This is a genomic window from Spirillospora sp. NPDC000708 (genome assembly GCF_040299565.1).
Taxonomy (GTDB): Bacteria; Actinomycetota; Actinomycetes; order Streptosporangiales; family Streptosporangiaceae; genus Spirillospora.
Window position 1 is genome coordinate 1 of record NZ_JBEPCJ010000027.1, and the last position, 113,228, is coordinate 113,228.

Below are 113,228 nucleotides of genomic sequence, written 5' to 3' on the forward strand. Positions count from 1 at the left end.
CGAAAAGCTCGTGCACACCAAGGCCAAGTACGAGACCGCCGAACAGAACAAGACCGCCCGCGTCAACACCCTCAAGGGCCTGGTCAACGGCTGACCCCAACCCCCGGCACCAACTCGCACCATCCCGCACCAACCCACCGCACGGCACCACGGCACCGCACCACGGCACCGCACCACGGCACCGCACCAAGGCACCGCACCACGGCACCGCACCACGGCACGGCCCGGGAGGCCCCACGATGAGCACCGACTACACCTACGTCAACTTCGGCGGCATGCAGAACGCCCAGGCCAACTTCACCAGCGCGCTCAAGAGCTACCAGGCCGTCCTGGACACCCTGGACAGCCAGGTCCGCGCCCACCTGGCCGAGTGGGACGGCGACGCCCGCCACGCCTACGAGCAGAAATCCCGCGAATGGAAACTCGCCGCCCAGCGCATGGCCACCGCCGTCTCCGGCATGAGCAAGGTCATCGGCGAATCCCACGACATCCACCTCGGCGCCGAACGCCAGAACACCACCATGTGGAGCGCCTGACCTTTCCTGCCTCGCCGTCGGCGAGGACCACGGCCGCTCCCGCCCCGCCAGCCGACGACGCCGTCGCCCGCTGGCGCCACCTAATACCTCCCGGCTCCGCCGGGACTGATAAGGACCACCACCGATGACTCCCAAGACCCTCCGCCCGCCCTCAGCCAACTTCTCTTCCCCCACGGCTCTCCTCCCGCGGGCCCTGGAACACCCGCCGCTCCCCCAGCCCCCACGCCTCAGGCGCCGCCCCGATGGCAAGGCTGAGGGAGAGGCCGGGGCGGCCGCTCGCACAGCGACACCTAAGAACGTCACCCCGTGGTAGTCGAAGGCGATGAGAGTCGATCGGAGGGAGGTACCGGGATTGACACTGCATACCTTTGAGCGCGGCATCCGGCCTGGCGCCTTCGGCCGAGGTGATCGTGCTCAGTACGACTACCTGACCATCAAGTCCTTCTTCGCGAGTACCAAACCGGCCGATCTCGAATGGCTTCAGCATGTCTACACCAAGCTGCATGACGCTCTTCAAGACCTGGAGCGACGACTGGGACAGCACACCAAGCGTGTGAACCAGATCCGGGATTACGGTTCCGAATTGGGGATCATCAATTGACGAGAGGTTTACAGGTGAGATTTACACAGGGGCGCAACCTGAAAGATGTACTGAACGCCTCCACTCCATACGCGCAGGCTGGCCGCAACACAAGAGAGGGTGCCACAGCCGACGGATCGCAGCCGAATAAGGATTCCTCAAGCAAAGAGCGCTCAGATGCACCAGAACCCACGATATTTGTTCCCATTAGGCCGATCATTCAGGATGGGAACGTCGTCATGGCATATGAATTTCGCCAGCGAGAGTCGGGGCCGCCATATCTTCCGGTTTTCTCGACCAGCGATAAACTCGTTGACCAACTTGGAGATATTCAGACCAGGCTAGAGATTACTTTCGCTCGACTTCTGGAACTCATCGAGGTTCATTACATCGAGATAGACCCGGAGATCGATAGGAGCGACTGGCGATGGAACGACGAGGATGTTTCAAGATACTCCGAACTGCTCAAGAAGGCGGCGAACAGCGATGAGTGAAATGAGCGTCTTCTTCGAAGACCTGATCAGCGCATCGAAGACTTTTCACCAGGAGGCGGGCCGGTTCGGTGAAATAACCGCCAAAGGAGTGGGCCGAGTGCCCTTCGTATCCACACCCGAACTCACAGACGCGCTTACCTCGATACTCTCGGCCATCGGCCAAGGCCATCATGCGATGACCGAGGCTATCCAAGCGCACTCAGTCAAACTAAAACGTGCCCACGACGCGTATGTACATCACGAATTCAAAAGCACCCAACTGGCCCGGGCGGCAATGGCGAACGCACTCAAAGACCCCAACAGCATCAAATAGAGAGGAGAGGGCGCATGGCTTCACCCAAGAAACCAGCACCTTTGCCAACGAGCGCGACAGGGGGCCTGGGCATCGATTTCACCGGCCTATCAGAGCTCGCCGGCACTCTTTACAGCTACAGGCCACGCGGCGATGAGGTGGTGAACCATATCGATCGTACCGTCAAAAGAATAGCTCGAGATGCTCGATGGGAAGGAACAACCGCGAAGGCGTTCACCACAGCCTGGGAACGAACCGCAACGGAAGCAGGAAATCTGGCGAAGTTCGAAACCGCCGTTGGCCAAGTCCTTGATGACCTGGCTGTAAAAATAGCCTGGATCTCGGACTCGTACGATCGCAAATGCACGGCATACGAACACGGCGATCCTGTTGACATAGACAAGGAGTTCAGCGCACATATCCACCAGGCCGAGCAAGCAGAGAAAGCGGCGGCCAAGCAACTGGTCGCTCTTTATTCAGGCAAGGACGGCGGCTGGTCATTGGAGAGCGCGCTCAAGGCGCTCACCAACGACCCCGATCTCTCCCCGCAAACTCGGGGTGACCTCAAGAAGGGCTTGGCCAAGATACGAGAGGATCTCAGCGACCAACTGCCTCACAAGAAGGGAAACTCTCTGGTACAGGACATGATGGACGATGGCGGTAAGGGAGCTACAGTCGGCGGCGTCGTTGGTGGAGTCATTGGCGCTGGAGTTGGTGCCCTAGGCCTTATCGGGGGACCCACCGCAGCGGCGAGCATACCCGCTGGTGCGATCGGAGGAGCGAGCGCCGGGGGAGCGCTCGGTGGCCTCGCCGGCGGGATCTACGGCGCTTTCGATCATTTTTTCTGAAGTCCGGAGGGGTAGAAGAATCGTGCATGATATTCTGGTGTTCGCCGGCGGCCTGATCCTTCTTGTTCTCGGGATCGGTTCGTTCGTTTTCAGCACACAGAAGCCCAATGGAGCGCAATCGGAGTGGCGCCCCATCAGCGTAATGGGAGTTTCGACGGGCACATGGATGGTCGTCGCCGGGACATCCACCAACTACACCCTCAAAGCACTGGTCTTCATACCGTTGCTTGCGGTATCACTGATCGCTCTGGCAAGGCTCCTTGTCATTTTCACAAAGAGCAACGGACGATAATTTCAGTGCTCACGACGAGTATGAGAACCGACTGTGGGCGACGAAGAAAACGAAGAAGGACGCGACACCGGGTGAGGCGAAGCGCTCAACGAACTCGCCTAAGCCCATCAAGGTGGCATCAGGTGAAGCCGACTTCACAACCTACCCAGTAGGTCTTTCCGCACCTGACGTTACAAGCTCCCACCGGTGATATGCCGCAAGGTCTGACGTGACCACGACAGCAGCGAGCAACCGGATCCCCGTCTGTGATCGTCCACCCGCTGGTGAGGGTGTGGGGAGGGGCGGGCTCGGTGGTGGGGCGGGGTGGTGGTCGCGGTGGGGGTGGATCGGTGGGGGCTGGCTGCGGGGTGGCTGGGTGGGTTTGTGGCGGTTCGTGGGCAGTGGGGTAATCGCGGTAGGTGGAGGGGCTGGGTGGGGCCCCGCCCCGGGCTTCGGGTTGGTGGAGTGGGCTTCGGTTGGGGGGCGGCTGGCCGGGAAATCGGGTGGGCATGGAGATACCGCGGACTCTGGTCCTCAGCGGGCACTTTCCGCCGGAGTCGGGTGGGGTTCAGACGTTCACCTGGGAGCTGGTGCGGCGGCTGCCCGCCGATCGGGTGGTGGTGGTCGCGCCGGCGCGGGCGGGGGCGGCGGGCTTCGACGCGGGGGTGGGCTTTCCGGTCGTGCGGCGGCGGGGGTACCTGCTGGTCCGGGGGCTGCGGCGGCTCGTCGAGACGTATGGGGTCGACGCGGTGTGGATCACGGCGGTGGCGCCGTTCGGGCTCTACGCGCCGCTCGTGCGGGCCGCGGGGGTGGGGCGGTTGATCGGGTCGACGCACGGGCAGGAGCTGGGGTGGTTCCGGGCGCCGCCGACGCGGGCGGCGCTGCGGGCGGCGGCGCGGTCGTTCGACGCGGTCACGTATCTCAGCCCGGGGACGCTGCCCGCGCTCGCGAAGGTGGTCGGTGACCGGACGCGGCTGGTGCAGATGGCGGGCGCGGTGGACACGGGACGGTTCCGGCCGGGGCTGGACGGGGAGCGGGTCCGGCGGCGGCACGGGCTGGGGAAAGGGCCGGTGGTGTTGAGCGTGGCGCGGCTGGTGCGGAGGAAGGGGCATGACGTGCTGCTGCGCGCGTGGCGGGACGTGGTTCGCAGAAGGCCGGACGCGCGGCTGGTGATCGTCGGCGACGGGCCGATGCGGGCGCGGCTCGCCGAGGCGGCGCGGCGGGCGGCCGGGACGGTCACGCTGGCCGGCACGGTGTCGCCGGCGGACCTGCCGTCCTACTACGCGGCCGCCGACGTGTTCGCGCTGCCGTGCCGGGACGCCAGGTGTGGGCTGCAGACGGAGGGGCTCGGGCTGTCGGTCCTGGAGGCGTCCGCGGCGGGCGTGCCGGTCGTGGTGGGACGATCGGGCGGCAGTCCGGAGGCCCTGGTGGACGGGTGGACGGGTGTGCTGGTCGACGCGGAGGGCCCGGACGAGCTGGCGCTCGTGCTGCATCGGCTGCTGGCGGAGCCTGGACGCGCCGCCGCGATGGGCGCGGCCGGGCGGGAGTGGGTGTGCGGAAGATGGAGCTGGGACGCCGCCGCGGCCCGGCTCGCGGCGCTGCTGGACGACGGCCCGATCCGTGATCGTCCCGTCGGCGACGACCCCCGGAGCCGGACCCCGTGGACGGGAACCGTATGGCGTTCAAGGAGCAGCTGACCCGGCGGGACTTCCGGCGGCTGATCGTCGGCCAGACGGTGTCGGCGCTCGGCGACTGGATGGGCACGCTCGCGCTCATGTACTTCGTGCTGGAGCTGAGCGGGTCGACGACGGCGGTCGGCGGGGTGCTGGTGCTGCGGCTGCTGCCGTCGGCGCTGGGCGCCCCGGTGGCGGCGCGGGTGGTGACGCGCTGGCGCCGGCGCAGCGTGATGCTGACGTCCGACCTGGTCAGGGTGGGGATGGCTGCGGCGCTGCCGGTGGTGCCGGGACTGTGGTGGGTGTACTTCTGGGCCTTCATGATCGAGGTCGTGGGGCTGATGTTCCTGCCGGCGCGGGACGCGGCGATCCCGTTCCTGATCGGGGAGGGCCGGGAGGAGGGGAAGGACGACCACGACACCGGGACGCTGGAGCTGGCGAACGGGATCACGATGGCCACGTCGTACGGGATGATCCCGTTCGGCGCGGGGATGTTCGGGCTGATCCTGTGGATATCGGAGCAGGCCGGGTGGGGCGGCCACTGGCGGTACGTGCTGGTGTTCTGGCTGGACGCGCTGACATATCTGGCGTCGTGGCTGGCGGTGCGCGGGATCCCGGACCTCGGGCCGGGGCCGGGCGAGAAGGCGGCGATGGAGCGGGACGAGCGGGAGGCGGGCGAGAAGCACGGCTTCGTCAACGCGCTGAGGCTGCGGGTGGTGCGGGCCGTGCTGCCGGGGATCGCGGTGGTGGCGCTGGGGCTGGGGGCGCTGTTCTCGCTGGGCGTGGTGTTCGTGAAGGGCGTGATCAACGCGGGGCAGATCGGGTTCGGGGCGCTGGTGGTGTGCTTCGGGGTGGGGGCGGTGGTGGGGCTGCTGCTCCTGCACCGCAAGGCGGGGAGCCTGCTGACGCAGGTCCGGGTGGCGACGGCGGTGCAGGGGGTGGTGATCGCGTCGATGGGCGGGCTGGCGTCCAAGCCGTGGTCGTTCGCCGGGGCGGTGCTGTTCGGCGCGGCGGCGACGAGCGCGCTGGTCGGCGGGATCACGTACCTGCAGGAGAGCCTGGGCGGGGTGGACCGGAACCTGGCGCTGACCGCGTTCCACGCGGTGCTGCGGTTCGGGCTGGCGCTGGCGGCGCTGCTGGCGGGCGGCGCCGCCGACCTCCTGAAGGAGGCCGGCGGGCGCCCGCTGGGCATGGTCCCGGCCCAGTTCGTGCTGATGCTGTCCGGCCTGGTGGTGCTGGCCGGCACCTTCCTGATCCGCGCCCCGAAGGCGCGGGAGCCGGCCGCTACCTGACCGGGACGGGGTCGGACGGCGCGTCCTCCAGCGGCTGCTCCGCCTCGCCGCGGGTGTTGGCGGCCCGCAGCGCGACGACCGCGGCGGCGGCGAGGAAGATGCTGCAGGCGAGCAGGGCGCGGGAGAACCCGCCGGTGAGCGCGTCCGGCATCGGCCTGCGGTCGGCGACCAGGTCGTCGGTGCGGGCGGTGGCCAGCGCGGAGAAGATCGCGAGGCCGAGCGCGCCGCCGAGCTGCTGCGAGGCGTTGAGCAGCGCGGCGGCGATGCCCGCCCGGTCCGGGGCGACGTTGGCGTTGGCGGCCGTGGTGATGGACACGAACGCCAGGCCGAGTCCGAGGGAGGCGACCATGAGGCCGGGCAGCAGGTCGGTGAGGTACGCGCCGTCCACCGGGATGCGGGACAGCCAGTAGACGCCGCCGCCCGCGAGCAGCAGCCCGGCGACCATCACGGGACGGGTGCCGATCCGGGCCAGCAGCTGCGAGGAGATCCCGGCGGCGATGCCGACGCCGAAGCACAGCGGCAGGTAGGCGGAGCCGGTCTTCATCGGCGAGTAGCCGAGGACGTTCTCCATGTAGAGGCTGAGGAAGAAGAACATCGAGCCGATCCCGGCGACGGCCACCAGCATCGCGACGTCGGCGGCGCCGAGCCCGCGGATCCGGAAGATCGACAGGGGCAGCAGCGGGTTGCGGCCGCGCTGCTCGTTGAAGAGGAACGCCAGCAGGATCACGGCGGCGCTGGCGAGGCCGCCGACGGTGCGGGCCGCGCCCCAGCCGACGTCCGGCGCCTTGACGATCGTGTAGACGAGCAGCAGCATCCCGGCGGTGACGAGGACGGCGCCGAGGAAGTCGAAGTCGGCGAGCCGCGCGCTGCGCCGGTCGCCCTCGACCAGCAGGAACAGCCCCGCGATGACGATCACGCAGACGGGCACGTTCACCAGCATCACCCAGCGCCAGCCGGGGCCGTCGGTGAGCAGCCCGCCGAGCAGCACGCCCGCGGCGGACGCGCCGCCGGCGACGCCGCCCCACACGCCGAGCGCCTTGCCGCGGTCGCCGCCCTCCTTGAACGTCGTGGTGAGGATCGACAGGGTGCCGGGCAGCATCAGCGCCGCGCCGATGCCCTGCGCGAACCGGGCGCCGACCAGCATCCCGGACGTCTGCGCGAGGCCGCCGGTCACCGACGACAGCGAGAACAGGACGGTCCCCGCGACGACGATGCGGCGGCGGCCGAGCAGGTCGGCGAGGCGCCCGCCGAGCAGCATGAACCCGCCGTAGGTGAGCAGGTATCCGGACGGCACCCACTGCAGGTCCTGGACGGAGAAGTCCAGGTCCTTGCGCATCGCGGGCAGCGCCACGTTGACGATCGAGGCGTCGATGAAGTCCAGGAACGCGATCGCGCACAGCAGCGTCAGGGTGATCTTGCCGCGTCCGGTCGCGAGAAAGGACGGGCGGGCGTCCGTTGTCGCCATGGTCATGTCTCCAGGTCTCAGGCGCTCGCCGGCGTCTGCCAGCGGGGCGCGCGTTCGTAGCGGGGCCGCCAGACGGCCCGGTAGAGCAGCCGGACGGGCGGCGGGACGATGCCGAGGACCTTGCGGCGCGTCTCGTCCTCGGCGCCGTCGAGCAGCCAGGGGAAGAAGCTCGCGGCGCCGCTCATGCCGAGCTTGCTGCGCTGCTCGGCGCCGAACGCGTCCCATTCCTTCTTGGTCATCAGCTTCTGGACGAGCGGGAGCGCGAGCTCCTCCTCGTGGTCGCAGTGCGCGGTGAGGCCCTGCGCGAGTTCCGCCGCGCGCGCGGCGAGCAGCTCGGCGGGCGAGGACGTCTTGATCGCCGTGTCGACGCCTTCCAGCAGCCCGTCGAGGGCGTTGTGCTCGGCCTCCATCTGTTCGAGGACGGCGGTGTCGGCGACCCGGTCCTTCAGGACGGGCCACAGGTGCGTGTCCTCGGCGGTGTGGTGGACGTGCAGGAAGGTGCTGAAGCGGTCCCAGCCGGCGCGGAGCGCGGGGTCGGGGACGTCCCCGGCCTCGGCCATGGCGATGAGCCGGTCGAGGTCGCGCTGGAAGGCGTCGTGGACGGCGTACATGAACGAGACGTCGATCCGGTCGCTCGGGCCGGATCGCGTCCGCGTGCTCGGTCGCGTGGTGCGGCTCATGGGTTGGCCCCCTAGTGTCTTGCCGGGATTGGCCCGGTCTCGCCAGCAAAGAGGGGCGGCGGGGCGGCGAATGTGACACCGGACGGCGGGGATGAGGTCCACGTCACAATCCGGGCGTTGATGTCACACTTTCGGGGGTGCGGCCCCTCTAGGGGGTGAGCGCACAGGAGGTCGACCCATGCCCGATGGCACCGCCGAGGACACCGCGACGCGGGTGTTCGCCGATCACCGGGAGCTGCTGTTCTCGGTCGTCTACAACATGCTCGGGAGCGTCGCGGACACCGAGGACGTGCTGCAGGACGCGTGGCTGGCGTGGGCGGCCAGGCACGGCGACGGCGCCGCGGAGGAGATCGGGAACCCGCGGGCGTACCTGGTGCGGATCGCGGTGAACACCGCCCTGGCCCGGCAGGCGCTGATCAGCCGCCGCCGCGAGACGTACGTGGGGCCGTGGCTGCCCGAGCCGCTGGTCAGCGACGCGGGCACGGAGGACTCGGCGGAGCGGACCGAGGCGGTGTCGATGGCGCTGCTGGTCGTGCTGGAGACGCTGACGCCGCTGGAGCGGGCCGTCTTCGTGCTGCACGAGGTGTTCGGGTACCCGCACACGGAGATCGCGGGGATCCTGGACCGCAGCCCGTCGGCCGTCCGGCAGCTGGCGCACCGGGCCCGCGAGCACGTGCACGCGCGCCGTCCCCGCTACCAGGCCGACCCGAAGGTGCAGCGGCAGGTGACCGAGCGGTTCCTGCGGGCGGCGCTGGGCGGCGACATCGAGGACCTGATGCGGCTGCTGGCGCCGGACGTGACGCTGTGGACCGACGGGGGCGGCAAGGCGCGGCCGGCGGCGCTGCGCCCGATCCAGGGCGCCGACCGTGTCGCCCGGACGATCACGGGCGGGACCGGGCGGGAGCGGTGGCCGCTGGAGATCCGGTACCGCACCGTCAACGGCGACCCGTCCGCGGTGCTGTTCGACGACGACGACGCGCCGTTCGGGGTGATGGTCCTCGACCTCGACCCGGACGGCGACCGGATCCGCGGCATCTACGCGGTCACCAATCCGGACAAGCTCGCCCATATCGACGAGCACCGCTGAGAGACGCGGTCCGCCGCCGGGGGCCGCGGCGGCGGACCGTCCCCCTTTTCCGGCCCCGCCCCCTCGCCCGGACGGCCCCCGAGCAGCCCCACGCGCAGCCCCCGAACAGCCCCGCGCGCAGCCCGCAGGCAGCCCCCGAGCTGCTCCGGGACCGGCTCCGGGAGCGGCTCCGGGGGCCGATTCGGGCAGGCCAGCGTGGGTAGGGGGTCATCGCGATCTTTCGCGGCCCGGAGGCGCCGGGCGCGGATCGCCCGACCGTTATGAGCCTTCTCGGGATGATCTTCGCCGTGGTGGCGGCCGCGTTCACCGGACTCGGCTTCGTCGCCCAGCAGCATGCCGCCTACCGGGAGCCGCTGGAGGAGATGCTGCACCCGCGGCTGCTGCTGCACCTGCTGCGCAGCCGGCTCTGGCTGGCCGGCATCGGCACGATGATCGTCGGGCAGGTGCTGTTCGCGGTGGCGCTGAACCTGGCCGACATCGCCGAGGTCGAGCCGCTACTGGCGAGCAACCTGATCTTCGCGCTGGTCGCCGCGCACCTGATCTACCGGGAGCGGCTCGGCCGCGCCGAGTGGCAGGGCGCGATCCTGTTCACCGCCGGCGTCGCGCTGTTCCTGACGATCGGGGAGCCGCACGGCGGCGCCGAGCCGAGCACCCTGTCCCCGCGCTGGCTCGCCGGCGCGGTGGTGCTCGGCCTGGTCGGCCTGCTGACGATCGCCGGCCAGCACCGCGACCTGCGGGTCCGCGCGATCACCCTGGCCTGCGCGGCCGGGCTGCTGTACGGCCTGCAGGACGCGCTGACCCGCAGCGTCCTGCTGCTGTTCGACCACGGGATCTGGCAGGCGGCCCGCGACTGGCAGCCCTACAGCCTGGTGCTGATCGGGGCGACCGCGCTGCTGTTCTCGCAGAGCGCCTTCGACGCGGCGCCGCTGCGGATCTCGCTGCCCGCGACGACGGCGGCCGAGCCGCTGACCGGCATCGCGCTCAGCATCGTGATCTTCGACGAGCGGCTCCGGGTGTCGGTGGGCAGCCTGGCGCTGGAGGCGGTCGGGCTCGCCGCCATGGTCGCCGGGATCGTCGTCCTCGGCCGGTCGCCCTACCTCGGCAAGCCGGGCGACCGGGCGGACGCGCGGAGGAACGGGGTGGGGTGCTGATGCTCTCGGTGCTGTTCGCGGTCCTCGCCGCCGGCGCCAACGCCCTGGCCTCCGTGCTCCAGCGGCAGGTCGCCAAGGGCGCGCCGGACGAGCACACGTTCCGGCCGTCGCTGATCCTCGACCTGCTGCGCCGGCCGGAGTGGCTCGGCGGGATCGCCGCGCTCATCGCCGCGTTCCTGCTCCAGGCCGCCGCGCTGGACCGGGCCGGGCTGGCGCTGGTCCAGCCGCTGCTGGCGGCGGAGCTGCCGTTCACGATGCTGCTGCTCGGCTGGCTGGTGCCCGGAGCCTTCCGCAACGTGCCGTGGGCGGCGGTCGGCGCGCTGACCGCCGGGCTCGCGGCGCTGCTCACCGCCGCCTCGCCGTCGGAGGGGCCGGGCCGTCCCGGCCCCCTCGGCTGGGCGATCGCCACCGGCGTGACGGCGGGCCTCGCCGCCGGGCTGATCATGGCCGCCTGGATCGTCAGCGGCCCGCTGCGCGCCGTCCTGCTGGGCGTGACGACGTCGCTGGGGTTCGCGCTCACCGCCGCCTACATGAAGACGGCCACGCAGACGATCACCGACTCGGGGCTCGGCGCCGCCTTCACGTCCTGGGAGCTGTACGCGATGGTGGCGACGGGCGTCGCCAGCCTGGTCCTGCTGCAGATGGCGCTGGCCAGCGGCACCCTGGTGGTGGTGCAGCCCGCGCTCACGGTGACCGACCCGGTCGCGAGCATCTGCCTGGGCGTGTTCCTGTTCGACGAGCACATCCGCACCGGCGGCTGGGTCGCGCTGGAGCTCGCCGGGATCGCGCTGATCCTGGTCGGCAGCATCGGGATCGCCCGCTCCCCGGTGCTGCACGAGCAGCACACCGTCAGCCGAGCGCCGCACACACGGTGCGCTCCGCGGACTCGGCGCTGAACAGCGCGTCGACCCGCGCGGCGCGGGTGCGGCGCAGCGCGCCGTCCTCCAGCCGGTCCAGCGCCTCGACCAGCTCGGCGGGCGAGTGCGCGTAGACGCTGAGGCCGCCGCGCGCCATGGCCAGCGCCCCGTCCCGCCCGTGGCCCGGGATGGGCCGGTAGGAGATCACCGGCAGCCCGCAGGCGAACGCCTCCCGGCACGTCATCCCGGCGGCGTTGTCGACCAGCGCGTACGCGCCCGCCATCAGCTCCGCGACGTCGTCGCGCCAGCCGAGGGCGGGGGCCAGCCCGGTGCCGAGGATGCGGCGGCGCAGGTGCCCGTTGCGGCCGCACAGCACGACCGGCCGGTACCGTCCGGACGCCGACAGCACGCCGGCCGCCTCCACCACCCGCCCGACGCCCCACGCGCCCGCCGAGATCAGCACGACCGGCTCGTCCGGGCCCGCCCCGGACAGCTTGCGCAGCCGCTCGCGGCCCTCGGGGACGTCGCGGACGTCGCGGCCGTTGCGGACACCGGGGCGGCGGAACTCGGGCGGCACGAGCGGCGCGCACATGGTCGCGGGACGTCCTGTCGCGGCCGTCACCGCCCGCGCCGCCGCCTTGTCCGGGCACAGGTACCGGTCGTTGCCGGGATGCAGCCACATCCGGTGGACGGCGAAGTCGGTGACCAGCACCAGGGACGGCGCGTCCAGTCCCCCGGCCCGGCGCAGCCGCCCGGCGGCCTGCGCGGCGACGTGGAAGGTCGACACGACCGCGTCCGGCGGCAGTTCCCGGACGCGCCGCTGGAGCCGCGCGGCGATGAGCGCCGTCAGCGGCGAGGGCGGCGGCGGGCGCAGCGGCCCGGGCCGCCGGGAGACGAAGAACGCCCGGTAGATCGCGGCGTAGAGCCACGGCGCGGACCGGATCGCCCCCGCGTAGGCGCGGCGCAGGGCGTGTCCGAGCCGTAGCGGCACGAGGTCCAGCACGTCCACCACGGACACCTCGACCCCGTGCGGGGCGAGCCGCCGTTCGAGCTCGCCGGCGACCGCGTCGTGACCCGCCCCCATGCCCGCTGTGAGAATTAAGAGTCGCTTGCCCATTAGATGGGACCCCCCTGTGCAAGATGGTCATGTGCACACAGATTTCCGGGCACGCCACGTCCCCGCCGCGGTCGCCGGGCCCGTCGCCGGGCTCGCCGCGGTGCTGACGGCGCACGCCCTGCCCGCGGCGACCTGGCTGGCGCCGGTCCGCCGCTGGACGCCCCGGATCGCCGGCCGCGGCTTCCCGGACCATGTCGCGCTGACGCTGGACGACGGCCCGGACGGCGCGTCCACCCCGCTGTTCCTCGACGAGCTGGCCCGGCTCGGCTGCCGCGCGACGTTCTTCGTGCTCGGCTCGATGCTGCGCCGCCACCCGGACGTCGGGCGGCGCATCGCGGCCGAGGGGCACGAGCTCGGCGTGCACGGCTGGAACCACGACAACGCCCTGGTCACGCGGCCGGGGCGGGTGTCGGCGGAGATCGCCGGGACGGTCCGGACCATCGAGGCGGTGTGCGGCGTGCGGCCCCGCTGGTACCGGCCGCCGTACGGGGCGCTGAGCGCCGAGGCGCTGCTGGCGGCGCGCCGCAACGGGCTGCGGCCGATCCTGTGGTCGGCGTGGGGGCGGGACTGGACGGCGTCCGCGACGCCCGAGTCGGTGCTGGCGACGCTCTCGCCCGGCATCGCGGGCGGGGCGACGCTGCTGCTGCACGACAGCGACGTCACGTCCGCGCCGGGGGCGTGGAAGTCGTCGCTGGGGGCGCTGCCGAACGTGGTGGCGGTGTGCCGGGACGCGGGGCTCACCGTGGGCCCTCTGCGCGATCACGGGATCCCGGTCTGATGTCCGCGTCCCCTGGCACCCCTGTCACACGGAATCTTCTGCCCCTGGGCGCCGCAGGTATGTGAACGGAACCGCCCGCCGTCACCTTTGCCCGTTTTGTGCGTTTCGCCCCCTGAATGCCGGTTACAAGTCGTTGAGGGAGATTCTCCTATGGGGGAGGAGATGTCATGAGGGATCGCAGAAGGTCCACTGGAAGGGACTCGCCGGCTCCCGGCGAGGGCACGCCGATGACGGGCCCCGGGCGCGACATGCCCGGCCACGAGCACGACATGCCCGCGCACGACATGCCCGCGGGCCGGGGCGTGCCGGCCGCTTCCGCCGCACCGAGGGAAGGTGCGATGGAACGCGAGCAGTTCGCTCTCTGGGAGGACCGCACGCGGGTCTCCCTGACGCCGATCGCGGCGCCGTCGATCCTGGGCCTCTTCGGGCTCGCCGGCGCGTTCATGGTGGTCGGCGCATGGCAGGCGAACTGGTACGGCACGGCGCTCACGCCGCTCGTGCTCTTCCCGTTCGTGCTCACCTTCGGGGGGCTGGCACAGTTCCTCGCGGGCATGTGGTCCTACCGGGCCCGGGACGGCCTCGCCACCGCCGTACACGGCATGTGGGGCGCGTTCTGGATCGGCTGGGGCCTGCTGTTCCTGCTCGTCGCCGTGGGCGCCTATCCACTGGCACTGGCACCACGGATCGGAGCGGTCAACCAGGGCTTCGCCTTCTGGTTCATCGCGCTCTGCGTGATCACCGGATGCTGCGCGCTGGCCGCGATGGGCAAGAACCTCGCCATGTCCGCGGTCCTGTGGCCCCTCGCCGCAGGGGCGGGCTTCACCGCCGCCGGATTCTGGGCCGGCTCCACCTGGCCCCTCCGCGTCGGAGGCTGGCTGTTCGTCATCGCCGCGGCGATAGCCGTCTACACGGCGGCCGCGCTGATGCTCGAGAACAGCTTCGGACGGACGATCCTGCCGCTCTTCGCGTTCCGGGGAGGCCAGAACATTCCGGGACGCCGCGCCAGCCGTCCGCTGGAGTACCGCTACGGCGAGCCGGGCGTCAAGATCGGTCAGTGATCCCGGCACTCCGTGCCGCGCCCCGTCCCCGACCCAAGGGGTCGGGGCACGGGCATGCTCAGAGACTTTACCCAGCTCACGGAAGTTTTACGTTTACGCTCGCCTATTCTGGGCGTCGTTCCATCGGCGCTTGGAGGGAGCGGGATGCGATCGGCGTTTCGGAGGACGTGGCGACGGGTCGTCCATGCCTACCAGCTGGCGTGCGCGCGCGACGACGCGGCAAAGCGGAAGATCACCGTGCCGAGCGGGGTCTGGGTCTGCGACCACTGCCATGAGGCCCTGCTGGAGCTGCACGCCCTCCGCGAGCACGTCCGCACCCAGCACGCCTACATCTGAACCCGGCCCCCTCCGGGCATCGCCGGCCTGGCCCCGCGGTGGGCACGGTGATTCACTGGAGGCGTGGAAGCCGATGATCGCGTGCCGCTCGGCGCGCGCGTCGTCGGCCGGGCGGGGATCGCCGGACGGACGGTGGTCCTCGCTTTCTGCGCGGCCTTCGCCCTTCTCCTCACCGCCGTCGGCGCCGGGATGGCCGCCAGCGGCATCGGAAGGCTCGGCGACACGTCCGGCGCCTCCGGCCGGGGCACGACGATCGGCGGGACCGTCCTCGCGGCGAAGCAGGAGACGTCCGGGCCGCAGGGCGGCAGCCGGATCAGGCGGATCGAGGTCCGCTTCACCGCGCCCGACGGCACGGTCCGCTCGTTCTGGGAGACCGGCGACGCCGACGTCGGCGACACCATCGCCGTCCACTACGACCCGGAGCATCCGGAGAGCTTCACCACCCACTCCGCCGGCGAGCTCCGGACCCTCGGCGTCCTCCTGATCGCCATGGGCGCCGCCCTGGTGGTCCTCATGCCGCTGCTCCTCGTCAGGCTCGGTCTCGAAGTCCACCGCGCACGCCGTCGCGGGCACGCCTGACACCTCGTGACCTGGCAGCCCGCGGAGCTCCGCCCGCAAAAGCTATTGACAGTAGCCAGATGGCCAATTAGATTAACCGGTATCGCTCCGCATCCCAGAACCCGGAAGATCCCATGCGCCTCGCACCGAACCTGTACCGCCTCGGCAACGACATCGTCGCCTCCTACCTGGTCGACACCCCCGAGGGCATCACGCTCATCGACGCGGGCCTGCCCGGCCACTGGCGCGACCTCCAGCGCGAACTCCGCACCCTGGGCAAGTCCGCCGACGACATCCGGGGCCTCATCCTGACGCACGGCGACTCCGACCACATCGGCTTCGCCGAGCGGCTGCGCAGCGAGCACGGCGTCCCCGTGTACGTGCACGCCGCCGACGCCGCCCGCGCCCGGACCGGCGAGAAGCCCAAGACCCCCTTCGGCAAGATGCGCGTCGGCCCGACGCTCGGGTTCCTCGGGTACTCGATCAGCAAGAACGGCCTGCGCACCCGCTACGTCTCCGAGGTCACCGAGATCGGCGACGGCGACGCCCTGGACCTGCCCGGCGCCCCGGCGATCATCGGGATGCCGGGCCACTCCCCCGGCAGCGTGGGCGTGCACGTCCCGGCCGCCGACGCCGTCTTCGTCGGCGACGCCCTGACCACCCGGCACGTCCTCACCGGCCACACCGGCCCGCAGCCCGCGCCGTTCACCGACGACCCGGACGAGGCGCTCGCCTCCCTCGACCGGCTCGCGGGGCTGGAGGCGTCCTGGGTGCTGCCCGGCCACGGCACCCCCTGGCAGACCTCGCCGGCCGAGGTCGCCGAAGCCGTCCGAAACGGCTGACCGCCCGCCGGGCACGCAGACCGGGCTGCCGCCTACCCGCGCCGACGGACGCCCGGACGGCGTGCGGAACAAGTGGAACGCCTCCTCCGTCGGCGCGGGCACGGGCGACTGGTGCGCGCGCCGAACATGACGTCGCCACACCGCCTACCGGCAACAATGCCCGACCGACCGCGCCAGCGGAAACGCCGTCGCCCGCGTAGGCGGCCGGAGGAGCGGCAGGCACGGAGCCAAGTCGGCGACTCCCCCCGAACCCGCGGGCGCTGCGGATGGACAGCGAGACCCTCGCCGAGTCGCTGATCGAGGCGATCGGCGCGGCGCAGGACGGCGCGCGGGACCGCGTGCAGTAGATGGTGACCGAGCTAATGGCCGCGACCGGGCTGCCGGCGAAGGTGGACACCGAGGCGGTCCTGGAGAAGGTCGGCGCGATCGGCGACGCGGCGCGGCGCCGGTTCGACGAGCACCACGACGACCTCAACGAGGTCCGCCGCGCCTTCTGACCCCCGGCCCCGGCCGGCGACCAGAAGGGTCAACCGGTCGTGCGGAGCAGGTTCAGGACGTCGGCGAGGGGCTGCTGCATGTCGACGGAGCGGTCCGCGAGCCATTGCAGCTGGATGCCGTCGGCCACGGCGAGGAGCAGGACGGCGAGGCGCTCGGCGGGGACGTCGGTGCGGATCGTCCCCTCGTCCATGGCCTTCTGGAGGTGCTCGACGGCGGCCTTGCGGAGGACCTCGTAGCGGCGGGGGAAGAACTCGTGCGCGGGGTGGTCGGGGTCGCCGGCGGACGCGGCCATGGAGACGAACAGCTCGACGAGGCCGGGGGTGCGCATGCCCTGCCGCATGACGTCGAGGGTGTCCTCGACGAGGTCGAACTCGGGGTGCCGGGCCCGCTCGGTCTCGTCGCGGACGCGCAGGACCTGGGTGAGCAGGTCCTCCTTGGACTCGAAGTAGTGCATGATCCCGGGGAGGCTGAGGTCGCAGCGGGCGGCGACCTTGCGCAGTGACGTGCCCCGGTAGCCCTCGTCGGCGAAGATCTCCAGCGCGGCCTTGAGGATCTCGGCCCGCTTCGCCTCGCCCTTGCGGTAGGGGCCGCGTTTCGCCATGGTCCTCACCTTACCGAGGTCAGTGCCAGTCGATCTCGGTCGAGCGGAGGGCGGTCAGGCCGCGCTCCCGCCACAGCACGGACTGGCGCGCGAGGCGTTCCCGGTACTCGTCCCACGACGGCGGCGACGGCGACCAGGCCGCCTCGGCGACGCCGGGCAGGCGCGGCAGGAGAACGGCCGTGTGGTCGTCGAAGCCCTGGAAGTCCTCGGCGAAGAGGGTCGCCTCGACGCCCGCGACCCGGTCCGGCGCGAGGCCGTAGGCGGACGGGTCCCAGGACGCGGCGTACCGGACGTCGCGGGGCCGGTAGGCGAAGCCGAGCCGCGCGCCCGTCTCGGCCTGGCCGGGCGGGACGATCGCCGGGTCGTAGGGGCGGTCGAGGTAGAGGTGCGACTGCGGGGACAGCAGGACCCGGCCGCCGCCGCGGACGATGCGGTCGAGATCCCCGTCGGTCGGCGCGAAGAACCTGGTCAGGGCCTTGGTGCGGGCGAGGGTGCAGCCGGCGGCGAGCAGTTCGGGGCGCGCGTCCAGCTCCTCCTGGGTCTGCGGGAGGTCCATCATCGCGACGTCCACCCAGAACTGGGCGATGTCGCCGGGCGCGACGCCGGCGCGGGACGACTCCTGCCAGCCGAGGGGCCGCTTGCCCGCGACGCGCAGGGCCTCGCGGGCGAGGCGGACGGCCTCGGCGAACGACGCCTCGTCCGCGCCGAGCGCCTCGTCGCCGCCGAAGTGGACGAACGCGCCGTCGGTGAGCCGCGCGGTCTCCGCGAGCACGTCGACGATGAACGCGCGGGTGTGCGGATCGGCGGGGTCGAGGGGCGCGGGGAACGGCGCGTCCGCCGGGTACCAGGAGGGGCGCGGCAGCGTGCCGAGGTCGGGGTAGGCGCGCAGGGCGGCGGCGCTGTGGCCGGGCAGGTCGATCTCGGGGACGACGGTGACGTGCCGTGCGGCGGCGTACCGCTGCAGGTCGGCGTACTCGCGCGCGGTGTAGTGCGGGGTCCCGGCGGTGAGGGCGGGACGGGTCGCGATGTGCAGCCGCCAGCCCTCGTTGTCGGTCAGGTGCAGGTGCAGGACGTTCAGCTTGTAGAGCGCGGCGAGGTCGATGAGGCGGCGCAGTTCGTCCGGGGTGAGGAAGTGGCGGGCCGGGTCGACCATGAGGCCGCGCCAGGCGTACCTGGGCGCGTCGTCGATGACGCGGCAGGCCGTCTCCGGTGTCTCCGCCAGCAGGTGCAGCGCGGTGGCGCCGGCCCGGAAGGCGCCCTGCGGGGTGCGGGCCGCGCACGTGACGCGGCCGGGTTCGACGGTGAGGCGGTAGCACTCGTCGGCGTCGGCGGACGGCTGGACGCCGATGGCGCCGGGCTTCAGCGGCACGTCGTCCAGGGTGAGGACGACCGTTCCGGCCTCGGCCTCGGGGCCGGTGCGCAGGTGCGGGGCCAGGGCGCCCGCCGCCTCGTCGAGGGACGGGTCGTCCGCCCGGACGCGCCAGGGGCGGTCCGTCCGGCACACGCCTTCCGTCGTCCGCTGGCGGACGGGCGCTGGGATCACGCTGCCTCCTCGGCCGGGGTTCGTCGGGCGGGTCGGACGCTACCATGAAATCCGATCGATGTATGGTTTTCGCGTTCCACGCCCCCCGAACCGAAAGGCCGAGCATGCCGGCAGACGCATTCGCCCTCCCCCGCGGCTTCCTGATGGGCGCCTCGACGGCGGCGCACCAGGTCGAGGGCGGCAACACCGCGAGCGACTGGTGGGCGTTCGAGCACGCGTCCGGCACGCTGGTCCGCGAACCCAGCGGCGACGCCGCCGACAGCTACCACCGCTGGCGCGAGGACATGGACCTGCTCGCCGGCCTCGGGTTCAACGCCTACCGCTTCAGCCTCGAATGGGCCCGGATCGAACCGGCGCGCGGCGAGATCTCGTACGGGGCGCTCGCCCACTACCGGCGGATGACCGAGGGCGCGCGCGAACGCGGCCTCGAACCGGTCGTGACCCTGCACCACTTCACGTCCCCGCTCTGGTTCGCGAAGGCGGGCGGGTTCGCCGCCCCGGACGCCACCGGCCTCTTCGCCCGCTACGTGGAGACGGTCGCGCCGATCCTGGACGGCCTCGTCCGCCACGTCGTCACCATCAACGAACCCAACATGGCCGCGCTCATGCAGGCCGTCCGCCGCAACCCCGACGCCGACTACACCCGCCTCCTCCCGGACGAGGCCGTCGCCGAAGGCCTGATCGCGGCCCACCACGCGGCCCGCGACGTCCTGCACCGCGTGCTCCCCGGCGCCCGGATCGGCTGGACGATCGCGAACCAGGTGTACCAGCCGGCGGAGCCCGGCGCCGAGGACGCCTGCCGCGCCCACGCCTGGCCGCGCGAGGACCGCTTCATCGAGGCCGCGCGCGGCGACGACTGGATCGGCGTGCAGTCCTACAGCCGTACGAAGGTCGCCGCGGACGGCCCCCTGCCCGTGCCGGACGGCGCGGAGAAGACCATCATGGGCTGGGAGTACTACCCGGAGGCGCTCGGCGAGGCCGTCCGGCACACCGCCGGGATCGTCGGCCCGTCCGTCCCGATCATCGTCACCGAGAACGGCATCGCCACCGCCGACGACGCCCGCCGCATCGACTACACGACCGGGGCGCTCGCCGGCCTCGCCGCCGCCATGCGCGACGGCGCCGACGTGCGCGGCTACCTGCACTGGAGCGCCCTCGACAACTACGAGTGGGGCTCCTACGAGCCGACCTTCGGCCTCATCGCCGTCGACCGCCGCACCTTCGCCCGCGCCCCGAGGCCGTCCGCCCGCTGGCTCGGCGGCCTGGCCCGCGCCGGCGAGATCCCCGGCGGCGCCTGACGCGCGGCCGCACCGGTGCCCGGCGCGGCGACGCCCCGGGCCGCAAGGCCCGGGGCGATACCGCCCCCGAACCGTTCTCAGGCCCCGCGCATCCCGCCCGACCGCGCCGGCAGGTCACGGTGTGACGACGACCTTGTTCGAAGCGTGGCCCCCTTCCTGACAGACGAGCAAACTTCGTTGACAGAACGGCTGGGCCGACCACACGATCCTTGCCCATCCATTCAAGAACCGTGGACCCGTTCACCTCGAACCCGGCGGTGACCTCGCCGAACTCATCAACTCGCCAATTGGACAGCGCGAACCGGGTCGCCGTTCGCCACTCGACGGCCTTGCTCGGTCATGCTAGACATGTCGACAATAAAACCGGGAAAATTCAGATTCTTTTTAGTAGCCGCGGGCCGGCAGCGACGAGGGATGTCATGTACTTCTTCATTCTTGGAAGCCTTGAGGTCAGGCTCTCGGAGCAGCGCATTCCCGTCACCGCACCCAAGCAGCGCGCCGTGCTCGCCACGCTGCTGCTCGACGCCAACAACGACGTGTCGATCGACCGGCTCACGCGGCTCGTGTGGGACGGCCGCCCCCCGGTCACCGCCCAGGCGACGATCCAGTCCTACGTCTACCGGCTCCGCCAGCTGCTCCGGCCCCTCCCCGGCGTCGAACTCAAGACCAGCGCGGACAGCTACCTGCTCCAGGTCGACCCGGCCGACATCGACCTGTGGCGCTTCCGGGAGCTGGTCGTCGCCGCGCGGGGGCGGGCCGGCCTCGTCGACCTGGCCGCCGGTCTGCGCCAGGCGCTGGCCGTCTGGCGCGGGGACGCCCTCGCCGGCCTGCCGGGCGAGACCCTCAAGCACGAGGCGAGGTCTCTCGAGGACGAGCGGATCGCCGCCTACGAGCAGCTGTTCAGCGCGGAGATCTCACTCGGGAACCACCGGCAGATCATCGCCGAGCTGCAGAGAGTGGTCTCCGGCTATCCACTCCATGAGGCGCTGCGCGCCCAGTTGATGCTCGCGCTCTACGCATCGGGCCGCCAGGCCGAGGCGCTCCAGCACTACGCGCTCATCCGCCGGCAGCTCCGCGACGGCCTGGGCATCGACCCGGGGCAGGAGCTGCAAGAGCTGCACAGGGCCATATTGGAGCAGGTCCCGACGAGCATGCTCACGACGCTGACGCCGACCTCCTCCTGGTGGAACGCCAGGTGAGCGAACCGCCCGGTGCCCCACCGCGGCTCGCAGGACCGGCAGGACCGTCCACGGCCGCGGCCGCCCCGCAGGCGCCGCGACCGTGGAGATCCGCCGTCTCTGGGCGTCCCCATGGACGCCCCCCATGTTCTCAGGCCGCCCGCGCGGCTAGATGTTCACGTCGACGATCCGCGCTCTGCGATCGAGCTCCTGGGCGAGTTCCTGCCACATCTGCGCGTACTGCCGGGCGAGCAGGACGACCGTCGTCACGCAATGCGACGGCACCGCCGTGACAACGCTGGCCAGGTTCTCCGATCCGGCCGCGTTGGAGTGCAGCATCCGCAATACGACCTTCCCCTGCTCGTTGTTGCGCAGGGACGGATCGCGCATCAGCTTCTCGACGACACCGCGCGAATCGTCGAGGACGGCGCGCAGGCGCTGGAGCGGCACGGCCGGCCGGACCGCGGCGGCGTCCACCGACACGAGCTGCGGCGCCGGAGGCACCTCACCGCCGTCGCCGACACGGCCGACGGTGACCCCGCCGGCGGCGTTGTCGTTCCTGGCCGCCACGCTCCCGCTCCGCCTCTTGCGCGCGGCCGGCCTTTCCGGGACCGGCGAGTCGCCGCGAGCGAGGCGCTTGCGCACGTCGAGGACCGTCGCCGGTGAGATGCCGGCCGCGCGCGCCACCTCGCGGAGCGACGCCTCGGGCTGCTGGGTCAGCAGTTCCGCGGCGCGCCGCCGCGCGTCCCCGCTGTCCAGCGGCCGGACCCTCCCGTCCCTTCCGACGCGCGCGTTCGACTGTGGTAAGTGCTCACTCGAACGTTTCCGGATGCTGGCGACGGCCCTCGCCGCCAGGCCGGAGGCCTGCCCGATGGCCCGGTCGGACATGTGCGGGTGGGAGGCGATGATGCGCTCCGCCGCGGCCCGCCGGTCGGCCTGGGACAGCGGGAGCCCGTGGGCGACGTTCTCCTGCACTGCCCGCAGGAACACGTCGGCCTCGGTGCCGTCGAAGAAGATGACGTCGATCATGTCCTTGCCGCGGAGCGACGCGGCCATGAGGCGGTGCATGCCGTCGATGACCCGCATGGTGCGCCGGTCCACCAGGATCGGCGGCAGCGGTGTCTCGGTATCGGCGAGTTGCGCGATGTGCGCCTTGTCCTCCCCGTTGAGCCGCGGCGAGTCGCCCGCGCGCAGGGACAGGACGGGAACCGAGACGACCTCGTTTCCAATTCTCGGGAGCTGGCCGTCCTGACTCGGCTTGACGGCTTCGGATCTGATGGATAGCTGAACCCGCTGACCCTCTGGCTGATTCATGCTTCTCCTTGCTCGCTACGCGGCTCGGACCTGGACCCGGCCGTCATCCTCCACGAGCAAGCTGTCGCGCTGCTTACGGACGGGTTGCCGTACCCGCCGCCTCGGCTCGTGCGGCCCGGACGGGCCGCCGTGCGTCCTCGCGGACACCGGTTCCCTCGTCCGCGGGCCGCGTGCGAGCCGGCTCCGCGACGGGCTCCGCACGGGCTCTGCCTGGGGATCGGCCTTCAACGGCCCGCGATTCGGCGGTCCGCGCGGCGGGGCCGCCATTGCCTGTTTGTCAGATCGTGCCCCGAGTGTAAATATCCGCCCCGCATGCAGTGAGGTAGTACTTGACCGCGTTGCGTGACGACCGGGAAGTGTCTTTTCGTAGATTTTCGAGAGTGGACTCCGGCATCCGGACTCTGGCCCTGCGGTTGAACACCGGCCCGAGCCGTTCATGTGGACCAAAGGTCGTTCGAAGGGATCCCGAGCCCCTCGTTCGATATGCGCGACGGATTCCAGGTACGGGAACTCACAGTGATCATCGAGCACCGCTCGCGTTCGCACACTGTACCGGCCGCGGAGGGCGTTCCACCGCCCGTCGCAACGGTAAGTACTTACTTTGACAGACGGTCATGCAGCGCGAAACCGCTGATCAACCAGCATGTCCCCACCGAGCCCCGCCCTGGGCGACTCCCCCGTCCAGCGAATTCAGGTCGACATGAATCCCACATCAAAACCGGCCGCGTCACCGGATCGGCCGCCGCGGCGCCAGCGAACCACCAGCCGCTGACCACTCGGACACCGCGCATTTTGTACCGCCAGGCCGGCGCGAGCCTCCACCCGGTCTCCTGCATCCCTACATTCCTGCAGGTCACCGATCCAACCTTGCCGAATGGCCGTAACGATCGGATCATGTGGGGCGGGTGCGCGGTGCGTTCGCGTTGCGACGGGAACTTCGACCCATGCGAAATGACATCGATTTGAGGTAGGGCCGAAATAGCCTCGACGGCGTAGCGTAAGGGACACCATGGGGGAAGAGGGTTTCAGGCCAGGTCCCGGCCTCCGGGACGTGCTCCGCGCCTTGCGGGCGGAGGCCGGTCTGACGCAGCAGGAACTGGCATCCCTGGCAGGCCTCAGCCTCGCCGCCGTCAGAGATCTGGAGCAGGGCCGTCGCACCCGCCCGCGCCGCCGCTCGCTGGCCGCGCTGGCCGGCGCCCTGGGTCTGGACTCCGACCGGACGTCGGACCTGGCGGAGGCGGCTTCCAGCCGGGTCGCCACGGTCGAGGCACGGGCTCCCGGCGCCGACTGGAATTCGCCTGAGCGGCGGGACAGGCGGGGACTGTGGCTGGCGGCGCTCGGGCCGCTGGAGGTCTGGCGTGACGGCGCCCCGCTGCGTCTGGGACCGCCGGCACGGCGGGCGGTGCTCGGCATGCTGGCGGCGAACGCGGACACCCCGGTGCACCGGGACGTGATCATCGACACGGTCTGGGGATACGAGCGGCCGCCCACCGCGGTGAACCTGGTGCAGGTCCACGTCAGCAGGCTTCGCCGGCTCCTTGTTCCCGGTGCCGGGAAGGACACGACCGGAGCTCCGTCGATCATCTTCGCCAACGGCTCCTACCGGCTCAGCCTGGAACCGGGGCAGATAGACGTGCAGGTTTTCAAGGACCTTGTGCGGCAAGCCGATATGGCGCGGAACCTGGGAATGCTCAGGACGGCGTATTCAATTTATGAGCGGGCGGCGGAACTGTGCCGAGGGAATCCGTTCGCCGATCTCGTCATGCTCCACGAAGAGCCCGCGGTCGCGCAACTCAGACGGTGGCTGGTCGATGTCCATCTGCAATACGCCGAGGTCGCGTGCGGTCTCGGTCTGCATAATCAGGTGCTTCCCAGGCTGCACGCCCTTGCCGCGGCCGATCCGTTGAACGAACGCGTTCACGCCCATCTGCTCATCGCATTGGCCGGCTCGGGGCAGCAGGCTACCGCACTTTCCGTCTATGCCGCGCTGCGTTCCCGTTTGGCCCGGGAACTGGGGATATCTCCGAGCGAAGTGCTCGAACAGGCGCACATGCGGGTGCTGCGCCAGCAGGTCCCGGTGGTGCACCTCGGCGAGGACGAGGCCGCCGCGCCGCCCCAAGCCCCGGTCGCTCCCGCGCAGATACCCGCCTATCCCAGCTATTTCACCGGGCGGCGCGCCGAACTGGACGCTCTGACCGACCTGCTGGACCGGCCGGACCACGGCGAGGACGGCAGGCCGCTCGTCACCCTGACCGGCCGGGCCGGTGTCGGCAAGACCGCGCTCGCCGTCCACTGGGCGCACCGCTTCGCGGGGCGCTTTCCGGCCGGGCAGCTGTTCGCCGACCTTCAGGGCGACACCTCCGAGCCGAGGACCGGCGAGATCCTGCACCGCTTCCTGCGGGCTCTCGGCGTGCCGGCCTCGATGATCCCACCGGACACCGGGGATCGGATCGTCCTCTACCGGCGGCTTCTGGCAGGCCGCGACATGCTGATCCTGCTGGACAACGCCGGGACGGCGGAGCAGGTCCGCCCGCTGCTACCGGACGGACCCGGCAGCATGGTGCTGGTGACCAGCAGGAAGAGCCTCGACGAGCTGGCGGTGTCGGAGGGGGCGCGCCGGATCCGGCTCGATGTCCTGCCGCGGGCGGAAGCGCACCAGCTGCTGGCCGAGATCGTGGGCGGCGAACGGATGCGGGCCGATCGGTCCGCGGCCCACGACCTGATCACGCTGTGCGGGTGCCTGCCGTCCGCCCTGTGCGGCGCCGCGGCGCGGATCGCAGGGAAGCCCGAGTTGACGATCCCCGCGCTGGTGGCCGCGATGCGCGCGGAGTCGGGCCGGTCGGGGAACACGCCGACCGGCAACCGGCTCTCCTTCGATCCCGTCGGAGTTCTCGATACGGAACCGCCCCGGATCCTGCGGGGAATCTGAGAAAGGCTCCGATTTCCGCGAGTCAAAACGGGACGCCGTTTCCTGAACGGCGCGCACCTCGCGCTGTATCGGTACTTACGGGCGCCATGCGCTGCCCGCGCACGCCCTTGCCCGCCCGCGATTCATACGGGAATCGAGTTGCCGGAGAATTGGCGCCGCCGGCCGAAGCCATGCTGGCGGCGAACACACCGGGGAGTTACACTCGGCGCGTCATTGGCGGGCTGCGGACGGAGGCGGAAATGACGGTGGCGGCGGAACGGTCCGGGCAAGAGGTGTTCAGCTTCCAGGCGGAGGCCGTGCAGATCCTGGATCTGATGACCCATTCGCTGTACAGCAACAAGGAGATCTTCCTGCGCGAACTGATCTCGAACGCCTCGGACGCGATCGACCGGCTCCGCCTGGAACTGCTGGCGGCGGGCGAATCACCCGATGCCCAGGGGCCGGCGCGGATCCGGGTCGGCCATGACAAGGACGCGGGCACGATCACGATCGCGGACAACGGCATCGGGATGAGCCGGGACGAGGTGATCGAGAACATCGGGACGATCGCCAGGTCCGGCTCCCAGGAGTTCCTGCGGTCGCTGACCGGCGACCAGCGCAAGGACGCCGCGCTGATCGGCCGGTTCGGGGTGGGCTTCTACTCGGCGTTCATCGTGGCGGAGAAGGTGGTGCTGACCACGCGGCGGTCCGGGCTGGAAGCCGGCGAGGCGGTGCGGTGGACGTCGGACGGGAAGGGCGAGTACTCGCTGGAGACGATCGAGCGCGCCGACCGGGGCACCACGATCGTGCTGCACCTCAAGGACGGCGAGGAGGACCTGCTGAACAGCTGGCGGCTCCGGTCGATCATAGAGAAGTACTCCGACCACATCAGCGTGCCGATCCTCATGCCCGGCGAGCCCGGTGAAAAGGAGGACGGAGACGAGGCCGGCCCCCGGCCGGATGTGACGATCAACAAGGCATCGGCGCTATGGGCCCGGCCCAAGGACGAATTGGCCGACCATGACTACACCGAGTTCTATCGGCACATCTCCGGCGACGCCTCCGACCCGCTCGCCTGGGTACACGCCAAGATCGAGGGAATCTACGAGTACACGCTGCTGCTTTTCATCCCGGGCACGGCGCCGTACGACCTGTGGGTGCAGAATTCCCGGAACGGGGTCCGGCTGCATGTGCAGCGGGTGTTCATCATGGAGGACACCGGGCAGATCCTGCCCAAGTACCTGCGCTTCGTCCGGGGCGTGATCGACTCCGCCGACCTCCCGCTGAACGTGTCCCGGGAGATCCTGCAGGGCAGCCGGGCGGTCGACAACATCCGGATCAACGCCGTGAAGAAGGTCCTGCGGCGGCTGGCGGACATGGCCGACCGCGAGCCCGAGAAGTACGCGGTGTTCTGGAAGGAGTTCGGCGGCACGCTCAAGGAGGGCGTCGCCGACGACTACTCCAACCGGGACGACATCGCGAAGCTGCTGCGGTTCACCTCGACCAGGTCCGCGGCCGACGGCGCGGACGTCTCGCTGGCCGACTACGTGGCGCGGATGAAGGACGGGCAGGAGCACATCTACTACCTGCTCGCGCCGTCGCCGGCCGCTGCCAAGGCGAGCCCCCATCTCGAGGCGTTCCGGTCCAAGGGGGTGGAAGTGCTGCTGCTCGGCGAGGGCGTCGACAACTGGGTGGTCTCCAGCCTGCACGACTTCGACGGCAGGAGGTTCCAGTCCGTGGCGCAGGGCGCCGGGGACCTGGGCGCGCTGGCGGACGAGGAGGAGAAGCAGGAGAAGGAGCAGGCGGACGCGGAGTACGCGGCGCTGCTGGGCAGGTTCAAGGCCTACCTGTCCGGGCTGGCGTTCGACGTGCGGCTGTCCACCAGGCTCACCACCTCGCCCGCGTGCATCGTGAGCAACGAGCCGGAGATCGACGTCAACCTGATGCACCGGCTCCGCGGTGCCGGGCTGCCCCGCCAGGCGGTGCTGGAGCTCAACCCGAAGCATCCGCTGATCCAGAGGCTCAACGAGAGGCTGGACGACGACCGGATGGCCGACTGGGCACACGTCCTGTTCAACCAGGGGGTGCTCACCTTCGGTGCCCGGATCGAGGATCCCGCCGCGTTCGTCGGCCGGCTGACCGATCTGCTCACCGCGCTCACCGACGGCTCCGGTGGAGCGGACGGCTGATGGGCGCCGTGTAAGGAACGCCGCGGGCACGAACGGCCACCGCCCGCATGGCCGCGGATGCGGGCCATGCGGGCGGTGGCCGTCCGCACCGTGGTGCGGGCCTTCGTGCCGGCGGCTACGGCGCCGGCTTGCTTTCCGGGACGACCCAGAACATCCCGTCGCCGGACGGTACGAGCCCGCCCTCGAAGACCGGCGGTTCGCCCTCGACGTCCTCGCCGAGGATGGCGTGCGACTGGACCTGCCCGCCCTCGCGCATCGCCTGGCGGACGACCGACGACCGGAAGAGCGGGAGCATGCTCTGGCCCTTGTTGGCGATGATCTCGTCCACGGCGCCCGCGAACTCGCGTGACTCGCCCTTGAACCGCTTCGCGAGGACGTCGGCGTTGGAGAGCGCGGCCTCACCGGAGGACACGCCCCCCACCAGGTCGACGAACGACTCCAGTTCGGACGACGTCGTCTTGGTTATCTTCTTGGCGGCCCAGAAGTACGAGTCCTCGCTCTCGTGCAGGTCGTAGAACGACATCAGGAACTCGTAGAAGACGCTGAACTCCCGCCGGTACCGCAGCTCGAACTCCCGGAACGCGGTCGCCTCGTCCAGGGTCCCGGCCAGCACGCTGTTGATCGATCGCGCGGCCAGCAGGGCGCTGTAGGTGGCCAGGTGCACTCCCGAGGAGAACACCGGGTCGATGAAGCAGGCGGCGTCGCCCACGAGCACCATGCCGGGGCGCCAGACCTTCGTGTTGTGGTACGAGTAGTCCTTGCGGATCCGGATCTCGCCGTACCGGCCCTCGGTGACCCGCGTGGCGTCGCTCAGGTACTCGCTGATCAGCGGGCACTGGGCGATCAGGGCGGACAGCGACTCCTCCGGGTCCCCCTGGACCTGGTCCGCCAGCTCCCGGCGCACCACGGCGCCGACGCTGGTCAGCGAGTCGCTCAGCGGGATGTACCAGAACCAGCCCCCGTCGAACGCGACGCTCAGGATGTTCCCCGAGCTCGGCGCCGGCAGGCGCTTGCCGCCCTCGAAGTACCCGAAGATCGCGAGATTGCGGAAGAACTCCGAGTACTCCCGGGTGCCGACGTCCCGGTACAGCCGGCTCTTGTTCCCCGACGCGTCCACCACGTACTTGGCCCGGACGCTTCTCTCCGCGCCGTCCGGATCCGTGTACGTGACCCCGGACACCCGGTCGCCGGTCGTGAGCACCCCGGTGACGGCGCAGTTCTCCCGCACGACGGCGCCCAGCTCGCGCGCGTGGTCGAGCAGGATCTTGTCGAACGTGCTTCGCTCCACCTGGTAGGCGTGCGAGGTCTCACCGGTCATCTTCGGCGAGACCCCGAAGGCGAACGTCCACGGCTCGGGGTTGGACCCCCACTTGAACGTTCCGCCCAGCTTGTGGGTGAAGCCGGCCTTGGCGAGCTTCTCGTTGACCCCCGTCAGCCGGCACACGCCGTGGATCGTCGACGGAAGCAGGGACTCCCCTATCTGGTAACGGGGGAAGGTCTCCTTTTCCAGAACCAGTACGCGGGTACCTTGCATCGCAATCAGCGACGCCAATGTCGAACCGCCGGGCCCGCCGCCGACGACCACGACATCGACCTCTTCGGCGTTTGCAGGGATCATGTCTCACCTTTCGGCTACGGATTGCCGAACTCGGCCATCCCGGGGCCAGATGATAACATCGCGACTTGTTACCTAAAAATGGCGCCGACCGCGCCGTTCAACTGCTGCGGCGCGCTGGTTGAACGGCGCGGCACCATCCGGGCGGTCTTACTATTGCGGCGGGAAATAAACCGCATTTCCACGCGGGGCCGAGCAGAAAGCAGGGAGGTCAGGTGCGGACAGTCAGCTTCGACTTCGATTCGCCGGAGGCCCGGTTCAAGGTCCTGATCAACCACGAGGAGCAGTACTCGCTGTGGCCGGCGGACCTCGATGTCCCGGGCGGCTGGGACGAGACGGGCGTGTGCGCCTCGAAAGAGGAGTGCGACAGCTACATCGAGGAGAATTGGACCGACATGCGGCCCAAGAGCCTCCGTTTCGCCATGGACGGCGAGCAAGCGAACGCCGAGTGACCGGAGGTGCCGTAGGAGATGAAGAAGTATTGCAAGCTTTATCAGCTGGGTGAGCTGCGCCAGTTCCCCGGCTGGGCGGAAGCGGCGGCCCCGGAGGAGCGGGACATGCCCGACGACGCGTCGGTGTTCCTCTGCGACGAGCTGACGGTGCTGCTCAGCCCGGTCGGCAAGGACAAGGACAAGCGGCTCTTCACGCTGGTCACCCCGGAATGGGAGGACTTCTGCACGGACACGCTGAAGTTCGCCATTCCCGAGGACTTGGCGTTCGCCTATGCCGAGCCGGAGCCGTCCGCGCCGGCCCTGGAGGCGGGAACGCAGGCGGAGTCCGCGTAACCGGTCTCGCCGGCCGGCCCGGACCGCGCGGCGGCCCGGGCCGGCCTCGTGCGCGGCCCGACCGGCTTCGTGCGCGGCCCGACCGGCTTCGTGCGCGGCCCGGGCCGGCTTCGTGCGGGGCCCGTCGATCGGGCGGGCGCCACGGTATCGTTGCCTCAGGTGATCCGCTGCGACGGTACGTGAGGGTGGCGCCAGGGCATGGATGAGCCGCGTTCCGCCGTGCGGATCTTCATCGCCGACGACCAGGCCGTGGTGCGCGCGGGGTTCTCCGCGCTGATGGGCACCCAGCCGGACTTCGAGGTCATCGGCACGGCCGGCGACGGCGCCGAGACGGTGCGGCTCTGCCGGCAACTGCGGCCGGACGTCATCGTGATGGACATCCGGATGCCCGGCATGGACGGGATCGAGGCCACCCAGCAGCTCGCCTCCGCCGCCAACGCCCCGCGCATCCTCATCATCACGACGTTCGACCTCGACGAGTACGTGTACGAGGCACTGCGGGCCGGAGCCAGCGGCTTCCTGCTCAAGGACGTGACGGCCGAGCGGCTCTTCGACGCGGTGCGGGTGATCGCGGACGGCGAGGCGCTGCTCGCGCCGGCCATCACCCGCCGCCTGATCGACGAGTTCAGCCGGCTGCGCCCCCAGGCGCCCGCCGGTTCCGGGGCGTTCGCGGCGCTGACACCGCGCGAGACCGAGGTGCTGCGGCTGGTCGCCGAGGGCCTGTCCAACCCGGAGATCGCCGCCCAGCTGGTCGTCACCGAGGAGACGGTGAAGACGCACGTCAGCCGGATACTGAGCAAGCTCGGGCTGCGCGACCGCACCCAGGCGGTCATCGCCGCGTACGAGAACGGGCTGATCGTCCCGGGCTCGTCCGGAACGGCGTAGCCGCCGCGGCGGTGGCGATAATGGCCGCATGAGCACGGAGGGTTCCCGGCGCGTCCCGGCGGTCCGGGCCGCCGCGGCGAGGGCCGCCGCCTGGCCGCATGCCGTCCCGGCCGCCGGCCTGCTGCTCGGGCTGGCCGCCGTGACCGAGGCGGGCGTGCGCTTCGCGCTCACCCATCCGGACTACCACGCGCGGTTGTTCGTCCTCGTCGCGGCGGTCGGGCTCGCGCTCGGCACCACGCTGCCGGTCGCGTTCCTCCCGCCCGCCGCGGCCGCCGCGGCCTGCTACGCCGCGGCCGTGCTGTCGCTCACCGCGTTCCGCACGCTGACCGGCGCCGGCGCATGCGCGACCCTGATCGCCCTGTACCGGCTGGGCAGGCGCCTGCCGCCGCGCCCCTGGACGCGGCTCGCCGCGTCGGCCGTGGCCGTTCCGTTCGCCGTGACCGCGATCGCCGCGGACGGGGCGGGGGTCACCGAGGTCCGGGTCCTGGCGGTGCTGCTCGCCTCGCTGGGACCGGCCGCCGCGTGGGCCGGCATCGCGGACCGGGCGCAGGGCGAGGCGCGGCGGTACGACGCCGCCCGGAAGGTCATCGCCGAGACCATGGTCGCGCACACGGCCAGGGGCGAGCGCGCGCGGATCGCCCGCGAGCTGCACGACGTCGTCGCGCACCACATCTCGATGGTCGTCGTGCGCGCCGAGACGGCCCGCCTCACCACCCCGGGCATGCCCCCCGCCGGGGCGGAGCGGCTGATGGAGATCAGCGAGACCGCCCGGACCGGACTCACCGAGATGCGGCGCCTGCTCGGGGTCCTGCGCGAGGACTCCGCCGACGCCCCCGAGCGCCATCCCCAGCCGGGCCTGCAGGACCTCAACACGCTCGTGGACGATGCCAGGAGCGCCTCCGGGGCGGGCACCCGCCTGATCGTCTCCGGGCCGCCCGCCGCGCTCGAACCCGGCACCGAGCTGGCCGCCTACCGCATCGTCCAGGAGGCGCTGACCAACGCGCGGCGGCACGCGCCCGGAGCGGCCGTCGATGTGGAGCTGCGCTACACCGGCGACATGCTGCGGCTCCGCGTCCGCGACGACGGCCCCGGGCTCGTCGGGGGCGGCCGGGCGGGCGGCCACGGGCTGCACGGCATGCGCGAGCGGGCCGCGTCCGTCGGCGGCGAGCTGCGCCTCGGCAGTGCCGGCAGCGGCGGCCTGCTGATCGAGGCCGATCTGCCCGTCAAGCCCGGCGCCGATCCGCCCGTCGAGCCCGGTGGGGTCCCCCTTGTGGGGGACGAGAACGCCGCGGCCGTCCCTCCCGCCAGCCACGGCGAAGGCCGCTCGCCCGCGTGACGATCTGAGCGCCCCGCGTCCGTAGCGTTGCCGTCATGGAAGCAACCATCGAGATCGCCGGGCTGCACAAGCGGTTCGGGTCGACCGTGGCGCTGGACGGGGTCACGTTCACGGTGCGGCCGGGCGAGGTCACCGGCTTCATCGGGCCGAACGGAGCCGGCAAGTCGACCACGATGCGGTCCGTCCTGGGCCTCGACACCCCCGACTCCGGCACCGCCCTGATCGGGGGCAAGCCCTACGCGAGCCTGGAGCGGCCGCTCACCAAGGTCGGGTCGCTGCTGGACGCGGGGGCGCTGCAGCCCAGCCGCTCGGCACGCAACCATCTGCTCTGGCTGGCCCACTCGCAGGGCCTGAACGCGAGCCAGGTCGACGCCGCGCTCGAGCGGACCGGGCTGGGCTCGGCCGCCAAGCGGAAGGCCGGCACGTTCTCGCTCGGCATGCGCCAGCGTCTCGGCATCGCGGCGGCGCTGCTCGGCGACCCGCCGATCCTGATCCTCGACGAGCCGTTCAACGGCATGGACCCCGAGGGCATCGTGTGGATGCGCGGGTTCCTCCGCTCGCTGGCCGCGCAGGGCCGGGCGGTGCTGGTCTCCAGCCACCTGATGAGCGAGCTGGAGGACACGGCGCACCATCTCGTGGTGATCGGCCGCGGCAAGGTCATCGCCGACACGAGCGTGGCCGCCCTGATCGCGTCCGCGTCCGCGGGCCGGGTGACGCTGCGGACCAGCGCGCGCGGCGAGGCGATGAACGTGCTCACCGACGCCGGGGGCACGGTGGCGGTCACCGACCGGGACGTCCTGACCGTGTCCGGGCTGCCCGCCGAGCGCATCGCGGCGCTGCTCAGCGGCAACGCGGTGCCCTTCTCCGAGATCTCCTCGCACCGGGCCTCGCTGGAGGAGGCCTACATGGAGCTGACCCGCGAGGCGGTCGACTACCGTGCCGAGCCGGCCACGGAGGCACGCCGATGACCGCCCCCGTGATCCCCCACCGCTCGGCCGCTCCGGCCGGGCACGCCGGCTTCGCGCAGCTGTTGCGGGCCGAGCTGACCAAGTACCGGACCGTCCGCGGCTGGGTCGTCACCATGGCGGTCGCGATCCTGGTGACCGTGCTGATCGGGATCATGACCGGGCTCAACAGCCAGAACGGCTGCGGCGAGGGCGTGTGCCACCCGACGGTCCCGACCGGGCCCGGCGGCCAGGGCGTGACGGACAGCTACTACTTCCTGCGCCAGCAGCTGAGCGGCGACGGCAGCATCACCGTCCGGGTGTCCTCGCTGACCGGCGTCCGGCAGTCGGGCCTGAGCGTCCAGGGGACGCCGCGGACGGTCCCGTCGCTGCAGACATGGTCCAAGGCCGGGCTGCTCGTCGCCGCGAGCACCAAGCCGGGCGCGCCGTACGCCGCGGTCATGGCCACCGGCGGCAAGGGCGTGCGGATGCAGTACGACTACACCCACGACATCGCCGGCAGGCCGGGCAAGGTCTCCGCGTCGTCGCCGGGGTGGCTGCGGCTGACGCGCTCCGGCAACACCCTGACCGGCTACGACTCCGCCGACGGCACCACCTGGTCCAAGATCGGCACGACCCGGCTCGCCGGGCTCGGGTCGACGGTGGAGGCCGGGCTGTTCGTCACCTCCCCCGAGTTCACGCCACCGGGGAACCAGCAGCTGCTGTCCGGATCCGGCTCGACCGACCCCACGGCGGCCACCGCCGAGTTCGACCGGGTGGGGCTGGCCGGCGGCTGGTCCGGCGGCAACTGGAGCGGGACGTTCGTCGGCGAGAAGACCCAGGCGTACCCGATCGCGCACCTGGGCGGGCACAGGCCGACCGCCGGCGGCGGCTACACCGTGACCGGCTCCGGGGACATCGCCCCGGCCGTCAGCGGGTCCGGCAACGTGGGCGTCCAGTCCATCAACAGCATCCTGCAGGGCGTGTTCGCCGGGATGATCGCGATGGTCGTGATCGGCGCGCTGTTCATCACGACCGAGTACCGGCGCGGTCTGATCAGGCTGACCGTCGCCGCGAGCCCCCGGCGCGGCCGGATCCTGGCCGCCAAGGCGATCGTGATCGGCGCCGTCGCGTTCGTCGCGGGGCTGGTCGCCGTGGGCATCACGGTGCCGATCGGCGAGAGCCTGCTGCACGGCAACGGCTATTCGGTCATCCCGATGACGGCCGGCACCGAGGCCCGCGTGCTGGTGGGGACGGCCGCGCTGCTGGCGGTCGCCACCGTCTTCGCCGTTGGCGTCGGCGCCGTCATCCGGCACAGCGCCGGAACGGTCACCGTGGTCATCGCGACGGTGATCCTGCCCTACGTCCTCGCGATGACGTCGGTCCTGCCGGTCGGCGCGGCCCGGTGGCTCCTGCGGGTCACCCCGGCCGCGGGCTTCGCCATCCAGCAGGCGATCCCGCAGTACGACCAGGTGCGTACCGCCTACACACCACAGTGGGGCTACTACCCGCTGGCGCCATGGGCCGGTTTCGCCGTCCTCTGCGCCTGGGCCGCGCTCGCGCTGGTCGTCGGGACCGTCCTGATGCGCAGGAGAGACGCGTGAAGAACGCGCTGCACGCCGAGTGGACGAAGCTGCGGACCGTCCCCAGCAATGCCTGGCTGCTGCTCGCCGCCGCCGCGCTCACCGTGGTGATAGGCGCGACGGCCGGGGCGGCCGTCAAGTGCCCTGCCGGGAACTGCACCGAGGACCCCGCCAAGATCAGCCTCACCGGGATCTACCTGAGCCAGGCGGTCGTCGCGGTCGTGGCGGTGATGGCGGTCAGCGGGGAGTACGGCACCGGAATGATCCGCCTCACGCTGGCGGCGATGCCGCACCGGCTCACCGTGCTGGCCGCCAAGGCCGCCATCGTCACGGGACCGGTCCTGGCCACCGGCGCGGTCGCCGTCCTGGGGTCGCTGCTCGCCGGGCGGCTGATCCTGCCCGGGAACGGCATCGGCCCCGCCCACGGCTACCCGTCCCTGTCCCTGAGCGACGGCCCGGTCCTGCGCGCGGCCTGCGGGTCGGTGCTCTACCTCGCGCTGATCGCGCTGCTCAGCATCGGTGTCGCCGCCGCCGTGCGCGAGGCCGCCGCGGCGATCGGCGTCGTCCTCGGGCTGCTCTACCTCTTCCCCATCCTCAGCGCGGCCCTCGGAAACACCTCGGCGTCGCGCCACATCCAGGAGATCGGGCCGATGACCGCCGGAATGAACATCGAGGCCACCGTCGGGCTGAGCGGTCTTCCGATGAGTCCCTGGGCGGGCCTCGGCGTGCTCACCGCCTGGGCCTGCGGGGCGCTCATCACCGGCGGGCTGGTGCTCCGCCTGCGGGACGCATGAAAGCGAGGAGGACGAGATGACACGGCCACCGCACCCGTCACGCCATGCCAGGTGGGCGGTTCCCGCCGCGGTCGTCGCGATGCTCGGCGGGACGCTGGCGCCGGCCGCCCTCTCCGCGGCCGCGCCACCGCCGCCGCGGCTGCCGGCGCGCACGGCGGGGCAGCTCCTCGCCGCGGTCGCCGACCGGGCGTCCGTGCCGCCGCTGTACGGGACGATCAGCGAGACGGCGTCGCTGGGCCTTCCATCGCCGCCACCGGCGGCCGGCGCGTCCCCGCTCCAGTCGCTGCTCGCCGGATCGAACACGATCCGCGTCTGGTACGCGGATCCGGCGCACTACCGGCTCGAACTGCCGCAGCGCATGAAGGAGTTCGACCTGATCAGGAACGGCGGCAGCCTGTGGCTGTGGGACAGCGCCGCCAACCAGGCCGTCCACGCGGCACTGCCGGCCGACGCGCAGGCGCCGCCCGCCACGCCCCTGCCGGTCACGCCGCAGCAGGCCGCCGAGCAGGCGCTCGCCAAGGCCGGCCCGACCACGACGGTGACCACCGCCGCGCCGGTGACGGTCGCGGGCCGGCCCGCCTACCAGCTCGTGCTGGCGCCGAAGAGCGGCGGCTCGCTGATCGGCACGGTGCGCATCGCCATCGACAGCGCCCGCAACGTGCCGCTGCGGGTGCAGGTGTACGGGAAGGACGCGACCGCCCCGGCCTTCAGCGTCGGCTACAGCTCGGTCTCGTTCGCCCGGCCGTCCACGCGCTTCGCCTTCCGCCCGCCCGCCGGGGCGACCGTCCTGCAGGGGCAGGACCGGCGCAGCGGGAAGGCCGGTTCCGGCAAGGGCACCGCCGACGCCGCCCAGGGCGTCCCCCTCCTGGGCGGGACGGGCCTGATCGGCAGCGGCTGGCTGGCCGTCGCCGACCTGCCCGAGTCGTCCGTGCCCGCGGCGGCCCGCGGCGCGTCCAAGGGCGGGCGCGCACCGTTCAGCGGTTCCGACAAGGCGTCGGTCAAGGCGCCCGCGAACGGGCCCGCGGCGTCGCCCGACCTGGACCCGGGAACGGCGCTGAGCTCGCTGGAGCGGTTCGCCGAGCCGGTGCGCGGAGCGTGGGGCAGCGGTCGTCTGCTGCGGACCGGCGTGCTCTCCGTGCTGTTCACCGGCAACGGGCACGTCCTGGCCGGCGCGGTCGCACCCGACGTCCTCTACCAGGCGGTCGGGCGGATCGGCAAGGCCGAGTCGCAGCCATGGCGGCACGTGGCGACCCCGGCCCCCGGCAAGTGACCGGAGCATCCGGCATGGACACGTGGGCGATCGCATCGGACGGGCTCACCAAGCGGTTCGGCAACGGCCAGGTCGCCGTCGACCACCTCGACCTGGCCGTACCGAGCGGCTCGGTGTACGGGTTCCTCGGCCCGAACGGATCGGGGAAGACGACCACGATCCGGATGATGCTCGGGCTGGTCTTCCCCACCGGCGGCACGGTCACGCTGCTCGGCTCCCCCATGCCCGCCGCGGCGCCCGCGGTGCTGCCGCGGGTCGGTTCGCTGATCGACGGCCCCGCGTTCTACCCGTTCCTGACCGGCCGCGACAACCTCCTGCGGTACGACGCGGCCGGCCGGACGGCCGATCCCCGGACCGCGTCCGAGCGGGTCGGCGAGGCGCTCGACAGGGTCGGCCTGACGGCCGCGGCGAGGAAGAGGTACCGGCACTACTCGCTCGGGATGAGACAGCGGCTGGCGATCGCCGCCGCGCTGCTGCGGCCCCGGGACCTGCTCGTCCTGGACGAGCCGACGAACGGCCTGGACCCGCAGGGCACCCGTGAAGTCCGCGCCCTGATCAGGGACATCGCGGCCGGCGGGGTCACCGTCTTCCTCTCCTCGCACCTGCTCGCCGAGGTCGAGCAGGTCTGCACCCACGTCGGCGTCATGCGCGCGGGCGGGCTGGCCTTCCAGGGCTCGCTGGCGGACCTGCGCGCCACGAGCGCGGTACGGGTCCGGGTGGAGACCGCCCGTCCCGCGGCGGCGGAGGCGGTGCTCACCCGGCTCGGCCTGCCCGGCGTGCGGACCGCCGGCGACGAGGTGTCGGCGGACCTCGCGGACGACAAGCCCGAGCGGATCTGCGCCGAGCTGGTCGCCGCCGGGGTCGGCGTCCGCGGCTTCGGCGTCACCGCGCCCGCGCTCGAGGACCTGTTCGTCGGGCTCACCGGGGAGGGGTTCGAGGTCGATGACTGAGGTCACGACGCCCGCGGCGGGGGCGCCGGCGCCGGTTCGCGCCTGGCTCCGCCTGTTCCGCTCCGAGCTGCGGCTGGTCTTCGGGCGGCGCCGCAATCAGCTGCTCCTCGCGGTGGTCGCCGCCTTCCCGGTCGCCATCGGCATCGGGATGCGCGCGCAGGCACCGCCGCCGGGCGCCACCGGGGGGCCGAACGTGGCGTTCTTCGGCCAGCTCACCGGAAACGGGATCTTCCTCGGCTTCATGGCGCTGGCCCTGCTGGTCACCCTGATCATGCCCTTCGCGGTCGCCGTGGTCGCCGGGGACTCGATCGCCGGGGAGAGCGGCTCCGGCACGCTGCGGTACCTGCTCGCGGTGCCGGCCGGGCGCACCCGGCTGCTCACCGTCAAGTACGCCGTGATCGTCGTGTTCGGCACCGCCGTCACGTTCGCCGTGACGGCGGTGGCGCTGGCCACCGGCGCGCTGCTGTTCCCGCTGGGGCCGGTGACGCTGCTGTCGGGGACCTCCGTGCCGCTGGTCGAGGGGATCCTCCGGCTGCTGCTCGTCACGCTGTACGTGGCGGCGGGGATGGCGTCGCTCGGCGCGATCGGCCTGGCCGTCTCCACCTTCACCGAGCACGCGATCGGCGCCGTCGCCGCCGTCACCGTCCTGGTCGTCGCCAGCGAGGTCGCCGACAACGTGCTGCAGTTCGCCGCGATCCGCCCGTACCTGCCGACCCACTGGTGGACCTCGTTCGACGCGCTGCTGCGGGAGCCGGCCGACACGGCGGGCGTCCTGCACGGGCTGCTCTCGTTCGGGGCGTACCTGGTGCTGTTCTGCTCGATCGCATGGGCCAGGTTCAGCACCGCCGACGCGACGGGCTGACCACTACAGCTCGAACTCCTCGTAGTCGGCGCCGTCGCCGTCGACGACCAGGGCGAGCTGGGCGATGGTGGGCTTGTCGAACACCTCCGCGATCGGGACGTCGACCCCGAACGCCTCACGGATCCGGGAGATCAGCTGGATGGCGAGGAGCGAATGGCCCCCCAGGTCGAAGAAGTTGTCGTGCACGCCCACCCGGTCCTGGTTCAGGATCGCGGCCCAGATCCCGGCGAGTTCGGTCTCGGTCGGGCCGGACGGCTCGGCGCCGCCGGTGGCGGGACGCAGCCGGCCGTCCTGCGGGCCGGGCAGCGCCGCCTGGTCGAGCTTGCCGGTGGGGGTCAGCGGCACCGCCGGGATCTCGGTGAACAGCGCCGGGACCATGAACTCCGGAAGCCGTCCGCGCAGATGCTCGCGCAGCTCCTCCACGGTCGGCGGGCCGCCGGCGTCCGCGGCCACCAGGTAGGCGGCGAGGAGCCGCTCGCCGCCCTCGCCGCGGGCGACCACGACGGCCGAGCGCACCCGCGGGTGCGCGGTCAGGGCGGCTTCGACCTCCCCCGGCTCGATCCGGTGGCCGCGCACCTTCACCTGGCGGTCGGCCCGTCCCAGGAACTCCAGCACGCCGCCGGGCCGCCACCGCGCCCGGTCGCCGGTCCGGTAGACGCGTCCGCCGTCGGCGGCGACGGGATCGGCGACGAACCGCTCGGCGGTCAGGGCGGGCTGCCGGGCGTACCCGCGGGCGACCTGCGCGCCGCCGATGAACAGCTCGCCCACCACACCGGCGGGCACCGGGTTCAGGTCGGCGTCGAGCACGTACACCCGGGTGTTGGCGACCGGGGAGCCAATCGGGACGGTTCCGCCGTCCAGATGCCCGGCCGACAGCCGCAGCGTGACCACGCCGATGGTGGTCTCGGTCGGCCCGTAGTGGTTCACGACGTCCCGGGCGCCCGCCGCCGCCAGCACGTCGGCGACCCAGGCGGCCGGGGCGCCCTCGCCGCCCAGCACCAGCGACCGCGCCGGGAGCAGCCGGGCGGGGCCGCCGTCCGAGGCCAGCGCGGCCAGGTGCGAGGGCACCGCCTTGAGCCCGTCGATGCCGTGCGCCCGGACGAACCAGGCCACCGCGGCGGGGTCGGTGGCCGCGCCGGCGTCCATGACGTGCAGCGCCGCGCCGGCCACCAGGCTGGTGAAGATCACGGTGTTGCCGAGGTCGGTGACGGCCGGCTGCAGCAGCGCGTACCGGTGTCCCGGTTCGCCGAGCCCGGTCCGGCGGGGCGCCCAGCTCACATAGTTGACCAGCCCGCGATGGGTGACCTCCACGCCCTTGGGGGCGCCGGTGGAGCCGGAGGTGTACATCACGTAGGCGAGCTGGTCCGGGTGGACCTCCACCCGCGGAGCGGGCGGGTCGCCGGCCAGTGCCGCCCGCACCGCCGGCCCGTCGATCTCGATCATGCGCGACCGGACCGCGGGCAGGTTCTCCAGCGTCTCGGCCGTGCCCACCACCATGCTGGCCTTGCTGGCGGCCAGCATGTGGCCCAGCCGGTCCGGCGGAAACTCGGGGTCGAGCGGCAGGTAGGCACCGCCGGCCTGCCACACCGCCAGCATCGCCACGATCATGTCGATGCCGCGGTCCAGGCACAGGCCGACCACGGTCTCGCGGCCGGCTCCGGCGTCGCGCAGGTAGCCGGCCAGCCCGGCCGCCCGGCCGGTCAGCCGCCGGTAGGTCAGCTGCCGGTCGCCGAACGCGACCGCCACCGCGTCCGGGCGCTCCCCGGCCCGCTCGGCGATCAGCTGGTGCAGCCCGCTCGCCGCGGGGACCGGAGCGGAGGTGTCGTTCCGCCCGCGCAGCAGCTGGTCGCGTTCGGCGCGGGACAGCAGCGGCAGCCGCGACAGCGGGGTGCCCGGGCGGGCCGCGACATCGGCCAGCAGGACGCCCAGGTTGCCCGCCATCCGGCGGATCGTGTCGGCGCCGAACAGCGCCGTGCTGTAGTGCAGCGCGCCGGTCAGGGAACCGCCGGGCTCCTCCCCCAGCATCAGCCGCAGGTCGAACTTGGCGACCATGCCGGCGGCGATGCCGTCGTCCGGCCGCGCCGCCCCTGCGCCGGGGCCGCCGTCACGGCCGCCGTCACGGCGACCGGGTTCGGCGGTGAGCGCGACATAGTTGAGCAGCACCTGGAAGAGGGGGGTGCGGGAGCGGTCCCGTTCGGTGACCAGCTCGTCGACGAGCTGCTCGAACGGCAGGTCCTGGTGGGCATAGGCGTCCAGCGCGGTGCCCCTGACCTGCTCCAGCAACTCAGTGAAGGTCGGGTCGCCGGACAGGTCCGCGCGCATCACCAGCGTGTTCACAAAGAACCCGATCAGGCCCTCGGTCTCGGCCCGGTCCCGGTTCGCCACCGGAGTCCCCACGACCACGTCGTCCTGGCCGGTGTACCTGCGCAGCAGGACCATGAAGGCCGTCAGGAGCGTCATGAACATCGTCGCGCCACCCGTACGGGCGACCGCGCGCAGGCCGCCGGTCACCTCGGCCGGCACGGTGAACCGGATGAACTCGCCCTCCGGGGACCGGACCGGCGGGCGGGGCCTGTCGGTCGGCAGGTCCAGCACCGGAACGCCGGCCAGCCGCTCCCGCCAGTAGGCCAGCTGGGAGTCCACCACCTCACCGGTCAGCCACCCCCGCTGCCACACCGCGTAGTCCGCGTACTGCACCGGCAGCGGCGGCAGCGGATCCGGCTCGCCGCGCCGGAACGCCTCGTACAGCGCACCCAGCTCGCGCCGCAGCACCGGACCCGACCACTCGTCGAACGCCACATGGTGCACCGACACGGCCAGCAGATGCCGGTCCGCGGCGAGCCGCACCAGGCACGCCCGGAAGACCAGGCCGGCCGCCAGGTCGAACGGGTCGGACATTCCCTCGGCCAGCAGGTCCCGCGCCGCCGCGTCCGGCTCGGCGGCGCCCGAGACGTCCAGCACGGGCAGCGGCACCGGCACCGGCGGACCGGCCTCCTGGTACGGCACCCCGTCCGGCCCGGCGGCCAGCCGCGTCCGCAGGACGTCGTGCCTGCGGGCCACCGCGGACAGGGCCGCGCCGAGCGCCGCCACGTCCGGCTCGCCGCCCAGCAAGACCGGCATCGTGATGTTGTACTCGATCGAGCCGGGCTCCATCCGGTCCAGGAACCACAGCCGCTGCTGACCGAACGACAGCGGCGAGCGCCCTCCGTTCCGGGCGGGCACGAGCGGCGGCGCCACCGTGCGCCCGGCCATCGTCTCGACCGCCGCCGCCAGGCCCGCCACGGTCGGGTGGTCGAAGAGGACGGCCACCGGCACCTCGGCCCGGCACACCTCGCGCACCCGCGCGATCACCTGCATCGCCAGGAGCGAATGCCCGCCCAGTTCGAAGAAGTCGTCCTGCGCGCCGACCCGGTCCAGGCCGAGCACCTGCGCCCACACGCCGGCCAGCAACTCCTCGGCCGGCGTGGCGGGCGGCACGTACGAGCCGGCCAGATCGGGACGCGACGCGTCCACGGGCGGCAGGGCGGCCCGGTCCAGCTTCTGGTTGGGGGTGAGGGGCAGCGACGACAGCTCCGTGAACACCGACGGGACCATGAAGTCGGGCAGCCGCCCGGCCAGGAACCGCCGCAGCTCGCCGGCGGCCGGCAGTCCCGCGGCCGGATCCGCGGGCACCAGCCAGGCGGCCAGCCGCGCCCCGGTCTGGGTCCCGAACGCGTCGACGACCGCCGAGGCCACCGCGGGATGCGCCGCGAGCGCCACCTCGACCTCGCCCGGTTCGATCCGGAATCCGCGCACCTTGAGCTGGTTGTCGGTCCGGCCGAGGATCTCCAGGACGCCGTCGGCCCGCCGCCGTACCCGGTCCCCGGTCCGGTACAGCCGCTCGCCGCGGCCGGTGAACGGGTCGGCGACGAACCGCTCCGCGGTGAGAGGCGCGCGCCCGTGATAGCCGCGCGCGACCCCGGCACCGCCGATGAACAGCTCGCCCGCCACCCCGACCGGCACCGGGTTCAGCTGCCCGTCGAGCACGTACACCCGGGTGTTCCAGATCGGCCGCCCGATCGGGACCACACCCGTCGTCGGCGGTTCGCCCGCACCGATCGGGTGGTCGGTGCTGCCGACCGTGGTCTCGGTCGGGCCGTAGTGCGCCACCACCTCCACGCCGGGGTGGCGATCCCGCCACAGCTGGACGTCCTTGCCGCGCACCAGGTCCCCGCCGACCATCAGCTGCACCGAGGGAGAGCACTCGGCGGGCAGCTGCGTCAGCACGGTCAGCAGGGCGGGCGTCACCTTCACGAAGGTGTAGTCGCCCGCGCCCACCCGTTCCCTGAGCGCCGGCAGATCCTCGTCCAGCGCCGCCACGTGGACGCAGCCGCCCGCGGCCAGGGCCCCGTGCAGCGGCGTCACCACCGCGTCGAACGCGAGCGGCGCGTGCACCAGCGACAGCCCCCGCACTCCCGGGTACGCCTCCCGGCACCGCGCCACGTAGTTGAGCACCGAGCCGTGGCTGACCTGCACTCCCTTGGGCACGCCGGTCGACCCGGACGTATAGATCACGTACGCGAGCTGGTCCGGGTGGACCCGCGGCGCGTCCCCCGGCCGCGTCGCGGCGAGCCGGTCCGAGGTCGCCGGGTCGTCGAGCCACACGGTCACCGGCGGCAGCGCGTCCGCCGGCAGCACGGCCGCCGCGGACCGGTGCCCCACCAGCACCCGGGCACCGCTGTCGGTGACGAAGAACGACAGCCGCGCGGCGGGGTACGCGGGGTCCAGCGGGAGGTACGCCCCGCCCGCCTTCCAGACCGCCAGCACCGCCACGACCATGTCCGCGCCGGGTGTGAGGCACAGCGCGACGACGGTCTCCGTGCTCACGCCCGCCTCGCGCAGGTACCGTGCCAGCCGGTCCGACCGGTCTTCCAGCTCCGCGTACGTCAGCGACCCATCGGCGGCCAACACCGCCGGCGCGTCCGGGGACTCGGCCGCGCGCGCACTGACCAGTTCGTGGACGCCGCCGACCCGCGGGAGCGGAACCGCCGTGTCGTTGGAGGTCACCACGAGTTCCCGGCGCTCGGCCTCCGTCAGCAGCGGGAGATCGCTCACCCGCGCGTCAGGGTCGGCCGCCACCGCGCCCAGCAGGACCACCAGGTGGCCCGCCAGCCGGTCGACCGTGGCCGCGTCGTACAGCGCGGTGCTGTACTGGATCTCCCCGGTGAGCTCCGCTCCCCGATCCACCGCCGTCAGCGTGAGGTCGAACTTCACCGCCCGCGCTTCGTGCCGCCCTGGGGCGCCGGAGCCGGCGCGGCGGGCCGCAGTACCGGAGGCCGGGACGCCCTGCCCGCCGCCGGCCGGGCCTGCGGCCACGTAGTTGAACAGCACCTCGAACAACGGGGTGCGGGACCGGTCCCGCACGGTCACCAGCTCGTCCACGAGCTGCTCGAACGGCAGGTCCTGGTGCGCGTACGCACCGAGCGCGGCCTGCCGCACCCGGTCCAGCAGCTCGCCGAACGTGGGGTCCGCCGCGGTGCTGGCGCGCATCACCAGGGTGTTGACGAAGAACCCGATGAGGTCCTCGGTCTCGGGCCGGCCGCGGCCCGCGACCGGGGTCCCCACCACGATGTCGTCCCGGCCCGCATGCCGGCCGAGGACGGCCATGAACGCCGCCAGCATCGTCATGAACATCGTCGCGCCGCTCTCGCGGGCCACCGCCCGCAGCCCCTCCGCGGTGGCCGCGGGGATGGCGAACCGGGTCACGGCGCCGGCGTTCGACCGCACCGGCGGACGCGGCCGGTCGGCCGGCAGTTCGAGCAGCGGGAGGTCCGCCAGCCGCTCCCGCCAGTAGGCGAGCTGGCCCTCCAGCACCTGCCCGGTCAGCCACCGGCGCTGCCACACCGCGAAGTCCGCGTACTGCACCCGCAGCGGCGGCAGCGGGTCCGGCTCACCCGCGCGCAGCGCCGCGTACAGCGCCTCCAGCTCGCGCCGGAAGATCGGCACCGACCACTCGTCGAAGACGACGTGGTGCATGCACAGCGCCAGCAGGTGCCGGTCCGCGCCCAGCCGGACCAGGCAGCCGCGCACCAGCGGCCCGGCCAGGTCGAACGGCGCCATGGCGCCGGCCTCCAGCAGGTCCGCCGCCGCACGCCGCGGATCGGCGGCGCCGGAGACGTCGACGACCGGGAGCGCGAACGGCGCCGGCGGGTCGACCACCTGGTACGGCACCCCGTCGTCGCCGGTCACCAGCCGGGTGCGGAGGACCTCGTGCCGCGCCGTCACGGCGGCCATCGCGGCCCCGAGCACCGCCACGTCGACGCCGCCGAACTCGACCGGGACCGCCAGCACGTACTCCGGGGACCCGGGCTCCAGCTGGCCGACGAACCACAGCCGCTGCTGCCCGAACGACAGCGGCAGCCGGCCGTCCCGGCCGACCGGCACGACCGGCGGCGCGGGCGCCTCCGCCCCGCCGCCGGTGATCACCTGGGCCAGCCCGGCCACCGTCGGGTGCTCGAACACCGCGGTCACCGGCACGTCGACCCCGAGCGCCGCGCCGATCCGGAAGGCGACGCGCGTCGCCAGCAGCGAATGGCCGCCGAGAGCGAAGAAGCCGTCCTGCGCGCCGACCCGGTCGACGCCGAGCACCTCGGCCCAGATCCCCGCGAGCAGCCGTTCCAGATCGCCGCGCGGCGCCACGTACGTACCGCCCGGCTCCGGGCGGGTCAGGTCCGGTGCGGGCAGCGCGGCCCGGTCCGCCTTCCCGCTGGGCGTCAGCGGCAGGGCGGACATCTCGGTGTAGACGGCCGGGATCATGAACTCCGGCAGCCGCGCGGCCGCGTGCGCGCGCAGCTCGCCGGCCGGGGGGATTCCGGCGGCGGCATCGGCCGGCACCAGCCACGCCCCCAGCCGCGCCTCCGCTCCCTGCCCGACCGGGGCCGCCACCGCCGCGGCCACGCCCGGATGGGCGGCCAGCACCGCCTCCACCTCACCCGGCTCGATCCGGAATCCCCGCACCTTCAGCTGCTCGTCCACCCGCCCGGCGAACTCCAGCACCCCGTCCGGCCGCCAGGCCGCCCGGTCCCCGGTCCGGTACAGCCGCGACCCGTCCGCCGCGAACGGGTCGGCGACGAACCGCCGCGCGGTGAGGGCCGGCTGCCCGCCGTAGCCGCGCGCCACGCCCGCGCCGCCGAGGAACAGCTCCCCGGTGACCCCGGCCGGCACCGGGCGCAGCCGCTCGTCGAGCACGTACGCCCGCACGTTGGCCACCGGGCGCCCGATCGGCACCGTCGCCCCGTCATCCGGGCCCGGCACCCCGGTGACGCACATGACGGTCGCCTCCGTCGGCCCGTAGCCGTTGACCAGCCGCAGGCCCTCGCGTCCCCACCGCCGCGCGACCTCGGTGTCGAACCGCTCGCCCGCGCCCACCAGCGTGCGCAGCCCGGGGAGGTCGTCCGGACCCAGCACCGACAGCAGCGACACCGGCAGCGTCGCCACGTCGACGCCGTCCGCCCGGATCAACCCGGCCAGCGCGCGCGGGTCGGACCGCTCCGCCGGCCCCGCGACCACCAGCGTCCCGCCGGCCGCGGGCGTCACCACCAGCTCCAGCACCGACCCGTCGAAACTGAACGACGCGAAGTGCAGCACCCGCGTGCCCGGGCCCGCGCCCAGCACGGGCCGCAGCGCCACGGCCAGGTTGACCAGGTTGCCGTGCGTCACCTGGACGCCCTTCGGGACGCCCGCCGACCCCGACGTGTAGATCATGTACGCGGCCGAGCCGGGCGCCACCGGCACCGGGGCCGGCTCCGCCGCGGCGCCGATCTCCCGCCGGACCGCCGGGTCGTCGAGCCAGACCGTCCGCACGCCGTCCAGCGCGGGCAGCCGGTCCCCGGCGACCGCGCGTTCGGCGAGCACCACCCGCGCCCCGCCGCCGGTCAGCATCAGTTCGAGCCGGTCGGCCGGATAGGCGGGGTCCATCGGCAGGTAGGCGAGCCCCGCCCGCCACACTCCCAGCACCGCCACGAAGGCGTCCGTGCCCCGCCCGGTGCACAGGCCCACGAGCGGTCCGGGACGCATGGCCAGCAGGTGGCCGGCGAGCCGCCCCGCCCGCTGCCACAGCGCCCGGTACGTCAGCGCCTCGCCGCCGGCCACGACCGCCACCGCGTCCGGGCACCGCGCCACCTGCGCCGCGACCAGCTCGTGCACCCCGCCCGCCTCGGGCAGCGCCGTGGCCGTGTCGTTCCAGCCGTGCAGCAGCCGATCCCGCTCGGCCGAGGTCAGCACCGGCAGGTCGCCGACCAGCCGCCCGCCGTCCGCGGCCACCGCGTCCAGCAGCACCTGGAACTGCCCCGCGAGCGCGTCGACGGCCGCATCGGCGAACCGGCCGCGGTCGTAGGAGAGCGTGATCGTGAGCTCCCGCCCGGAGTTGACGATCACGGCGAGCGGGTAGCTGATGTCCTGGCGGCCGGCGCTGCCGCCGACCCGCAGACCGCCGCCGCTCGCGGCGGCTCGCCGTCGCTGCAGCTCGCGGACCGGGTAGTTCTCGAACACGAACAGCGTGCGCACCAGCGGCCGCCCCGCCGGAACGTCGCTGCACTCCTGGATCCGCGTCAGCGGGAGATGCTCGAACCGCCGGGCCTGTACCTGGGCCTCCTGCAGCGTTTCGAGCCACTCCCCCACCGGAGCGGAGTGCTCTATCCGGACCCGGGCGGGCGTCGTGGTGATCAGCAGCCCGACCATCGACGACATCCCCGGTATCTGGTCCCCGCGCCCGGACGAGGTCACCCCGTACAGCACGTCGTCGGAGCCGGAGTACATCCCCAGCAGCAGTGCCCAGGCCCCCTGCACCACCGTGTTCATCGTCAGCCGCGAGCGCCGCGCGAACGCTTCCAGCCCGGACATGGCCTCGCCCGGCAAGCGCACCTGCACGTCCCGCCGCCCCTGCCGCCCGGTCGCCCGCTCGATGCCGAGCACCGGCGCCGCCGGCACCCCCGCCAGCCGGCCCCGCCAGAACCGCTCCGCGGCCTCGGTGTCCAGCTCCGACAGCCAGGCGACGTAGTCGCGGAACGGCCGGTGCTCCCGGATCGGCGGCGCCGTCCCCGCGCGCAGCGCGTCGTAGGCCTCCAGTACCTCTTCCAGCACGATCGGCAGGCTCCAGCCGTCCAGGACCAGGTGGTGCAGGCTGAGCACCAGCTGGGCCCGCCCCCGGCCCATGCGCAGCAGCGCCACCCGCACCAGCGACGGCGCGTCGAAGTCGGCGCCCCGCTCCCGGTCCGCCAGCAGGAACTCGTCGACCGCCCGCTCCTGCTCCGGACCGGTCAGGCCGGACAGGTCCACCTCGCGCCACGGCGGCTCCACCGCACGCGACACCACCAGCACCGGGTCGGCCAGCCCCCGCCACACGACGCCGGCGCGCAGCACCGCATGCCGTTCGAACGCGGTCCGCCACGCCTGCCGCAGCAGCTCCGCGTCCAGCTCGCCCTCCAGCAGCAGTCCCGTCTGCGACCAGTACATCCCCGCGTCGCCCGACAGCCGCGAGTCCAGCAGCAGCCCCTGCTGCAGCGGGGTCAGCGGGAAGATGTCCTCGATGTCCGTCGACACCGCGGCGGTGACCCGTTCCAGCGCCTCGGCGTCGAGGCCGGCCAGCGGGAAATCGGACGGGGTCCAGCCGCCGGCGCCCGGAGCGCAGCAGTGCTCGATCAGCTCGGTCAGCACCTCGATGTAGCGGTCGGCCAGGCGGCCGACGGTCGCGTGCCGATGGACCCGCGAGGAGTAGATCCACACCAGTTCCAGCACGCCATCGGTGATGCCGCCGGTGATGTCGATCAGGTAAGCGCGCGGTGCCCGCGGGGGCTGCTCCTGCCCGCGCGGCCCGCCGGCCGGACGGAACCGGCCGCCCGCCAGGCCCGCCCCGCTGCGGGCCGATCCGGACTGGCCCTGGTAGTTGAAGCTGACCTGGGCGCCGCTCGCCGGCACCGCACCGGCCACATGGTGCAGCAGCCCGTACCCGAGCCCGTGCCGGGGAACCGCCCGCAGGTGCTCCTTGGTCCGGCACAGCGCCGCGCCCAGGCCGTCCTGCGCCCCGGTCAGCGCGACGGGGTAGATGCTGGTGAACCAGCCCACCGTCCTGGACACGTCGAAGCCGGCCCCGACGTCCTCGCGGCCGTGGCCCTCCGCGTCCACCACCGAGGCCGGCGCGCCCGTCCACTCGTTGAGGACGATGCCCAGCGCGGTGAGCAGCACGTCGTTGATCTGCGTGCGGTAGGCGGCGGGGACCCGGTGCAGCAGCCGGGCGGTCCGGTCGGGGTCGAGCGCCACCCTGATCTGCCCGGCGGAGCCGACCGTGTTCGCGCCGTCGTGGTCGCGCGGCAACGGCCGGGCCGCGCCCGCGACGGCCGTCCAGTGCTCCGCCTCGGCCGCGACCTCCGCCGACGCCGCCAGCTCCGCCAGCCGCCGCGACCATGCCGGGAACGAGGTGGTCTTGGCCGGCAGCCGGACCGGCTCGCCCCGTTCGGCCTGCTCGTACGCGGCCGACAGGTCCGCCAGCACGATCGGCCACGACACGGCGTCGATCACCAGGTGGTGCGCCACCACCAGCAGCTGCTGCGGCCGGTCGCCGCGCTCGAACAGCACCAGCCGCAGCAGCGGGCCGTCCTCCAGCGCCAGGCCGGCCTGCGCCCGGGTGGCCGCCTCCGTCCGAGCGGCCTCCGTGCCGTCGTCGCCCAGGTCGGCCACCCAGACGAGGTCGGCGCTCTCGACGGCGGCCACCCGCGCCTGCCACCGCCCGTCGCGCCGGGTGAACCGCGACCGCAGCGCGTCGTGGTGGTCGGCCAGCGCCTCGGCCGCCACCTCGAGCAGCCTGCGGTCGATCCGCCCGCCGGTCGCCTCGAGCAGCCTGGACTGGTTCAGATGGGACGGCTCGGGCAGCTCCCAGCCGAAGAACGCCCGCTGGACAGGGGACAGCGGGTACTCCCCGCCGATCCGGTCCTGCCCGGTGTCGGCCGCCTGCGCGCCCGCGGCGACCGCGGCCAGCTCCGCCACCGTCTGGTGGTCGAACATCTGCGCCGCGGTGACGTGCACCCCCATCTCCCGGGCCCGGGCCACCACCTGGATGCTGGTGATCGAGTCGCCGCCGAGGTCGAAGAAGTTGTCGGTCACGCCGACCCGCTCGGTCCGCAGCAGCTCGGCCCACACCTGCGCCAGCACCCGCTCGGTCTCCGTCCGCGGCGCGACGAACCGCCCCACCTCGGGCCGGTCCGTACCGGGGGCCGGCAGCGCGGCGCGGTCCACCTTCCTGCTCGGCGTCAGCGGCAGCGACGCCAGCTCGGTGAACACCGCGGGGACCATGAACTCCGGCAGCCGCCGCCGGATGAACTCGCGCAGCTCGGCGGTGCCGGGGACGCCGGTGGCCGGGTCCGTCGCCACCAGGTAGGCCGCCAGCCGCTGGTCGGCCTCCGGCCCGAAGGCGGTCACCGCCGCCGCCGACACGTCCGGGTGGGCCGCCAGGACCGCCTCGACCTCGCCGGGCTCGACCCGGAATCCGCGCACCTTGACCTGCTCGTCCGCGCGGCCGATGAACTCCAGGAGCCCGTCGGCCCGCCACCGGGCCCGGTCCCCGGTCCGGTACATCCGCGAGCCGTCCCCCGCGACGGGGCAGGCGACGAACCGCTCCGCCGTCAGCGCGGGACGTCCGCCGTATCCGCGCGCCAGCCCGGTACCGGCGACGTATAGCTCGCCGGGGACCCCGGCCGGGACTGGGTTCAGCGTCGCGTCAAGCACGTACAGCCTGGTGTTGGCGATCGGCGACCCGATCGGCGGGGCGGGCGGGGGCTGCTGCGGTTCCGGGCCTTCCGGGGTGCCGGTGTCGCACCGGGCGATCGTGGCGCAGACGCTCGTCTCGGTGGGGCCGTAGGCGTTGAACAGGCGCCTGCCGCGCCCCCAGGTCCGGGCGAGCTCCGCGTCGAGCCGCTCGCCTGCGGTGATCAGCGTGCCGACCCCGGCGAGGCCGTCCGGCGGCAGCGCCTCCAGCAGCGAGGGCGGCATCGTCGCGACGCCCACTCCGGCGCCGGCGATCAGGGCGGCCAGCCGGTCGGGTTCGGCGCGCTCCCCCGAGGTCGCGACCACCAGCCTCGCTCCGGTGGCCAGCGCCATCAACAGTTCCCAGACGGAGGCGTCGAAGCTGGCGGAGGCGAACTGCAGCACCACGTCGCCGCGATCCACGCCGAGCGCGCGCTGCTGTGCCATGGCGAGGTTGACCACGCCCTCGTGCGGCACCTGCACGGCCTTGGGCGTTCCGGTCGAGCCCGAGGTGTAGATGACGTACGCGAGCTGGCCCGGACGGACCGCGGCCGGCAGATCCGGCAGGTCCGGCAGGTCCGCGTCCGGGTCGTCGAGCCACAGCGCCGCCCGCACCGCGGACGGCGCCTCTCCGGTATCCGCGACCAGGTCCGCCGCCGCCCGGCGTTCCCCGATCAGCACCCGTGCCCCGCTGTCGGTGAGCATGAACCGCAGGCGTTCGGGCGGGTACTCCGGGTCGAGCGGAAGGTAGGCGCCGCCCGCCTGCCACACCGCGAGGATCGCCACGATCAGGGAGACGTCGCGGCCGAGAGCGAGGCCGACCACCGTGCCCGGTCCCGTTCCGGCGTCCCGCAGCAGCGCTGCCAGCCGCCCCGCGCGCGCCATCAGCCCGCCGTAGGTCAGGCAGCTCTCACCGGCCACCACCGCCACCGCGTCCGGGTGCTGCCGCGCGCGCGCCGCGATCAGCTCGTGGATGCTCGTCTCGGCGGGCGCCGCGACCGTGGAGTCGTTCCACTGCCGGACCAGCACGTCCCGCTCGCTCGCCGTCAGCAACGGCAGGGCGCTGATGTGCCGGTCCGCGTCGGCGGCGACGGCCTCCAGCAGGGTGGTCATGTGCCGGGCCATCCGCTGCATCCTGGACGCGTCGAAAAGCGCGGTGCTGTAGTGCATCGACCCCATCAGGCCGGACGGGGAGTCGGCCACCGTGACCACCAGGTCGGCGCGCACCGGCAGCGCCTCCTCCGCGGTCCCGCCCGGGTGCGCGGTGTCCAGTCGCAGCCGCGCCCCTGTACCGGTGACGTCGTCGTCGGGGCGTGCGTCGGCGTAGCTGAACGCGACCTGGAACAGCGGCGTCCTCGACCGGTCCCGCGCGGTCACGAGGGCGTCCACCAGCTGCTCGAACGGGAGGTCCTGGTGCGCGTACGCGTCGAGGGCCGCGGACCGCACCCGGGCGAGCAGCTCGGTGAACGCCGGGTCCCCCGACAGGTCGGTCCGCAGGACCAGATCGTTCACGAAGAACCCGATGAGGTCCTCGGTCTCGGCGCGGTTCCGGTTGGCCACCGGCGTGCCCACGAGCACGTCGTCCTGCCCCGAGTACCGGCCGAGCAGCACCGCGAACGCCGACAGCAGCGTCATGAACATCGTCGCGCCGCCCTCGCGCGCGACCTCCTGCAGCCGCCGCGTCGCCGCGGCCGGGACGGCGAAGCTCGCGAAGGCGGCGGCCGTCGAGCGGACCGGCGGGCGGGGCCGGTCCGCCGGAAGGTCCAGTTCCGGCGCCCCGGCGAGCCGGTCGCGCCAGTACGACAGCTGCCCGTCGAGCACCTCGCCGGTCAGCCACCCCCGCTGCCAGACCGCGAAGTCGGCGTACTGCACGGCGAGCGGCGGCAGCGGATCCGGCCGGTCGTCGCGCAGCGCCCGGTACAGCACGCCGAGCTCGCGCCGCAGGATCTCCGCCGACCACTCGTCGGAGACGATGTGATGCACCGCCAGAGCCAGCAGGTGGTGCTCCCGGTTCACCCGGATCAGGCAGCCGCGGACCAGCGGGCCCGCCGCCAGGTCGAACGGCGCCATCGCGGCGGCGACCATCAGGCGGTGCGCCGCCGCCGCGGGGTCGGCGGCCCCCGTCACGTCGGCGACCGGCAGCGGGAACGGCGCGGGCGGGTCGACCACCTGGCCGGGGACGCCGTCCGAGCCGGCGACCAGCCGGGACCGCAGCACCTCGTGCCGCCGGACCAGCGCGGACAGCGCGGCCTCCAGCGCCCGGACGTCCAGCTCGCCGCCGAGCGGGATCGGCATCCGCACGTTGTACTCCACCGACCCCGGCTCGACCTGGTCCATGAACCAGAGCCGCTGCTGGGCGAACGAGAGGGGCAGCGGCCCGGTCCGGGGCACCGGGACCACCGGCGGGGCCGCCGCGCCGGCGGCGGTCTGCTCGATCACCGCGGCCAGGTCCCGCAGCCTCGGCTGGTCGAACAGCGCCGCGAGCGGGATCTCCACCCCGAACACCTCGCGCACCCGCGAGGCCACCCGGGTGGCCAGGAGGGAATGGCCGCCCAGCTCGAAGAAGTGGTCGTCCGCGCCGACGCGCTCGGTGCCCAGCACCTGCGCCCAGATCCCCGCCAGCAGTTCCTGGGCGGGTGTCGACGGGGCCACGAACACCCCGAGGTCCACCCGGTCCGACTCGGGAACGGGCAGCGCCGACCGGTCCAGCTTCCCGTTCGGCGTCAGCGGGAGCGAGGCCAGCTCGACGAAGACCGACGGGACCATGAACTCCGGCAGCCGCCGCCCGGCGAACTCCCTCGCCTGCGCCAGGACGGCCGCCCGGCTGCCCAGCGGCCGGCTGGCATGGGTCGAGAGCGCCGGGGAGCCGTCTGCCGCCGGAAGGTAGCAGGGTGCCGCCCGGCCCGCGTCCGGACCGGTGAACACCACGTCGAAGCGGCCGTCGTCGGCGCCGGACGACCAGGTGACCGCCACCTGGTAGCCGGCCTCGGCTCCCAGCGCGTAGAAGTCCTCGGGGTCGGCGCCCGGCACCGCCTCCTCGGCCTCCCCTCCGTCCAGGGCGCGGACGGCGGCGAGGTCGGCGGCGAGCCGGTCGTTCGGTACCCCGCTGATCCGCAGGAACCGCGGGTGCCGCCGGGCCAGGTAGTCCCCGACCGCGGCCGGGGCCGCCAGCAGGTTCCACGGCAGGCACGGCACCTCGGGCTCCGCCTCGTCCGGCGCCGGTCCGCCGGTCTCGAGCGCGGGCGCCTGCTTGGTGAGGACCACGTCGTACCGGTAGCGGCTCAGCTCGTTGCGGAACCGCCCGCGTTTCAGCAGGACGTCGATCCGGTCGATGCCGGGCAGCCCGCGCGCGGCCGCGGCGAAGAACTCCGGGTCGACGAGCAGTTCCTTCTCCCGGGCGATGCTCCGCTCGGCCGCGGCGCGGACCACCACGGGGTCGTCGCCGCGGCCGCGCTCGATGGCCGTGTGGAACAGCCGCAGCAGGCGGAGGTTGCGGACGTCGCCGAGGAAGACCGTCCCGCCCGGCCGCAGCAGCCCTAGGGCCTTGCCGAGCACCTCGGTCAGGTACTCGGCGCTCGGGAAGTACTGCACGACCGAGTTGACGACGATCGTGTCGAAGTAGCCGGCCGGCAGGCCGCCGACGTCGTGCGCGGCCTGGGCGCGCAGCTCCACCCGCCCCGCGAGCCGCGGGTCGGCCTCCACGTTCGCGCGCAGCAGGTCGATGGCCTCGGCGGAGAAGTCCGTCCCCCAGTACGTCTCGCACCGCGGCGCCAGCCGGGCCAGGATGAGCCCGCTGCCCGCACCGATCTCCAGCACCCGCCGCGGGCCGAGCGACAGGATCCGCTCCACCGCCGCCTCGCGCCACTCCGCCATCTCCTCGACCGGGATGGCCGCGCCGTCATAGGAGCTGTTCCAGCCGGTGAAGTCCTCGCCGAACTCCTGGTCCTTGGTGCCGGCGTACAGGTCGTCGTAGATCTGCCGCCACTCACCGACCTGCCGGCCCTCCGCGGACCTGTCCCGGTCCTCGTCCGCCTCCGCGGCGCCCGGCACCAGGTACGCCACCAGCCGCCGGTCGCCCGGCCGGTCCTCCCGGGCGACGACGACCGCCCGCGCCACTCCCGGGCACTCCGCGAGGACCGCTTCGACCTCGGCCGGCTCGATCCGGAACCCGCGCACCTTGAGCTGCTCGTCGGCGCGGCCGACGAACTCCAGCGCCCCGTCGGCGCGCCAGCGCACCAGGTCACCGGTCCGGTACATGCGCGACCCGCCGCCGGTGAACGGGTCGGCGACGAACCGCCCGGCGGTCAGCGCCGGGCGGCCGCCGTACCCGCGGGCCAGGCCGTCGCCGGCGATGTACAGCTCGCCCGCCACCCCGGCCGGGACCGGGTTCAGGGAGCCGTCCAGCACGAACAGCCGGGCGTTCCACACCGGCCGCCCGATCGGCGGCGCGCCGCCGTCGGGTTCGAGCGGATCGCTGATCGTGCCGCAGACCGTGACCTCGGTCGGCCCGTACGCGTTGACCATCCGGCGGCCGGGCGCCCACCGCGCCACGGCCTCCGCCGGGCACGCCTCGCCGCCCACGATCAGGGTGCGGAAGATGGTCGGGGACACCACCGGCACCCCCGCCAGCGCGGCCGGCGGGATCAGCGCGAGGCTCACCCCCCGCTCCTCCAGCGTCCTGGCCAGCACCTCGCCGATCAGGCGCACGCCCGGGGCGAGCACCAGCGTGCCGCCGGACAGCAGCGCCATGCAGAGCTCCCAGAACGCGGCGTCGAAGCTCAGCGAGGCCAGCTGGAGGACCCGGTCGCGCCCGTCGAGGCGGAGCCGTTCCTCGCTCACCCCCGCCAGGCCGGCGATCCCGGTGTGCGTCACCACCACGGCCTTCGGCAGCCCGGTGGACCCGGACGTGTAGATCAGGTAGGCGGGGGACGCGGGCAGCAGCGGTCCCCGGCGGTCGCCGCGCCCCAGGTCCGTCCCGGCCAGCCCGGCCACCTGCCGGACGACCTCGGGGTCGTCCACCACGATGTGCGCGGTGCCCGCGCCCCCGCCGGCGGCCGTGTCGGCGGCCGTGTCGGGGGCCGTCGCGGCGCCGGTGACGACGAACTTCGGCTTGGCGTCGGCCAGCATGAACGCCACCCGCTCGGCCGGATATCCCGGGTCGACGGGCAGGAAGGCCGCGCCGGCCTTCACGATGGCGAGCACGGCGGTGACCATGCTCACGTCCCGGTCCAGGGCGACCGCGACGACGTCCTCCGGCCCCGCGCCGGCTCGCACGAGGTGGCGCGCGAGCCGGTTCGCGTCCGCGTTCAGCCGGGCGTAGGTGAGCTGGACGTCGCCGCAGGAGACGGCCGTCGCGTCCGGGGTCCTCGCCACCTGCGCCTCGAACAGGTCCGGCAGCGTGGCCGCGGCCACGGGTGCGACGGCCTGGTTCCAGCCGGACACGAGTTGCGCGCGCTCGCCGGCGGCCAGGACCTGGATCTGGTGGACCCGCGTGTCCGGACGGGCCGCCACCGCTTCGAGGACCCGCATCAGGCGCCCCGCGACGGCCTGGACCGTCGGCTCGTCGAACAGGTCGCACGCGTACTGCAGATGGCCCGCGAGTCCCGCGGGCCTGCCCGCGTCGTCGAACTCCTCCGCGAGGAACAGCGTCAGGTCGAACTTCGCGGCACCGACCCCGGCCGGGTACGGCTCGGTGTCCAGCCCGGCGAACCCCCGCTCCGCGCCGGTCGGCGGGACGTTGCGGAACGCCAGCATCACCTGGATCAGCGGGATCCGCGACAGGTACCTGGCCGGGTTCAGCACCTCGACCAGGTACTCGAACGGGATGTCCTGGTGGGCGAACGCGCCCAGGTTCACCTCGCGGACGCGGGCCAGCAGCTCGCCGAACTCCGGGTCCCCGGACGTGTCGGCGCGCAGCACCAGCGTGTTGACGAAGAACCCGACCAGGTCGTCCAGCGACTCGTCGGTGCGGCCCGCGATCGGCGAGCCCACCGGCACGTCCGTGCCCGCGCCGAGCCGGGTGAGCAGCGCCGCCAGGCCGGCCTGCACCACCATGAACATCGTGACCCCGTGGGTCCGCGCCAGCTCCGCGAGCGTGGCGTGCAGGCGCGCGCCGCCGCGTACCGGCACCGCCGCGCCCCGGTGCGACCCGATCTGCGGATGCGGCCGGTCGGCCGGCAGTTCGATCTGTTCCGGCAGCCCCGCCAGCGAGGTCATCCAGTACGACAGCTGGGCGGCCGCCGCCGACTCCTGGTCCTCGACGCTCCCCAGCATCTCCCGCTGCCACAGCGTGTAGTCGGCGTACTGCACCGGCAACGGCGCCCACTCCGGCTCCCGCCCGTCGCGCCGCGCGGCGTAGGCCATCGACAGGTCGCGCCCCAGCGGACCCATCGACCAGCCGTCGGACGCGATGTGATGGACGACGAGCACCAGCACGTGCTCCCGGGGGCTCACCGCGAGCAGCACCGCCCGCACGGGCGGTTCGACCGAGAGGTCGAACCGGTACCGGCTGACCTCGGCGACGGCGGCGGGCAGCTCCTCCGGGCCCACCCGCCGCACGGACAGCAGGTCCGCCGCGGCTGCGGGAGGAAGCACCCGCTGCCAGGCGACTCCGTCGTCCACCGGGAAGGTGGTCCGCAGGCTCTCGTGCCGGGCCACCAGGTCCGCGAGCGCCGCGGCGAGCGCCGCCCGGTCCAGTTCGCCGGACAGCCGCATCGCCACCGGCACATTGTAGGTCTCGCTCGGCCCCTCGAGCTGCGCCAGGAACCAGAGCCGCTGCTGGGCGAACGACAGCGGCACCCGGTCGGGGCGGCGCCGCGGCCGGAGCGCCGCCCGCGCCGTGCCCGCGCCGTCCAGCTGGAGCGCCAGCCCGGCGGGGGTGGGGCTGTTGAACAGCGTCCGGACGCCGAGCTCCGCGCCGAGGGCCGACCGGATCCTGCTCATCAGCCTCGTCGCGAGCAGCGAGTGGCCGCCGAGCGCGAAGAAGTCGTCCTCGGGCCCGGCCGCCGGAACGCCGAGGACATCGGCGAAGAGGCCGCACAGGATCTCCTCCTGCACGGTCCGCGGCTCCCGCCCGCCGGCCGCCGGGGCCTCGGGCGCCGGGAGCGCCGCACGGTCCACCTTTCCGGCCGGCGACAGCGGGAAGGCCGCGAGCCCGGTGTAGACCGAGGGGATCATGTAGTCCGGTAACCGCTCGGCGGCGAAGGCGCGCAGCTCCGCGTCCGGCGGAAGGCCGGCGCCGTCCCCGGCCGGGACCAGCCAGGCCGCGAGCCGCGCCCGAGCATCCTCGCCGGTGACCGCCACCACCGCGGCCGCCACCGCCGGATGGGCGGCCAGCACCGCCTCCACCTCGCCGGGCTCGACCCGGAACCCGCGGAGTTTCACCTGCTGGTCGATCCGGCCCCAGAATTCCAGCCGCCCGTCGGCGCGCCACCGCACCAGGTCCCCGGTCCGGTAGAGCCGGGACCCGTCGGCGGCGAACGGGTCCGCGACGAACCGCCCCGCCGTCAGCGACGGCCGGTCATGGTAGCCGCGGGCGACCCCGTGCCCGGCGATCAGCAGCTCGCCCTGGACCCCCACCGGTACGGGGTTCAGCCGCGGGTCCACGACGTACACCCGCGTGTTGTCCACCGGGCCGCCCAGCGTCACGTCCGCCGGGTCGTCGATCCGCCTGCACGTCGACCAGATGGTGGTCTCCGTCGGCCCGTACATGTTCCACAGCTCCGCCGTGCGGTCCAGGATCTGCCCGGCGAGCTCCGCCGGGAGCGCCTCGCCGCCGCACAGCGCACGCAGGCCGGGTGCGCCGGGCCAGCCGTCGTCGACCAGCATCCGCCAGGTGGCGGGGGTGGCCTGGAGCACCGTGACCGCCCGCCGCCCGATCTCCGCCGCCAGCTCCCCGGGCGCCGCGGCGGCCCGGCTGCTCGCGATCGCCAGCCGCGCTCCGGTCAGCAGCGGGAGCCAGATCTCCAGGCCGGCGATGTCGAACCCGGCGGTGGTCACCGCGAGCAGCACGTCGGAGCCGTCCACCCCCGGGCGCCGGCTCATCGAGGCCAGGAGGTTGTGCAGGCTCCGGTGCTCGACCACGACGCCCTTGGGCCGCCCGGTCGAGCCCGACGTGTAGATCATGTAGGCGGGCCGCCCGGGCCGCCCGGGCCGCGACGGGGGCGCGGGCGCGACCGGCGCCGCGGCCGCCGCCGCCCGCACCTCGGGATCGTCAAGCCAGAGCGGCCGGGTCCCGTCCGGCAGGTCGCCGTCGGCCGGCAGCGCCGCCGCGGCCGCGCGGTCCGCGACCAGCACCGCCGCACGGCTGTCGGCCAGCATGAACGCCAGGCGTTCCGCCGGGTGGTCGGGATCCAGCGGCAGATAGGCGGCGCCGGCACGCCAGACGGCCAGCATCGCCACGACGAGGTCGATGCCCCGGGGGAGGCACAGCGCCACCACAGTGCCCGGCCCGGCGCCCGCCTCGCGCAGGCGCGAGGCGAGCCGGCCGGCCCGTTCGGCCAGCGCCGCGCGGGTCAGCGAGGAGTCCCCGGAGACCACCGCGACCGCGTCCGGGTCCTGCGCCGCGCGCTCAGCGATCGCTTCAGGCGTCCCGACCGGCTCGGGCGCGGCCACCGCGGTGTCGTTCCACGCCCGGACGACCTGCTCCCACTCACCGGGCGACAGCATCGGCAGCCCGCTCGCGCGGGCGCCGGGCGCGCGGCCGACGGCGTCCAGGAGCGCGGTCAGGTGCCGGGTCATCCGCTGCATCCGGGCGGAGTCGAACAGCGCCGTACTGTAATGGAACGACCCGGCGAGGCCATCGCCGCGCGGGGCCAGCATCACCGACAGGTCGTACTTCACCGGCTGCAGTCCGGCCGGCTCAGCGGATTCAGCGGGTCCGGCCGGCTCGGCCGCCCTGAGCCCCTCGGCTCCCTCGCCCGATTCCGGGCCGCCCGGTCCCGCGTCGGCCGCCTCGGCCAGGTAGCTGAAGAAGACCTGGAACAGCGGGGTGCGGGACGGGTCGCGCTCGGTGACCAGCTCGTCGACGAGCTTCTCGAACGGCAGGTCCTGATGGTCGTAGGCGTCCCGGGCCAGCTCCCGCACCCGGCCCAGCAGTTCCCGGAACGACGGGTCCCCGGTCAGGTCGAGGCGCATCACCAGGTTGTTGACGAAGAACCCGATCATCTCTTCGGTGCCGGCGCGGTTGCGGTTGATCAGCGGCGTGCCGACGACGACGTCGTCCTGACCGGTGTAGCGCGCCAGCAGCATCCCGAAGGCGGCCAGCAGCGCCATGAACATGGTGGCGCCGGTCTCGTCCGCGACCTCGCGCAGGGCGGCCGCGGTCTCCGCCCCGACGGTGAACTCCGCGACGGCGCCGTCGGCCGAGCGCACCGGTGGACGCGGCCGGTCCGCGGGCAGCGCGAGCTCCGGCGCTCCGTCCAGCTTCCGCCGCCAGTAGTCGAGCTGCCCGTCCAGCACCTCGCCGGAGACCCACTGCCGCTGCCAGAGCGCGAAGTCGGCGTACTGCGCCGGAAGCGGGGGCAGCGGGTCGGGCCGGCCCGTGCGGAAAGCCTGGTAGAGCGCCAGCAGCTCGCGGCGGAAGATCCGTCCCGACCACTCGTCGAACACCACGTGGTGCGCGGTCACGATCAGCACGCACTCGGCGTCCCCGATCCAGACCAGGCAGGCGCGCAGCAGCGGTCCCGCCGCCAGGTCGAACGGCGTCAGCCGGGCGGCCGCCATCAGGTGCCGCGCGGTACCGGCCGGGTCCTGCGCCCCGGAGACGTCGACGACCGGGAGCGCCAGTGCCTCCGGCGCGCCGACCACCTGGTGCGCCGTCCCGTCGGACCCGGCCACCAGCCGCGTCCGCAGCACCTCGTGCCGCCGGATGATCGCGCTCAGCGCCCCGCCCAGGGCCCGGACGTCGACCGCGTCGCGCAGCGGCACCGCCATCGGCACGACGTACTCCACCGAGCCCGGCTCCAGCCGGTCCAGAAACCACAGCCGCTGCTGCCCGAACGACAGCGGGAGCGGCCCGTCCGGGCGCGGCTCCCATTCCTGAGGCGAGACCTGCTTCCCTCGCAGCCGTAGCTTCAGCAATTGACGCCGTGCCTCGGAATGCATCAACTGTCCTTCCTTGCCGCGGCTGCGCACTGGGCCGCTGCGGACCATATCGACGGGCAGCGACGCTCGCTCGCTTGCAGTAGCGAAACCGATTCCGGTCTGTGCGGTATCCGTTCCGGCAGGTCATAGTGCCATGGCGACCATAGTCCAAATGACGTTATATCGAAACGCGCCGGCCGTTTGTCTGCGGCATGGCACACGTTGAACACCTCGGGGCCGGCGCACCCGGTATACGCTCGGCCCACCGCACCGCGCCAATCGCCGCCAAAGATGCGGACGCCGCCAATATCGGCGGCTTATCCGACAGGCGCCGCCAACAGAAACGAGAAGCGTATGCCTGACGAATTAATGCACATCTCCGAAGGTTACGGCAAGATCGACGGCCGCTGCGCGGACCGGCGCGAGGACATCAAGAAGCGGATCTCGGGGCACCGGCCCGGCGCCCGCCTGCCGAAGGTGACCTACGACGCGGAGGAGAACGCCCTCTGGGAGACGGTGATCAGCCGGCTCCACAAGATCCATCCCACGACCGCCTGCCACCGCTACATCCAGGCGGCGGACCGCCTGGTGCTCCCGCTGGACCGCGTCCCCGACCTGCAGGCCGTCTCCGACGAGCTCCGCGACCACACGGGCTTCCAGCTGCTCCCGGCCGGAGACCTCGTCCCGCCCAAGGACTTCTACTGCGGCTTCACCGACAGCTACTTCTACAGCACCATGTACATGCGCTGCCCCGCGGTGCCGTTCTACAGTCCCGACCCCGACGTCCTGCACGAACTCGTCGGCCATGCCGTCATGCTCACCGACCCCCTCTTCGCCGACCTCTACCGGCTCTTCGGCGAGGCGGTCTCGCGGGCCCGGACCGGCGAGCAGATCGATCAGATCAGCAAGGTCTTCTGGTTCACGATGGAGACCGGCCTCGTCCGGGAATCGGGAAACCTGCGCGCCTACGGTGCGGCGCTCCTCTCCTCGGCCGGCGAACTGGAAGGCATGGACGAGGTCAGCCTGACGCAGTTCTCCATCGACAAGATGCTGCGCCAGCCGTACGACATCTACCAGTACCAGCATGTGCTGTTCGTCGTGGACTCCATCGACGTTCTCGCCCGCGAGATCCGCGCTTTCCTCGGCGACCTGCTGAGCGCCGGCGCCTGACCGCGCCCGACCGCGCCGTTTCACTCGTCCGGATCGGCCAATGCGGCGGCGTCGCCACCGAGCTCTATCTGCAGGCTGCTCATGCCCTGCAGGAAATTGGAATAGAGATAACGCTCCGGCGCCGTCTGCCGCATGCCGACGGCCGCGACGCGCAACGCGTCCAGCACCGCCGTTATCTCCGCCCGTCCCAGGTAGCCGCCGAGGCAGAAATGGCGGGCGTACCCGAGCGCCACGTGCTTGTTCGGCGCCCTGCCGAGGTCGAACCGGCCCGGATCGGGGAACACGGCCTCGTCCCGGTTGGCGGACGCGAACCACAGGGTGACCAGGTCGCCGGCCGCGATGCGCTTGCCGCCCAGCGTCGTGTCCGCGAGCGCGGTCCGGCCGAAGTGCATCGTGGGAGTCGTCCAGCGGAGCACCTCCTCGCACGCCGCCTCCGGGGTCACGGCACCGCTCTTCAGGGCCTCCCACTGGTCCGGGTTGTCCATCAGCGCCTTGACCGCGCCGATGATCGCGAGGCGGTTGGTCCCGTCTCCGCCCATGACGAGGCTGTAGCAGTTAAGGATGATCGTGATGTCGTCGAGCCGCTTGCCGCCCACCTCACCGGTCGCCATCAGGCTGATGGGATCCGACCCCAGGGACTTGCGGCGCTCCGCCACCAGGCCGGAGAAGTAGATCAGGATCTCCCGCCGCGCCGCGGGGTCCTCCCCGCTCTGCGATTCGTAGTCCAGGGACAGCGCCGACTTGGTCAGCTTGAAGACGTACTGCCGGTCGCCGGCCGGAACGTCCAGCAGGTCGCAGATCGTCTCCAGCGGCAGAACCGAGGCGATGTCCCGGGCGACATCGCAGCCGCCCCGCTCGATCGCCTCCGCGAGCAGGCGGCGCGCGGTCCGGCGGACCCGGTGCACGACGGGTTCCAGGACACGCGGGGCGAACGCCTTGAGCAGCAGCTTGCGCAGCTCGGTGTGGTACTCGCCGTCGGACACGGCCAGCATCCGGCCGCCGCCCGAATCGCCCCCGTTCAGCATGGTGGCGAGGACGTTGCCCTTCTCCGACGTGTACACGGTGTCGTCGCGGAGCACGTCGAGCACGTCCGCGTAACGGCTCACCACCCAGAAGCCCGGGCCGTAGTCGCTTTCCGGATGCCAGTGCACCGGATCCCGCTCCCGCAGCCCGCGCCAGATCTCGTCCATGTCGTGCGCGGCGAACGTCCGCGGATCCGCGAGATTCGGCACGGCAACGCCTGCAATATCGGCCATAGTGTTTCCCGCTCAGTTCTTGTTGAGAAATTCGATGATGGCGTCGTTGACCTCGGCGGGACGCTCCAGGTAACCCGAGTGCCCGCCGCCGGCGATCTCCACGAAATCGCAGTCCGGAATGGCGTCGGCCACCTCCGCGCCCAGATGCGGCGGTGTGATCAGATCGTCCGCGAACGCGATCACCCGGCACGGAGCCGTTATCGCCCGCAGGGCGGCCCGCCGGTCCGCGCCGGTCTCGATCCACGCCTGGCCCGGCGCGGTGCCGTTCGGAGCGGCCAGCCGGTACGCCCCGAGCCACGGCGAGACCGCGGCGTCGTCGTTCAAGGTCGCCGGGGAGAGCATCTGCAGGGCCGTCATGGCCGCCTGGTGGTCGGCCGGCGGCGCGGTCCCGCTCGCGAGGACCGCCCGTTCCGCCCTCTCCAGCGCCGCCCGGACCGTGTCGGAGCGCGACTTCGTCGATATCAGGACCGCGCAGCGGACGAGGTGCGGCCAGCGGATCGCGAGCTCCTGCGCGATCATGGCCCCGAGCGAGGCCCCGACGATCCGGCACGGTGCCGCCTGCAACGCCTCGATGACGCCTTTCGTGTCGGCCACCAGATCGTCGATGGAGTACGCGCCCGGGGGGACGTCGGACGGCGGGATCCCGCGGTTGTCGAGGGTGATGGCCTGGTAGCCGGCGCCGACCAGCGCGGGTGTCTGGTGCATCGTCCACACCCGCCCGGCCGCCGCCTGGCCCATGATCAGCAGCACCCGCTCGCCGCGGCCGTGCCGCTCGTAGCAGAGCCGGATTCCGTTGGTGTACACGTACGGCATGGCGGGCCCGACACTCCCTACCAGCGGATCTCGTGCTGCCCGTACAGGTGGTCGGCCTTGACTCCGTTGTCGGCGCACCAGTTCATGAACTCCGCCACCTGCTTGAGCTGGAAGGAGTCCTCGTTGTAGCTGGTCGCCATCACGTGCCCGACCAGCCAGTCCTCCTCCCCCATGGCGTACACGTAGGCCTCGTCGGCCCCGAGCTCGGTGACGATGGCGCCGGCCTGCTCGGCGTTGGAGCCGGACATCGTCCGCGAGTCGCTCATCTTCTTGGTCATCGGGCGGGTCAGCAGGGCCTGGTAGACCCACGTCAGCGGGGCGCCCGCGCACTCCATCCCGAGGAAGGCGACGTCGACCGGGCCCACGTGGGCGCGGATGTTCCGGTAGAGCGCGGGGTCGATGCCGGACGAGTCCGCGCCGACGAAGACCGTCCGCCCGCCCAGCCGCACGCAGTAGGTGCTCTTCGCGCGGATGTCCAGGTCGGCGTGCTCGCCCAGGAAGGGCGTCGCGATGACGCTCCCCCCGGGGAAGTCCACCTGCGCGTAGTCGTCCACCTCGACCACCGGCAGGCCGAGGCGGGTCAGGTAGAGCGCGAGGGACGGGTCGCTCAGGTTGCCGCGCGAGGACCGCGGCACCACCACGGTGCCGACCCGGCCGCGCAGCTGCATCAGCGTCTCGGGGACGACATGGTCCTGGTGCCCGTGGGTGAGCAGCACGAGATCGATGTGGTCCGGCAGGTCGCGGTAGGTGTAGCGGCCGGCCGCCGTACTGTCGGCGCTGACCCAGGGGTCGGTGACGATCGCGGCCTCGGGCGTCTGCATCACCAGGCTGGCATGCCCGAAGTAGCGGATCCGCGCTCCGTCGTCGACATGCCTGCTCGGCGCCAGGTCCGGCGCGTCGCACAGCAGCCCGGCCAGGAAGGCGCTCTGCTCGTCGTCGAGCTCCAGCGCGTCGCGGAGCCGGCCGAGCGTCGTGGGGGCGAGCCGGGCGCCGAACAGCTCCTCCAGGCCGGGGTGCCGGAACGGGAGATGGAGGTCGAGCACGTCCGGCCCCGGGAGCCGCGGCGTGCTCATGATGAACGGCCGCTCGATCCCCGTCTCGATGGACAGCTGCACCGACTGGCGGTCCTCGTCGTACAGCTCGCTGGAGTACACGACGGGTTCGAGGTAGCGGAGCTGCGCCTGGTTGTTGGTGTCGTACGCCACCTCCACCAGGCCGGAGAGGTCCGCCGGCAGCTTCGGGTACAGCGGTGTCAGGTCGAATCCCGTCGCCTGCTGGCGCACCATCTCCTCGGCGTCGGACACGGCCTCGGCGAAGCGGAGCATCGCGGCCCGATCGCGTTTGATCGACGCCAGCAGGTCGCGGACCTCGCCGCTGCGCTCCTCGTCGATGTTGACGAAGAATCCGCCCCTCATTTCCGGGTCCCTGCTGCTGTTGATATGGACCTTCGGCGCCTGCAGATACGCTTCCAGCATCGGCACCTGAAGATAGGCGAGGTTCATCGACGCCTGCACCGGCGCCAGCGTGTTCAGGGAAACGTAAAACCTGTCCACCAGCGGTTCGATGATGACGTTCGGCCGGAGAAACCTCGGCTCATTCTCCATCTGCGCTCCAGTCGTTTACCAACGGCTTTCGGGTCGCCGATCGACGCGGCAATATCATCACACGCGCCCGGGCCGGCCACTAAGCGTTTAACTGCGGCACCGCACCAGTTGCGAAGCGGTTTCCGGCTACCCGGCGCCGTGCGCCCGGGTGATCTCGGCGCTCAGCAGCGCGCCGATGGCCGCCGCGCCCTCGCCGCGGACCAGCGAGCCGTGCCTGCCGGGGACCTCCACGGTCTCCGGCTCGGCGCCCAGCATCGTCCCCCACTGCTCGATCAGGAGCCGCTTCTCCTCCGGCGGGTCCTCGCGCGGGATCAGCAGCACCACCCGTCCGTCGTAGCGGTACTCGGGCCGGTGGTGGAGCAGGGCGCAGTAGTGCTCGAAGGCCACGCGGTAGGTCTGCATGGACCGCGCGCCCCTCAGTCCGTCCTTGTCACCGGCCCGGATCGCCACCGCGACCGGATCGTCCTTGGGACGGACCCGGAGGATCCGCTCCTCGACCGCCGCCGGGAGCCGGGTCCCGGGAGGGGCTTCGATGGTCTCGTCGATGGCGCGCAGGAGCCTGCGCTCCGCGCGGGTGAACGGGCGCTTCCTGACCCCGTCCGGCGGCGGCATGATCGGCGGCCCGATCAGGATCGCGCCCGCCACCCGCTCGCCCCTGGCGGCCGCCTGGCGCGCCATCTCGACGGCGACGTAGCAGCCGCCCGACCAGGACGTGAACAGGTACGGGCCGTCGGGCTGCAGCTGGAGCACGTCGCTCAGGTAGGCCGACGCCATCCGCTCCACCGAGCCGATCGGCCGTTCGCGGCCGGCCAGCCCGCGGCCGAGCAGCCCGTGGAACTGGTGGCCCTCCTCCAGGTGCCCGGCGACCTCGGCGTACGCCGCGACCTCCCCGGTCATGCCGTGGACGGCGAACACGGCCGGCTCGACCGTGCCGCTCCTGATCGGCACGGCGGAGCGCAGGTGCCGCTCCCTGGCCTTCAGCCGGGTGGCGGCCCCGGCGATCGTCGGATGGTCGAAGAACTCGCCGATGGCCAGTTCGTACCCGCCGGCGCGGATCCTGGAGACCACCTGGGGCACCAGCAGCGAGTGCCCGCCGAGTTCGAAGAAGTCGTCGTGCACGCCGACGCCTTCGGTGCCCAGGACCTCCGCCCAGATCCGGGCCAGCAGCTGCTCGGCGAAGCCGGTCGGCGCGACGTACTCCGCCACGTCCGGCCGATCGGCCTCGGGGGCGGGCAGCGCCGCCCGGTCGAGCTTCCCGTTCGCGGTCAGCGGTAGCGCGGCGACCTCGACGAACGCCGACGGGATCATGAACTCGGGCAGCTGGCCGCGGACCTGCTCCCGCAGCCGGCCGGCCGAGAGCGGGTGGTCCCCGTCCGCCGGGACGAGGTAGGCGACGAGCCGGCGGTTCGAGCCTTCGCCGAAGGGCAGCACGACCGCGGAGCGCACGCCGGGCTGCGCGGCGAGCACGGCCTCGATCTCGCCCGGCTCGATCCGGAACCCGCGCACCTTGACCTGGTCGTCGGCCCGGCCGAGGAACTCCAGGGTGCCGTCGGCGAGCCAGCGCACCCGGTCCCCGGTCCGGTACACGCGGGCGCCGTCGCCGCGGAACGGGTCGGCGACGAACCGCCCGGCCGTCAGCGCCGGCCGGCCGTGGTAGCCGCGGGCCAGCCCGGTGCCGCCGATGAGCAGCTCGCCGGGGACGCCCACGGGCACCGGGTTCATGCACCGGTCGACGACGTAACCGCGCATGTTGGCCATCGGGCGGCCGATCGGGACGACGCCGTCGGCGATGCCGGTGACCGGTCCCCAGGTGGCGAACGTGGTCCCCTCGGCCGGGCCGTAGAAGTGCAGCAGCCGGCCGGGGCGGCCCTCCGTCAGCATGCGCCGCACGTTCTCCGGATCCGCCGCCTCGCCGCCGAACAGCAGGTTCCTGACCTTGTTCAGGCCCTCGGGCGCCTGCGCCGCGAGCTGGTGCAGCAGTGCGGTGATGAGGAAGACGACGGTCATCCCCTGCTGCCGGATCTGGGTGTTGAGCCGCCGCGGCAGCAGCAGCACGTCGCGGTCCACCCCGGCGAGCGTGGCGCCGCGGGCGAGCGCTCCCCAGATCTCGTAGACGGCCGCGTCGTAGGACGTGCTGGTGGTCTGCGCCACCACGTCGCCGGGCTCGATGCCGGGATAGTCCCCCGTCGCCAGGGCGATGATGTCCCGATGGGTCACGGCGATGCCCTTCGGGCGGCCGGTCGAGCCCGACGTGTACACGATGTACGCGAGCTGCCCGGCATGTCCCGCCGCCACCCGGCCGCCGGCCGGGCACCGCCGGATCGCCTCCGCCGTCGCCGGATCGTCCAGCCGCAGGACGAGGGGCCCCGTGCCGTCGCCGGCGCCCGGCTCGAACCGGCCGCCGGACGTCACCAGCACCCGCGCGCCGCTGTCGGCGACCATGTACTCGAGCCGTCCCTGCGGGTAGTCCAGGTCCAGTGGCAGGTAGGCGCCGCCGGCCTCCCAGACCGCGAGCATCGCCGTCACCATGTCCAGGCCCCGCTCCAGGCACAGCCCGACCGTGGTCTCCGCCCCGACCCCCAGGCCGCGCAGGTAGGCCGCCAGCCGCGCCGACCGCTCCAGCAGCGCGCCGTACGTCAGCGCGGCCCCGCCGTACACGGCCGCGACCGTGTCCGGATGCCGCGCGGCGTGCCCGGCCACCAGCTCGTGCACCCCGCTCGCCGCGGGGACCGGCCGCTCCGCGCCGGTACTCCACTCCGCGAGCCGGCGGCGCTCGTCCGGGGTCAGCGTCCGCAGCCGGGACAACGGCAGGTCCGCACCGTCGGCCAGCTCCCCCAGAAGCATCACCAGATGGTCCACCACGCGGCTGATCAAGGCCGCGCTGAACAGCGTGGTGCTGTACTGGATCTCGCCGGTCAGGCCGCCGCCGGCGTCGCCGACCACGAGCGTCAGGTCGAACTTCACCGGAACGGCGCCGGCCCTGACGTCGGTCTCCCGGCCGGCCGTGTCGTGCGGATCGCCCGCGACATGGTTGAACATGACCTGGAACAGCGGGGTGCGGGAGCGGTCCCGCACGGTGACCAGCTCGTCCACCAGGCGCTCGAACGGCAGGTCCTGGTGGGCGTAGGCGTCCAGCGCCACCCGCCGCACCCGCCGCAGCACCTCGGTGAAGGCCGGGTCGCCGGCCAGGCTCGCCCGCATCACCAGCGTGTTCACGAAGAACCCGATGAGGCCCTCGCTCTCCGCCCGGTCCCGGTTCGCGACCGGCGTGCCCACCACGATGTCGTCCTGGCCGGTGTAGCGGCCCAGCAGCACCATGAACGCCGCCAGCAGCGTCATGAACATCGTCGCCCCGCCCTGGCCGGCCACCTCGCGCAGCCCGGCGGCCGTCTCCGGCGGCACGTCGAACCGGAGGAACGCCCCCGCCGAGGACCGCACCGGCAGCCGCGGCCGGTCGGCGGGCAGCTCCAGCACCGGCGCGCCCGACATCTGCGCACGCCAGTACGCCAGCTGGGACTCGAGCACCTCGCCGGACAGCCGGTCGCGCTGCCACACCGCGAAATCGGCGTACTGCACCGGCAGCGGCGGCAGCGGATCCGGCCGGCCCCGCCGCTGCGCCTCGTACAGCGCCGACAGCTCCCGCCGCAGGATCCGGCCGGACCAGTCGTCGAACAGCACATGGTGCACCGACAGCGCGAGCATGTGGCGCCCGCCGGCCGCACGCACCAGGCACGCCCGCACCAGCGGGCCGACCGCGAGGTCGAACGGCGCCCGGGAGTCCGCGGCCAGCAGCGCCTCGGCCTCCCGCCGCGGGTCCCGCGCGCCGGACACGTCGGCGACCGGCAGCGGGAACGGCGACGGCGGGTCGATGACCTGGAACGGGACCCCGTCCTGGCCCGCCACCAGCCGGGTCCGCAGCACCTCGTGCCGCGCCACCAGCGCGGTCAGCGCCGCGCCCAGTGCCGCGACGTCGAGGTCCTCGCCGAGCCGCACCGGCAGGGCGACCACGTACTCCGCTGAGCCCGGCTCCATCTGGTCGAGGAACCACAGCCGCTGCTGCGCGAACGACAGCGGCAGCCGCCGGTCCCGGGCGACGGGCAGCACGGGCGGCGCGGACGGGCCCGCCGTCATCGCCCCGATCGCCGCGGCGAGCCCCGCGACCGTCGGGTGGTCGAACAGCTCCGCGAGCGGCACGCCGACGCCGAGCGCCTCCCGCGCCCGCGAGATCACCTGGATCGCCAGCAGCGAGTGCCCGCCCAGTTCGAAGAAGTCGTCCGCCGCCCCGACCCGGTCGAGCCCGAGCACCTGGGCCCAGATCCCGGCCAGCAGTTCCTCGGTCCGGGTCGCCGGCGCGACGAACTCGCTCGCCGTGTCGCGGGAGAGGTCGGGAGCCGGCAGCGCCCTGCGGTCCAGCTTCCCGTTCGGGGTCAGCGGCAGCGACGCCAGCTCGGTGAAGACCGTCGGCACCATGAACTCCGGCAGCCGGCCCGCCAGGAACTCGCGCAGCTCTCCCGCGGTCGGCACGGTGGAGGTCCCGGCGTCCGTCACCGAGGGCACCAGGTAGGCGGCCAACCGCTGCCCGCCGGAAGCGTCCTCGGCCACGGCCACCACCGCGTCGCCGAGCGACGGGTGGTCCTTCAACGCGGCCTCGATCTCCTCCGGCTCGATCCGGAACCCGCGGACCTTGACCTGGTCATCGGCCCGGCCGAGGAACTCCAGCACCCCATCGGAGCGCCACCGCGCCCGGTCGCCGGTCCGGTAGAGCCGTCCGCCGTCGGCGGTGAACGGGTCGGCGACGAACCGTTCCGCGGTCAGCGCGGGCCGGCCCAGGTAGCCCCGCGCGACCCCGACACCGCCGATGTACAGCTCCCCGGTGACGCCCGCCGGCACCGGCCCGCCGTCCGGGGCGAGCACGTACAGCCGGATGTTGTCCAAGGGCCGCCCGATCGGCACGCGGGCGTCCGGCTGGGCGTCCGGACCCACGGTGAACGACGAGACGTCGATCGTCGCCTCGGTCGGCCCGTACACGTTGTGCACGGGCACGCCGAGCCGTTCCGCCACCAGGGCCGTCACTTCCCGGGTCAGCTGCTCACCGCCGCACACGACCGCCCGCACCGAACGGGCCCGGGCGAGCGGCGGCTGCTCCGCGATCAGTTTCAGCACCGTCGGCACCACGGCCAGCACGGTCGCACCGCCCCTGGCCGCGACGCCGGCCAGCAGCTCCGCGTCGGCCCGGCCGCCGGACGGCGGCACCACGACCAGGCACCCGCCGGCCGCCAGCCCCGGGTGCAGCTCGATGCCGAACGCGTCGAAGCTCGGCGACGACGAGACGAGCATCCGGTCGCCCGGCCCCATCTCGAACCGCCGGCCGAACCAGCTCACGTAGTTGACCAGGGACCGGTGCTCGACCATCACACCCTTCGGCCGGCCGGTCGACCCCGAGGTGTAGATCAGGTAGGCGAGCTGCCCGGGGATCGGCCGGTCGCGCAGCGGCCTGGTGGGACCGGCCGAGAGTTCCGCGCTGGTGCCCGGATCGTCCAGCCACACCGCGGCGACGCCCTCAGGGAGCCCCTCCGCCGCCAGCCCGGCCGCCGCGCCCCGGTCGCTCACCAGGACGCGCGCACCGCTGTCGGACAGCATGAAGGCCAGCCGCTCCGCCGGGTACGCCGGATCCAGCGGCAGGTACGCGCCGCCCGCCGCCCACACGGCCAGCACGGCCACCACGAGCTCCGGCCCGCGGTCCAGGCACAGCCCCACGACGGATTCCGGCCCGGCGCCGAGGCCGCGCAGGTGACCCGCCAACCGCTCCGCCCGCGCGGCCAGCGCGGCATACGTGAGCGTCGCGTCCCCGGACACCACCGCCACGGCGTCCGGCCGCGCGGCGCATTGCCGGGCGACCATCTCGTGCACGCCCGACTCCGCCGGCGCCGGCGTCGCCGTGTCGTTCCACGCGGTGAGCAGCTCGTCCCGTTCGCCCGCGGACAGCAGCGGCAGCTCCGACACCCGCCGCCCGTCGTCCGCCGCGATGCTCTCCAGCAGGACCGTGAGGTAGCCCGTCATCCGCTTGATCGTGGCCGCGTCGAACAGGACGGTGCTGTAGAGGATCTCGCCGAACAGCACCCCGTCGCCCTCGCTCATCGTGAGCGTCAGGTCGAACTTCACCGCGCGTTCGGCGGGCGCGCCGTCCTTGCCGCCGCCGCCCCGGCCGCGGCTGGGCCTCGCCCGGCCGCTGTCCGTCGTACGGGTGACATAGGTGACCATCACCTGGAACAGCGCCGTCCGCGCCCGGTCCCGGTCGCCGGCCAGTTCGTCCACCAGCTGCTCGAACGGCAGGTCCTGGTGGGCGTAGGCGTCGAGCGCCATGGCCCGCACCCGGCCGAGGACCTCGCCGAACGACGGGTCCCCGCCCAGGTCGGCGCGCATCACGAGCGTGTTGACGAAGAACCCGATCAGGCCCTCGGTCTCGCCCCGCTCCCGGTTCGCCACCGGCGTCCCCGTCACCACGTCGTCCTGCCCGCAGTACCGGCCGAGCAGCACCATGACCGCCGACAGCCAGACCATGAACGTCGTCGCGGTCGCCTGACGGGCGACCTCCGCGAGCCGCGCGGACACCTCGGCGGGGACGGTGAACTGCTCGGCGGCGCCCGCCGAGGAGCGGACCGCCGGCCGGGGCCGGTCGACCGGCAGTTCCATCGTCGGCGCGCCCGCCAGCTGGTCGCGCCAGTAGCCGAGCTGGGCCTCGAGGACGTCACCGGTCAGCCACTTGCGCTGCCACACCGCGAAGTCGGCGTACTGCACCGGCAGCGGCGGCAGCGGGTCCGGCTCCCCGGCACGGAACGCCCGGTACAGCACCTCGAGCTCCCGGCGGAGCACCCGCTCCGACCACTCGTCGAACGCCACGTGGTGCACCGAGACGAGCAGGACGTGATCGTCCTTGGCCACCCGGACGAGGCACCCGCGGATCACCGGGCCCGCCGCCAGGTCGAAGGGCGCCTTCGCGTCCGCCATGACCAGAGCGAACGTCGCACCCGCCGTGTCGGCGGCGCCGGAGATGTCCGCCACCGGCAGCGAGAACGGCGACGGCGGGTCGATCTCCTGGTACGGCACTCCGTCCGGCCCTGCCAGCAGCCGGGTGCGCAGCGCTTCGTGGCGGCGCGTGATGGCGCCCAGCGCCGCGTCCAGCGCGCGCAGGTCGAGCGGCCCGCGCAGCCGGATCGCCGTCGGGACGTTGTACTCCACGGACTCCGGGTCGAGCTGTCCGAGGAACCACAGCCGCTGCTGCGCGAACGACAGCGGCAGCCGGCCGTCCCGCGGCACCGGCACCACCGGCGGCGCCGCCACGCCGGTGGCGGTGTCCTCGATCAGCGCGACGAGGCCGGCGACCGTCGGGTGGTCGAACAGCGACGCGACCGGAACCTCGGCGTCGAACACCTCCCGGATCCGGGAGATCAGCCGCGTCGCCAGGAGCGAGTGCCCGCCGAGCTCGAAGAAGTCGTCGTGGCCGCCGACGCGGTCGACGCCGAGGACCTGCGCCCAGACGCCCGCCATCAGCTCCTGCGCCGTGGTGGCCGGTGCCACGTAGGTGGCGCTCGGCTCCGGCCGAGCGGCCACGGTGACCGTCAGCGCGGCGCGGTCGATCTTGCCGTTGGGCGTCAGCGGGAGCGCGGCGAGCTCGGTGAACAGGGCGGGGATCATGTAGTCGGGCAGGTGCCGGGCGAGGTGCTCGCGCAGCTGGGCGGTGTCCGGGATGCCGGCCTCCGGGTCGGCGGGGACGAGCCAGGCGGCGAGGCGGCGCTCGGTGTGGTCGCCGTAGGTGGTGACGGCCGCGGTGGTGATGGCGGGATGTGCGGTCAGGACGGCTTCGATCTCGCCGGGTTCGATGCGGAACCCGCGGACCTTGACCTGCTCATCGGCCCGGCCGGTGAACTCCAACAACCCGTCAGCCCGCCACCGGGCCCGGTCTCCGGTCCGATACAGCCGTGATCCGTCATCGGCGTAGGGGTCGGCGATGAACCGTTCGGCGGTCAGTGCCGGACGCCCGCGATACCCCAACGCCAACCCGGCACCACCGATGAACACCTCACCGCTCACCCCGGCCGGAACCAGACCAAGACGATCGTCCAGAACCCGCACCCGCGCGTTAGGCACCGGCGCCCCGATCGGCGGCACACCAGACCCGCCCGGATCCAACGCCACGGTGGTGGTCATCACCGTCGCCTCGGTCGGACCATAGGTGTTCACCAACCGCACATGCCGCAACCACGCCTGTGACAACGGCTCGGTGAGCAGTTCCGCCCCTGTCAACACCGTCGCCAGGGCCGGCATCGTTCCTGGATCCACCACCGCCAGCAACGACGGAGTCACACTCATCGCCTGCACGCCCGCCGCCCGCATGAGTGCTGTCAGGCGGGCGGGTTCGGCACGTTGCGCCGCCTGCGCCACCACCAGCGTCCCGCCACCGGCCAGGACGGCGGCGACGTCCAGTACCGCCGCGTCGAAACTGAACGAGGCGAACTGCAACACCCGCACCCCAGGACCAGCACCCAACACCGGCCCCACACCCGCCACCAGATTCGCCACCCCACCATGCCCGACCAGCACACCCTTGGGTCGGCCTGTCGACCCCGACGTATAGATCACATACGCCAGACCTCCACCAGCCGCGGCAACCGCCCCATCACGCACCGCCGGGGACGCCGCAATGGCCGCCGCCGTCGCCGGGTCATCCAGGACCACGCGTTTCACCGCAGGGGGCACCGTCCCCAGCACGGCCGCCGATTCGGTCATCCCCACCACGACGTCGGCGCCGCTGTCGGCGAGCATGAACTCCAAACGGTCCGCCGGATATCCCGGGTCCAACGGCACGTACGCCGCTCCGGCCAGCCACGCCGCCAGCACGCCGACCACCATCTCCGCCCGGCGCGGCACACAAAGCCCCACGACCGACCCGGGAGCGACACCCAACCCCCGCAGATAGCCCGCCAGCCGCTCGGCCGTGCTCACCAACCGGCCATAGGTGACGCAGACGTCTCCGACGACCACCGCCACCGCGTCCGCCCGCACCCGGGCATGACCCAGAACCGAACCCACCACACCCGACTCAACCGCAGCCTCACCACCGGCACCCCAACCCAGCAACTCCGCCCGCTCCCCCTCCGACACCACCCGCAACTCCGACAACCGCCGCTCCCCACCACCCCCGCCAATCCCCTCCAGCAACACCCCCAAATGACCCACCAACCGCGCCACACTGCCCGCATCGAACAAAGCAGTGCTGTACTCCACCGCACCCGCCAGGCCACCGTCCGGACGGTCTTCCAGGGTCACCGACAGGTCGAATTTCACCGGCAGCGCACCATCGAGCCCGATGCTCGCCGGCTCGTTTCGGCCTTGGGCCCCACCTCGCGACACCGCGCGCGGGGCCGTGTCGGAGGCGTCGTACCCGAAGAACACTTGGAACAGGGGCGTCCGCGACCGATCCCGTTCGGTGACCAGCTCGTCGACGAGCTGCTCGAACGGCAGGTCCTGGTGGGCGTAGGCGTCCAGCGCGGTGGCCCTGACCTGCTCCAGCAGCTCAGGGAACGTCGGGTCGCCGGACAGATCGGCCCGCATCACCAGCGTGTTGACGAAGAACCCGATCAGGCCCTCGGTCTCGGCCCGATCCCGGTTCGCCACCGGCGTCCCCACCACGACGTCGTCCTGACCGGTGTACCGCCCGAGCAGCACCATGAACGCCGACAGCACCGTCATGAACATCGTCGCGCCGCCCTCGCGCGCCACCGCGCGCAGCCCCTCGGCCATCTCCGCGGGGAAGGCGAATGCCTCAGCCGCCCCTACAGTGGACCGCACCGGCGGGCGGGGCCGGTCGGTCGGCAGGTCCAGCACCGGGATCCCGGCCAGCCGCTCCCGCCAGTACGCGAGCTGGCCTTCCAGCACCTCGCCGGTCAGCCAGCGCCGCTGCCACACCGCGAAGTCCGCGTACTGCACCGGCAACGGCGGCAGCGGGTCCGGCTCGCCGCGCCGGAACGCCTCGTACAGCGCGGCCAGCTCACGCCGGAAGATCCCCGCTGACCATTCATCGCTCACCACGTGATGCAGCGACAGCACCAGCACGTGCTCGTCGCCCGCCACTCGCACCAGGCTCGCGCGGATCAGCGGCCCGGCCGCCAGGTCGAACGGCTCCACCGCATCCGCGCCCACCAGCAGGCCCGCCGCCTCGCGTGGGTCGGACGCGGCGGACACGTCGACCACCGGCAGCCAGAACGGCGACGGCGGATCGATCGCCTGGAACGGCACCCCGTCCTCGCCCGCCACCAGCCGCGTCCGCAGCACCTCATGCCGCTCGACCAGCGCCGACAACGCCGCCGTCAAAGCCCCCACGTCCACCGCCGCCAGCAACCGCAACGGCATCGGGACGTTGTACTCCACCGACCCCGGCTCCAGCCGATCCAGGAACCACAGGCGCTGTTGCGCGAAGGACAGCGGCAGCGGCTCCTCTCGCGGAACGGGCGCTATCGGCGGCACGACCGTACCGGCCGCCGCGTCCACCACCTCGGCCAACTGCCCCAGCGTCGGGGCGTCGAACAGGGCCGACACCGCGATCTCGACCCCGAACATCGACCGGACCCGCGACACCACCCGAGTCGCCAACAGCGAATGCGCACCCAACTCAAAGAAATTGTCCTCCACCCCCACCCGCTCCACCTTCAACAACTCCGCCCAAATCCCCGCCAGCGCACGCTCGGTCTCCGACCGCGGCTCCACAAAAACGCGCCCCACCAACCGCCCCGCATCCGGCGCCGGCAACGCAGCCCGATCCAACTTCCCATTACGACTCAACGGGAACTCGGAGATCTCGGAGAAGTAGGCCGGAATCATGTACTCCGGCAGCCGCCTACCAGCGAACTCACGCAATTCAGCGACAGAAGGCACACCGGAATCCGGATCGGCAGGCACCAACCACGCGACCAACTGCGGATCCTGCTCACCGGCCTCCGCCATGTCTGTGGTTACAGCGACTGCGGCGGCGGTGATCTGGGGGTGACCGGCCAGCACAGCCTCGACCTCACCGGGCTCGATCCGGAACCCCCGCAACTTGACCTGCTCATCGACCCGGCCCGCGAACTCCAGCACCTCACCCGGACGCCACCGCGCCCGGTCGCCCGAGCGATACAACCGCGAACCGTCACCCGCCAGCGGATCGGCGACGAACCGCTCGGCGGTCAGCGCCGCACGCCCCGCATAACCCCAGGCCAGCCCTGCACCACCGATGAACAGTTCGCCGGTCATCCCGGCGAGCACAGGCTTGAGGCGCTTGTCCAGGACGTGCACCTGGACCCCGGGCAGCGGCGCTCCGATGGACACCACCCCGCCCGCAGCCGCGATCGCGGCCGGGTCCACCGGTCCTGCGGTCGCGCATACCGATGCCTCGGTCGGCCCGTAGGCGTTCACCACCACGCACCGGTCCGCCCACCGGGCCACCACCTGCTCATCGACCCGCTCGCCCGCCAACACCAACGTCGCCAAACCCGCGAACTCCGCCGGGTCGACCACACGCGCCACCGACGGCGGCAACGTCACCACACCCACACCCGCCGCAGCCAACAGCCGCCCCAACCGGCCCACATCGATCCGGGCTTCCTCACCCACGATCACCAGACGCCCACCGTGCCCGAGCGTCACCCACACCTCCGACACCGCCGCGTCGAAGCTGAACGAGGCGAACCCGGCCACCACCGCACCCGGGGTGATCCCGAACACCGGGCCTTGGCCCGCCACCAGATTCGCGACACCGCCGTGGTCGACCAGCACACCCTTCGGCCGACCCGTCGAGCCCGAGGTGTACATCACATACGCCAGGCCCTCGCCGGCCGAAGCGTCACGCACCGCCGGTGCGGACGCCAGAGCCGCCGCCGTCATCGGGTCATCGAGCTCGACTACCCGGACGCCCCGTCCCACCGGGACATCCCCCACCACCGACCCAACGCCCACCACAACACCGGCACCACTGTCGGCGAGCATGTAACCGAGCCGGTCCGCCGGATACCCCGGGTCCAACGGCACATACGCCGCACCCGCCAACCACACACCCAGTACGCCAACCACCATCTCCACATCACGCGGCACACACAAACCCACCACCGACCCCGGACCAACCCCAAGGCCCTGCAGATAACCCGCCAACCGCCCCGCACGCCCCACCAACCACCCATAAGTCACGCTTACGTCCCCCACCACCACCGCCACCGCATCCGCCCGCACCGCCGCCTGGCCCAGAACCATCGCGACCACGCCACTGCCGGCCTCTTCGTCCGCCTCGGACGGTTCGTCCTGCTCGCTCGGGGCGTCCATCGCCAGATCCGAGACCCACTGGCCCGCGTCGGTCGCGATGCTTTCCAGCAGCGCACCCAGGTGAGCCGCCATGCGCGCCGCCGTGGCGGCGTCGAACAGGTCGGTGCTGTACTCGACCGCCCCGGTGAGACCCGCGTCCCGTTCGGCCAGGATCAGCCGCAGGTCCGCTCGCGCGATCACGGCGGCGGGCATGGGGTCCGCGTTGGTCAGCGCGCTGACCCGGCGCTGCTCGTTCCGCTGGTCGCCCGGGGCGTCAACGGCGGTGTCATAGTTGAACAGCACCTGGAACAGCGGGGTGCGGGAGCGGTCGCGTTCGGTGACCAGCTCGTCGACGAGCTGCTCGAACGGCAGATCCTGATGGGCGTACGCCTCGAGGGCCATCTGCCGGACCCGCCCCAGCAGCTCGGCGAACGTCGGGTCGCCCGACAGGTCGCCCCGCATCACCAGGTTGTTCACGAAGTAGCCGATCAGCTCCTGGGTCTCGCCGCGCTCCCGGTTCGCCACCGGGGTGCCGATGACGATGTCGTCCTGGCCGGTGTAGCGGGCCAGCAGCACCATGAACGCCGCCAGCAGCGTCATGAACATCGTCGCGTCGCCGTCGTGCGCCACCGCACGCAGGCCCTCGGTCACCTCCGCGGGGACCGTGAACTCGACGACCGCCCCCGAGGTGGAGCGGACCGGCGGGCGCGCCCGGTCGGCCGGCACGTCCAGCACCGGCAGCCCGGCCAGCTGCTCCCGCCAGTAGGCCAGCTGGGATTCCAGCACCTCGCCGGTCAGCCACTGCCGCTGCCAGACGGCGAAGTCGGCGTACTGCACGGGCAGCGGCGGCAGCGGATCCGGCTCTCCCGCGCTGAACGCGGTCTGCAGCGCCGTGAGCTCGGACTGCAGAACGCGCCCGGACCATTCGTCGAAGGCGGCGTGGTGCACGCACAGCACCAGCAGTCGCCGGCCGGCGCCCAGCAGTGCCAGGAACGCGCGGATCACCGGTCCGGTGGCCAGGTCGAACGGCGTGGCCGCGTCGGCGGCGATCAGCTTCTCCAGCGCCCGCCTCGGGTGTGCCGCGCCGGACACGTCGACGACGGGCAGCGGGAAGGGGGCCGGCGGGTCGATGACCTGGTAGGGGACGCCGTCCTGGCCGGCGAGCAGCCTGGTGCGCAGCACTTCGTGCCGCCGCGTCACCGCCGACAGCGCCGCTTGCAGCGCAGCGGCGTCCACCGCCGCCGGCAGCCGCAGCGGCATGGGCACGTTGTACTCGGCCGATCCGGGTTCGAGCTGGTCGGCGAACCAGAGCCGCTGCTGGCCGAAGGACAGGGGGAGCTGCTGATCGTGTGAGACGGGGACCACGGGCGGGACCGCCATTCCGGTGGTGGTTTCTTCGATCACGGCGCCCAGGCGACGGATCGTGGGCTGATCGAAGAGGGTGGCGACTTTGATGTCGGTGCCGAACACCTCCCGGACCCGGGAGATGATCTGGACGAGCAGGAGCGAGTTCCCGCCCAGTTCGAAGAGGCTGTCGGTGGCGCTGATCGGGCTGATGCCGAGCACCTGCTCCCAGATCCCCGCCAGCAGTTCTTCCAGCTCGCCGCGCGGCGGGTTGTAGCCGGTCGCTCCCTCGGGGCGCCCGGTGTCGGGTGCGGGCAGCGCTGCGCGGTCCAGCTTCCCGTTGCGGGTCAGGGGAAGATGGGTGATCTCGGTGAAGTAGGCGGGGATCATGAACTCCGGCAACCGCCCGCCGGCGAACTCGCGCAACTCGGCGGTGGCGGGGATGCCGGTGTCGGGGTCGGCGGGGACCAGCCACGCCGCCAACTGCGGGCCGTGCTCTGCGTTGTCCGTGGTCTCTGTGGTGACGGCTACTGCGGCGGCGCTGATGTGGGGGTGGGCGGTCAGTACGGCCTCGACCTCGCCGGGCTCGATCCGGAATCCCCGCAGCTTGACCTGCTCGTCGATCCGGCCGAGGAACTCCAGCACGCCGCCTGGACGCCACCGTGCCCGGTCGCCTGAGCGGTACAACCGCGAACCGTCACCCGCCAGTGGATCGGCGACGAACCGCTCGGCGGTCAACGCCGCCCGCCCCGCATAACCCCACGCCAACCCCAGACCACCGATGAACAGCTCACCCGCCACACCCAGCGGCGCTGGGTTCAGTCGCTCGTCCAGTACGTGCACCCGCACGCCCGGTAGCGGTGTGCCGATCGGCACCACACTCGCGGATGGATCCACCGGCCCGGCGGTCGCGCACACCGATGCCTCGGTCGGTCCATAGGCGTTCACCACCACGCAGCGGTCGGCCCACCGGGCCACCACCTGCTCATCGGCCCGCTCGCCCGCCAACACCAACGTCGCCAACCCCGCGAACTCGGCCGGGTCGACCAGCCGGGCCACCGACGGCGGCAACGTCACCACTCCGACCCCCGCCGCAGCCAGCACCTGCGCCAGCCGCACGGTGTCCACCCGCTCGTCCTCACCCACAAGCACCAGACGCCCGCCGCGGCCGAGCGTCACCCACACCTCCGACACCGCCGCGTCGAAACTGAATGACGCGAACCCGGCCACAGCCATCCCCGGGGTGATCCCGAACACCGGACCCTGACCCGCCACCAAGTTCGCGACACCACCGTGCCCGACCAACACACCCTTCGGCCGACCCGTCGACCCCGACGTGTACATCACATACGCCAGGCCCTCACCAGCCGCACCGTCCCCGACCAGCGAGGATCCGGCGATCGCCGCCGCCGTCGCCGGGTCGTCCAAGACCACCCGCTCCAGCCCGGACGACACCGTCCCGAGCACAGCCGCCGACTCCGCCGTCCCCACCACGACGCTGGCGCCGCTGTCGGCGAGCATGAAACCGAGCCGGTCCGCCGGGTATCCCGGGTCCAACGGCACATACGCCGCACCCGCCAACCACACACCCAGTACTCCGACCACCATCTCCACACCGCGCGGCACGCACAGACCCACCACCGACCCCGCACCGACACCCAGCCCCTGCAGATAGCCCGCCAAGCGGCCCGCCCGCTCCATGAGCGACCCGTAAGTGACACAGGCGTCACCCACCACCACGGCCACCGAGTCCGCCCGCACCTCGACCTGAGCCGCGACCAAGGCCGCCACATCGGCGACGCCGCCGTTGCCATCGGCTTCGACGCCGATTCCCCAGCTCAGCAGCTCCTCCCGCTCCGCGGCCGACACCACCGGCAGCTCCGACAACCGCCGCTCGCCGCCGCCGGCGGCGACCCCCTCCAGCAACACCGCCAGATGACCCGCCAGCCGGGCCACGGTGGGGGCGTCGAACAGGGTGGTGCTGTACTGAATCCCCGCTACCAGGCCGCCGTCATGGCCTTCGCCCACCGTCACCACCAGGTCGGTCCGCACCGGCAACCCACCGGTGACCGCACCGGAGTCACCGGTGTTGCCCGCCCAGTGCGATACGCCGCCGCCGTCCGCGGGGTCCTGGGCGATGTAGCTGAACGCCACCTGGAAGAGGGGGGTGCGGGACTGGTCCCGGTCGGTGACCAGCTCGTCGACGAGTTGCTCGAACGGCAGATCCTGGTTCGCGTACGCCGCCAACGCCACCTGCCGCACCTGCCGCAGCAATCCACCGAACGACGGATCGCCCGAGAGATCCGCCCGCATCACCAGCGTGTTCACGAAGAACCCGATCAGACCCTCGGTCTCGGCCCGATCCCGGTTCGCCACCGGCGTCCCCACCACGACATCGTCCTGACCGGCGTAGCGCCCCAGCAGCACCATGAACGCCGACAGCACCGTCATGAACATCGTCGCGCCGCCCTCGCGCGCCACCGCACGCAGGCCCTCGGCCACTTCGGGCGGGATCTCGTGCCGCATCGCCGCTCCGGCGGATGACCGCACCGGCGGCCGCGGCCGATCAGTGGGCAGGTCCAGCACCGGGACGTCCGCCAACTGCTCGCGCCAGTACGCCAACTGCCCTTCCAGCACCTGACCGGTCAGCCATTGACGCTGCCACACCGCGAAATCCGCATACTGCACCGGCAACGCCGGCAACGGGTCCGCCTCACCACGCCGGAACGCCTCATACAGCGCCCCCAGCTCACGCCGGAAAATCCCCGCCGACCATTCATCGAAGACGATGTGATGCACCGACAGCACCAGCACGTTGCGGCCCTTGCCCACCCGGACCAGGCAGGCCCGGATCAGCGGCCCCGCGGCCAGGTCGAACGGCTCCGCCTCGTCCGCCACCACCAGCGCTTCCGCCGCCTGCCGCGGATCCGCCGCCCCCGACACGTCCACCACCGGCAGCCGGATCCGCGACGGCGGGTCGATCACCTGGAACGGCACCCCGTCCTCGCCCGCCACCAGCCGCGTCCGCAGCACCTCATGCCGCTCGACCAGCGCCGACAGCGCCGCCCCCAGCGCGTGGACGGCCACCTCGCCCATCGCCAGTGGCATCGGCATGTTGTACTCGACCGACCCGGGGTCCATCTGATCGACGAGCCAGAGGCGCTGCTGCGCGAACGAGAGCGGCAGCCGCTCCGTCCGGTCCGCCGGTTCGACGTGCGGTGCCGGGATCCCGGTGCCGGGTCCCGCGATGACGTTCGCGAGGCCCGCCACCGTCGGGTGATCGAACAGCGCGGCCACCGGCACTTCCGCGCCGAACACGTCGCGGATCCGCGATATCACCTGGACGGCCAGCAGCGAGTGCCCGCCGAGATCGAAGAAGTCGTCGTCCGCTCCGACCTGGCCGACGCCCAGGATCTCGGCCCAGACTCCGGCCAGCAGCTCTTCACCGGGAGTGGCCGGGGCGCGGAACTCACCGGCCTGGGCCGACCGTCCGGTGCCCGGAGCCGGCAGGGCGGCCCGGTCGGTCTTTCCCGCGGGGGTCAGCGGCACGGCCGCGATCTCGGTGTAGAACGCGGGGGTCATGTACTCCGGCAGGTGTTCCCGCAGGCGCTCCCGCAGTTCGCCGGCCGCCGGGATGCCGGCGCTCGCGTCGGCGGGGACGAGCCAGGCGGCCAGTCGCGCCCGCGCGCCCTCGCCGGTCACCGCCACCACCGCAGACCGGACCCCCGGATGGCCGGAGAGCAGGGCCTCCACCTCGCCCAGTTCGACGCGGAAACCGCGCAGCTTCACCTGCTGGTCGATCCGGCCGAGGTACTCGAGCCGCCCGTCCACCCGCCGGCGTGCGAGGTCACCGGTCCGGTACAGCCGCGAACCGTCGGCCGCGAACGGGTCGGCGACGAACCGTTCCGCGGTCAGCCCCGGTCGCGCGTGGTACCCGCGGGCCACGCCGGCGCCCGCGATCAGCAGCTCGCCCGCCGCTCCCACCGGAACCGGGTTCAGGAACGGGTCGACCACGTACATGCGCGTGTTGCCGACGGGACCTCCCAGCGTGACCGCCGCCTGGTCGGTGATCTGCCGGCAGGCCGACCAGATGGTGGTCTCGGTCGGCCCGTACATGTTCCACAGCTCCGCGACCCGGGGCAGCAGCCATCCCGCCAGCCCCGCCGGCAGCGCCTCCCCGCCGCACAGCGCCCGCAGGCCCGCCGAACCGGCCCAGCCGTTCTCGGCGAGCAGCCGCCACGTGGCCGGGGTCGCCTGCATCACCGTCACGCCCCGCCGGTCGATCTCCGCCGCGAGCGCCTCCGCCGACACGGCCGCCCCCGGCTCCGCGACCACGACGCGTGCCCCCGTCACCAGCGGCAGCCACAGCTCGAGCCCGGCGATGTCGAAGCCGAAGGTCGTGACCGCCAGCAGGACGTCGTCCGCCACGAGGCCCGGCCGCCGCACCATGGTCAGCAGCAGGTTCATCAGGTTCTGCTGCGATACGGACACGCCCTTCGGCACCCCGGTCGACCCGGACGTGTAGATCATGTAGGCGAGCTGCCCCGGCGACCGCGGCGCCGCGTCCGCCGGCTGCTCCAGGTCCGGGCTCGTCCGCGTGTCATCCAGCCACAGCGCCGGTACGCCCGCGGGCAGATGCCCGTCCGCCGGTCGCCGATCCGTCGCGCCCCGGTGCCCGACGAACACCCGCGCTCCGCTGTCGGCGAGCATGAACGCCAGCCGGGCGGGCGGATAGCCGGGATCGAGCGGCAGATACGCCGCCCCCGCCAGCCACGTCGCGAGACCGGCCACCACCATGTCGGTGCCGCGTTCGAGGCACAGCGCCACCACTGACTCCGGCCCGGCGCCCAGCTCGCGCAGCGTTGCGGCGAGCCGGCCGGCGCGCAGCACCAATCCGGCATAGGTCAGGTACGTGTCACCGACGGTCACGGCGACCGCGTCCGGGGATTCGGCGGCCTGTTCGAGAATCAGGTCCGCGACACTCGGCACCGAGGGCGTGCGCATCTCGGTGTCGTTCCAGCTCTCGAGAAGTCGCTGCCGCTCGTCCGCTGGAAGCAGCTGCATGCTGCTCGTCCGTGCGTGCGGGTTCGCCGCGACGGCGTCCAGCACCGCGGTCAGGTATCCGGCGAGCCGCTGTATCCGGTCGGCATCGAAGAGTGCGGTGCTGTAGAGAAGTGAACCGGACAGACCGCCACCGTGTTCTTCCGCGAGGTTCAGTTCCAGATCGCACCTGAGCGGCAGCGATACCGCCGGCCCGTCCGCCGCCGGCTGCCGGCCGCCTTCCGTCCCGGCATTTCCTTCCGCCCCACGGGTGGTGTCGTAGTAGAAGAGGGTTTGGAAGAGGGGGGTGCGGGAGCGGTCTCGTTGGGTGACCAGTTCGTCGACGAGTTGTTCGAAGGGCAGGTCTTGGTGGGCGTAGGCGGCCAGCGCGGTGGTTCTGAGCTGCTCCAGCAGTTCTGCGAAGGTGGGGTCGTCGGTCAGGTCGGTGCGGATGACCAGGGTGTTGACGAAGTAGCCGATGAGGTTCTCGGTTTCGGCGCGGTTGCGGTTGGCGATCGGTGTGCCGATCGGGATGTCGTGCTGGCTGGTGTAGCGGCCGAGCAGGACGGCGAACGCCGCCATCGTCGTCATGAACATCGTCGCGCCGTGATCACGGGCGAGCTGCCGCAACTGCTCAACAGTGCCAGCAGGAACGGTGAAGCGAACGGCTGCTCCGGTGGTGGTGCGGATGGCGGGGCGGGGCCGGTCGGTGGGCAGATCCAGGGTGGGCAGTGCGGCGAGTTGGTCCCGCCAGTACGCCAGTTGGGTTTCCAGAACGCGCCCCGACAGCCAGGTGCGTTGCCAGAGGGCGTAGTCGGCGTACTGCACCGGCAACGGCGGCAACGGATCGGGCTCACCGGCACCGATCGCGGTATGCAGGGCGCGTAGCTCGCGGCGCAGGATGAGGGCCGACCATTCGTCGAAGGCGGCGTGGTGCACCGACAGCACCAGCAGATGCCGGTCGGTGCCGACCCGGGCCAGGCAGCCGCGGATCACCGGACCGGTAGCCAGGTCGAAGGGTTCGGCGGCGTCCGCGACCACCAGGGCTTCCACTGCGCGTCGGGGATCGGCGGCACCCGACACATCGACCACCGGCAGCGGGAACGGTGATGGCGGATCGATCACCTGGTACGGGACCCCGTCGTGGCCGGCGACCAGCCGGGTCCGCAGCACCTCATGACGGCGGGTCAGCGCACCCAGCGCCGCACCCAGCGCGGCCACATCCACTCCACCGCCCAGCCCGACCGGGACCGGCACGTTGTACTCCACCGACCCCGGCTCCATCTGATCCAGGAACCACAACCGCTGCTGCGCAAACGACAACGCCAACCGTTCGTCCCGCGGCACCGGAACAACCGCAGGAACGTTCACTCGGTCAGCACCATCGACGACGTCCGCCAGTTCCGCCACCGTCGGGTGGTCGAACAGCGCCGCCACCGGCACCTCGACCCCCAGCACTTCGCGGACGCGCGAGATGACCTGGGTCGCCAGGAGTGAATGGCCGCCCAGCTCGAAGAAGTTGTCATCGGCGCCGACCCGCTCGACCTCCAGAACCAGCGCCCAGATCCCCGCCAGCAACTCCTGGGTCGCGGTGGCCGGAGCCGTGAAGACACCCACATCAGGACGCGAGACATCCGGCGCCGGCAGCGCCGAGCGGTCCACCTTCCCGTTCGGTGACAACGGCAATGCCGCCACCTCGGTGAACACCGACGGCACCATGAACTCCGGCAGCCGCCCGGATACGTACTCCCGCAGCTCTCCCGACGCCGGAATTCCCACGCCGGGGTCGGCAGGGACGAGCCAGGCCGCCAGCCGCGCTCCCGCCTCATCGCCCGCGACGGCCACTGCCGCCGCAGCCACGGCGGGATGCGAATGCAGTACCGCTTCGACTTCGCCGGGCTCGATCCGGAATCCGCGCACCTTGACCTGCTCGTCGGCACGACCAAGGAACTCCAACTGCCCACCCGGGCGCCACCGCCCCCGATCCCCGGTCCGATAAAGCCGGGAACCATCACCGGCAAACGGATCAGCGACAAACCGCTCCGCCGTCAACGCCGGACGACCGCCATACCCCCGCGCCACCCCTACGCCACCAATGAACACCTCACCTGTCACCCCTACGGCAACCGGTCCCATATACCGATCGAGCACATACACCCGCGCCCCCGGCAACGGCCCACCCACCGGCACCGGCCCGTCCATCTCTGCCAGCCCCTCCAGCGGGCTGTAGGTCGAGTCGATCGTTGCTTCGGTGACGCCGTAGGCCGTTAGCACCCGCACGCCGTCTCCCAGCGCAGCGCGCGCCCGCGCTACCCCGGAAACCCGCCACACGTCCGTCGTCACCACCAGCAAGCGCAACCCCGGCAACCGCGCCCCCGCCCCACCGACGAGAGCCGCCAACTGATCGGCATAACGCGGCGCACACTCCAACGCCCCCACCCGCTCCGCCGCCAACAACCCCGCCCAATCCCAAACCGACAACACCACACCCGGATCACCCAAAACCAACACCCCACCCGAACCCAACGCCCGCACCACATCACCGGTGAACACATCGAAACTCATGCTCGCCACCGACAACCACCGCAACCCCTCACCACCGAAATGCGCCACCTCCCAACCCCCGAACACCCCCGCCAACGACCCATGCGTCACCAACGCACCCTTCGGCCGCCCCGTCGACCCCGACGTATAAATCACCGCCGCCAAACCATCGCCATTAACCCCGCCTGCTGGAATTCCGGCCCCGCCCCGGCCGATCTCCGCCGCCACCTCCGGGTCATCCAGCCACACCGCCCGTGCGGCACCTCCCGCCACCACGCCGGACACCGCGTCCGCCACCGCTCGATGCCCGAGCACCACTTCCGCCCCAGCGTCAGCGACCATGAACTTGAGCCGCTCCGCCGGATATCCGGGGTCCAGCGGCAGATACGCCGCGTCCGCCAGCCAGGCGCCCAGAACGGCCACTACCATTTCCGCGCCTCGCTCGACGCAGATCCCCACCACCGACTCCGCACCGACACCAAGCCCCCGCAGATAACCGGCCAGTTTCGCCGCGCGTGCCACCAGGCCCCCGTAGGTCACGCAGGCGCCGTCAGCCACCACCGCGACCGCGTCCGGGCACTCCATCGACCACCGCAGAACCCGACCCACAATCCCCTCCGCCGGCACCGGCGCCACAGCCTGATTCCACCCCGACACCACCCGCTCCCGCTCCCGCGACGTCAACACCGGCAACCGCGACAACCGCACACCCGGATCCGCAGCAACCGCCTCCAACAACACCCCCAAATGCGTCGTCATCCGCCGAACCGTCGACCCATCGAACAACGCCGAGCTGTACTCCAAACCCCCCGCCAAACCACCCGAACCACCATCAGCCACCGTCAACGTCAAATCACACAACGCCACCCGCGGCGCCGCACCAGCCAACACACCACGACCATCCTCCTGGTCGTTCTCTTCACCGCTCTCCTCGCCACCCAGGAGCCCTTCGCCGCCGCCGGTCACGTAATTGAAGAACACCTCGAACAACGGCGTCCGCGACCGATCCCGCTCCGTCACCAGCTCATCAACCAACCGCTCAAAAGGCACATCCTGATGCGCATACGCCTCCAACGCCACCCGACGCACCCGCCCCAACAACTCCACAAACGACGGATCCCCCGACAAATCCACCCGCAACACCAACGTATTAACGAAGAACCCGATCAACCCCTCGGTCTCCGCCCGACCACGCCCCGCCACCGGCGTCCCCACCACCACATCGTCCTGACCCCCATACCGCCCCAACAGCACCATGAACGCCGCCAACACCGTCATGAACATCGTCGCGCCACTCTCACGCGCCACCACGCGCAAACCCTCGGCCACCTCACCCGACACCGGGAAACCCGCCACCGCACCCACCGACGACCGCACCACCGGACGCGGACGATCCACCGGCAACTCCAACACCGGCACACCAGCCAACCGCTCCCGCCAAAACGCCAACTGACCCTCTAGAACAGCGCTGGTAAGCCACTGTCGCTGCCACACCGCGAAGTCCGCGTACTGCACCGGCAGCGGGGATAGCGGATCCGGCTCACCGCGCCGGAACCCCTCGTACAGCGCGGCCAATTCGCGATGGAAAATCCCGGCCGACCATTCGTCAAAGACGACGTGGTGCACCGTCAGGATCAGCACATGCTCGTCGCCGGACAGCCGCACCAGGCACACGCGGATCAGCGGCCCGGCCGCCAGGTCGAAGGGCTCCACCGCATCCGCGCCCACCAGCAGGCCCGCCGCCTCGCGTGGGTCGGCAGCAGCGGACACGTCCACCACCGGCAGCCGGAACGGCGACGGCGGGTCGATCACCTGGAACGGCACCCCGTCCTCGCCCGCCACCAGCCGCGTCCGCAGCACCTCGTGCCGCCGCACCACCGCCGACAAGGCCGCACCCAGCGCCGCTACATCCACCGCCGGCAACCGCAGCGGCATCGGCGCGTTGTACTCCACCGACCCCGGCTCCAGGACGTCCAGGAACCAGAGCCGCTGCTGCGCGAACGACAACGGCAGCCGCCCATCCCGCCCCACCGGAACCACCCCGGGGACCGGCACACCGGACGCGGTGCCCTCGACCACCTCGGCGAGGCCCGCCACGGTCGGGTGATCGAACAGCGCCGACACCGGCACTTCCGTGCCGAACACTTCCCGGACCCGCGAGATCACCTGCGTCGCCAGCAGCGAGTGACCGCCCAGCTCGAAGAAGTTGTCGGTGGCCCCGACCCGCTCCACTCCCAGGACCTGCTCCCAGATCCCCGCCAGCAGCTCCTGCGCCGGAGTGGCCGGCGCGGTGAATCCGCCGAGGTCGGGCCGGGCCGTGTCGGGTGCGGGCAGGGCCGCGCGGTCGAGTTTCCCGTTGCGGGTCAGCGGCAGTTGGGTGATCTCGGTGAAGTGGGCGGGGATCATGAATTCGGGGAGCCGCCTTCCGGCGAACTCGCGCAGCTCGGCAGCGGTGGGGATACCGGTGTCGGGGTCGCCGGGGACCAGCCACGCCGCCAGCTGCGGGTCCTGGCCTTCGGTGACGGCCACCGCGGCGGCGCTAATGTGGGGGTGGGCGGTCAGTACGGCCTCGACCTCGCCGGGCTCGATCCGGAACCCTCGTACCTTGACCTGCTCGTCGATCCGGCCGAGGAACTCCAGCACGCCGCCTGGACGCCACCGCGCCCGGTCGCCTGAGCGATACAACCGCGAGCCGTCACCGGCCAGCGGATCGGCGACGAACCGCTCGGCGGTCAGCGCCGCCCGCCCCGCATAACCCCACGCCAACCCCAGACCACCGATGAACAACTCACCGGCCACGCCTAGCGGCATTGGGCTCAACTGCTCGTCCAGCACATGCACCCGCAGGCCCGGCAGCGGGGTCCCGACCGGCACCACGCCACCCGCGGCCGCAATCGCAGCCGGATCCACCGGCCCGGCGGTCGCGCACACCGATACCTCGGTCGGTCCGTAGGCGTTGACCACCACGCAGCGGTCCGCCCATCGGGCCACCAAATGCCCGTCAGCGCGCTCGCCCGCCAACACCAACGTCGCCAAACCCGCGAACTGAGCCGGGTCGACCACACGCGCCACCGACGGCGGCAACGTCACCACTCCGACACCCGCCGCAGCCAACACCTGCGCCAGCCGCGCGGTGTCCACCCGCTCGACCTCGCCCACGATCACCAGCCGCCCGCCACGGCCGAGCGTCACCCACACCTCTGAGACCGCGGCATCGAAGCTGAACGAGGCGAACCCCGCCACCACCACACCCGGAGTGATTCCGAACACCGGGCCCTGCCCCGCCACCAGATTCGCGACACCACCATGGCCGACCAGCACACCCTTCGGCCGACCCGTCGACCCCGACGTGTACATCACATACGCCAGGCCCTCACCAGCCGCACCGTCACGGGTCACCGGGGATGCCGCTATCGCCGCCGCCGTCACCGGGTCGTCCAGCTCTACTACCCGGACGCCTCGTCCCACCGGCATCTCCGCCACCAGCGACTCGGCGCCCACAACGACGGCGGCACCGCTGTCGGCGAGCATGTAACCGAGCCGGTCCGCCGGGTATCCCGGGTCCAACGGCACGTACGCCGCCCCGGCCAGCCACACGCCCAGTACGCCGACCACCATCTCCACTTCGCGGGACACGCAAAGCCCCACCACCGAACCCCGGCCGACGCCTAGTCCCCGCAGGTAACCCGCCAGCCGACAGGCGCTCTCCACCAGCCGGCCGTAGGTCATGGACACGTCGCCGACCACGACCGCCACCGCGTCCGCCCGCACCTCGGCGTGGCCCAGGACCAAGCCGACCACGCCGTCCATGCCGTCGACCGCGACCTCGGCACCTGTGCCACTGCCGACCCCGGCCTCGACGCCCACGGCCCAGCGCAGCAACTCCTCTCGCTCCGCCGCCGACACCACCGGCAGCTCCGACAGCCGCCGAAGGCCGCCACCGTCAGCGATCCCCTCCAGCAGCGCGCCGAAGTGACCCACCAGCCGCGCTATCGAGTCCCGATCGAACAGCCCCGTGCTGTACTCGACCGCACCCGCCAACCCGCCGCCCCGCTCCACCAGCACCAATCGCACATCCGTCTGCGCCACCACGTCCCCATCCACGTCATCCGTGTACTGGCGTGCGACAGCGCCCTCACCCACCTGGGGACGGCTCCCGTTCGCGGCTGTATCGGCTCCGCCGCCGGTGCCAGTGGTGGTGTCGTAGTTGAAGAGGGTTTGGAAGAGGGGGGTGCGGGAGCGGTCTCGTTGGGTGACGAGTTCGTCGACGAGTTGTTCGAAGGGCAGGTCTTGGTGGGCGTAGGCGGCCAGGGCGGTGGTTCTGAGCTGCTGTAGCAGTTCTGCGAAGGTGGGGTCGTCGGTGAGGTCGGTGCGGATGACCAGGGTGTTGACGAAGTAGCCGATGAGGTTCTCGGTTTCGGCGCGGTTGCGGTTGGCGATCGGTGTGCCGATCGGGATGTCGTGCTGGCTGGTGTAGCGGCCGAGCAGGACGGCGAACGCCGCCATCGTCGTCATGAACATCGTCGCGCCGTGGTCACGGGCGAGCTGCCGCAACTGCTCGACAGTGCCAGCAGGAACGGTGAAGCGAACGGCTGCTCCGGTGGTGGTGCGGATGGCGGGGCGTGGCCGGTCGGTGGGCAGATCAAGCGTCGGCAGTGCGGCGAGTTGGTCCCGCCAGTACGCCAGTTGGGTTTCCAGGACGGTTCCGCTGAGCCAGGTGCGTTGCCAGAGGGCGTAGTCGGCGTACTGCACCGGCAGCGGCGGCAACGGATCGGGCTCACCAGCACCCAACGCGGTATGCAGGGCACGCAGTTCGCGGCGCAGGATCAGCGCCGACCATTCGTCGAAGGCGGCGTGGTGCACCGACAGCACCAGCAGATGCCTGTCGGTGCCGACCCGGGCCAGGCAGCCGCGGATGACCGGGCCGGTAGCCAGGTCGAAGGGTTCGGCGGCGTCCGCGACCACCAGCGCTTCCGCCGCGCGTCGGGGATCGGCGGCACTCGACACATCGACCACGGGCAGCGGGAACGGTGATGGCGGATCGATCACCTGGTACGGGACCCCGTCGTGGCCGGCGACCAGCCGCGTCCGCAGCACCTCATGCCGCTCGACCAGCGCCGACAGCGCCGCCCCCAACGCAGCCACATCGACCTCACCGCCCAGCCCGACCGGGGCCGGCACGTTGTACTCCACCGACCCCGGCTCCATCTGATCCAGGAACCACAACCGCTGCTGCGCAAACGACAACGGCAGGCGCTGGTCCCGCCCGGCGGGCTCTACCGGTGGCACCGGCACTTCCGCGCTGGGACCCTCGACGACGTCCGCCAATCCGGCCACCGTCGGGTGGTCGAACAGCGCGGCTACCGGCACCTCCGTGCCGAACACTTCGCGGACACGTGAGATGACCTGGGTGGCCAGGAGTGAATGGCCGCCCAGCTCGAAGAAGTTGTCGTCGGCGCCGACCCGCTCGACCTCCAGCACCAGCGCCCAGATCCCCGCCAACAGCTCCTCGGTCGCGGTGGCCGGAGCCGTGAAGACACCCACGTCGGGACGCGACACATCCGGCGCCGGCAGCGCCGACCGGTCCACCTTCCCGTTCGGCGACAACGGCAACGCCGCCACCTCGGTGAACACCGACGGCACCATGAACTCCGGCAAGCGCTCAGCCAGATGCCCGCGCAACTCACTCACCGTCGGGATACCGGCGGCAGGGTCGGTCGGCACCAGCCACGCCGTCAGCCTTGTGTGCTCCTGCACCCCCCAGACTCCAACCACTGCGGCGGACACTGCCGGATGCGATTCCAGTAGCGCTTCGACTTCGCCGGGCTCGATCCGGAATCCGCGCACCTTGACCTGCTCGTCCGCACGACCAAGGAACTCCAACTGCCCACCCGGGCGCCACCGCCCCCGGTCGCCGGTCCGATAAAGCCGCGAACCATCACCGGCAAACGGATCAGCGACAAACCGCTCCGCCGTCAATGCGGGACGACCGCCATACCCCCGCGCCACCCCCACGCCACCGATGAACACCTCACCTGTCACCCCTACGGCAACCGGTCCCATATACCGATCGAGCACGTACACCCGCGCCCCTGGCAACGGCCCGCCCACCGGCACCGGTCCATCAAGCGCCTGGCCGTCCGGCGCCTGGCCGACCCCATCCAGCGGGCTATACGTGGAATCGATCGTTGCTTCGGTGACGCCATAAGCCGTCAAAATTCGCACGCCGTCTCCCAGCGCAGCGCGCGCCCGCGCCACCCCGGAAACCCGCCACACATCCGTCGTCACCACCAGCAAACGCAACCCCGGCAACCGCACCCCCGCCCCCTGGACGAGATCCGCCAGCTGATCGGCATAACGCGGCGCACACTCCAACGCCCCCACCCGCTCCGCCGCCAACAACCCCGCCCAATCCCGCACCGACAACACCACACCCGGATCACCCAAAACCAACACCCCACCCGAACCCAACGCCCGCACCACATCACCGGTGAACACATCGAAACTCATGCTCGCCACCGACAACCACCGCAACCGCTCACCACCGAAATGCGCCACCTCCCAACCCGCGAACACCCCCGCCAACGACCCATGCGTCACCAACGCACCCTTCGGCCGCCCCGTCGACCCCGACGTATAAATCACCGCCGCCAAACCAGCCGCACTTACCGCGCCATCACGCACCGCGGGCGATTCCGCCACGGCCGCGATCGTCGCCGGGTCATCCAGCACCACCCGCTTCATCGCGGACGGCACCGCCGCCAATGCGGCCGCCGGTTCCGCCATCGTCACCACGACGTCGGCGCCGCTGTCGGCCAGCATGAATTCCAGCCGGTCCGCCGGATACTCCGGGTCCAGCGGTACGTAGGCACCTCCGGCAAGCCAGGCGCCCAGAACGGCCACCACCATTTCCGCGCCTCGCTCGACGCAGATCCCCACCACCGACTCCGCACCGACACCAAGCCCCCGCAGATAACCCGCCAACTTCGCCGCGCGCGCCACCAGACCCCCATACGTCACGCAGACGCCATCAGCCACCACCGCGACCGCGTCCGGGCACTCCACCGACCACCGCAGAACCCGACCCACAACCCCCTCCGCCGGCACCGGCGCCACCACCCGATTCCACCCCGACACCACCCGCTCCCGCTCCCGCGACGTCAACACCGGCAACCGCGACAACCGCACACCCGGATCCACCGCAACCGCCTCCAACAACACCCCCAAATGCGTCGTCATCCGCCGAACCGTCGACCCATCGAACAACGCCGAGCTGTACTCCAAACCCCCCGCCAACCCACCCGAACCACCATCAGCCACCGTCAACGTCAAATCACACAACGCCACCCGCGGCGCCGCACCAGCCAACACACCACGACCATTCCCCCCGCCATCAGCATGACCATTGGCCCGGCCGTTTGTGCGACCGTCCACCTCACCGCCAAGAAGCCCCTCGCCGCCGCCGGTCACGTAATTGAAGAACACCTCGAACAACGGCGTCCGCGACCGATCCCGCTCCGACACCAGCTCATCAACCAACCGTTCAAAAGGCACATCCTGATGCGCATACGCCTCCAACGCCACCCGACGCACCCGCCCCAACAACTCCACAAACGACGGATCCCCCGACAAATCCACCCGCAACACCAACGTATTAACGAAAAACCCGATCAACCCCTCGGTCTCCGCCCGACCACGCCCCGCCACCGGCGTCCCCACCACCACATCGTCCTGACCCCCATACCGCCCCAACAGCACCATGAACGCCGCCAACACCGTCATGAACATCGTCGCGCCACTCTCACGCGCCACCACGCGCAAACCCTCGGCCACCTCACCCGACACCGGGAAACCCGCCACCGCACCCACCGACGACCGCACCACCGGACGCGAACGATCCACCGGCAACTCCAACACCGGCACCCCAGCCAACCGCTCCCGCCAAAACGCCAACTGCTCTTCCAGGACCTCACCCGACAGCCACCGGCGCTGCCAGACCGCGAAATCCGCATACTGCACCGGCAATTCCGGCAACGGATCCGGCTCGCCCCGCCGGAACGCCTCGTACAACGCGGACAGCTCGCGCCGCAGAATGCGGCCCGACCATTCGTCGCTCACCACGTGATGCAGCGACAGCACCAGCACGTGCTCTTCACCCGACATCCGCACCAGGAAGCCGCGGATCAGCGGCCCCATGGCCAGGTCGAACGGCTCCGCCGCGTCCGACCCCACCAGTGCACCCGCCGTCCCGCGCGGATCCACCGAAGAGGCCACGTCCACCACCGGCAGCCAGAACCGCGACGGCGGGTCGATCACCTGGAACGGCACCCCGTCCTCACCCGCCACCAGCCGCGTCCGCAGCACCTCATGCCGTCCCACCACCGCCGACAGCGCCGCCGACAACGCGCCCACGTCCACCGCGCCCAGCCACACCGGCAGCGAGACGTTGTACTCCACCGACTCCGGCTCCAGTTGCCCCAGGAACCACAGCCGCTGCTGCGCGAACGACAACGGCAGCCGCTCGTCCCGCGCCACCGGGACCACCCCGGGGACGCGGCCGGCGCCACCGTCGGCCTGCCGCTGCTCCAGGAGCCCGACGATCTCCTCCCGGTAGTCCTCCAGTCGTGCCCGGAGGTCCTCGGTCAGCACGTCCCGGGGCGCCTTGACGCGCAGGCGCCCGCCCGCGATCTGCAGGCGCACCCCGCGCTCTTGCAGGTTCTCGAGGAATTCCTCGGCTGACATCCTCATCAGAAGGCACCGCCCTCGTCGGGGTCCGCGTTTCGCGAGTGGCTGTCGAGTGCGTGCAGCACTTCGCTCTCCGACATCTGCTCTACTTCCGCCACGATCCGCTCCTCGATCACCAGGGCGAGGTCGCGCACCGTGGGATGGTCGAACAGGGCCGAGATGGGGATCTCCACGCCGAAGAGCCCGCGTATCTTGAACATCACCTGCGTGCCGAGCAGCGAGTGGCCGCCGAGTTCGAAGAAGTTGTCCTCGATCCCCACCCGGTCCAGCTTGAGGACGTCGGCCCAGATCGCCGCGAGCGCCTGCTCGGTCTCGGTGACGGGCGCCACGAACCCGCCCACGTCCGGGCGGTCGGTGGCCTCGTCCGGCAGCGCAGCGAAGTCGATCTTCCCGTTGACGGTCAGCGGCAGTTCGGTGATCTCGGTGAAGGTCGCCGGGACCATGAACTCCGGCAGCCGCCCGGACGCGTACTCCCGCAGTTCCCCGGCGGCGGGGATGCCCGCGCCGGGATCGGCGGGCACCAGCCAGGCGGCCAGCCGGGCCTCCGCCTGCTCCCCGGTCGCCGCCACCACCGCGGCGCCCACGTCCGGATGCGCGGCGAGGACCGCTTCGACCTCGCCCGGTTCCACCCGGAACCCGCGCACCTTCACCTGCTCGTCCACGCGGCCCACGAATTCGAGCCGGCCGTCGCCGCGCCACCGGACCACGTCCCCGGTCCGGTAGAGCCGCGATCCGTCACCGGCGAACGGGTCCGCGACGAACCGCTCCGCGGTGAGCGCCGCGCGGCGCTGGTACCCGCGCGCCACTCCGGCGCCTCCGATGAACAGCTCACCGGCCACGCCCTCCGGTACCATGCCCAGGCTCGCGTCCAGCACGTGCAGCCGGACGCCCGGCGCCGGCACGCCGATCGGCACCCCGCGCGGGCCGTCCTGCGGCCCGGACGCCGGGCCGGTGCAGCACATGACCGTCGCCTCCGTCGGCCCGTACCCGTTGAGCACCCGCAACCCGGGGACCTGCCATCTCGCCGCGACGGCGGCGTCGAACCGGTCGCCCGCTCCGACCAGCGTCCGCAGGCCCGGCACCTGCTCCGGCGCCAGCAGCGAGAGCAGCGACACCGGCAGCACCGCCACCGCCACTCCCTCGGCCCGCAGCAGGGCCGCCAGCGCGTCCGGGGCCGTCCGCTCCCGCGCATCGGCCACCACGAGCGTCCCTCCGGCCGCGGGCACCGTCGCCAGTTCGAGGACCGAGCCGTCGAAGCCGAACGAGGCGAAGTGCAGCACCCGGACGCCGGGGGCGGCGCCGAGTTCCGGGCCGAGCCCGGCCGCCAGGTTCGCCGCGCCCTCGTGCCGGACGAGGACGCCCTTGGGCCGTCCCGTGGAACCCGACGTGTACACCAGGTACGCCAGGTCGTCGCCGCTCACCGGGACGGCGGGCGGCTCGGCCGGCATCTCCGCGATCGCCGCCCGCTCCACCGGGTCGTCGAGCGTGATCACCCGCAGCCGGCCGGCGGGCATGTCCCCGGCGGTCGCGGCCGTCGCGACCAGCACGCCGGCCTGGCTGTCCTTCAGCATGAAGGCCAGCCGGTCCGGGGGATAGTCCGGGTCGAGCGACACCCAGGCGGCGCCCGCCATCCACACCCCGGTGACCGCCGCGAACGCGTCCGCGTCCCGGCCGAGGCTCAGCGCGACCACCGATCCCCGTCCGACGCCCGCCCGGCGCAGGTAGTGCGCCAGCCGGGCCGCGCGCGCGATCAGCGCACCGTACGACAGGCACGTGCCGCCCGCGGTCACGGCCACCGCGTCCGGGGTCGCCGCGGCGCGCGCGGCGGTCAGTTCGGCGACGCTGCCGGTGGCCGGTGCCGCCGGCGCGGCGCCGGTTCCGTTGGAGAGGAGCCGCTCTCGTTCCGCCGCGGTCATCAGTGGCAGCTCGGACACCCGGGTGTCCGGGCCCGCGGCCACCGCGGCCAGAAGCACTTCGAGGTGCGCCGCCATCCGCTGGATCGTGGCGCGGTCGAACAGCGCCGTGCCGTACTCCATCAGCCCGGTCAGGCCGTCGTCCCGCTCGACCAGGACCAGCCTCAGGTCGGCCCTGGCGATGACGCCGACCCCGAGCGCGTCGGTGCTCTCGCGCGGGCCGCGGATGAGGCCGCCGTCCGGGTGCGGCGCCTCGCGGCCGGTCTCGTCCTCGTAGTTGAACAGCACCTGGAACAGCGGGGTCCTGGACCGGTCGCGCTCGGGGGCGAGTTCGTCGACCAGCCGCTCGAACGGCAGGTCCTGGTGCGCGTACGCCTGCAGCGCCGCCGTCCGGACCCGGCCGAGCACGTCGGCGAAGGACGGATCCCCGGCCAGGTCCGCCCGCATCACCAGCGTGTTCACGAAGAAGCCGATGAGCGCCTCGGTCTCCGCCCGGTTCCGGTTCGCCACCGGCGTTCCGACCACGACGTCGTCCTGGCCGGCGTACCGTCCCAGCAGTACCGCGAACGCGGCCAGCGCGGTCATGAACATCGTCGCTCCGCCCTGCCGGGCCACCGCCCGCAGTCCGGCGGCGACCTGCGCCGGAACGGTGAAGCGGACCACGTCCCCGGCCGAGGAGCGCACCGGCGGACGGGGCCGGTCGGCCGGCAGTTCCAGGACGGGCAGCCCGGCCAGCCGCTCCCGCCAGTAGGCGAGCTGGGATTCCAGCGCCTGCCCGGACAGCCGGGTCCGCTGCCAGACCGCGAAGTCCGCGTACTGCACCGGCAGCGGTGGCAGCGGGTCCGGCTCACCGCGCCGGAGAGCCGCGTACAGCGCCTCCAGTTCGCTGCGAAGGATCAGCGCGGACCACTCGTCGCTGACCACGTGGTGCAGGGCCAGGACCAGTACGTGGTCCTGGGCGGTGACCCGGACCAGGCAGGCCCGGATCACCGGCCCGGCGGCCAGGTCGAACGGCGCGACCGCGTCGGCGGCCACCAGCGCGCGGAGGGCCTGCCGCGGGTCCGCCGCACCGGAGACGTCGGCGACGGGCAGCCGGAACGGCGACGGCGGGTCGATCACCTGGAACGGCACCCCGTCCGCGTCCGCCACCAGGCGCGTCCGCAGCACCTCATGCCGCCGGGTGATCGCCGACAGTGCCGCCCCGAGCGCCGCCACGTCCAGCTCACCGGCCAGGCCCATCGGCATCGGCGCGTTGTACTCGGCCAGCCCCGGCTCCAGCTGCCCCAGGAACCACAGCCGCTGCTGCGCGAACGACAGCGGCAGCCGCCCGTCCCGTGGCACCGGGACCACGGCGGGGACGGCGACGCGGTCGGCGCCCTCAAGGGCATCCGCGAGCCCGGCCACCGTCGGGCGGTCGAACAGGGCCGCCACCGGCACCTCCGCCCCGAACACCTCCCGCACCCGCGAGACGACCTGCGTCGCCAGCAGCGAATGGCCGCCCAGCTCGAAGAAGTTGTCATCGGCGCCGACCCGCTCCACCCCGAGCACCGCCGCCCACATCTCCGCGAGCAGCTGCTGCACCGGCGACGACGCCGCGACGAACTCGCGTCCGGCCGGCCGCGACGCCTCCGGCTCCGGCAGCGCCGACCGGTCCAGCTTCCCGTTCGGCGACAGCGGCAGCGCCGCCAGCTCGGTGAACACCGACGGCACCATGAACTCCGGCAACCGCTCGGCCAGGTACGCGCGAAGCTCGCCCACCGCCGGGACGCCGGCGGCGGCGTCGGCCGGCACCAGCCAGGCGGCCACGCGCCGGTCCGCGTCCTCCCCGGTGACCGTCACCGCCACGGCCGCGACCGCCGGATGGGCGGCCAGCGCCGCCTGCACCTCGCCCAGCTCGATCCGGAAACCGCGCACCTTGACCTGGTCGTCGGTCCGGCCGAGAAACTCCAGCAGGTGATCGGCCCGCCGCCGGACCAGGTCCCCGGTCCGGTACAGCCGCTCGCCGTCCGCGCCGAACGGGTCGGCGACGAAGCGCTCCGCGGTCAGCGCGGGGCGCCCGCCGTAACCGCGGGCGACCTGCGCTCCGCCGATGTACAGCTCGCCGCTCACCCCGGCGGGAACGGGGTTGAGGTGCTTGTCCAGGACGTAGGCCCGGGTCCCGCCGAGGGGGGAGCCCAGCGGGATCCCGCCGCGTTCGAGCTGCTCCGGCCGCAGCCGGGCGGCGACGACGCCGATGGTGGTCTCGGTCGGACCGTAGTGGTTCACCACCGCGCACCCGTCGGCGGCGGCCAGAATCCGCCGCGCCAGCGGTGCGGGCGTCGCCTCGCCGCCGAGCATGAGCACGCCGCGGGGCAGCAGCCGGCCGGGCTCGTCCGCGCCGGCCAGCGCGGCCAGGTGCGAGGGCACGATCTTGAGATGGTCGATGCCGCGCTCGGCCGACCAGCGGGCGAACCCGCCGGCGTCGGTGGCGTCCGCCTGCGGCAGCATCTGCACCGTTCCCCCGGTCGCCAGGCCGGTGAACAGCATGGTGTTGCCGAAGTCGGTGGCGACGGGCTGCACCAGCCCGTACCGCAGGCCGGCGCCGCCCAGCCCGGCGCGGTCCGCGACCGCGGCGACGTAGGCCACCAGGCCGCTCTGGGTGACCTGGACGCCCTTCGGCGTTCCCGTCGACCCCGAGGTGTACATGACGTAGGCGAGCCGGCTCGGCGGTGCCGGACGGACCGGCTCCAGCGTCCATGGCCCGTTGACGGCGGGGTCGTCCATCAGGACGACCCGCAGCCGCCCGGCGGGCAGGTCCGCAGCCGTGTCGGTGGTCCCCAGCAGCATGCTGGCCCGGCTGTCGGCCAGCATGAACGCGAGCCGCTGGACGGGATGGCCGCCGTCGAGCGGCAGGTACGCGCCGCCGGTCAGCCACACCGCGAGGATGGCCACCGCCAGGTCCGGCCCGGGGTCCAGGCAGACTCCGACGAGGACCTCCGTGCCCGCTCCTTGCAGCCGGAGGTACGCGGCGAGCCGCCTCGCCCGGGCCAGCAGGGCCCCGTAGGTCAGGCACTCCGTGGCGCCGGCCACCGCGACCGCGTCGGGACGTTCCGCCGCGCGGGCCGCGATCAGCTCGGCCAGCCCGCCCGCCGCGGACGCGGCAGACGCGTCGGCCGGGGCGGCCGGGGCGGCGTCCTGCCCGGCGACCAGCTCGGCGTGCTCCGTCCGGGTCAGCAGCGGCAGCCGCGACACCGGCCGTCCCGCGTCGGCCGAGATCGCCGCGAGCAGCGTTCCCAGGTGCCCGGTCATCCGCTCCGCCGTCGCCGCGTCGAACAGGGCGGTGCTGTAGTGGAGCTCGCCGGTAAGGCCTCCGCCGACTCGTTCGGCGAGGATCAGCCGCAGGTCGAATTTGGCCGTCACGTCCGGGGCGGCGCCGTCGTTCCGCTGGCCCGGGGCTGGTTCCGCCGCTGTCGCGGTGTAGTTGAGCAGCACCTGGAACAGCGGGGTGCGGGAGCGGTCCCGTTCGGTGACCAGCTCGTCGACGAGTTGCTCGAACGGCAGGTCCTGGTGGGCGTAGGCGTCCAGAGCGGTACCCCTGACCTGCTCCAGCAACTCGGCGAAGGTCGGGTCGCCGGACAAGTCCGCGCGCATCACCAGCGTGTTCACGAAGAACCCGATCAGACCCTCGGTCTCGGCCCGGTCCCGGTTCGCCACCGGCGTCCCCACCACGATGTCGTCCTGACCGGTGTACCGCCCCAGCAGGACCATGTACGCCGCCAACACCGTCATGAACATCGTCGCGCCGGCGTCCCGCGCCACCGCGCGCAGACCGTCGGCGACCTCGGGCGGAACGGTGACCTCCACCGTGTCCCCGGCGGTCGACCGCACCGGTGGACGGGGGCGGTCGGTCGGCAGGTCCAGCACCGGAGCGTCGGCCAACTGCTCCCGCCAGTAGGCCAGTTGCTCTTCCAGCACCTCGCCGGTCAGCCAGCGCCGCTGCCACACCGCGAAATCCGCGTACTGCACCGGCAACGCCGGCAGCGGATCCGGCTCGCCCCGCCGGAACGCCTCGTACAGCGCACCCAGCTCGCGTCGCAGCACCGGCCCCGACCACTCGTCGAAGACCGCATGGTGCGCCGACACGGCCAGGACGTGCTCGCCGGGAGCCTGCCGGATGAGGCAGGTCCGCAGCAGCGGCCCGGCCGCCAGGTCGAACGGCTCCATCGCCACCGCGGCCAGCAGCGTTCTCGCCGCGCGGAACGGGTCCGCCGCGCCGGACACGTCGGCCACCGGCAGCGGGAGCCGGGACGGCGGGTCGATCACCTGGCACGGCACGCCGTCGTCACCGGCCACCAGCCGCGTCCGCAGCACCTCGTGCCGCGCGGCGAGCGCCGACAGCGCCGCGCCGAGCGCCGCCACGTCCAGGTCCCCGCCCAGCCGGACGGGCATCGCGACCACGTACTCGACGGACCCCGGCTCCATCTGGTCGAGGAACCACAGCCGCTGCTGACCGAACGAGAGCGGTATCCGCCGCTCCCGGCCCACCGGCACGACCGGCGGCGCCGCAGCGCCGGCGGCGGTCCGCTCGAGCGCCTCGGCCAGCTCCGCCACGGTCGGGTGATCGAACAGCGCGGCGACCGGCAGGTCCGCGCCGAACACCTCCCGCACCCGCGAGATCACCTGGATCGCCAGCAGCGAGTGCCCGCCCAGTTCGAAGAAGTCGTCCGCGATCCCGACCGTGCCGGTGCCGAGCACCCGGGCCCAGACCTCCGCCAGCAGCCGCTCGGTCTCCGTGCGCGGCTCCTGCGGAGCGCCGAGACCGGACCGGTCCGCCGCGGGCGCGGGCAGCGCCGCCCGGTCCACCTTGCCGTTCGGGGTGAGCGGCACGGCGGGCAGCGGCACGAAGACGGCGGGGATCATGAACTCCGGCAGCCGCTGGCGGAGGTATCCTCGCAGGTCACCGGCCGACGGCAGGTCCTCGTCCGGGTCATCGGGCACCACGTAGGCGGTGAGCCGCCGGTCTCCCGGCACGTCCTCGCGGACCATGAGGACGGCATCGCGGATCGAGTAGTGGTCCTTGAGCGCGGCTTCGATCTCCTCCAGCTCGATCCGCACTCCGCGGAGCTTGACCTGGTCGTCGGCCCGGCCGAGGAACTCGATGACGCCGCCCGCCAGCCACCGCACCTTGTCGCCGCTGCGGTACACCCGCGAGCCGTCCGCGCGGAACGGATCCGCCACGAACCGCTCCGCGGTCAGCGCCGGCCTGCCGTAGTAGCCCCGCGCCAGCCCGGCGCCGCCGATGTGCAGCTCCCCGGGGACGCCGATCGGCGCGAGCGCGCCGTCCGCCGCCAGCACGTACAGGCGGGTGTTGTCGACCGGCCGCCCGATCGGGAGCCGGCCCTGCGCGCGGTCCTCCCACGGCTGGGTGTACGAGGTGACGTCGATGGTGGCCTCGGTCGGCCCGTACACGTTGTGCACCGGGACGGGAAGCCGGTCCGCGAACTCGGCCACGACCTCGCCGAGCAGCTGCTCGCCGCCGCAGACCACCTGCCGCACCGCCGTGCACCGGGCCAGCTCCGGATGCCCGGCGATCATCTTCAGCACGGTCGGGACGAGGGCGAGCAGCGTCGCCGCTCCCCGGGCGGCCACGCCGAGCAGCCGGCCGGTGTCGGCGGACGTGACGGACGGCGGCATGACGACCAGCGACCCGCCGGCGGCCAGCGCCGGGTACAGCTCGATGCCGAACGCGTCGAAGCTCGGCGACGACGAGACGAGCACGCGGTCGGCGGACGTGATCGAGAACCGCCGGTTGAACCACGCGACGTAGTTGGCCAGCGAGCGGTGCTCGACCATCGTGCCCTTCGGCCAGCCCGTCGACCCGGACGTGTAGATCACGTACGCCAGGTCCTCCGGCCGGCCGCCGGCCTCCGGAACGGGCGACGCCGGCATCGCCGCCAGCGCGGTCCGCACCGCCGGGTCGTCGAGCGCGACGGTCCGGACCCGTCCCACCGGGAGGTCGTCCACGATCCCGGCCGTGCCGAGCAGGATGGCCGAGCGGCTGTCGGCGAGCATGAACGCCAGCCGCTCCGGCGGGTAGGCGGGATCCAGCGGCAGATAGGTGGCGCCCGCCTTCAGGACCGCCAGGATCGCCACCACCAGGTCCGGTGTGCGGTCCAGGCACAGCCCGACGACGGTCTCCGCCGCCGCCCCCAGGCCGCGCAGGTAGTGCGCCAGCCGGTTCGCCCGCTCCTCCAGATGCCCGTAGCTGAGCGTGAGGTCTTCGCAGACGACCGCCGTGGCATCGGGATTCCTCGCCGCCTGCGCCGAGACGAGCTCGTGGACGGCCGGTTCCGGAACTGCCGCCCCGGTGTCGTTCCATTCGTCCAGCAGTTGCTCCCGCTCGGGCGCGGGAAGCATCGGCAGGCGGGAGAGGTGGACGTCCTCATCGGCGGCCAAGGCGCGCAGCAGCGTCTCCAGGTGCCCGGCCATCCGCTGGATCGTGGCGGGCTCGAACAGAGCCGTGCTGTATTCCAGACCGGCGATCAGGCCGTCATCGTCGTCGGCGAACATGAGCCGCAGGTCGTACCGGGCGACGGTGCCGGCCTGGACGTCGTCGGGCGAGAAGGCGGTGCGCCCGCCCGGGCCGCCGCCGTTCTCGTCCTGGTCGCGGCCCGCGGCGAAGTAGTTGAACAGCGCCTGGAAGAGCGGGGTGCGGGACCTGTCCCGATCGGTCACCAGCGCCGTCACCAGCTGGTCGAAGGGCAGCTCCTGATGCGCGTACGCCTCCAGGGCCACCCGCCGGACCCGTCCCAGGAGCTCGGGGAAGGCCGGGTCGCCCGACACGTCCACGCGCAGCACGATGTCGTTGACGAAGAAGCCGATGAGGTCCTCGGTCTCGGCCCGGCTCCGGTTCGCCACGGGCGTCCCCGCCGCCACGTCGTCCTGGCCGGTGTAGCGGCTCAGCAGCACGGTGACGACCGCGAACAACGTCATGAACATGGTGGCGTCGTTCGCCGCGGCCAGCTCGCGCAACCGTCCGGCGGTGCTCGCCGGGACGCGGAACTCGACCACCGCGCCCGCCGCCGCGGCGCGGACCGGAGGGCGCGGGCGGTCGGTGGGCAGTTCGAGCACCGGGACGCCGGCGAGCTGCCGTCCCCAGTACTCGTGCAGCCCGTCGAGCACCTCCCCAGCCAGCCACCGCCGCTGCCAGGCGGCGAAGTCGGCGTACTGCACCGGGAGCGGCGGCAGCGGGTCCGGCGCGCCGGCCGCGGCCGCGTCGTACAGCGCCGACAGCTCGCGGCGCAGGATCCGCCAGGACCACTCGTCGTTGACGACATGGTGCGCCGTCAGCACGAGCACGTGGTCGTCGGGTGCCAGCCGGATCAGGCAGGCACGGATCGGCCGTCCGGCCGCCAGGTCGAAGGGGGCCGCCACGTCCGCGGCCACCAGCGCCTCGACCGCCCGCCTCGGGTGTGCCGCGCCGGACACGTCGACGACGGGCAGCGGGAAGGGGGCCGGCGGGTCGATGACCTGGTAGGGGACGCCGTCCTGGCCAGCGAGCAGCCTGGTGCGCAGCACTTCGTGCCGCCGCGTCACCGCCGACAGCGCCGCTTGCAGCGCGGCGGCGTCCACCGCCGCCGGCAACCGCAGCGGCATCGGCACGTTGTACTCGACCGACCCGGGTTCGAGCTGGTCGGCGAACCAGAGCCGCTGCTGGCCGAACGACAGCGGAAGCCGCTGATCGCGCGGCACCGGGACCACCGGCGGGACCGCCGTCCCGGTGGTGGTCTCCTCGATGACGGCGGCGAACCGGCGGATGGTGGGCTGCTCGAAAATGGCGGCGACCTTGATGTCGACGCCGAACACCTCGCGCACGCGGGTGATGATCTGGACGAGCAGGAGCGAGTTCCCGCCGAGTTCGAAGAGGCTGTCGGTGGCGCTGATCGGGCTGATGCCGAGCACCTGCTCCCAGATCCCCGCCAGAAGTTCTTCCAGCTCGCCGCGCGGCGAGCTGTGGCCATCGGATTCGGACGGGGTTGCGTCCGGCGCGGGCAGCGCCGCGCGGTCCAGCTTTCCGCTGCGGGTCAGCGGGAATCGTGCGATCTCGGTGAAGTGGGCGGGGACCATGAATTCGGGCAGCCGTGTCCCGGCGAATTCACGGAGCGCGGAGGACGTGGGGATGCCGGCGTCCGGGTCGGCGGGGACCAGCCACGCCGCCAAGCGCGGATCTCCTTGGCCTTCGGTGACGGCTACTGCGGCGGCGCTGATGTCGGGGTGGGCGGTCAGTACGGCCTCGACCTCGCCGGGCTCGATCCGGAACCCGCGCAGCTTGACCTGCTCGTCGATCCGGCCGAGGAACTCAAGCACGCCGCCTGGACGCCACCGCGCCCGGTCGCCCGAGCGATACAACCGGGACCCGTCGCCAGTCAGCGGATCGGCGACGAACCGCTCGGCGGTCAACGCCGCCCGCCCCGCATAACCCCACGCCAAGCCCAGACCACCGATGAACAACTCACCCGCCACACCCATCGGCACCGGACTCAAGCGCTCATCCAGCACGTGCACCCGCACGCCCGGTAGCGGTGCGCCGATCGGCACCACACTCGCGGCCGGATCCACCGGCCCGGCGGTCGCGCACACCGATGCCTCGGTCGGTCCATAGGCGTTCACCACCACGCAGCGGTCGGCCCACCGGGCCACCACCTGCTCATCGGCCCGCTCGCCCGCCAACACCAACGTCGCCAAACCCGCGAACTCGGCCGGGTCGACCACACGGGCCACCGACGGCGGCAACGTCACCACACCCACACCCGCCGCAGCCAACAGCCGCCCCAACCGCGCGGTGTCCACCCGCTCGGATTCATCCACGATCACCAGCCGTCCGCCGCGACCGAGGGTCACCCACACCTCCGACACCGCCGCGTCGAAACTGAACGACGCGAACCCGGCCACAGCCATCCCCGGGGTGATCCCGAACACCGGACCCTGACCCGCCACCAGATTCGCGACACCGCCATGGCCGACCAGCACACCCTTCGGCCGACCCGTCGACCCCGACGTGTACATCACATACGCCAGGCCCTCACCAGCCGCAGGGTCACGCACCGCCGGTGCGGACGAAAGAGCCGCCGCCGTCGCCGGGTCGTCCAAGACCACCCGCTCCAGCCCGGACGACACCGTCCCGAAGACAGCCGCCGACTCCGCCGTCCCCACCACGACGCTGGCGCCGCTGTCGGCGAGCATGAAACCGAGCCGGTCCGCCGGATACCCCGGGTCCAACGGCACATACGCCGCACCCGCCAACCACACGCCCAGTACGCCAACCACCATCTCCACACCGCGCGGCACACACAGACCCACCACCGACCCCGCACCGACACCCAGCCCCTGCAGATAGCCCGCTAACCGCTCCGCACGCCTCACCAGCCGCTCGTAAGTCACGCTTACGTCCCCGACCACCACCGCCACCGCATCGGCCTGCGCTCCGGCATGGCCTAGGACCAGATCCGCCACGCCGTCGATGTCACCGGCCGCACCGCTCTCCGCGCCGACGCCCCAGCCCAGTAACTCCTCGCGCTCTTCCAGCGACACCATCGGCAATTCCGACAAGCGGCGTCCGCCGCCATCTTCGGCAATGCCCTCCAGCAGCACCCCTAAATGGCCCATCAATCGCGCCACGGTTTCGGCGTCGAAAAGGGCAGTGCTGTACTGGACCCCCGCCACCAAGTCGCCGCCGGGCCCTTCGCCGACCGTTACCACCACGTCGGTCCGCACCGGCAATCCGCCCGTCTCGCCGGCCCAGCGCATCATGCTCTCGTCGGCGACGGTCTCGCCGGCCGTGTAGCCGACGACCACCTGGAAGAGGGGGGTACGGGACTGGTCCCGTTCGGTGACCAGCTCGTCCACCAGCTGCTCGAACGGCAGATCCTGGTTCGCGTACGCCGCCAACGCCACCTGCCGCACCTGCCGCAGCAACCCACCGAACGACGGATCACCCGACAGGTCCGCCCGCATCACCAGCGTGTTCACAAAGAACCCGATCAGACCCTCGGTCTCGGCCCGATCCCGGTTCGCCACCGGCGTCCCCACCACCACATCGTCCTGACCCGCATACCGCCCCAGCAGCACCATGAACGCCGACAGCACCGTCATGAACATGCTCGCGCCGCCCTCGCGCGCCACCGCACGCAGGCCCTCGGCCACCGTCGCGGGGAAGGTGAAAGCCTCGAACGAGCCCGTGGTGGACCGCACCGGCGGCCGCGGCCGATCAGTCGGCAGGTCCAGCACCGGGACGTCCGCCAGTTGCTCGCGCCAGTACGCCAACTGCCCTTCCAGCACCTGACCGGTCAGCCATTGACGCTGCCACACCGCGAAATCCGCATACTGCACCGGCAACGCCGGCAACGGATCCGCCTCACCACGCCGGAACGCCTCATACAGCGCCGCCAGCTCACGCCGGAAAATCCCCGCCGACCATTCATCGAAGACGATGTGATGCACAGCCAGCACCAGCACGTGGTCGTCACCAGCGAGCCTCGCCAGACATCCCCGCACCAGCGGCCCGGCCGCCAAGTCGAACGGCTCCGCCGCGTCCGCCACCACCAACGCACCGGCCGCCGCCACGGGGTCCGCCGCACCGGAGACGTCGGCCACGGGCAGAGGGAACGGCGACGCCGGGTCGATCACCTGGAACGGCCGACCGTCCTCGCCCGCGACCAGCCGCGTCCGCAGCACCTCATGCCGCTCGACCAGCGCCGACAGCGCCGCTCCCAGCGCCGCCACGTCCAGCGTTCCCGGCAGCCGTACCGGCAGCGCGAGGTTGTACTCGCTGGAGCCGGGCTCCATCTGGTCGAGGAACCACAGCCGCTGCTGGGCGAACGAGAGCGGCAGGGGCACGTCCCTGGTCCCGTTCGTTACCGGCGGCAGCACCGTGCCGGACGCGACTTCGCCGATCGACCTGGCCAGGCTGCGGACGGTCGGCCGGTCGAACAGCAGCGACAGCGGGATCTCCACCCCGAACACGGCGCGGATCCGGGAGATGACCCGCGTCGCCAGCAGGGAGTGGCCGCCCAGTTCGAAGAATCCGTCGCCGGCGCCGACGCGGTCCACGCCGAGAACCTCGGACCAGATCCCCGCGAGCAGTTCCTCGGTCGGAGTGGCGGGGGCGATGGACGCGCCCAGGTTCGGCCTTTCCGCGGCCGGGGCGGGCAGCGCCGCCCGGTCGACCTTGCCGCTGGGCGTCAGCGGCAACGACGGCAGCCAAGTGAACACCGAGGGGACCATGAACTCCGGCAGCCGGGCCGTGAGGAAGGCCCGCAGCTCGCCCGCGTCCGGCGTCGCGGTTCCCGCCCCGGCCGGCACCAGCCAGGCCGCCAGCCGCGCCTCGTCCTGCTCTCCGGCCGTCGCCACGACCGCCGCGCCGACCGCGGGGTGAGCCGCCAGGGCGGCCTCGACCTCTCCGGGTTCCACCCGGAAGCCGCGGACCTTGATCTGGTCGTCGGCCCGGCCGACGAATTCCAACCGCCCGTCGGGCCGCCACCGGACCAGGTCGCCGGTCCGGTACATCCGCTCGCCGGGGCCGCCGAAGGGGCCGGCCACGAACCGCTCGGCCGTCAGGGCCGCCCGGTTCAGGTAGCCCCGCGCCAGCCCCGCGCCCGACACGTACAGTTCGCCCGCGACCCCGGCCGGAACGAGCCGCAGCGAGCCGTCCAGGACGAACACCCGCAGGTCCGGGATGGGCTCGCCGATGACGCTCGACGCGCCGTCGGACGTCCCGTCGACGACGTGCCTGGTGACGTGCACCGTCGTTTCGGTGATGCCGTACATGTTGACCAGCTCCGGGCGGTCCGGGGCGGCCCGCAGCCAGCGGGCGGCCCGGGCGCCGTCCAGCGCCTCGCCTCCGAAGATCACGTACCGGACGGCGAGCCCGCCGCCGTCGTCCCACGGGCCCATGAGCTGGTAGAACGCCGAGGGTGTCTGGTTCAGGACGGTCACCCGTTCGGCGGCGAGAAGCGACCGGAACGTGCCGGGCGACCGGGTGACCAGGTAGGGGACGACGACCAGCCGGCCGCCGGTGAGCAGCGAGCCCCAGATCTCCCATACCGAGAAGTCGAAGGCGTAGGAGTGGAAGAAGGTCCACACGTCCTGCGGCCCGAACCCGAACCACGGGTCCGTCGCGGCGAGCAGCCGGACCACGTTCCGGTGCTCGACGACGACGCCCTTCGGACGCCCGGTGGAGCCGGACGTGTAGATCACATATGCCGGGTCCTCCGGCCGCGTCGAGCGAGGCGGCGCCTCACCCGGACCCGCGGGACCGGATGCCGACGCCTGGACCCGCGCATCATCGAGGACCAGGGCGGGCGCGGCTCCGTCGGGCACCCGGTCGGCGAGTTCACCGGCCGAGAGGACCAGGTCCGGGGCGGCGTCGGCGAGCAGGTAGCGGATCCGCTCGGCCGGGTAGTCCGGGTCGACGGGAAGGTACGCCGCCCCCGCCTTCAGGATCGCCAGCAGCGCCACGACCAGGTCGGCGGAACGCCCGACCATCACCGCCACGAGACTTCCCGGGCCGACGCCGCGCTGCGCGAGCACCCGTGCGAGCCGGTCGGCCCGGTCGCCGAGCCCGGCATAGGTCAGCGACGTGTCCCCGGCGGTGACGGCCACCGCGTCCGGGTACCGTCGCGCGCGCTCGCTGATCAGTTCGTGGACGCCGCCCGTCACCGGGACGGTCGGCCCGGTCCCGTTCCACGCGTGCAGCACCTGCCGCCGCTCCGCCTGGGTCAGCAGCGGCAGCTCTCCGACCTTGTGGCCCGTGTCGTGGGCCATCGCCTCGAGCAGGACACGCAGATGCCCGGCCATCCGCTCGACGGCATCGTCGTCGAAACGCGCGCGGTCGTACTCCAGCGTCATCGCGGAGGCTCGCGCGGTGCCGGCGGAAGCGACGAGCCCCTGTTCGTTCCGTTGCCAGAAGAGGTTCCACTGTGTACGCAGGCCCTCGTCCTGGACGTCGTCCTGTCCCTGGCGGAGCGCGTCGACGGGGTAGTCCTCGAACGCGAACAACGTCGAGAACAGCGGCCGGCCGGCCGGGATGCCGCAGCACGCCTGGATCTCCGGCAGCGGCGTGTGCTCGAACTCGCGTGCCCGCGCCTGCTCCTCCTGCAGCGTCCGCAGCCATGCGTCGACCGGTTCGCCCCGCGCCACCCGGACCCGTGCCGGAGTCGTGTTGATCAGGAGCCCGACCATCGACTCCATCCCGTCGACCTGGTCTCCGCGCCCCGACGACGTCACTCCGAACACGACGTCGTCCGTGCTCCCGTACACGCCCAGCAGGACGGCCCACGCCCCCTGCATGACCGTGTTGACGGTGACCCGCCAGCGGCGTGCGGTGGCGTCGAGCTCCCGCAGCACGTCGGGACCGAGCCGCACATGCCGCTCTCCCTGCCCGTCCTTCCCGGTCGCTCCTTCCACGCCCAGCACCGTGGTCTCCCGCACGCCCGCCAGCCGCTGCCGCCAGAACGCCGCCGCCGCTTCCGAATCCTGGCCGGCCAGCCATGCGACGAAGTCACGGAACGGCCTCCGGGGCGGACCGTCCGGCACGGCGGCCCCCGCCGCGAGCGCGCGGTACGCCTGCAGGACGTCTCCCAGCACGATCGGCCGGCTCCACCCGTCCATCACCAGGTGGTGCATGCTCACGACCAGCTGGTGACGCTGCGGGCCGAGGACCAGCAACGCCACCCGGACCAGCGAGGGCGCGCCGAAGTCGGCGCCGCGCGCGCGGTCCTCGGCCAGGAACTCCTCGACCGCCCGGGCCTGCGCTTCGCCGTCCTGTTCCGACAGATCCACCACCTGCCAGGGCAGATCGACATGCCGGGACACGACCGCCACGGGGGCCGCCACCCGCTCCCACACCACGCCCGACCGCAGCACCGGATGCCGCGCGAACGCCGCCTCCCACGCCCGCCGCAGGAGCCCGGCGTCCAGCTCTCCTTCCAGCAGCAGCCCGGTCTGCGTCCAGTACATTCCGCCGTCGTCCGACAACTGCGAATGCAGCAGCATCCCGTGCTGCAGGCCGGTCAGCGGGTAGATGTCCTCGATGGCACGGCCTCGAGAAACTGCCGCCATGTCGGATGACGTCATGACCAGCCTCCGGAATTGGTGGTCTCGTGCGATGGAGCGGGGGAACCGAAGCTCTGCTGGATGAAGTCGAGGGATTCCTGGTCCAGCCCGGACAGCGGGAAGTCGGACGGGGTGTAGCCGCCGGCACCGGGAGCGCAGCAGTGCTCGATCAGCCTGGTGAGGACCTCCGTGTAACGCCGCGCCAGCGCTTCTACGGTCGTCTCGTCGTGCACATCGGTCGAATAGGACCAGACGATTTCCAGGCGTCCGGCGGCGACGCGGCCGGTGATGTCGAGCAGGTGGCTGCGCTTCCCGTCGGGAGGGACCCCGCGGCCGAGCGTGTCGTCGGTCATCAGGAATCCGGCGGTGCCGTCGCCGGCGGGAACGGCCTGGCCGGAAAGGCCGAGGTAGTTGAACCTCACGTCCGTGTGGGACCCGTCCACGGCGCCGCGCAGGTAGCGCAGCAACCCGTAGCCGAGCCCGCGGCGCGGCACGGCGCGCAGGTCCTCCTTGGTCCGCTGCAGTGCCGCGCCGAGGTCGCCTTCGGCGGACGCGTGCAGCACGACCGGGTACACGCTGGTGAACCAGCCCACCGTGCGGGACACGTCGATGTCCGCGCCCACGTCCTCCCGGCCATGGCCTTCCACGTCGACCGCGAGAGCGGCCGACCGGGACCAGCCGGTCAGGACGATCCCGAGCGCCGTCAGCAGGACGTCGTTGATCTGCGTCCCGTAGGCCGACGGGACCTCGTGCAGCAGCCGCTCCGTATCCCGCTCCGTGAGCGCGGTGTGCAGCCGCCGGGCGGAGGCGCGCGTGTTCTCTCCGTCGTGATCGCGCGGGACGACACCGGCCCCGGCGGCGCGGCGCCAGTAGCCGGTCTCCTCCGCGAGCTCCGGTGTGGCGGCCAGCTCCGTCAGCCGCCGCGCCCACCGCGCGAATGAGGAGGTCTTGGCCGGCAGCGTGATCTCGAGTCCCCGTTCGGCCTGGTCGTAGGCCGTGGACAGGTCCTCGACGAGGATCGGCCAGGACACCGCGTCCACCACCAGGTGATGCGCCACCACCAGCAGCGTCCTGTCGCGCTCGAACAGCACGAGCCGCAGCAGCGGCCCTTCCTCCAGGTTCAGGCTGGCATGCGCGGCGTCGGCCAGCCGCCGGCGGGAGCCGTTCCCGGACGCGGCGTCCGCCGGCCACAGCACGTCGGCCGGCTCCGCGGCGTCGACGCGGGCCGTCCAGGCGCCGTCGCGGGCGACGAACCGCGACCGCAGCACATCATGGTGATCCAGCAGGGCCCGGACCGCCTCGCGGAGGGGCCGCTCCCGCACGGGACCGTCGGCCGTCAGCAAGACGGACTGGTTGAAATGCGAGGGGTCGGACGGGCAGTCCGCGAAGAACTCCCGCTGCACCGGGGTCAGCGGGAAATCACCGGTCACCGGTCCCTGCTCGGACGGAGCGGCCGTTTCCCGCGTACCGGCCGCCGCCGCCAGCCGAGCCACCGTCTGATGCTCGAAGATCTGCCCGGCGGACAGGTGCACTCCGGACTTCCGTGCCTCCGCCACCACCCGGATGCTGATGATGGAATCGCCGCCGAGCTCGAAGAAGTTGTCATCGCCGCCGACGCGGTCGATGCCGAGGACCTGCGCCCAGATTCCGGCGAGGATCTGTTCTGTTTCCGTTCTCGGCGGCTGGTAGCCGGCGGAGACCTCGGGCCGTTCGGTGCCGGGGTCGGGCAGTGCCGCGCGGTCGAGTTTGCCGTTCGGTGTCAGCGGGAGCGCGGCGAGCTCGGTGAACAGGGCGGGGATCATGTAGTCGGGCAGGCGCTCGGCCGCGAACTCGCGCAACTCGCCCGCTTCGGGAATTCCAGCCTCGGGGGTGGCAGGCACCAGCCACGCCACCAGCCGCGCGTCCGTGTCCCGGCCAACGACTCCCGCCGCCACGGCCCCGACGGCCGGGTGGGTGCTCAGGACGGCTTCGATCTCGCCGGGTTCGATGCGGAACCCGCGGACCTTGACCTGCTCATCGGCCCGGCCGGTGAACTCCAACAACCCGTCAGCC

Annotated in this window: 46 protein-coding genes; 32 read left to right on the plus strand and 14 right to left on the minus strand. The window is 72.5% G+C overall.

Features of this window, described 5'->3' with window-relative positions; genetic code table 11:
* Window positions 1–239: 239 nt before the first annotated feature.
* The 8 genes from ABT299_RS20600 (at window position 240) to ABT299_RS20635 (ending at window position 5,986) form a co-directional block, all read left to right on the plus strand.
* Entirely contained in the window at window positions 240–536 is a 297-nt protein-coding gene (locus tag ABT299_RS20600) for a WXG100 family type VII secretion target (protein WP_500251701.1), read from the plus strand.
* A gap of 352 nt (window positions 537–888) precedes the next feature.
* Entirely contained in the window at window positions 889–1,137 is a 249-nt protein-coding gene (locus ABT299_RS20605; RefSeq protein ID WP_500251702.1) for a hypothetical protein, read from the plus strand.
* Window positions 1,138–1,151: 14 nt separating this feature from the next.
* Entirely contained in the window at window positions 1,152–1,610 is a 459-nt protein-coding gene (locus ABT299_RS20610) for a hypothetical protein (protein WP_500251703.1), read from the plus strand.
* Between the two features lies 1 nt (window position 1,611).
* Window positions 1,612–1,923, plus strand: a complete 312-nt coding sequence (locus tag ABT299_RS20615; RefSeq protein WP_500251704.1) for a DUF6317 family protein — start codon at window positions 1,612–1,614, stop codon at window positions 1,921–1,923.
* A gap of 14 nt (window positions 1,924–1,937) precedes the next feature.
* On the plus strand, window positions 1,938–2,750 hold the full coding sequence (locus ABT299_RS20620) for a WXG100 family type VII secretion target (RefSeq protein WP_500251705.1): 813 nt from the start codon (window positions 1,938–1,940) through the stop codon (window positions 2,748–2,750).
* A gap of 22 nt (window positions 2,751–2,772) precedes the next feature.
* The gene (locus ABT299_RS20625) at window positions 2,773–3,042 is read left to right on the plus strand and encodes a hypothetical protein (protein WP_500251706.1); all 270 of its coding nucleotides are present in this window, start codon (window positions 2,773–2,775) and stop codon (window positions 3,040–3,042) included.
* A gap of 488 nt (window positions 3,043–3,530) precedes the next feature.
* Window positions 3,531–4,718 carry a glycosyltransferase family 4 protein gene (locus ABT299_RS20630; RefSeq protein ID WP_500251707.1) on the plus strand — a complete coding sequence of 396 codons (1,188 nt, stop codon included), beginning with the start codon at window positions 3,531–3,533 and terminating at the stop codon, window positions 4,716–4,718.
* Entirely contained in the window at window positions 4,682–5,986 is a 1,305-nt protein-coding gene (locus tag ABT299_RS20635; protein WP_190858304.1) for an MFS transporter, read from the plus strand. The genes ABT299_RS20630 and ABT299_RS20635 overlap by 37 nt, the downstream gene beginning before the upstream one ends.
* Here ABT299_RS20635 and ABT299_RS20640 read toward each other — a convergent pair.
* On the minus strand, window positions 5,979–7,451 hold the full coding sequence (locus ABT299_RS20640) for an MFS transporter (protein ID WP_500251708.1): 1,473 nt from the start codon (window positions 7,449–7,451) through the stop codon (window positions 5,979–5,981). The genes ABT299_RS20635 and ABT299_RS20640 overlap by 8 nt on opposite strands.
* 17 nt (window positions 7,452–7,468) lie before the next feature.
* Window positions 7,469–8,131, minus strand: coding sequence for a hemerythrin domain-containing protein (locus ABT299_RS20645; RefSeq protein ID WP_500251709.1), 663 nt, complete (start codon window positions 8,129–8,131; stop codon window positions 7,469–7,471).
* A 178-nt stretch (window positions 8,132–8,309) separates the two neighbouring features.
* Here ABT299_RS20645 and sigJ point away from each other — a divergent pair, with 178 nt between their 5' ends.
* The 3 genes from sigJ (at window position 8,310) to ABT299_RS20660 (ending at window position 11,265) form a co-directional block, all read left to right on the plus strand.
* Window positions 8,310–9,218: an RNA polymerase sigma factor SigJ gene (gene sigJ, locus ABT299_RS20650; protein ID WP_190858298.1), complete on the plus strand. Its 909-nt coding sequence runs from the start codon at window positions 8,310–8,312 to the stop codon at window positions 9,216–9,218.
* Between the two features lie 275 nt (window positions 9,219–9,493).
* On the plus strand, window positions 9,494–10,369 hold the full coding sequence (locus tag ABT299_RS20655; RefSeq protein WP_387029951.1) for a DMT family transporter: 876 nt from the start codon (window positions 9,494–9,496) through the stop codon (window positions 10,367–10,369).
* On the plus strand, window positions 10,369–11,265 hold the full coding sequence (locus ABT299_RS20660; RefSeq protein WP_241755743.1) for a DMT family transporter: 897 nt from the start codon (window positions 10,369–10,371) through the stop codon (window positions 11,263–11,265). Before ABT299_RS20655 ends, ABT299_RS20660 begins: the two co-directional genes overlap by 1 nt.
* On the opposite strand, the gene ABT299_RS20665 is transcribed toward ABT299_RS20660, so the two are convergent.
* Entirely contained in the window at window positions 11,219–12,310 is a 1,092-nt protein-coding gene (locus tag ABT299_RS20665; RefSeq protein ID WP_500251710.1) for an MGDG synthase family glycosyltransferase, read from the minus strand. The two genes, ABT299_RS20660 and ABT299_RS20665, sit on opposite strands and share 47 nt — an antisense overlap.
* A 64-nt stretch (window positions 12,311–12,374) precedes the next feature.
* On the opposite strand from ABT299_RS20665, the gene ABT299_RS20670 reads away from it, so the two are divergent.
* The 6 genes from ABT299_RS20670 (at window position 12,375) to ABT299_RS20695 (ending at window position 16,412) form a co-directional block, all read left to right on the plus strand.
* Window positions 12,375–13,121: a polysaccharide deacetylase family protein gene (locus tag ABT299_RS20670; protein WP_433149223.1), complete on the plus strand. Its 747-nt coding sequence runs from the start codon at window positions 12,375–12,377 to the stop codon at window positions 13,119–13,121.
* A 167-nt stretch (window positions 13,122–13,288) separates the two neighbouring features.
* On the plus strand, window positions 13,289–14,179 hold the full coding sequence (locus ABT299_RS20675; protein ID WP_190858288.1) for an acetate uptake transporter family protein: 891 nt from the start codon (window positions 13,289–13,291) through the stop codon (window positions 14,177–14,179).
* Window positions 14,180–14,323: 144 nt separating this feature from the next.
* Window positions 14,324–14,515, plus strand: coding sequence for a hypothetical protein (locus tag ABT299_RS20680; RefSeq protein WP_500251711.1), 192 nt, complete (start codon window positions 14,324–14,326; stop codon window positions 14,513–14,515).
* A gap of 63 nt (window positions 14,516–14,578) precedes the next feature.
* Window positions 14,579–15,094 (plus strand): DUF3592 domain-containing protein, encoded by a 516-nt coding sequence (locus ABT299_RS20685; RefSeq protein WP_500251712.1) that lies wholly within the window; start codon window positions 14,579–14,581, stop codon window positions 15,092–15,094.
* Window positions 15,095–15,207: 113 nt separating this feature from the next.
* Window positions 15,208–15,915 carry an MBL fold metallo-hydrolase gene (locus tag ABT299_RS20690; protein WP_500251713.1) on the plus strand — a complete coding sequence of 236 codons (708 nt, stop codon included), beginning with the start codon at window positions 15,208–15,210 and terminating at the stop codon, window positions 15,913–15,915.
* A gap of 347 nt (window positions 15,916–16,262) precedes the next feature.
* A complete protein-coding gene (locus ABT299_RS20695; RefSeq protein WP_500251714.1) occupies window positions 16,263–16,412 on the plus strand; it encodes a hypothetical protein in 150 nt (49 codons plus the stop codon).
* A gap of 29 nt (window positions 16,413–16,441) precedes the next feature.
* Here the strand turns inward: ABT299_RS20695 and ABT299_RS20700 are convergent, their stop codons facing one another.
* Together ABT299_RS20700 and ABT299_RS20705 are read right to left on the minus strand one after the other, a co-directional pair.
* Window positions 16,442–17,014, minus strand: a complete 573-nt coding sequence (locus ABT299_RS20700) for a TetR/AcrR family transcriptional regulator (RefSeq protein ID WP_387029961.1) — start codon at window positions 17,012–17,014, stop codon at window positions 16,442–16,444.
* Between the two features lie 19 nt (window positions 17,015–17,033).
* Window positions 17,034–18,557: a family 20 glycosylhydrolase gene (locus ABT299_RS20705; protein ID WP_500251715.1), complete on the minus strand. Its 1,524-nt coding sequence runs from the start codon at window positions 18,555–18,557 to the stop codon at window positions 17,034–17,036.
* 104 nt (window positions 18,558–18,661) lie between these two features.
* Between ABT299_RS20705 and ABT299_RS20710 the strand changes: the two genes are divergently transcribed.
* Window positions 18,662–19,855: a glycoside hydrolase family 1 protein gene (locus ABT299_RS20710; protein WP_500251716.1), complete on the plus strand. Its 1,194-nt coding sequence runs from the start codon at window positions 18,662–18,664 to the stop codon at window positions 19,853–19,855.
* 419 nt (window positions 19,856–20,274) lie between these two features.
* Window positions 20,275–21,054 carry an AfsR/SARP family transcriptional regulator gene (locus ABT299_RS20715; protein ID WP_387029966.1) on the plus strand — a complete coding sequence of 260 codons (780 nt, stop codon included), beginning with the start codon at window positions 20,275–20,277 and terminating at the stop codon, window positions 21,052–21,054.
* Between the two features lie 147 nt (window positions 21,055–21,201).
* On the opposite strand, the gene ABT299_RS20720 is transcribed toward ABT299_RS20715, so the two are convergent.
* Window positions 21,202–22,347, minus strand: a complete 1,146-nt coding sequence (locus ABT299_RS20720) for a ParB/RepB/Spo0J family partition protein (RefSeq protein WP_190858269.1) — start codon at window positions 22,345–22,347, stop codon at window positions 21,202–21,204.
* A gap of 1,009 nt (window positions 22,348–23,356) precedes the next feature.
* Here ABT299_RS20720 and ABT299_RS20725 point away from each other — a divergent pair.
* Window positions 23,357–25,276, plus strand: coding sequence for a BTAD domain-containing putative transcriptional regulator (locus tag ABT299_RS20725; RefSeq protein ID WP_500251717.1), 1,920 nt, complete (start codon window positions 23,357–23,359; stop codon window positions 25,274–25,276).
* 239 nt (window positions 25,277–25,515) lie between these two features.
* Complete coding sequence (htpG, locus tag ABT299_RS20730) at window positions 25,516–27,444, plus strand: molecular chaperone HtpG (protein WP_500251718.1); 1,929 nt, start codon at window positions 25,516–25,518, stop codon at window positions 27,442–27,444.
* Between the two features lie 115 nt (window positions 27,445–27,559).
* Here the strand turns inward: htpG and ABT299_RS20735 are convergent, their stop codons facing one another.
* On the minus strand, window positions 27,560–29,062 hold the full coding sequence (locus tag ABT299_RS20735) for a tryptophan 7-halogenase (RefSeq protein WP_190858252.1): 1,503 nt from the start codon (window positions 29,060–29,062) through the stop codon (window positions 27,560–27,562).
* Between the two features lie 212 nt (window positions 29,063–29,274).
* Between ABT299_RS20735 and ABT299_RS20740 the strand changes: the two genes are divergently transcribed.
* From ABT299_RS20740 to ABT299_RS20785, 10 genes are all read left to right on the plus strand, one after another.
* Window positions 29,275–29,511, plus strand: coding sequence for an MbtH family NRPS accessory protein (locus ABT299_RS20740; RefSeq protein ID WP_190858249.1), 237 nt, complete (start codon window positions 29,275–29,277; stop codon window positions 29,509–29,511).
* Between the two features lie 105 nt (window positions 29,512–29,616).
* Window positions 29,617–29,844, plus strand: coding sequence for a hypothetical protein (locus ABT299_RS20745; protein ID WP_500251719.1), 228 nt, complete (start codon window positions 29,617–29,619; stop codon window positions 29,842–29,844).
* 198 nt (window positions 29,845–30,042) lie between these two features.
* Entirely contained in the window at window positions 30,043–30,729 is a 687-nt protein-coding gene (locus tag ABT299_RS20750; protein ID WP_387029977.1) for a response regulator, read from the plus strand.
* Window positions 30,730–30,757: 28 nt separating this feature from the next.
* Window positions 30,758–32,065 carry a sensor histidine kinase gene (locus ABT299_RS20755; RefSeq protein ID WP_500251720.1) on the plus strand — a complete coding sequence of 436 codons (1,308 nt, stop codon included), beginning with the start codon at window positions 30,758–30,760 and terminating at the stop codon, window positions 32,063–32,065.
* A gap of 35 nt (window positions 32,066–32,100) precedes the next feature.
* A complete protein-coding gene (locus ABT299_RS20760) occupies window positions 32,101–33,033 on the plus strand; it encodes an ABC transporter ATP-binding protein (RefSeq protein WP_190858235.1) in 933 nt (310 codons plus the stop codon).
* Complete coding sequence (locus ABT299_RS20765; protein ID WP_500251721.1) at window positions 33,030–34,613, plus strand: ABC transporter permease subunit; 1,584 nt, start codon at window positions 33,030–33,032, stop codon at window positions 34,611–34,613. Before ABT299_RS20760 ends, ABT299_RS20765 begins: the two co-directional genes overlap by 4 nt.
* Window positions 34,610–35,386: an ABC transporter permease gene (locus ABT299_RS20770; protein ID WP_433149180.1), complete on the plus strand. Its 777-nt coding sequence runs from the start codon at window positions 34,610–34,612 to the stop codon at window positions 35,384–35,386. The genes ABT299_RS20765 and ABT299_RS20770 overlap by 4 nt, the downstream gene beginning before the upstream one ends.
* A gap of 16 nt (window positions 35,387–35,402) precedes the next feature.
* Entirely contained in the window at window positions 35,403–36,656 is a 1,254-nt protein-coding gene (locus ABT299_RS20775) for a LolA family protein (RefSeq protein WP_500251722.1), read from the plus strand.
* A gap of 14 nt (window positions 36,657–36,670) precedes the next feature.
* Window positions 36,671–37,606 carry an ABC transporter ATP-binding protein gene (locus ABT299_RS20780; RefSeq protein ID WP_500251723.1) on the plus strand — a complete coding sequence of 312 codons (936 nt, stop codon included), beginning with the start codon at window positions 36,671–36,673 and terminating at the stop codon, window positions 37,604–37,606.
* The gene (locus ABT299_RS20785) at window positions 37,599–38,468 is read left to right on the plus strand and encodes an ABC transporter permease (protein ID WP_190858224.1); all 870 of its coding nucleotides are present in this window, start codon (window positions 37,599–37,601) and stop codon (window positions 38,466–38,468) included. The genes ABT299_RS20780 and ABT299_RS20785 overlap by 8 nt, the downstream gene beginning before the upstream one ends.
* A gap of 3 nt (window positions 38,469–38,471) precedes the next feature.
* On the opposite strand, the gene ABT299_RS20790 is transcribed toward ABT299_RS20785, so the two are convergent.
* Window positions 38,472–60,347, minus strand: a complete 21,876-nt coding sequence (locus ABT299_RS20790; RefSeq protein ID WP_500251724.1) for a non-ribosomal peptide synthase/polyketide synthase — start codon at window positions 60,345–60,347, stop codon at window positions 38,472–38,474.
* A 333-nt stretch (window positions 60,348–60,680) separates the two neighbouring features.
* Between ABT299_RS20790 and ABT299_RS20795 the strand changes: the two genes are divergently transcribed.
* Window positions 60,681–61,496: a phenylalanine 4-monooxygenase gene (locus ABT299_RS20795; RefSeq protein ID WP_387029996.1), complete on the plus strand. Its 816-nt coding sequence runs from the start codon at window positions 60,681–60,683 to the stop codon at window positions 61,494–61,496.
* Window positions 61,497–61,516: 20 nt separating this feature from the next.
* On the opposite strand, the gene ABT299_RS20800 is transcribed toward ABT299_RS20795, so the two are convergent.
* The 6 genes from ABT299_RS20800 to ABT299_RS20825 form a co-directional block, all read right to left on the minus strand.
* Entirely contained in the window at window positions 61,517–62,728 is a 1,212-nt protein-coding gene (locus ABT299_RS20800) for a cytochrome P450 (protein ID WP_500251725.1), read from the minus strand.
* A 36-nt stretch (window positions 62,729–62,764) separates the two neighbouring features.
* Window positions 62,765–63,565, minus strand: coding sequence for an alpha/beta fold hydrolase (locus ABT299_RS20805; RefSeq protein WP_190858216.1), 801 nt, complete (start codon window positions 63,563–63,565; stop codon window positions 62,765–62,767).
* A gap of 17 nt (window positions 63,566–63,582) precedes the next feature.
* Window positions 63,583–65,169: an MBL fold metallo-hydrolase gene (locus tag ABT299_RS20810; RefSeq protein WP_387030002.1), complete on the minus strand. Its 1,587-nt coding sequence runs from the start codon at window positions 65,167–65,169 to the stop codon at window positions 63,583–63,585.
* Between the two features lie 126 nt (window positions 65,170–65,295).
* Window positions 65,296–95,169: a non-ribosomal peptide synthase/polyketide synthase gene (locus ABT299_RS20815; RefSeq protein WP_500251726.1), complete on the minus strand. Its 29,874-nt coding sequence runs from the start codon at window positions 95,167–95,169 to the stop codon at window positions 65,296–65,298.
* A 5-nt stretch (window positions 95,170–95,174) separates the two neighbouring features.
* Window positions 95,175–111,197 carry a non-ribosomal peptide synthetase gene (locus ABT299_RS20820; RefSeq protein ID WP_500251727.1) on the minus strand — a complete coding sequence of 5,341 codons (16,023 nt, stop codon included), beginning with the start codon at window positions 111,195–111,197 and terminating at the stop codon, window positions 95,175–95,177.
* Window positions 111,194–113,228, minus strand: a 2,035-nt coding sequence (locus ABT299_RS20825; RefSeq protein WP_500251728.1) for a condensation domain-containing protein, incomplete at its 5' end; no start/stop codon positions are given. The genes ABT299_RS20825 and ABT299_RS20820, both read right to left, overlap by 4 nt.

Excerpts from the sequence above, each read along its gene's own strand:
- ABT299_RS20600 (WP_500251701.1), top strand. The coding sequence starts at position 240 with ATGAGCACCGACTACACCTACGTCAACTTCGGCGGCATGCAGAACGCC.
- ABT299_RS20615 (WP_500251704.1), top strand. The coding sequence starts at position 1,612 with ATGAGCGTCTTCTTCGAAGACCTGATCAGCGCATCGAAGACTTTTCAC.
- ABT299_RS20620 (WP_500251705.1), top strand. The coding sequence starts at position 1,938 with ATGGCTTCACCCAAGAAACCAGCACCTTTGCCAACGAGCGCGACAGGG.
- ABT299_RS20630 (WP_500251707.1), top strand. The coding sequence starts at position 3,531 with ATGGAGATACCGCGGACTCTGGTCCTCAGCGGGCACTTTCCGCCGGAG.
- ABT299_RS20640 (WP_500251708.1), bottom strand. The coding sequence starts at position 7,451 with ATGGCGACAACGGACGCCCGCCCGTCCTTTCTCGCGACCGGACGCGGC.
- ABT299_RS20645 (WP_500251709.1), bottom strand. The coding sequence starts at position 8,131 with ATGAGCCGCACCACGCGACCGAGCACGCGGACGCGATCCGGCCCGAGC.
- sigJ (WP_190858298.1), top strand. The coding sequence starts at position 8,310 with ATGCCCGATGGCACCGCCGAGGACACCGCGACGCGGGTGTTCGCCGAT.
- ABT299_RS20655 (WP_387029951.1), top strand. The coding sequence starts at position 9,494 with ATGATCTTCGCCGTGGTGGCGGCCGCGTTCACCGGACTCGGCTTCGTC.
- ABT299_RS20660 (WP_241755743.1), top strand. The coding sequence starts at position 10,369 with ATGCTCTCGGTGCTGTTCGCGGTCCTCGCCGCCGGCGCCAACGCCCTG.
- ABT299_RS20665 (WP_500251710.1), bottom strand. The coding sequence starts at position 12,310 with ATGGGGGCGGGTCACGACGCGGTCGCCGGCGAGCTCGAACGGCGGCTC.
- ABT299_RS20675 (WP_190858288.1), top strand. The coding sequence starts at position 13,289 with ATGAGGGATCGCAGAAGGTCCACTGGAAGGGACTCGCCGGCTCCCGGC.
- ABT299_RS20680 (WP_500251711.1), top strand. The coding sequence starts at position 14,324 with ATGCGATCGGCGTTTCGGAGGACGTGGCGACGGGTCGTCCATGCCTAC.
- ABT299_RS20690 (WP_500251713.1), top strand. The coding sequence starts at position 15,208 with ATGCGCCTCGCACCGAACCTGTACCGCCTCGGCAACGACATCGTCGCC.
- ABT299_RS20695 (WP_500251714.1), top strand. The coding sequence starts at position 16,263 with ATGGTGACCGAGCTAATGGCCGCGACCGGGCTGCCGGCGAAGGTGGAC.
- ABT299_RS20700 (WP_387029961.1), bottom strand. The coding sequence starts at position 17,014 with ATGGCGAAACGCGGCCCCTACCGCAAGGGCGAGGCGAAGCGGGCCGAG.
- ABT299_RS20710 (WP_500251716.1), top strand. The coding sequence starts at position 18,662 with ATGCCGGCAGACGCATTCGCCCTCCCCCGCGGCTTCCTGATGGGCGCC.
- ABT299_RS20715 (WP_387029966.1), top strand. The coding sequence starts at position 20,275 with ATGTACTTCTTCATTCTTGGAAGCCTTGAGGTCAGGCTCTCGGAGCAG.
- ABT299_RS20720 (WP_190858269.1), bottom strand. The coding sequence starts at position 22,347 with ATGAATCAGCCAGAGGGTCAGCGGGTTCAGCTATCCATCAGATCCGAA.
- ABT299_RS20725 (WP_500251717.1), top strand. The coding sequence starts at position 23,357 with ATGGGGGAAGAGGGTTTCAGGCCAGGTCCCGGCCTCCGGGACGTGCTC.
- htpG (WP_500251718.1), top strand. The coding sequence starts at position 25,516 with ATGACGGTGGCGGCGGAACGGTCCGGGCAAGAGGTGTTCAGCTTCCAG.
- ABT299_RS20735 (WP_190858252.1), bottom strand. The coding sequence starts at position 29,062 with ATGATCCCTGCAAACGCCGAAGAGGTCGATGTCGTGGTCGTCGGCGGC.
- ABT299_RS20745 (WP_500251719.1), top strand. The coding sequence starts at position 29,617 with ATGCCCGACGACGCGTCGGTGTTCCTCTGCGACGAGCTGACGGTGCTG.
- ABT299_RS20750 (WP_387029977.1), top strand. The coding sequence starts at position 30,043 with ATGGATGAGCCGCGTTCCGCCGTGCGGATCTTCATCGCCGACGACCAG.
- ABT299_RS20755 (WP_500251720.1), top strand. The coding sequence starts at position 30,758 with ATGAGCACGGAGGGTTCCCGGCGCGTCCCGGCGGTCCGGGCCGCCGCG.
- ABT299_RS20760 (WP_190858235.1), top strand. The coding sequence starts at position 32,101 with ATGGAAGCAACCATCGAGATCGCCGGGCTGCACAAGCGGTTCGGGTCG.
- ABT299_RS20765 (WP_500251721.1), top strand. The coding sequence starts at position 33,030 with ATGACCGCCCCCGTGATCCCCCACCGCTCGGCCGCTCCGGCCGGGCAC.
- ABT299_RS20775 (WP_500251722.1), top strand. The coding sequence starts at position 35,403 with ATGACACGGCCACCGCACCCGTCACGCCATGCCAGGTGGGCGGTTCCC.
- ABT299_RS20780 (WP_500251723.1), top strand. The coding sequence starts at position 36,671 with ATGGACACGTGGGCGATCGCATCGGACGGGCTCACCAAGCGGTTCGGC.
- ABT299_RS20785 (WP_190858224.1), top strand. The coding sequence starts at position 37,599 with ATGACTGAGGTCACGACGCCCGCGGCGGGGGCGCCGGCGCCGGTTCGC.
- ABT299_RS20790 (WP_500251724.1), bottom strand. The coding sequence starts at position 60,347 with ATGCATTCCGAGGCACGGCGTCAATTGCTGAAGCTACGGCTGCGAGGG.
- ABT299_RS20795 (WP_387029996.1), top strand. The coding sequence starts at position 60,681 with ATGCCTGACGAATTAATGCACATCTCCGAAGGTTACGGCAAGATCGAC.
- ABT299_RS20805 (WP_190858216.1), bottom strand. The coding sequence starts at position 63,565 with ATGCCGTACGTGTACACCAACGGAATCCGGCTCTGCTACGAGCGGCAC.
- ABT299_RS20810 (WP_387030002.1), bottom strand. The coding sequence starts at position 65,169 with ATGGAGAATGAGCCGAGGTTTCTCCGGCCGAACGTCATCATCGAACCG.
- ABT299_RS20815 (WP_500251726.1), bottom strand. The coding sequence starts at position 95,169 with ATGTCAGCCGAGGAATTCCTCGAGAACCTGCAAGAGCGCGGGGTGCGC.
- ABT299_RS20820 (WP_500251727.1), bottom strand. The coding sequence starts at position 111,197 with ATGACGTCATCCGACATGGCGGCAGTTTCTCGAGGCCGTGCCATCGAG.